The following is a 95,893-nucleotide window of genomic DNA, read 5'->3' on the forward strand; positions in this document are numbered from 1 at the left end:
TGACCGGCTGGCGTATCGGCTATGCGGCAGGTCCGCTGGCGCTGATCAAGGCCATGGACATGATCCAGGGGCAGCAGACCTCCGGCGCGTCGTCGATTGCCCAGTGGGCCGCCCTCGAGGCGCTGAACGGTCCGCAGGATTTCGTCGCCAAGAACAAGGCCATCTTCGAAGGTCGCCGCGATCTGGTCGTATCCATGCTCAACCAGGCGACGGGGCTGGTCTGCCCGAAGCCGGAAGGCGCCTTCTACGTCTATCCGTCCTGCGCCGGCCTGATCGGCAAGACCGCGCCGTCGGGCAAGGTCATCGAGACGGATGAGGACTTCGTCACCGAACTGCTCGAAGCCGAAGGTGTGGCGGTGGTGCATGGTTCGGCGTTCGGGCTCGGCCCGAACTTCCGGATTTCCTATGCGACCTCGGAAGACCTGCTCGAGGAAGCCTGCAAGCGCATCCAGCGCTTCTGCGCCGCCTGCCGCTAAGCCGTCCACCGGATTTCGGACAAACGAAAAGGGCGGGAGCCGAAAGCTCCCGCCCTTTTTCTGTCTCTGGTGGTTCACGACCTCAGGCCGTGCGCGGGGTGGCCTTCTGGTCGGCGGCAGCACCCGGAACGTTTGGCGGGAAGATCTTTTCCCGTTCGCGCCACAGGGCTGGAATGAACAGCAGGGCCAGCGAACCGATCGCGATGATCGTCTTCGAGACCTGGCCGAGCTGGCCGGTCTGGGCGTCGATATAGCCGACGGCATAGACGATCAGCACGTGCCAGGTGTAGATCTGCAGCGAGTGGCGACCGAGCAGCTGCAGGAACTTCAGCGAGAACAGGCTGGTCAGCACGTTGGCAGACTTGCTGACCCACTGGTTGTGATGCAGCGGACCGGCGATCAGCAGCCAGGCGATCGCGTAACCGGCCGCGGCGAAGTTCACCAGATAGACCGGACCGAAATCGGCGCGCACTTCCATCAGGCCGAACTTTTCCAGCACGAAGCCGGGCATCCAGCCATGCGCGGTCAGGATGCGCAGCGGCAGGAAGAACAGCAGGACCATCGCGGCAATCTGCACGATACGGGTGCGTTCCGGGTTGAACACTTCGCGCCACTGGATGGTCTTCATCGAGGTCAGCGTGCCGGCAACGACGCCGGAGAAGAAGACGATCTGCCAGCCGAACAGGTTGAAGCTCGCGCGAATGCCGAGTTCCTTCGGTGCGGGCTGCAGCCACTGGTCCAGCGGCACCGTGAACAGGCGCTGCAGGCCGAGCTGGGCTGCCATCCACAGCAGCAGCGAACCGGCGATCACCATGGTCCAGCGGCCGGTCAGGCAAAGCCAGATCACCAGCGGCGCGAAGAACATGTAGATGATGTATTGCGGCAGAATGTCCATGAAGGTCGGCTGGTAGAGGAAGGTGCCGATCGTTGCCAGACGGAAGGGGTCGGTAAGGCTCGCGTCACCAAGCCAGTTTTGCCAGATCTTCGAGGCGCCGGGCAACAGCATTTCAAGCGCCAGAACCACCAGGATGATCCCCATGGCGTATTTGTAGAGTTCGAAGACGCGGTGCCAGATCTTGTCGCGTCCGGCGATGAAGCCGTCGCGCATCATGCGGCGCGAATAGACCATGCCGGTCAACAGGCCGGACAGGAACACGAACCCTTGGGCATCCTCGACGAAGCCAAGATTGCGGTGATTGAGCTCGACAAGCCAGAGGCCGCCGGCAAATACCAGATGGTTGATGAGCATGAAGACGAGGAAATAACCCCGCATGCCATCGATGACGTCCAAGCGCTTCAAAGTCGCGACTCCCAAGATTGGCCCCACGGCCTGGCGGGGGAATGTTGCTTTGCATATCGTCTAAATTGCGGCGCAGCATAATCACAAATCAGTGCGCCAACAGGTAACGGACCGACGCGGCGATCGGTTCCCATATGGTGTGTTTTAGGGGGTTACAGCCCCAGGATGGAGAGCATCAGGAAGGCCGAGAAAATGACGAAATGAGTCATGCCTTCAATGGCATTGGTCTCTCCGTCATTGAGGTTGATGGCGGCCGCGAGGATGGTGATCGTAACCATCACGGTCTGCACCGAGGTCATCGCCATGGTGAAGGGATGACCGCTCCAGAGCGCCAGCGCTTCCATGACCGGAACCGTCAGGATGACGGTCGACAGCGAGGCACCGAGCGCGATGTTGACCACGGCCTGCATGCGGTTTGCAAGAGCGGCGCGGATCGCGGTCAGGATCTCGGGTGCTGCCGAGATGCCGGCGACCATGATGGCGGCAAGCGCCGGCGGTGCGCCGGAACCCTTCAATCCGGTATTGAGGAAGGTCGACATGATCTCGGCCAGAACGCCGATCAGCGCGACGCCGAAAAGAATGATGAGGATCGACGGCAGCGCCGGCTCCTCGGCCGCTTCCGCGGCGGCGGCATCTTCCTGGGCTGCATCCTTGCGGCCCTTGCGCGGATAGGAATAGCTAAAGAAATAGCTGTGGGTGCCCACCTGCATGCGCAGGAACAGGCCGTAAAGCGCGATCATCGCAACGATGGTGAAGCCGGAGTAATACTGCCATTTGGCTTCGGGCACGAATTCCGGCACCACCATGGACAGCCCCATGGCGGTCAGGATCATCACCGAATAGGTGCGGCCCGAATCGTCGTTATAGGGCTGTTCACCGTGCTTCAGTCCGCCGATCAGGGCGGCGAGGCCGAGGATGCCGTTGATGTCGAGCATCACCGCCGAATAGATCGTGTCGCGCACCAGCGTCGGCGACGGTTCGGCATTCATCATGATCGCCAGGATCAGCACTTCGACCGCGACCGCCGACAGCGTCAGGATCATCGTGCCGTAGGGGTCGCCGACCTTGGCGGCGATCACTTCCGCATGATGCGCCACCCGCATCGAGGCAAAGACGATGGCGACGATCAGCGCGATGGCTGCTATCAACGCCGCCGCCTTGCCCATCTCCAGAATCTGGTGCTCGAAATAGAAGCCGACAATCGCAGCGATGATCGCCACCATCGTCAGCTTTTCGTTCTTCAGCGTGGTCAGTGAGAAGCCTTGCATCGGGTCCCGGGCGGTTCTGATTGGAAGAGCCCTTTAGCCCAACGGCTTCAAAGGGAGACGAGACAGGGGAAATCGCCGTCAGCCCTGTTTAGTTCCGAACCGCGGCGAAGAGAAGCGGCCGCAGTCGATTTCAGCACCACCGGGTCATGCTTGTGCCCAGCTAATCCCGGCGGCGAGGGGCTGCCGGCACGGATTGCAGTTATGATGCCTTGGTGCAATACTCCTCATGCTGAGAGCGTCAGCAACCAAGGAGGTGCTCCATGGTCAAAGTGACCTATGAAATCGTCAAGCACGACGGTGGGTGGGCGTATCGGTCTAACGGCGTTTATTCGGAATCATTTGGCAGTCACGCGGAGGCTCTCGAAGCCGCCCGCATCGTTATGCTGGAGCAGCAGGTCGGCGACGAACCGGTCGAGATCAGCTACCAGGACGAGCGCGGCACCTGGCGTGAGGAATATTCCGATGGCGGAGATCGACCGGAAGTCGAAATCGTCGATCTTCCCGACATTGCGTTCGGTCGGCAAGCGTGTGAGCGATAAGGTCCGGTGGCCATGGATTGGCGCCGGTCTTGAAATTGCAGTCTTTTTCAAGTCTCTAGCCGCGTGCCTTGAGAGGGTGAGTCCGGTCGCTCGTTAGGCGGGGCAGAGGATCTCAGCCCGCAGAGAGGACGTCCGAGGCGGTTGGCTCGGGCCGTTCAGCCCGACCGGCGCCTGCGTGCCGGCGCAGTCCTTCGAACAGGGCATCAAAGACCGTGCGGCAGCGCGGCGCATTCCGCAGGGCTTCATGCATGACGACGAAGGTTTCCAGGCCGGTCGAAAGCTCGCCTGCAAGCACGCGCATCAGAGCCGGGTCCGGGTCGGCCAGAGGGCACTGGCAGAAGCCGATGCCGCCGCCGGCACGAATCATCGCGATCTGTGCCAGCGTACTGTCTGCGCGCACGGCAAAATGCATCTGGCCGAGAAGCGGCGAGCGGCGAATGAAGGCCCGGACGAAAGCGAGTTCGCGATCGAAGCCGATCAGCCGGTGCCGTTCGAGGTCGCCGAGTGCCTCCGGCGTACCGTGCCGTTCGAGATAGTCGCGCCTTGCATAGGCGCCGATCGGGATCGAGCCTACCCGTCGGCTCACCAGCGCCTCCTGCTGCGGGGCCACCATGCGCACCGCAATGTCGGCGCGCTGCAGCAGCAGGTCCTCGGTCTCGTCGGTCGCCGACAGTTCGATGATCAGGTCCGGATGCTCTTCCTGCAGACTGGCGATGATGCCAGGCAAGACCTCTATGCCGATGACTTCGCTGGCACTGATGCGCACGGTGCCGGACACGGCGTCCGGCGCGCTGCTGGCGGCCCGTCGCAGGGCTGCTGCCGAGGCTTCCATCGCTTCGGCATGGGGTCTCATCTGGATGGCGGCCGGTGTCGGCAGCAGGCCGTGCTGTGAGCGCAGGAAAAGCGGCGTGCCGACTGTCGATTCCAGTGCATCGATGTGCCGGCCAAGCGTCGGCTGGGTCAATCCGAGGTCGCGCGCCGCCGCCGAGAGCGATCCCGAGCGCAGCACGGCAAGCAGGCTTCGATAATGCGACCAGTCCAATCGTTCTACCATACGAATCTGTATATCATGGATACAAAGTCATGCAATTCCGGTTTGCGGTCGTAGATGCCATCTTCTGGGTCAGAAGCCCGTAACCAAGGAGACGGATATGACCAGCGAACGGAACACGCATGACGACAGCCAAGCGAAGGACGATCGGCCGCTGGCTTTGGTGCTGGGCGCCACGGGCGGGATCGGCGGCGCGCTTGCCGCCAAGCTGCTGGGCCGCGGGTACAGGATCCGCGCCATGCATCGTCGGCCGGGCGCCCAGCCGAATGCCGGCCCGCATTTCGAATGGGTCGGCGGCGATGCCATGCTGCGCCAGGACGTGCTGCGGGCCGCCGATGGGGCCACCGTGATCGTCCACGCCGTCAATCCGCCGCTCTACAAGGACTGGGACAAGCTCGTGCTGCCGATGATCGACAACACGATCGCTGCCGCCCGCGCGACCGGTGCTTTGATCGTGATGCCGGGCACGGTCTATAATTTCGATCCCGACGTCGCCCCCTTGATCGGCGAGGCGGCGCCGCAGAAACCGATTTCCCGCAAGGGTGCCATCCGCGTCGCGCTCGAGCGCCGGCTGGAGCAGGTCGCAGGCGCGGGGGTAGGGGTGCTGATCGTGCGGGCCGGTGACTATTTCGGACCGGGGGCCGGCAATAGCTGGTTCCAGCAAATGGTAAAGCCCGGCCGTCCGGTGCGATCCGTGACGCTGCCCGGTGCGCGCGGGGTCGGCCATCAATGGGCCTATCTGCCGGATGTTGCCGAGACCATGGCCCGGCTGATCGCGCGCCGGGCCGACCTTCCGGTCTTTGCCCGCTTTCACATGGACGGGGTATTCGACAGGGACGGCACGGAAATCGCCGGCGTGATCACCCGGATCGCCGGCGGGGGCAAGGTGACGGTGCGGCGCTTTCCGTGGTTTCTGATCCGCCTCGGCGCGCCTTTTGTCGGCCTGTTCCGGGAGCTCCTGGAAATGCGGTATCTCTGGCAGCGGCAGCTGCGGATGGACAATCGCCACCTTGTCGCTTTTCTGGGCGAGGAGCCGCATACCCCGCTCGAGGAGGCGCTGCGCACCACGCTCCAGGCCAATGGCTGCCTGCCGGCGGGATCGGGAAAGGTGCAGCCGACCGGGCTGAAGCTGGTCGCCTGATCGTTCCGGAGCGTTTGAAAGGCCTCCCGCGCGTCCTGCGGGAGGCCCGTCAGCTAATCAGCTGCCGGATAATCGGTGTAGCCGGTTGCGCCGCCGCCATAGAAGGTGGCGCTGTTAGCCTCCGTCAGCGGCAGTTCCTCCTTGAACCGGCGCACGAGGTCGGGATTGGAGATGAACGGGCGGCCGAAAGCCACCATATCGGCCTTGCCGCTCTCGATCGCCTGCATCGCCTCGTCACGGGTGTAGCCGTTGTTCAGCATCCATGCCGCCTTGCCGCCGGCCTTGCGGTAGGTCTGGCGCAGGCCCTCCCAGTCAAACGGCGTGTCGCCCTGCTGAAAGTCCCGCTCTCCGCCGGTCGCGCCCTGGATCACATGGATGAAGGAGAGGTCGAAGGCGGCGAGCTTGGTCACGAGATGATCGAACAGCGGCTGCGGCTCGGGATCGGCGGCGTCATTGGCCGGCGTCACCGGCGAGATGCGGATGCCGGTACGCTCTGCGCCGATCGCCTCCGTCACCGCCGCGACCACCTCGATTGCGAACCGCACCCGGTTTTCGACCGAGCCGCCATAGGCGTCGGTCCGCTGGTTCGAGCCGGAGCGCAGAAACTGGTCGACCAGGTAGCCGTTGGCCGCATGAATCTCGACCCCGTCGAAACCGGCATCGACCGCAGCCCTTGCCGCCTTGCGATAGTCGTCGAGAATGCCGGGCAATTCCGACAGTTCCAGTGCACGCGGCGTCGAAGTCTCGACAAAGGCGCCGCTGCCGTCGGGATTGATGATATAGGTCTTCGACTTCGCGGCCTTGGCGGACGGGGCCACCGGCGCGCCGCCATCCGGCTGCAAGGAGGTGTGCGAGATACGCCCGACATGCCAGATCTGCGTGACGATCTTGCCGCCAGCCCTGTGTACGGCCTCCGTCACGCGGCTCCAGCCCTCGATCGATTGCGGCGTGTAGAGGCCCGGCACATCGGCATAGCCCTGCGCCTGATGGGTGATGGCCGTGCCCTCCGTGATGATCAGGCCGGCGGTCGCGCGCTGCTCGTAATAGGTCATGTTCAGATCGTTGGGCACCGCACCCGGCGAGCGGTTGCGGGTGAGCGGCGCCATGGCGATGCGGTTGGCAAGCGACATGCCGCCGACCGAGATCGGGTCAAACAGGCTGGGCATGGGGGATCCTTTCGAAGACTGCTATGCGAGATGAGGTAGGGCCGGGGCACCGCCGGTAAAGAGGCGGGGGTGGCGGTGCCGTTCGATCTCCACGAGGGGAACAGCGGCCCGACCGCGATGTGGGGGCGCGGTGGCGGCGATGCAAGATGGAGCGCTGGGTCGAGATGCGGCGGTGGCTTTGCCAGACGCCGCGACGCTGCCGGACCCGAGGGCCCTGACATGCTTGCGCGACGGCGGATCCCTGGACGGCGGCCGTCGTCGGGACAAAAAAAGAGGGCCGCCGGATTGCTCCAGGGCCCTTTATAAGTGTGAAGGTCAAATAACCTCCAGAGGGGAACAGCTGCTGCGGTGGAACTGGGAGGAAAGCCACCATGTGCATCAGCTGAGTGCGATATGGTGCTTTATTGAGCAGCATTCAATGCATTTTTGTGCATGTCAGGCATGCGTGTAACGCACATCTTCCGGTTCGCGACATGACGTCGCACAATCTGGCATTGAAAATTGTGCCCGGTCGCACACCCGTTTCAGAAATTCCAGTTGCGCGATTTCGCCACGATGAAATCGCGGAAGGCCTTGAGTTTGGCCGCATTTTTCATCTCGTCGGGATAGCAGAAATAGGTATCGAACGAGGGAATGTCCGCGGGAATGGCAAGCTGGATGAGGCCCGGATCGCGCCCGACGATGTAGTCCGGCAGCATGGCGATGCCGATACCGAGCAGGGCCGCATGCTTGATCGACATCTGGCTGTTGATCTGCAGATGCGGCACACGCGGATTATCGGTCGAACGGCCGGCGATTTCCAGCCAGTTCACGTCCAGCAGATAGTTCGGAGCGGGCTCGCCGAACGAGATGATTCGGTGATTGTCGAGATCCTCGATCGATTGCGGCTCGCCGTGGCGATTGATGTAGGACGGCGATGCATAGACATGCATGTGCACGGTAAACAGCTTGCGCTGGATCAGGTCGGACTGCTGCGGCTGGCGCAGCCGGATGGCGCAGTCGGCATGGCGCATGTTGACGTCCAGCTCCTCGTTGTCGAGCAGCAGCTGGACCGACATGTCCGGATAAAGAGTGAGGAATTCCTGCACCTTGTCGGTCAGCCAGCCCTGACCGAGGCCGACGGTGGTGGTGACGCGTAGCTTGCCGGACGGTTTTTCCGTTGCCTCGGTCAGCTGCATCTTGACCGTTTCGAGCTTCAGCAGAACCTCGTGGGCGGTGCGGTAGAGCAGTTCCCCCTGTTCGGAGAGGATCAGGCCGCGGGCGTGGCGATGGAACAGCTTGACGCCGATATCGGCCTCGAGCGCCGAGACCTGCCGGCTGATCGCCGACTGGGACAGGTGCAGCTTGTCGGCGGCATGGGTAAAGGATCCGGCTTCCGCCGCCGCATGGAAGATGCGAAGCTTGTCCCAGTCCAGAGGCAGGCCCGATGATCTCATGAGGTTTATTCCGCCGCTTCTCTGCGCGTTTCGAGCGCTGTGATGTACCGTTCTGCTTCAAGCGCTGCCATGCAGCCCATGCCGGCGGCGGTCACGGCCTGCCGGAACGTGTCGTCGGTGACGTCGCCGGCGGCAAATACGCCCTCGACGTCGGTCGCCGTCGAATCCGGCGCTGTCCACAGATAGCCGGATGGCTTCAATTTCAGCTGACCGGCAAAAAGCTCGACGGCCGGCGCATGGCCGATGGCCACGAAGACGCCATGGATCGGCATCTCCGTCACATTGCCTGTCTTGGTGTCGCGCAGCTTGACCCCGGTGACCGAAGGCGGCATCGGCGGCTTGGCCGCGTCACCGGTGATTTCGGCGACTTCCGTGTTCCACATCACGCGGATGTTGTCGCGGGCAAACAGGCGCTCCTGCAGGATGCGTTCGGAGCGGAAATTCTCGCGCCGGTGCACGACCGTGACGCTCTTGGCGATGTTGGAGAGATAGAGCGCTTCCTCGACCGCCGAATTGCCGCCGCCGACGACGATGACATCGCGGTTGCGGTAGAAGAAGCCGTCGCAGGTGGCGCAGGCCGAAACGCCAAAACCCTGGAAATGCTGCTCGCTCTGCAGGCCGAGCCACTTGGCCTTGGCGCCGGTGGCGATGATCAGCGTGTCGGCCGTCCATTCGGCACCGGAATCGGTCTTGACCGTGAACGGGCGCCGCTTGGTGTCGACTTCGGTCACCAGGTCGTTGACGATTTCCGCGCCGACATGCTTTGCCTGGTTCAGCATCTGCTCCATCAGGAACGGCCCCTGGATCGGATCGGCATAGCCCGGATAGTTTTCCACATCGGTCGTGATCATCAGCTGGCCCCCCTGTTCCATGCCGGCGATCAGCACGGGTTCCAGCATGCCGCGCGCCGCATAGATCGCGGCGGTGTAGCCGGCGGGTCCGGAGCCTATGATAAGCACCTTGGTATGGCGGGCGGTCATCGTATACGTCCTTTCAGTCTCAGACTTCGTCTTTGGAGGGCACTGCACAGATAAGGTCGGAGGCGCCGTCTCACAACGTTTGCCCCATTTAGGGGCCTTGGCATCGCATATTCAAGTTCGGCTTGTGGATAGCAACAGGGCATTTGCCCTTGCCGTAATATTTGTTCAAATCCACGACATATTCTTGCGCCATGTGCCGGATAGGTTACAAGATCAGTCATTTCCAACCCTTCGAAGGAGCCGCACATTGCGTGCAGAGCTTGATGCAATCGACCTGAAAATACTCCGCGAACTGCAGCGCGAAGGACGGATGACCAATGTGGAGCTTGCCGAGCGGGTCGGAATTTCCGCGCCACCCTGCCTCAGGCGGGTGCGCAAGCTTGAAGAGGGCGGCGTGATCGAAGGCTATCACGCCATGCTGAACGCCCGCAAACTCGGCTATGATCTCGTCGCCTTCTGCATGGTCGGTCTGAAGCACCAGTCGGAAGTCCAGTTGAAGGCCTTCGCCCAGGCGACCAGCGACTGGACGGTGGTGCGCCAGGCCTGGATCATGTCCGGCGAAAGCGATTTCCTGCTGCATTGCGCCGCCGAAAACCTGACCCAGTTCCAGGACTTCGTCATCGAGGTGCTCACCGCGCACGAGAATGTCGACACGGTCAAGACGATGCTGACCATCCGGCAGGTGAAGAAGAGCGGGATGGTGGAGATATGAGGTGAGGGGGCATGGCTGACGCGAAACGCGTCAATCTGATCGATTTTTACGCCAGAGATCGAGAACCGCCTCGGCAATCTGCCTTGTCGAATTGACTGGGGCATAGCTTTCCGTTGCGAGGTCTTCGGGAAAGCGGCCGATCGCCGCTTGTTGCGAGAGGGCGTCCAGAAACCGGTTGATCTTGGCGTGCCCGCCGGTCGGATGAAAGACCTGTACCGGCCGGCCGGCGCCGGCGCCATCGCCCACCATATTGGTCGAATCTGCGGTCACCACCACTTGATCGGCAAGCGCCAGGTAGGCGGCAAGCGGATTTTCGCCCTCTCCGGACCACATAAGGACGCGTTCCTGTTGCGCAAGCCGCGCGAGGCGATCGGCAAGCTCGGGTGGGGTGCGGCGCGACGTCGTGATCATCAGCGAGCCGCCGTCGCGATGAATGCTTGCCAGCCCTTGAACGAAGCTATCGATGTCACTTCCCGAGAACCGGTGGTGGCGACTGTTGCCGCCGACGAGCACGGCAATGCGGGGGGAGGGAAGTTCAGCCAGGTGCCGCGGCGGCGAGAGACGCAATTCGTCCAGTATCGACGGCCCCATGCGGTTCGGGGCGGTGGCTACGACAAGGGCATTTTCTACCCGTCCGGCGTCATGGCTCTGGACAACGACGAGATCGGCGCCGTGGCGCGTCGTGCGCGGATCCTTCAAGAACACCGTCGTTGTTTGCGGCGAAGCCCGTTTGAGCGCACGAAGATAGGCAACCGCACGGCGGCCCGTGGCGAGGCAAATGTCCGGAAACGGCGGGGCGATCGGGGAGCCCGCGCGATCCGCCGCCTCGCGCGGATCGATCGGCCCGAATGGCATCAGTAGGGCGAATGCCTTTCGCGGATGGACACGCCGGATGCTGATTTTTCCGCCCATGGCCTCGGCTATGCCGATCAGCGGCTGCTCGTCGCCGGCCTTGCCGTCGGTCAGCACCCATATGTCAGGTTTCTCCGGCGCAACCGTCATCGAAGCCTAGCGCCCCCATGCATCACCCGCTCGTAAGCGGAAAATTCCTTGTCCAGCATGGACTGCGTGGTGAAGTTGGCAAGGATATGCTCCCGGCCGGCTTCGCCCATGGCATGCAGACGTGTCGGGTCGGACAGGGCCTTGCGGATAGTGTCCGCCATATGGTCGACGTCACCCGGGGTGACCAGCCATCCGGTTTTGTCGTGCAGCACGGTCTCTCGGCTGCCGCCATGGTCGGTCGCAATGATTGGCGTGCGCATGGCCTGCGCCTCGATCGCGGCCCTGCCGAAGGCCTCGGGACGGGTGGAAGCCGACACAGCCAAATCGGCTGCGGCAAGCACGGCTGGCACGTCGCGTCGGCTGCCGGCAAAGAGCACGCGATCGGCAATGCCAAGTGCGGTCACCTTCGCCTTTGCCTCTGCAATGGTCGTCTCGACGCCGCTCCCGACAAAGGCGAGTCGCGCGTTCACCCGCCGCAACCTGGCGAAAGCCTCGATCAGCACCGCATGTCCCTTCCAGCCGGTGATACGGCCGATCATGACGACCAACTGTTCATCGTCGCCGGCGCCGAGTTGCTGTCGGAGGGAGCGGCGCGTTTCCGGCGACACATTGGCGGGATCAAAACGGGCCGGATCGATGCCGCGCGGTGCGACGACAATCTGGTCCCGCGGATAGCCATAGACTGTGGTTATGTGATCGCGGATGAACTGCGAGTTGGCGATCACCACCGGCGTTCGCAGCATGGCACTGTTATAGAGGCGCTTCAACGCGCTCCTGTGGCCATAGGTGCCATGGAAAGTGGTGAGGAAACGCGGTTTGCGCCTTGAAATCCCTATGCCCATCAGCGCTGCCCAGGCGGGGGCGCGGCTGCGGGCATGGACGATGTCGATCCGCTGTTCGTCGATGAGGCGTGCCACCGCGAAGGCGGCCTTGACCAGGGCGAAGGGCGATTTGGATCCGACCGCGAGGGTCGCATGATGCGCGCCGCACGCCTCAATATCGGCCACCAGCGGTCCGCCGCGGCTGGCAACCCATGTCTCCATCCTCCTGTCGGAGAGATAGGTCGCCATCTCGACCGCGCTGCGCTCGACACCACCGTCGCCGAGCGCAGGCAAGAGTTGCAGGATGCGGAGATGGTTCATGGTGAGATACTCGGATCGTCGGAAAGTATGGCGATTGCGGTATCAAGTGACCGCGCCGTTAGCAAGCGCCCGCCATCGATCGTATGGCGCTCGACCTGCTATCATCTGGTCATGAAATGGTTTAAGAGGTCGCCGGATTCCAGCGATCGAAACCGGCAGCCGCCGACAAGGTCGTATCGAGCCTTATCTTACGCGCATTTGGCCATAAGGCTTTGATGTGCGCAATTGCCTTGCCGGGAGTAAATTGGTGCAGACCATCGTATGTATGAAATGGGGCACGCGTTATCCGGGGGACTATGTCAACCGTCTATGGTCGATGATCCAGCGCCATACCAATCGACCGACACGACTGGTCTGCCTGACGGATGATTTCAGCGGCATAGACCCGGGCGTCGCGACATTCCCGTTGCCGCCGATCACAATTCCGGAGCGCGTTGCATGGAAGCCCTGGCGCAAGATCTCGCTGTGGCAGGCGCCGCTAGCCGATCTGGAGGGCGACGTGCTGTTCATGGACCTCGACGTCGTCATCACCGGGCCGCTGGACGATTTCTTCGACTATGAACCGGGCAAGTTCTGCATCGCGGAAAACTGGACGCAGCCGGGGCAAGGTATCGGCAACACGTCCGTCTATCGCTGGCGCGTCGGTACCAACACCCATATCTACAACGAATTCATTAAGGATCCGGAGATCCCCCTGAAGCAGTACGGCATCTCGCAGCGCTATGTCTCGGGCTCTGTCGACAACATGACCTATTGGCCGGCCGACTGGTGCGTCAGCTTCAAGCACACTCTTCTGCCGAAATGGCCTATGAATTTCTTTAAGATCGCGCCTCTTCCGTCAGAAACCCGCGTGGTTGCGTTTACCGGCAAGCCCGACCCGGACGAGGCCGAGATCGGCGCCTGGCCGGTGAATGCCTGGTACAAACGGCTCTACAAGCACGTTAGACCAACGCCCTGGATCACCGAGAACTGGCGGTGATCAGTAGATTGCGTGTGTGAGGCGCTAAGCTCAGCACCGATTGATCAGAGCCAGAAGATAAGGCGGCAGCGATACCGACGGTGCGGACGACGGTGCGGCCGCACAGGTCGCAGCGCGTGACGATGCCTTTCCACTCCGTGAGCTTGGCAAAGAGGTTCTCGACCTCCGGGCGTTGGCGATAGAAGGGCTTATCTTACTCGTTGGGAATTTTCCGACTTCTGCTGGACGGGATGTGAGCGCCTGGCGAGATGCCGCGCTGTCCTCGCCGCGATCAGCGATAAGGTTTTTGAGCTGACTGTAGGAGGTCGAGCACGAGACGTGCACCTTCTGGTCGCTCATCTATCCTACTGAAAGCAGCGTGCGATCGGACGCCTCTCTCCGTCGCAGACAGTGTGGAGCTTGAAGTTCAAACCGCCTTTTAAGCGCCGCTACGGCGGGGAACGGCCCCTTGTTGAGCAGACTGGACGCCGTGCGGTGGGCCTTCAAATGCGTGGCGTTGATCATGATCCGCTCCGGTTTCGACCTTCGCCAGTCAGACGCCATCAAAGACGCCAAGACGGCTCCGGAGGGCGAGACGATTGTAGAGCGTGTTGTGCGGGCCGTAGTCTTTGGACGCATCCTTCGACTGCAGAGCGTTGCGGAGGACGTAGGCGATCCCGCTAAAAACCCGCCGGCCATAAACGCGTGGCACCCCAGTCGAGAACGGAGAATACGGCTCGACACGCGCCATCCGACTAACGCCCAACAGAAAAATCACCTATCACAGCATCCAATTTCGCGGTAGCCTGCTATATCAAGCTATCCTCTTATGGTGTCTCAATCGAGAAGGAAGCTTAGACCAAGGCTTCTATAGGCCATTCGTATTGCTCTGAAGGCTGCTCCGCCAAAACGCGCTCAATCATGTACTTGGCGACACGCGTGCTGTTGGTGCGAGAATGGGCGATACGCCAACCTTTTTCGGCGGTAGCTTGGCGCTGTTTGTCGTCCGCGGTCAGGCGAATAATATTTTCGACAAGGTTGTCAAGTGTTTCATAGACGACAATACCGTCGTCATAAAGTTGTTCAAGACGGGAGTGACAGGAGGTATGAGTAAGTGTTCCTTGTCCCAATAAGAGTGCGACGCGATCCGAACTGTATAGAAACGCTTCTGGTCGTGTGTGATTCAAGGGGATGTTGAGGTTTTGCGCAGAGCTCTCAATCATCTTCAGAAATTCAAGACCCGAGAAGCGTGGCGACGATCTTAGTCCTCCAGAGAAACTTCTTCTTACATCTTGTGGGAGCTTATCTTCGAGGAAATTTATTTGTTGTTCTCTTGTCTCGATGCCGGTCCCGAGAAATAACAAGTCTAGGTTCAGATTTTCTCTTGAGAAGTTGAAAGCCTTTCCCGTCTCTATGCTGTCGTCAACGGGATTTGGAATATAGAAAACATTTTGCGGTTTTGGCTCAATCGCGCCAATTTCCCGTTTGTCCGCGGTTGTGAGGAATGAAGCATCAACGACGGCGGATCGTTGGCTGAATGCTTTCATCGTTTTTTGTCGGAATGTGGCGTCAACATTAATTTGAGCAAGCCGCACATCCTTGCATGTTTCCCTGAGTGCAAAATATGTGTCTTCTTCAATAAGGTCTGCATGTCCGAAGAAAATTATATGTGGCTGATACGTCCGGGCAGATCGGATCAAGGTCGCGTTCATTTTTCGTGAACCCAGCTTGCTGGAGCCGAGCATGGAAGATTCTCGCGCTACATCTCGATCTGAAAACTGAACTACGTTATGGCCTAATCGAATAAAGCCGTTGCTAAGTTTGCGTTGAACACTGAAGAATTTTATCTGATATTTCGTTCTGTGAAAATCAGCTACATACAATATGCGCAGTGGGGTAGGTGTCATGTCGGATCCATAAGCTGGGTAATTTTCAAGCTGCAATCCGCCGATCACTTTTGCAATATGCTAATCAATCAGCGCTTTTTTAGCAGGCACTTTCGTTCGGTGAATTGCGGGTCGAAGGTTCGGAAACGTAAATGGGCGGGAGACGTGCTCCGTAGCGGACAAGATCTCTAAGCTCATAGTTAGCGCTTCGTCAGATGGCCAGTGTCTTGGCAGCCGCAAGGCAATCGGCAATTCGCATGTCAATGATCTGTCGGGATGCGCACGCGGCTTTGCTCTCTAATACGTCAAAGCCATCTGAAACCTCGGCTTCTTCAATAAAGCGACCGACGCTCGCGCCGTAATCGATGAACTTACGGCTGCCGCCGTTCAATCGATTGCGGAAAGTGATTCTGACGTTCGGAACAGAATAGCTGTCGGCAACGATTAATCCATGCAAGCTTGACGACACTATAACGTCTGATGAGGCGATATCACGCGTGATCCGGTCAAGGTCCGGATTTCTAAGATCTATTACAATGGATCTTGGGACAGACGCCTGGAGGTGATGGACTGCCGGGGCATCCCAGTCTGAAACATGCGGTACAATGCCCAACCGAAATTGTTTGCCATGAACAGGCAGAATGTCGCGCAACAAGAGTGCTGGATCACCTAGAGGCATCTTTGCATCTAAATCGAGCATGTCGCGAGTGAGCGGTCCTCTTATTGATGCGATCGAGATAAAATTTGGCAATTTGCCTTTTATGTCACGGATAGCGCCCGTGCCCCAGACGCCCAAGGCTGTACGCCGGAGGCTAAGGTAGTGCTTCCAAGGGGATCGGGCAGCTTTTTCTAAGATGCTGCCGATTGCAATCAAATCGGCACGATGCGGACGTGCGAATACTACGTGTTTTCCTGACAGTCTTTCAACAATATAGGGCGATAAGCTGTCACCATAGTTCGAGGCAGTAGTCCCGCCGCCAGACCAATATAGTGCAATAGGCTTCATTTTGTGCATTTTATTTGTGGAGGATCAACCCCAGTTGATGGCCAGGATTTCGTAGGCGCGGGAGCCACCGGGGGCGACGACCTCGATCGAATCGCCAACTTCCTTGCCGATCATCGCGCGCGCGATCGGAGAGGAGATCGAGATGCGGCCGGATTTCACGTCGGCTTCCTGTTCGCCGACAATCTGGTAGGTCTTTTCCTCGTCGGTGTCCTCATCGACCAGCTTGACGGTCGCGCCGAACTTGATCTTCGAGCCCGACATTTTCGACAGGTCGATGATCTCGGCGCGCGCCACCAGATCCTCGACCTCGCTGATGCGGCCTTCGTTATGGCTCTGAGCTTCCTTGGCCGCGTGGTATTCGGCGTTTTCGGACAGATCCCCATGGGCGCGGGCTTCGGCGATCGCTTCGATGATCCGCGGCCGCTCTTCCTGCTGGCGCCAGCGCAGTTCTTCCTGCAGCTTTGAAAAGCCGGGCTGCGTCATCGGTACCTTTTCAACCATAATTCTCTGTCCTTCGGATCGTCTTTCTGCAAACAGCAGACACAAAAGAAAACAGGTCCCGAAGCGAAGCCACGGAACCACGTATCAAATCAGCTTTGTCATAACATAACAGATTAACCCACGCGATTTCCAGAGAATTCGGATGGCGGACCGCGGACCGCTGCCGTCCGCCCCGTTGCGGGACATTGACAATAGCGCCAGGAACATATAGTGAACATTTAATGAAGAAAAGTCTTGCAGAACGGTTGGCCATCCTGTCCGATGCGGCCAAATACGATGCCTCCTGTGCGTCCAGCGGCACGACAAGGCGACAGTCCGGGCCGGGCGGCGGGCTCGGTTCGACCGAGGGCAGCGGCATCTGCCATGCCTATGCGCCGGATGGGCGCTGCATCTCGCTGTTGAAGATCCTGCTTACCAATTTCTGCATCTACGACTGCGCCTATTGCATCAACCGCTCCTCCAGCAATGTGGAGCGGGCGCGCTTCACGCCCGACGAGGTGGTCTGGCTTACCATGGAGTTCTACCGGCGCAATTATATCGAGGGCCTGTTCCTCTCCTCCGGCATTATCCGCTCCTCGGACGACACCATGGGCGAAATGGTCAAGATCGCCCGCGAATTGAGGATCAAGCATGATTTTCGCGGCTATATCCATCTGAAGACCATTCCGGAAGCCTCCGCCCACCTGGTCGAGGAAGCCGGGCTTTATGCCGACCGTCTGTCGATCAATATCGAATTGCCGACCGACCAGGGGCTTTCGACCTTCGCTCCGGAAAAGAAGCCGCTCGGCATCCGCCGCGCGATGGGCGATCTGCGGCTGAAGATCGAGGAGGCATCGGAGCCGACACTGCAGACGAAGCGGACCCGCAAATTCGTGCCGGCCGGCCAGAGCACGCAGATGATCGTCGGGGCGGATGGCGCCAATGACGCAACGATTCTCGGCTCGAGCGCCAGGCTTTACAGCAGCTACAGTCTGAAGCGGGTCTATTATTCGGCCTTCAGCCCGATCCCGGATTCGTCCAGGGCTCTGCCATTGATCAAGCCGCCGCTGATCCGTGAACACCGGCTTTATCAGGCCGACTGGCTTTACCGCTTCTATGGCTTCTCGGTGGAGGAGATTGCCGGCGGGCGCGAGGGTGGCATGCTCGATCTCGACCTCGATCCGAAGCTCGCCTGGGCGCTGGGCAATCGCGACCGGTTTCCGGTCGATATCAACCGTGCCGACAGGGAGGTGCTGCTGAGGGTGCCCGGCCTCGGTCAGAAGACGGTGAGGGCGGTGCTGTCGGCCAGGCGGTCGCGGCGGCTCGGGCTCGACGATTTGAAGCGGCTCGGTGTCTCGCTGCGCAAGATCCGCCCCTTCGTCGTTGCCGAGGGCTGGAGCCCGCTGCGGCTGATCGATCGCAGCGACCTGCGCAGCCTGTTTGCGCCCGAGCCCGAACAACTGGCGCTGTTTTGATGCGCACCATCGAGCTTTGCGGTGGCAGCGATTTCGATGCCTGGCGCAATGCGGCCCGGCAATTGCTGCTGTCCGGTGTTTCTCCTGCCGACATCGTCTGGCGGGTGCGGGATGGCGCGGCACCCGGCCTGTTCGACGGAAAAGAGGCCGTGGAGCCCGGGGCGGAGGCGGCAGCTCCGACAAGCGAAACGCAGATCAGCGTGTCGCGCCTCTATATCGACAAGGCGACGGCTGCGATCTGCCACAGCGATCCCGCGCGCTTCGACCTGCTTTACAGACTGCTCTTTCGCCTGCAGATGCACCGCGCGCTGGTCGGCGACGCCGCCGATCCGGACGTCGTCCTGCTCGACCGGCTGGTCAAGTCGGTGCGCCGCGACTGCCACAAGATGAAGGCTTTCGTCCGGTTCAAGGAAATCGACCAAAAGGAGGGCGGGCGCCGCCGCTTCGTCGCCTGGTTCGAGCCGGATCACTTCATCGTCGCGCGCACCGCGCCTTTCTTTGCCAGGCGCTTTGCCGACATGGACTGGCTGATTTCGACGCCCAAGGGGTCTGCGGCGTGGAATGGCGAGACGCTGAAGGTCGATAGCGCACCGGGCACGCGCGAGGCCGTCGAAGATGAAGCCGATGAACTCTGGCGCATCTATTTTGCCAATATCTTCAATCCGGCGCGGTTGAAGGTGAAGGCCATGCAGGCCGAAATGCCGAAGAAATACTGGAAAAATCTCCCCGAGGCACGATTGATTCCCGATCTGATCGCCAATGCCGAGGCGCGGTCGCGATCGATGGCGCAGGCCGCCCCGACGGTCGCGCCGGCCTTTCACGACCGCCTGCAGGCGGATTGGGATGCTGCGCGGAAACGGAGCAACAGCGTGCCGGATGACCCCATGCAGGCGCTTCAGACAGAACTCGGCGCTTGCCGCCGCTGCCCCCTGCATCTGCCGGCAACCCAGACGGTGTGCGGGGAGGGGCCGGTCGAGGCCGAGATGATGTTCGTCGGCGAGCAGCCGGGCGATCAGGAAGATCTGGCCGGACGTCCCTTTATCGGCCCGGCCGGGAAGGTTTTCGACGAGGCTCTGCTGATGGCCGGCATCGCGCGCAAAGGTGTCTACGTGACCAATGCGGTGAAGCATTTCAAATACGAACCGCGCGGCAAGCGACGCATCCATCAGAAGCCCAACATGGGCGAAATCCAGCATTGCCGCTGGTGGCTCGACCGGGAGATTGCGCTGGTGAAGCCGAAGATCATCGTGGCGATGGGAGCGACGGCTTTCTTTGCGCTGACCGGGGAAAAGAAGGCCATGGGGGAAGTGCGGGGCATGCCGATCCCGATCGAGGCCGGGCGCATGCTTTTCGTCACCGTGCATCCGGCCTATCTGCTGCGCATTCCCGAGCCACAAAGGCGAGCAGAGGAACTGGAGCGGTTTCATGCGGATATCGGCAGCCTGGCGCGGCTTTCGGCGGTGGCATGACCCCGGATCTCAGGGCACATACTGGTATTCTACCGGCAGGTTGGGTGGCTTGTAGCTGCCGGCCTCGAGCCGCGTCTTGACCGTGTCGTGCAGGAGCGCGCCTTCCGGGATCAGCCGTGGATCGACGCAGGGGATATAGACGCCGCCTTCCTTGCCATTCTTGCGGAACGACGATTTGGGCACCCGGCGGGGGATGGCTTCCAGCAGGCGCCAGGGCCGTGTCATCGTGTCGTGGATCTTGGCCAGCGGGTCGAGGGCAACATAGCCGTCGCCGGACTGGCCCAGCACGATCCGCCTGATCGTGGCGTTCCTGTAATGCAGCCCGGCGGGCTCGGTTTCGCGGATCATCCAGTCAAGCGCGATCTTGATCTGGCCGCTCTCGGCCTCGGGATACCCCCCGCCGACATCGCCATGGGCGCCGGCAAACCAGACTTCCTTGACGTTTTGCGGACCCTGCGGTGGCGCAAAGGGATTGCCGCGATAGTCCTGGCCGGGCGTCCAGAGCTCGGGGCGGAAGACGGTGCGGCGTTCGTCGATCGACACCGCATGGCGAACCCATTCGACGCTCGGATTGCTGTCGGTGAAGGGATGGGTCCGGAACTGGATCCGGCCATTGCCCTTTTCGATCACCGAGGCCACCGTGTCGAACAGGCCGAGCAGCTTGATCGGCGGGCGATCGTTCTGCAGCGTCCGCTCGTAGAGCCGCATGGTGGCGAAGGGATCGAGCGGTTCGGCGCCGCGCCGGCCCATGTCGGCGCCATTCTTCGGCGACAGCGAGATGTCCTTGTAGGTGCGGTAGGCGTAGTCGAGCAGGTTGAGATGGATCGGCGACATCAGGCCGAAGGCGTGGATGAAGCCGGCCAGGACCCGCGCGGTATAGGCTCCGCGACTGAAGCCGAACAGATAGATGCGGTCGCGGTCGGGATGCCGGCCGTCTTGCGCCGGGCCTTGGTCGTAATGCTCGACAAGGAAGCGATAGGCCTCCTTGACGTTGTGATCGAGGCCCCAGCCTGTCAGCAGGCCCCATACTTCCAGTGTCTTGTGGCCGATCGAAGACCAGCTTTCGTCCGCACCAAAAGTCCCGACGCCGGGATCATACCAGACAACCTGCCGTTCGGAATGCTCCAGCGTACCGAACAGGCGCAGTACATTTGTCCGGTCGGCCGCTATTTCGTTTGACGATCCATCCAGCAGAAGCACGATGTTCTTCGACATGCGAAACCCCCTCCGACATGTCGGATGAGGGTAGCATCGCTTGGGATGAACTGCAATCAGTGGTAGCGGTATCCGGGCGAGGGGAGACGTGCGCTTCTTCGCCTGGGGCGACTCGGCGGCTTTGCTATGAAGAGCGCGACCGGCAGTCGCCGCTATTCCTGATCGCAGCCGAGATGGGCAGCCAGTCGGTCGAAATTCTGTTCGTTGGCCGCTTCGAGGAAGCGGTCAAGCTCCTCGTTCTCGTCCGTCCGGTCGATCAGCATGCGCCATTCGAGGCGGGCGGCCTGTCCCGCGTCGCGAAACGTCATGTCCAGTGTGAAGTCGTGGATCGGCTCATGGTGGCGGGCGCTGATGAACGCGTCCTCGACGACATCGGCGAAGGTCCAGCGATTGTTAAAGTCGGTGCCGTTGGAGGCTGTCATGGTGATCAGCCATTGGCCGCCGGGGCGCAGATCGAAGGCGGTAATCGTGTTGGCAAAACCGTCCGGTCCCCACCATTCTGCCAGACGGACCGGATCGGCAAAGGCGTTGAACAACTCCCGGCGATCGACGGGAAAGACGCGGGCATTCAGGATCTCGATCTTGCCGGTCATCGCATGCACTCCGTCCATGCAGTCCTACTGCCAGCGGACCTTGGCGCCGAGCGCCGTCAGCTTCTCGACGAAGTGCGGATAGGCGCGGCGGATCGGATCTGCCTGGTGGATGGTCGAGCGGCCATCGATCTGGATCGCGGCAATGAACAGTGCAAGAACCACGCGGATGATGTAGGGCGCTTCAACGGTTGCGGGGCGCAGGCTGTTGCCGCCGCAGACGATCAGGCGGTGCGGATCCGACAGGTGCACGCGGGCGCCGAATTTGAGCAGTTCCGCACTCCAGCCGAGCGCACCTTCGTAGACCTTGTTCCAGAACAGTATGTCGCCCTTGCAGCCGACCGAGACCCCGATCGCCTGGGGCAATAGGTCTGCCGGAAAATAGGGCCAGGGTGCGGCCTCGATCTTCGGCAGCATTTCGCGCGTGTAAGGCTCGGTGATTTCGCGCGTCCAGCCGGTCGCGGTGATCGTGCCTTCGCCGATCTCGAAGCGCAGCCCGAGCTTTTCAAACTGCCGGAGAATAAGCGGCATATGGCCGCCCATGTCGGTCTCCACCGTCAGCCGGCCGCCGGTGACGGCACCGATCGCCAGATAGGTGGCGACCTCGTGGTGATCGTCGGGCACGCGTGCGATCGTGCCGCCGAGACGCTCGATCCCTTCAATGGTCAGCCTCGAGGTGCCGATCCCGTCGATCTTGGCACCCATGGCCTGCAGCATCTGGCAAAGCGCCTGCACATGCGGCTCGGAGGCGGCGTTGGTGAGCGTCGATGTGCCCTTTGCCAGAGCCGCCATCATGGCGAAGGTTTCGGTCGCGGTGACGGACGCGTAGTCCGGCCATAAATCAGCCGCAACGGCGCGGCTTCCAAGCTCGATCTCGTAAGGCAGGGTGGAGAGGATGCGCCCGCCAAAGCTCTCGATGATGTCCAGATGCGGATCGATTTCGCGAACGCCGAGCGCGCAGCCCTTGGCCGTGGTGTCGAAGGTCAACTGGCCGTTGCGCTGCAGGACGGGGGCGAGCAGGAGCACCGCCGCACGGATGCCGACCGGAAGTTCACCCTTGCCCGCGCGGAAGGCATCGGCATCATGGCGGATCGTCAGCCGGCCGGCGCCGAGATCGCGGTCGATCACCGAGCCCATCGCCTCGAAATAGGCAAGCAGCTTGTCGATGTCGCTGATTTCCGGCACGTTTTCTAGGGTAACCGGCTCGTCGGTCAAGAGCGTGGCGCACAGCATCGGCAGCACGGCATTCTTGTTACCCGAGGGGCGGACCGTTCCGGAGACCGGATGGCCGCCGTCAACGATAAGATCGGTCATGTCATCCGTCCTTCCGGTTCGATGCGCATTGAGGCTCAGAAGTAGCTCTGCAGCGGGCGCACTTCGAGCTGGCCCTTCTTCAGCGCCTGGATCGCTTCGGCGGCTGCCAGCGCACCGGCCATGGTGGTGTAGTAGGGCACCTTCTGCATCAGGGCGGCGCGGCGCAGCGACTTGGAGTCGGAGATCGCCTTGTTGCCGTCCGTGGTGTTGATCACCAGCTGGACCTGCCGGTTGCGGATCGCGTCCTCGATATGCGGGCGACCTTCCAGCACCTTGTTGATCTTGGATGCCTCGATGCCCTGTTCGGCGAGGAAGCGCTGGGTGCCGCCGGTCGCCATGACCTTGAAGCCGCAGCCTGTCAGCACCTTCACGGCCTCGAGCACGCGCGTCTTGTCCTCGTCGCGGACGGAAACGAACACCGTGCCGTCGCGCGGCAGCTCGACGCCGGCACCGAGCTGGCTCTTGGCAAAGGCCAGCGCGAAATCGGTGTCGAGGCCGATCACCTCACCGGTCGAGCGCATTTCCGGGCCGAGCAGCGTATCGACGCCGGGGAAGCGGGCAAACGGGAAGACGGCTTCCTTGACGGCGATATGATTCAGGTTGCGCGGGTCGGGCTTGGCGCCATAGGCGGCAATCGCCGGATCGAGCTTTTCGCCGGCCATGATGCGGGCGGCGATCTTGGCGATCGGCGCACCGATGGTCTTGGCGACGAAGGGCACGGTGCGCGAGGCGCGCGGATTGACTTCGAGCACGTAGATCACGCCGTCCTTGATCGCATACTGGACGTTCATCAGGCCGCCGACATGCAGCGCCTTGGCAAGCGCCGTCGTCTGACGCTCCAGCTCGTCGAGCATCTCGCTCGACAGCGAGCGGGCCGGCAGCGAGCAGGCGCTGTCACCGGAGTGAATGCCGGCTTCCTCGATATGCTCCATGATGCCGGAGACGAAGACGTTCTCGCCGTCGCAGAGCGCATCGACATCAACTTCGATCGCGTTCGACAGATAGCTGTCGAAGAGCAGCGGGTTCTTGCCGAGCAGGGTGTTGATCTGGCCGGTCTTGTCGTTGGGATAGCGCTGCTTGATGTCTTCCGGCACCAGTTCCGGCACGGTGTCGAGCAGATAGCTCTGCAACTGGCCTTCCGAATGCAGGATCTGCATGGCGCGGCCGCCGAGCACATAGGAGGGGCGCACGACCAGCGGGAAGCCGATCTCGGAAGCGACGAGGCGCGCCTGCTCGACCGAATAGGCGATGCCGTTGTTCGGCTGGGCCAGGTCAAGCTTCATCAACAGCTTCTGGAAGCGGTCGCGGTCTTCGGCAAGGTCGATCATGTCGGGCGCGGTGCCGAGGATCGGGATGCCGTTCTTTTCCAACGCTTCGGCGAGCTTCAGCGGCGTCTGGCCGCCGAACTGGACGATGACGCCGACCAGTTCGCCCTTTTCCTGCTCGGCGCGCATGATCTCGATCACGTCTTCGGCCGTCAGCGGTTCGAAATAAAGCCGGTCGGACGTGTCGTAGTCGGTCGACACGGTTTCCGGGTTGCAGTTGATCATGATCGCTTCGAAGCCGGCATCCTTCAGCGCAAAGGCGGCGTGGCAGCAGCAATAGTCGAACTCGATGCCCTGGCCGATACGGTTCGGACCACCACCGAGAATGACGACCTTGCGGCGCTCGGAAACCTCGGCTTCCGAGCGGGCAGAGCCGACAAAGGGCGTCTCGTAGGTCGAGTACATGTAGGCAGTCGGCGAGGCGAATTCGGCCGCACAGGTGTCGATCCGCTTGAACACCGGACGCACGTTCAGCGTATTGCGGATCTCGGCCACTTCCTTCGGCCGCTTGCCGGTCAGGCTTGCAAGCCGCGCGTCGGAAAAGCCCATGGCCTTGAGCATGCGCAGGTTTTCGGCGTCGTCCGGCAGGCCGTGCTCGCGGACACGGGCCTCCATGTCGACGATCGCCTTGAACTGGGCGACGAACCATGGATCGATCTTGCAGGCTTCGTGCACTTCCGCCTCGGATAGGCCGAGACGCAGCGCCTGGACGACCATGCGCAGGCGGTCGGGGGTCGGCGTGCCGATGGCGGCGCGGATGGCATTGTGATCGTCGGTCGTATCGCCATTGGCGCCGAGGCCGGGGATCTCGATTTCGTCGAGGCCGGTGAGGCCGGTCTCCAGGCCGCGCATCGCCTTCTGCAGTGATTCAGCGAAGGTGCGGCCGATTGCCATGACTTCGCCGACGGACTTCATCGCGGTGGTCAGGATCGGCTCGGAGCCGGGGAATTTTTCAAAGGCAAAGCGCGGGATCTTGGTGACGACATAGTCGATCGACGGCTCGAACGAGGCGGGCGTGGCGCCGCCGGTGATGTCGTTTTCCAATTCGTCCAGCGTGTAGCCGATGGCAAGCTTGGCGGCGATCTTGGCGATCGGGAAGCCGGTGGCCTTGGAGGCCAGCGCCGAGGAGCGCGACACGCGCGGGTTCATTTCGATGACGACAAGGCGGCCATCTGCCGGATTGACGGCGAACTGCACGTTCGAGCCGCCGGTTTCCACGCCGATCTCGCGCAGCACCGCGATCGAGGCGTTGCGCATCACCTGGTATTCCTTGTCGGTCAGCGTCAGTGCCGGTGCCACGGTGATCGAATCGCCCGTGTGGACGCCCATCGGATCGATGTTCTCGATCGAGCAGATGATGATGCAGTTGTCCGCCTTGTCGCGGACCACCTCCATCTCGTATTCCTTCCAGCCGAGCACGGATTCTTCGATCAGGACTTCGGTGGTGGGCGAGGCGTCGAGGCCGCCATTGACGATGTCGTAGAATTCCGAGCGGTTATAGGCGATGCCGCCGCCGGTGCCGCCCAGCGTGAAAGAGGGGCGGATGATCGCCGGCAGGCCGACTTCGTCCAGTGCCTGGGCGGCAATCGCCATGGCATGGCTCATATAGCGCTGCTTGCGGTCGGTCTCGCCGAGGTTCCACCGGTTTTCCAGCGCATCGAGGGCGGTGTCCAGATCGCCACCCGACAGCGTATCGCGCAGCTTGGTGCGTTCGGCTTCGTGCGCCTTGCGGTCGGCGTCCTTGATGTCGGTGGCATTGGCCAGAACCGAGCGCGGCGTCTCCAGCCCGATGCGGGCCATGGCTTCGCGGAACAGGGCGCGATCCTCGGCCATGTCGATGGCGGCCGGCTTGGCACCGATCATCTCGACATTGTAGCGGTCGAGCACGCCCATGCGCTTCAGCGAGAGCGCGGTGTTGAGCGCCGTCTGACCGCCCATGGTCGGCAGCAGCGCGTCCGGGCGTTCCTTGGCGATGATCTTGGCGACGACCTCAGGCGTGATCGGCTCGACATAGGTGGCGTCGGCAAGGCCCGGATCGGTCATGATCGTCGCCGGGTTGGAGTTGACCAGGATCACCCGGTACCCTTCTTCCTTCAGCGCCTTGCAAGCCTGGGTGCCGGAATAGTCGAATTCGCAGGCCTGGCCGATGACGATAGGTCCGGCGCCGATGATAAGAATGGACTTGATATCTTGGCGCTTCGGCATGGGCTTGATCCGTCTCGTTCGCAGCCCGCGTGAAAAACCGGCGTCGGTTGGGAACCGGGCCGGCTGCGGGCGTGTCTGTCTGTAGGCTAGGTGGGCCTTATAGGGAAAGGATCGGGTGAACGGAACCCCGAAAATATCCCTTTGCAAAGGAAATTGCGCGGGTCGCACACGACGTTCCCGTCTGGGCGGGGACGTCGCCGGCACGGACGGAATGTCTCAGCGTCCACTCTCGGTCAAAAGGTCCAGCAGCTTTTGTGCGGTTTCGATTGTCCATGGGTCGCAGTCCTTTCGGAGGTGGGGGCACGAATGTGTCACAAGACGGTAGCACTTTGTGCCTAAATCCGGTCGGGCAGCCGTGAGAAGGATCACCAATGGACGCCACCATCGTCACGCCGAAGCTTTATCCGTTCTCGAAGAGCCGTATGGTAGAGCCCCCGCGACATCTGGGCACCCGCTACGACCGCTCGGGCACTTTCCTGCCGGAGCCCGGCAATACGGTGGTCTGCCATCTGGTCGAGGGTTCGGAGACGCAGGCAGCGCTCGTCGACGCGCGGGCGCGCTACCTGTCGGCGCCAGAGACGGAAAAGCTCGCCTTCACGCCGATATCCAGCCTGCACATGACGTTGTTCCAGGGCGTAATCGAATACCGCCGCCAGCCCGATTACTGGCCGCCGGAGCTCGCCCTGGACACGACCATCCCGGCGACGACCGCGCACCTGCTGGCAAGACTTGCCGATTTCGAGGGCGGCCCTGAATTCAAGGTCCGTGTCGTCGATGCGCTGCCGACCGGGTTGACGGTCGAGGGGGCAACGCCGTCGGACCGCCAGGCGTTGACGCTCTGGCGTGACCGGCTTGCCGATCGGTTCGGCTACCGGCATCCGGACCATGACACTTACGTCTTCCACATCACCTTTGCCTATCCGGTCGCCTATTTCGTGGATGCATCCCTGCCGGTCTGGCAGACCATGCTGGCCGAGGTTGTGGAAGACATCGCCCGCCGTGCGCCGGTACTTGACCTCAAGGCACCGGCATTCTGCCGGTTCGAGGACATGAACCATTTCGAGGAATTGCTGGTTCTGCCTTTCGGCCGTTGAGGCCTGCCTGCCGATGGATCTGCAGCTTTTCCGGGCTTGAAGACCGCGGGCGGAGGACGCCGGTCGAACAAGACCGGTGTCGCCTGCGAATGTCTTTACGTCCGACCGCTCGGTCCAATCCACTTGCGCTAACGCTGCGTAGATATGCGGTAGAGGCACGCGGTCGGCTTTTTCAGAACCTGGCTTAGAACCGGTCACGACGATCGCTGCTTTCCCTCCTCAGATGAGGGCTCCTTGCCACCGGATGCGGCAAAACCGTCGCGTCGCCGCAGAAAGCAGCCGTTCTCGATGATCACTCTCCACTACCTCGACAATTCCCGAGCGCACCGCATCCTCTGGCTCCTGGAGGAACTCGGCCTTTCCTATGACGTGCGGATCTATCATCGCGGCAGCGACATGCTGGCGCCGGACAGCCTGAAAGCCGTTCATCCGCTCGGCAAATCGCCGGTGATCGTGGACAATGGCCGGGTACTGGCCGAAAGCGGGGCGATCTGCGACTACCTGATCGACACCTACGGACCGACATCGGGGCTGCGCCCGGCACCCGATACGGATGCCTTTCTCGCCTATCGCTACTGGCTGCATTATGCCGAGGGTTCGGCCATGCCGCTGCTGCTCCTGAAGCTGATCTTCGCCAAGCTGCCCTCGCAGGTCCCCTGGTTCCTGAAATTGCCAGCCGGCCTGATCAGCAAGGGGTTCGCAGCCAAGCTCGTCGATCCCCAGATGAAGACCCACATGACCTATTGGAACGACGAGCTCTCCCGGACCGGCTGGTTTGCCGGGGAGCAGTTTTCCGCGGCCGACATCATGATGAGCTTTCCTGTCGAGACGGCCATGGTCAGGGCTGCGCCCGGGACAGAGACCGCGGCGATCCGCGCCTATCTCGCGGCGATCCGGGAAAGGCCCGCCTACAAGCGGGCGCTGGAGCAGGGCGGGCGCTATATTTACGCCACCAGCTGATATTCGGCCTTGCCTTTTCTCTTGGCTTCGGAACGCATTGCAGCCTTGCGGGTTGAAAGCGTGATCAGCGAACAGAGGGAAGTATCATGGAATGGAAGGGTCGACGTCAGTCGGACAATATCGAGGATCGTCGAGGTACCTCGATGGGGCGTGGCGGCTTCGGCAACAGCCCATTCGGTCGAGGTGTACGCATTCCGACCGGAGGCCGCGGTGGCGGTCTGTCGATCGGGACGATCATCTTTCTCGTGGTCATCTATTTCGTGCTGAAGCTGATGGGCATTGACATGCTGCAGATGATGGATGGCGGCTCCACCAGCTCCGGTTACGAACAGTCGCAGGGTACCCGGCCGAGCGGCACGTCGAACGACGAGATGACCGCCTTCGTGCGCACGGTACTGGCCGAAACGGAAGACACCTGGACCGGCATCTTCAAGGCATCGGGCGAAACCTATGAAAAGCCGACGCTGGTGCTCTTCTCCGGGCGCACCAGTTCGGGATGCGGCACCGCGTCATCGGCAACCGGTCCGTTCTACTGTCCCACCGATCGCAAGGTCTATCTCGACACCGACTTTTTCCGCCAGCTGCAGCAGCAGTTCGGCGCGTCGGGGGATTTTGCCGAGGCCTATGTGATCGCCCATGAGGTCGGTCATCATGTGCAGAACCAGATCGGCGTATTGCCGAAGTTCAACCAGGCGCGCCAGCAGATGAGTGAAACGCAGGCCAACCAGATGTCTGTCCGGGTCGAGCTGCAGGCCGACTGCTTTGCCGGTATCTGGGGCAAGTTTACCGACCAGAAGGGCATTCTGGAAGCCGGTGACCTGGAAGAGGCACTGAATGCGGCCCACCAGATCGGCGACGACACGCTGCAGAAGCAGGGCCAGGGTTACGTGGTGCCCGACAGCTTCACCCATGGCACGTCGGAGCAGCGGATGGCATGGTTCAAGCGCGGTTTCGACAGCGGCAAGATGAGTGCCTGCGACACCTTCTCGGGCGCCATCTGAGGCGAGACCCACCCGCCGATTTTAGTGCACGTCCGGTAAACGCGAGTTCATCCGATGCGCTCTAGTTTGTTGTTATTACGCATTTCCGGACGGAAAACCGCGACGACACTTTTTCCTGGAAAGGCTCTAGGCTGCCGCAACAACAAAGGGCGTTCCGATCGGAGCGCCCTTTTTCGATGTCGCCTATTTCTCGCTGTCGAGCATCGCCATCTGCGCGGCGGCATAGCGGTCGCCAGCCGCCGCGTTCTTCGGTACGGCCTTCTCGATCTCGGCGACATCCGCTTCGCTGAGGACCTGTCCGACGGCACCGAACGCTTCTTCCAGCCGCTCGCGTCGGCGGGCGCCGATGATCGGCACGATGTCGTCGCCCTTGGCGATCACCCAGGCGATGGCAGCCTGCGCGGTCGTCATGCCCTTCTTCTCCGCCACCGCCGACAGCGCCTCGACAAGGGCGAGGTTCTTCTCGACATTCTCTCCCTGAAAGCGCGGGCTGTGCCTGCGAAAGTCGCTGGACGCTGTCGCTTCGGGTTTCCAGTGGCCGGAAATCAGGCCGCGCGACAGAACCCCGTAGGCGGTGATACCGATGCCGAGCTCGCGGCAGGCTGGCAGGATCCTGTCCTCGATGCCGCGTGAGACGAGTGAATACTCGATCTGCAGGTCGGCGATCGGATGCACGGCCGCCGCCTTGCGGATGGTTTCGACTCCCACTTCCGAAAGGCCGACATGGCGGACATAGCCGGCCTCGATCAGATCGGCGATGGCGCCGATGGTTTCTTCGATCGGTACATTCGGATCCAGACGGGCAGGGCGGTAGATATCGATATAGTCGACGCCGAGGCGCTGCAGCGTGTAGGCGACGAAGGTCTTTACCGCCTGTGGCCGCGCGTCGTAGCCGAGCCAGGCGCCGGCCGGATCGCGCTGGGCGCCGAACTTGACGCTGATCACCAGCGTCTCGCGGTTGACCGTCTTCAACGCCTCGCCGATCAGCATTTCGTTATGGCCCATGCCATAGAAGTCGCCGGTGTCGAGAAGGTCCATGCCGGCATCGAGCGCTGCGTGAATGGTGGCGATCGCCTCTTCGCGATCCGAGGGGCCATACATGCCCGACATGCCCATGCAGCCAAGGCCGATGCGCGCGGTTGTGGGGCCGGTCTTGCCAAGCTTGACGGTTTTCATCGGCGGGATCCTTCCAAAGCGTGAATTAGCAAATCGAATACCCCTGCAACGGCCAGGACGCTCAGGAGTTTCCACGCGGCGGGCGGCAACGGCAGGCTTTTCGAATCCATGAGGTGTTTTAACGGCAGGACAACCCTTGGTTCAGTTGAGCCTTCGCCCATATTTTTCCGGTGATCTGTGGGACGGGTTGAAAAGCGGACGGCATTCTTCTATGCGAAATCAGGTAATTCCTCCGGAAAACCTTCTATCGGCAAGGTTTTTCTATTTTTTCAGAATGGTAGCATGACCATCTACGATACCGATTTGGATCTGCGGACTGCCACACCGATGGCGCAAAGCTGGGGCGCGCATCTGCGCGCCACGCTTGTGCTTGGTATTCCCATGGTGGGCGCGCAGATTGCCCAGCTCGGCATCAACACGACGGATGTCATCATCATCGGCCAGCTCGGCGCGGTGCCGCTGGCGGCCATCGTGCTGGCGGCCCAGTTCTTCTTCAACATCTTCATCTTCGGTGCCGGTCTTGCCGTGGCGGTGGTGCCGATGGTGGCCCAGGCCTATGGGCGCGGCGATACCGTCTCGACGCGCCGGTCGGTGCGGATGGGGATGTGGGCGGCAATCTGCTATGCCGTTTTTGCGACGCCGCTGTTTCTCAATGCCGAGTCGATCTGGCTTGCCATGGGGCAGAAAGCCGAAGTCGCAGCGCTCGCCGCGCAATATGTTCACGTCTCGCAGTTCGGGCTTCTGCCCGCCCTTCTGTTTGCCGTGCTGCGCGCCTTTGTCGGCGGCATCGGGCGGGCAGGGGTGATCCTCTATGTGACCGTAGCCACCCTGGTGCTGAACGCGGTGCTCGCCTACGGCCTGGTGCTCGGCCACTACGGCCTGCCGGCGCTCGGCATGTTCGGTGCCTCGATGGTTGCCGTCATGGTGCAGTGGTGCAGCTTCTTCTTCCTGGTCGGCTATATCCAGAGCCGGCCGGGCACGCGGGCCTACGAGCTTTTCGTCCGCTTCTGGCGGCCCGACTGGCCGGCCTTTGGCGAGGTCGTGCGCCTCGGCCTGCCTGTCGGCATCACCATGCTGGCCGAGGTCAGCCTGTTTGCCGCGGGCTCGCTGCTGATGGGCCGGATCAGTACGCTGCAGCTGGCCGCCCATGGCATTGCGATCCAGCTCGCCTCCCTCGTCTTCATGATTCCGCTCGGCCTGTCGCAGGCGGCCACCGTCAGGGTGGGCATCGCCCACGGACAGGGCGACCATGGAAATCTCGTGCGGGCCGCGATCACCGTGGTGGTGATCTCCAGCGTGTGTTCGGTGCTCGGCACCATCCTGTTTCTCCTCTATCCCTATCAGCTCGGCAGCCTGTTCATCGACAATGGCGCGCCGAATGCGCCGGAGGTGCTCAGGCTTGCCGTCCCGCTCATCCTGGTTGCGGGCATCTTTCAGTGGGTCGATGGAGTGCAGGCGGTGGTTGCCGGTCTCCTGCGGGGCCTCAAGGATGCGCGCATGCCGATGGTGATCGCGTTGATCTCCTACTGGCCGATCGGCTTCATGCTTGCCTGGGTACTGGCCTTTCCGCTGGGCTTTGGAGGTGTCGGGGTCTGGCTTGGCTTCCTGCTCGGACTGTTCAGTGCTGCCGTGATGCTGTCGATCCGTTTCGTGCTGAAGGTCGCGCACGAGCGGCGTCTGCTTCCTGCCTGATCTGGGTGCGCGCGCAACTCCGCCAGCCCCGCCTGCCTATTGCGGCGTGTAGATCGGCGTTCGATATTCGTAGCTGGAAATATAGCTGTCGGCCGGCGCCCAGCCTTCGCCGATGATGCGGCCCATCAGGGTCGCCGCTTCCTGCTGGCTGGTGTTGGGGCCGGCGACGATCGGGTAATAGGCATTTCCGGGCTTGCGGCAGCCTACATAGACCGTGATCGATCCGGCCAGTTGCGCAAAGTGGTCGGCCTTGCTCTTGGCGTCCTCGAATTTTGCGCTCGAGGCGATGACGACGCTGTAGCTCTTCGTCGCCGAAGCGGCGGAAAAATAGTCCTGGGCCGCCTTGCCGATCTGGCTGACGAAGCTGCCCTCCAGGCAGACACCGTCATTGGCCGGGTTCTGGGCGAAGGCCGGCGTGACAAGTCCGATATCGAGCGTGGGGGCGAGGCGGGCCTCGGCCGGGCGCGCAGACGGAGCTGGAATCTCTTGGCGGGTCTGCGATGTCGCGGCAGACAGAAGAGCCGGAAAGGATGCGCAAAAGACCAGGATGCGGGCCGGTTCGCTCTCCTTGCAGAACAGCCCGGAAAGGCCGCCGAGGAAGATCGTAATCAACGACAGGATCGAATAGAAGACCCATTCGGCGGCGTTGGCCGAGATCAGGGATTTGACGTAATCCCCGTCCGGCCCGATGATCTTGACGCAGATCAGTGCAAGCCCGGCCAGCAGGCCCCACAGGAATTTCTGATACAATGCCATGGCAACCTCCATCGCGTGATGGAGGTCACTATACATAATTCCATCTACCTGGAGTAGATTTCAGGTCGCCTAATTCGCGCTCAGGCGCGTTCCGGCAGAGCCTCTTCGCCCTTCTTTTCGCGCAGCAGGTTGACGAAGCGACGGAACAGATAGTGGCTGTCCTGCGGACCGGGAGAGGCTTCCGGATGGTGCTGCACCGAAAATACCGGCTTGCCGATCAGGCGCAGACCGCAATTCGTGCCGTCGAACAGCGAGACATGGGTCTGCTCGACGCCTTCCGGCAGCGAGTCGGCATCGACGGCGAAGCCATGGTTCATCGAAACGATTTCCACCTTGCCGGTGGTGAAGTCCTTGACCGGGTGATTGGCGCCATGATGGCCCTGGTGCATCTTGGCCGTCGTGCCGCCGAGCGCCAGGCCGAGCATCTGATGGCCTAGGCAGATGCCGAAGGTCGGCATGTTGGTGTCGATCAGCTGGCGGATCACCGGCACGGCATAGGCTCCGGTGGCTGCCGGGTCGCCCGGGCCGTTGGACAGGAACACGCCATCGGGATTGAGCGCGATGATGTCTTCGGCGCTGGTCGTCGCCGGCACGATGGTGACGCGGCAGTCGAGGCCGGCAAACAGCCGCAGGATGTTGCGCTTCACCCCGAAATCCACGCAGACGACATGGTATTTGGCATCATCAAGGCCAAGCGTCGTATAGCCGTCCTGCCAGCTCCAGTCGCGCTCGACCCACTGCGAGGACTGGCCGGAGGTCGCGACCCTTGCAAGGTCGAGATTTTCAAGGCCCGACCAGGCGCGGGCCTCGGCCTTCAGCGCCTCAATATCGAAAACGCCGTTCGGATCGTGGGCGATCACCGCATTGGGCATGCCGTTTTCGCGGATCCAGGCCGTCAGGGCGCGCGTATCTATGCCGGAAAGGCCGATCACGCCGCGGGCTTTCAGCCATTCGTTGAGATGCTTTGCCGAGCGGTAGTTCGACGGCTCGGTGATGTCGGCCTTGAAGATCACCCCGACCGCGCCGTGGCGGGCTGCCGGCGTCAGATCCTCGATGTCCTGGTCATTGGCACCGACATTGCCGATATGGGGAAAGGTGAAGGTGACGATCTGGCCGAGATAGGAGGGGTCGGTCAGGATCTCTTCGTACCCGGTCAGCGCGGTGTTGAAGCAGACTTCCGCCTGCACCTTGCCGGTCGCGCCAATGCCTTTGCCTTCGATCACCGTGCCGTCGGCAAGAACGAGGAGGGCGGTCGGTTTGCGGGTGGTCCAGGGTGCTGTCGCGGCCATCGTTATATTCCGTGTTCGGGCCATCCGCGCCCGGGCCTTGAAGGCGGGGGCGAGCAGGGCCATTTATGATCGCAGAGAAAGGCAGCCACGATTTCAATCGCGCTGCCTTGGTCCTAGCTACAATGCGTGCAGGTGCGGGAAAATAGAGTGACCTTGACGAAAGGTCAATCGGACGCTGTGGAAAGCTGAACTTTTTCCGGAACTCGAAAGACGACGATCGTCAATTGATTTGCACTGCACAACACTCGCCGCTATGACTCCACCAAATTTTACAGGAAAAGTCGTATTTATGTCACGATGTGACACGGCTGTTTCCGGGAGACATTACCATGTTGCGCGATAAGCTCGCCAGTTCACTGATCGAGGCCATCAAGGCCAAGAATACCCGTCGCACTTCCACCGTCCGGCTGATCCAGACCGCGATCAAGGACCGCGATATCGCCAATCGCGGCAACGGCAAGGATCCGGTCAGCGACGAGGAGATCATGCAGATCCTCACCAAGATGACCAAGCAGCGCGAGGAATCGGCCAAGATCTATGCCGACAACGCGCGTCCCGAGCTTGCGGCCCAGGAACGCGAGGAAATCGAGATCATCCGCGGCTTCATGCCCGAGCAGCTTCCCGCCGAAAAGGTGCGCGAACTCTGCCAGTCGGTGATTTCCGAAACCGGCGCGCAGGGCCTGCGCGACATGGGGCGCTGCATGAATGCGCTGAAGGAAAAATACCCGGGCCAGATGGACTTCGCCAAGGCCTCCGGCGTGGTCAAGGATATGCTGAAGTAACCGGTATCTGCCGGGACTGACAACCGATAAGCGATCGCCCGACATGTCGTCGCGGCGATCGTTTCCGTTCGGGCGGCCGGGCCTGTGAATAGCGGGCATGATTCGCGAAATCCATGGCGCCGGCCGGAAAGCCGTCCTATATCAGACGGGGTAATCCAGGGACCTCCATGCGCTTTTCGAACGCCTTTCTCGATGAGATCCGCGACCGCGTGCCGATTTCGGCCGTGGTGGGCTCGCGCGTGACCTGGGACCGGCGCAAGACCAATGTCGCGCGCGGCGACCATTGGGCGTGCTGCCCCTTCCACGGCGAAAAGTCGCCAAGCTTCCACTGCGAGGACCGCAAGGGCCGCTATCACTGTTTCGGTTGCGGCGTTTCAGGCGATCACTTCCGGTTCTTCACCGATCTCGAAGGACTGAGCTTTCCGGAAGCCGTCGAGCGGGTGGCCGACATGGCGGGTGTCGCGATGCCCAAGGCCGATCCCCAGGCCGAGCGCCGCGAACGCGAACGGGTAACGCTGCAGGACGTCATGGAGATGGCGACCCAGTTCTTCCAGGACCAGCTGCAGTCGGCAGCCGGCGCCAAGGCCCGGGCCTATCTGCGCGAACGCGGGCTCTCCGGCCGCACGATCGACACGTTTCGGCTGGGCTATGCGCCGGAAAGCCGCAACGCGCTGAAGGAATATCTGTCGGCGAATGATGTGCCCAAGGAGCAGATCGAAGCCTGCGGACTGGTGCGGCACGGGCCCGACATTCCGGTCTCATACGACTATTTCCGCGACCGGATCATGTTTCCGATCCTGTCGTCGCGCGAAAAGGTGATCGCCTTCGGTGGTCGCGCCATGGCGGCAGACGCGATGGCGAAATACATGAATTCGCCGGAGACCGAGCTCTTCCACAAGGGCAGCGTGCTTTACAACTTTGCCCGCGCCCGGCGCGCCGCCGGGCAAGTCGGCCGGGGCGATGCGACACTGATCGCCGTCGAAGGCTATATGGACGTGATCGCGCTGCATCAGGCCGGCATCGAAAATGCCGTGGCACCGCTCGGCACGGCGCTTACCGAAAACCAGCTCGATATTTTATGGCGGGTGTCGCCGCTGCCGATCCTGTGTTTCGACGGCGACGGGGCAGGGGTGCGCGCCGCTTATCGCGCCGCCGACCTGGCGCTGCCCCATATCAAGCCCGGCCGCTCCGTCCGGTTTGCGCTGCTGCCCGAGGGCAAGGACCCGGACGATCTGGTGCGCGAGGACGGTCGCGATCCCTTCGACCGGGTGGTGGCCGATGCCAAGCCGCTGGCCGAAATGATCTGGGCCAAGGAAACGGCGCAGGGCGGTTTCGACACGCCGGAGCGTCGCGCCGAACTCGACGCGCGGCTGAAGCAGATCGTCGCGACGATTACCGACGAAGGCGTGCGCTACCATTATTCGCTGGACATGCGCGACCGCCTGCAGGCCCATTTCCGTGCCAAGAACGGCTATGGCGGCGACGGGCGCGGGCGCTTCGGTGGCGGTGCCGGCGCAAAGCGCGGACAGGGACAAGGGCAGGGGCGGGGCCCGACCGGCGGGACGGCGGGACCGAGGGCCGGCGGCATCGGCGGGGCGATCTCCGACCGGCTGGCAGCCTCCGGACTGGTCAAGGGCTATCACATCAGCCCGGCCCTGCGCGAAAGCGTGCTGGCGCTCACCATCGTCAATCATCCCGACCTCCTGCAGGAGGAATATGACGAGATCGCCAGCATCGATTTCGAGCATCGCGATCTGCAAAGGCTCTGGTCCGCTGTGCTGAACGTCGCGGTGACCCGCGGCGCGAAACTGAAACGCGACGACCTGATCGAGGAACTCACTCTCAGTGGCTTCGAGGAGCTTCTGGCATTGCTCGACCAGCAGATCCGCAACGCACGCCACTGGCCGGCCACCGAGCAGGCGGCGCTCGAGGATGCCCGCGAGGCCTATCGCCAGGCGCTCGCCTTTTGCAAACGCTCGCGTGGACTGCGCCGGCAGAAACAGGAGCTGGAGCGGGAAGTGCAGGCGGCGACCGAAAGTGACGACGCCGAGCGGATGAGCCTGGTTCTCGGCGCGCTGCAGGAGGTCCAGTTCGAAATCATCCGGATGGAGAATCAGGAGGCCATCGTCGACGGCTTTGGGGTGATGTCCGGCCGCAAGAAGGGCCCGGCGCGCGGACATGGGTGACGGGCTCGTGAAATCCCGGTATCGCGCCTGGAACGACGATCGGATCCGGAATCGCGGCGATTCTCTGCCGAGCACCAGCCGAGAGGGCGCCAACGCCGCCTTCGGGGCCTTGTTCTTTGGCCCCGAGATACTAAATAGCTGTCAGGCAATGCGTATTGTCGGGCTGCAGGTTTACCCTCAGACCCGGTATTTCCAAAAAAAACCGGAGATTTCCGTGGGAAACGCTTGACGTTGGCGAAAATTGTGGGAATCACCGTTATAATCGGGAATAGGATTAGACGGCTCTCGCATCTCCAACCTCGTATGATCGGTTTTGTGAACACGCAAGATCACCACGGGCCGTCAGGAACCAATGTGGTTAGGCAGGAATTAACACCGTTTCGTTAGGTCATCGTCGGCTCACATGGCGAGGCATTTGTTGCCAGCGACATGGAGCCTATAACGACGCATGACAGGACGCGTCAGGGAAAGTGACGGATACATGGCAACCAAAGTCAAAGAAAACGAAGAAGCCGAGAACGAACGCGAGGGCACGAGCGACGGTCCGCTTCTCGACCTTTCGGATGACGCGGTCAAGAAACTGATCAAGGCTGCGAAGAAGCGCGGCTACGTGACCATGGACGAACTGAACTCGGTGCTGCCCTCGGAAGAGGTGACCTCCGAGCAGATCGAAGACACCATGGCAATGTTTTCTGACATGGGCATTAACGTCATCGAGGACGAGGAAGCCGAAGAGGCGACCGAGGACAACGATAGCGACAGCGACGACAATGAAAGCGAAGGCGGCGAACTCGCCCCCAGCGCGGGCACGGCCGTGGCCGCGACGAAGAAGAAGGAACCGACCGACCGGACCGACGATCCGGTGCGCATGTATCTGCGCGAAATGGGGTCGGTAGAACTTCTCTCCCGCGAAGGCGAAATCGCGATCGCCAAGCGCATCGAGGCCGGCCGCGAGACGATGATCGCGGGCCTTTGCGAGAGCCCGCTGACCTTCCAGGCCCTGATCATCTGGCGTGACGAGCTGAACGAAGGCACGACGCTGCTGCGCGAGATCATCGATCTGGAAACCACCTATTCCGGTCCGGAAGCCAAGGCCGCCCCGCAGTTCCAGAGCCCCGAGAAGATCGAGGCCGACCGCAAGCTGGCCGAGGAGAAGGAAAAGACCCGGCGCGCCCGCTCCAGCGACGACGACATCACCAATGTCGGCGGCGAAGGCGGCCAGCCGGAAGAAGAGGAAGAGGACGAGGACGAGAGCAATCTGTCGCTCGCCGCCATGGAAGCGGAACTGCGCCCGCAGGTCATGGAAACCCTCGACCTGATCGCCGACACCTACAAGAAGCTGCGCAAGCTGCAGGACCAGCAGGTGGAGGCACGTCTGGCCTGCGCCGGTACGCTGTCGTCCGGCCAGGAGCGCCGCTACAAGGAACTGAAGGACCAGCTGATCACGGCAGTGAAGTCGCTGTCGCTGAACCAGAATCGTATCGATGCTCTGGTCGAGCAGCTCTACGACATCTCCAAGCGCCTGATGCAGAACGAGGGCCGCCTGCTGCGCCTCGCCGAAAGCTATGGCGTCAAGCGCGACGAATTCCTCACCCAGTACCAGGGCGCCGAGCTCGATCCGAACTGGATGAAGTCGATCGGCAATCTGTCGGGCCGTGGCTGGAAGGATTTCGCCAAGGAAGAAAACCAGACGATCCGCGACATCCGCTCCGAGATCCAGAGCCTTGCGACCGAAACCGGGATTTCGATCACCGAATTCCGCCGCATCGTCTCCATGGTGCAGAAGGGCGAACGCGAGGCGCGGATCGCCAAGAAGGAGATGGTCGAGGCCAACCTGCGTCTTGTCATCTCGATCGCCAAGAAATACACGAACCGCGGCCTGCAATTCCTTGATCTCATTCAGGAAGGCAATATCGGCCTAATGAAGGCCGTGGACAAGTTCGAGTATCGCCGCGGCTACAAGTTCTCGACCTATGCCACCTGGTGGATCCGGCAGGCGATCACCCGTTCGATCGCCGACCAGGCCCGCACGATCCGTATTCCCGTGCACATGATCGAGACGATCAACAAGATCGTCCGCACCTCGCGCCAGATGCTGCACGAGATCGGTCGCGAGCCGACGCCGGAAGAACTGGCCGAAAAGCTCGCCATGCCGCTCGAAAAGGTCCGCAAGGTGCTGAAGATCGCCAAGGAGCCGATCTCGCTCGAAACGCCTGTGGGCGACGAGGAAGATTCGCATCTCGGCGACTTCATCGAGGACAAGAACGCGCTGTTGCCGATCGACGCGGCCATCCAGGCGAACCTGCGTGAGACGACGACCCGCGTTCTGGCCTCGCTGACGCCGCGCGAGGAACGCGTGCTGCGCATGCGCTTCGGCATCGGCATGAACACCGACCACACGCTCGAAGAAGTCGGCCAGCAGTTTTCGGTCACCCGCGAACGTATCCGCCAGATCGAGGCCAAGGCGCTCAGGAAGCTCAAGCACCCGAGCCGGAGCCGCAAGCTCAGGTCCTTCCTCGACAGCTAAGCGCTGGATGCGGATAGTAGAATTTGAAAAACCCGGCGGAGCGATCCGCCGGGTTTTTTGGTGCGCGATCTGATGGCGCTCTTTTGGAAACATGCGATACCGGAATGTGTCACACGAGTGCAATGTATCATTGATTTGGGAGTTTTCTTCTAATGTATTTTCGTTCTTATTCTGTTAATTTCGTCTTAATTTGAATTTTCGAATGGCAGAGTGATGGAAACCAATAGATTTCAAGATGGTCAATTGCTTGCAAGCTATCTTGTAGCCCAGCCAATTGAAGTTACTCAATTGATCATACTGCGATGTTCATTGCGCCTTATGTGTAGTCTCGAATTTGCAATTAAAAGTTCCAAATGGTCGATAGCGCAGAAATCTAGCTTAATACTGCAAGTTTTTCGTGCTAATTTTATATCATGGGTTGCTGCCGCGTATCCAGATTTTAATCTTAAGCTCGCGGCCGCTAGAGCGGCAGTTGCTGCGCAATCTGCTGACGGTGCCTTTTCTGCTCGTGCTTCTGCCGCCTACGCTGCGGAGGCGTTTGCAGACCGAGAGACAGCACTGGAGCGCGCTGTATCGCTCGTTGCAACCTTTCAGGAGCCTAGTTATTCGCTGTGGGCGGCTGTTGAAAACGATTTGGCGTTATACCGAAATGATGAAGGGGCGGTTTTGATCCGACAACCACTTTGGGTAGGCGACTCGGCACCCGTTTCGCTAGCAAAGCAATCAAGAGATTTCCAAAAAAGTCTTTCGCAGATTGGAAGTGATTGGATGGTAATTGGCGATTGGTACAGAGCTATCGAAGCGGGAGAGCTGCCTTTTGCACACCTCATTTCCGGTGAAAGTCTGACCATAAAGCATATTGCATCTACAGTATCATTTTGGGAGCGCGAACCACGGGTCGTTATGAGGGATATTAGCGAGAGGCTGGGAAATAGCTTTCGTGATATTTTGCCTAATGATAGTAATGATGGCGGTGCTGGGACTGAACCTAAAACAAATATCGATACAAAAAATAGATCGAGAAAATTCGACCTAACTTCAACTCTATCGAATTTTCGCGGTGATGGTCCGGCGCGTGACGAAGACCATCTCAATCGGGCGCATATTGCCTTCGCTCTCGCGGGGCGATTGAACCTGATCTGGGACGAACTCAATCTCCCGTCAGCCGTTGGGAAAAAGTCAGCTGATGTTTTTGACAGCATATTGTGGACCGGTCTCCGGCCGAGACGATGGCATGACGATCTGCTTCCCGGTTTCGTCGTGCATGTCGATGCGCCGTGGGGCGGTGGCAAGACCAGCTTTGCCCGATATCTGGAGCAGATCCTGAATCCGTATCGCAATGCGGGTCCTTTGCCGGAGTGGTTGAGGCCGCTGTTGACAGAGAACAACTGGCCGGAACGCCACAGGCGCCCTTGGCATATCGTGAACTTCAATGCCTGGCGCCATCAGCATGTGAGCCCGCCCTGGTGGGTATTTTTTGATGCGATACGTGTCCAATGCTCGACCGCCGCGCGGGCGGAAACCAATCAGAGAGACGATCAGTTGCCGCCGCCTGCGCCACTGAATGGCTATTTCGACTGGTGCGCGCGCCACAGCGAGGCCGTTGCGCGCTGGCTCAGGCAATGGGTTTGGGGCACGGTGACACCGGAGATCAAGCTTGGTGGGATCGCCACTATTGCGGTACTTGCGATGACCTTGCTGTTTTATCATTGGGGTTTGCTCGCCATAGGAGATGGGGGCTTGCAACTGAACGGCGGGCCTGTTTTTCTAACGGCCATAGTGACTCTAGGCGGAGTGGCAGCGCTCAAGTCACTGATACAGGCTTTCGCTACCAGCCTTTTTCTTGGATCACCTGCCGCGGCGAAGTCCTATGCCCTTGGTGCAGGTGATCCACTGGATCGCTTTCGTACGCATTTTGCTTGGATGATTGCAAGCTTCCGCCGGCCGGTGCTGGTTGTCATCGATGATCTCGACCGCTGCGAGCCCGCCTATGTCGCGGGTTTGCTGAGCGGCATGCAGACGATCCTGACCAGCCAGCGCGTCATCTATCTGCTGCTGGGCGACCGCGACTGGATAGAGCGATCCTTCAGCGAAACCTACAAGTCGATGCGGGCATCGGAAAAAGAGGATGAACACACCTTTGGCGGCCGCTTTGTCGAAAAGAGCATCCAGATGTCCTTCGTGCTGCCCGAAGTTCAGGATCCCGAGAAGACAGCCTATGTGCGACAGGTTCTCGATCTGGAAGATCCGGCCAAGACGGTCTCCGGTCCGCCAGTCCTGGCCAAAGATAACGAAGCCGGTATGACGCAGGCCGCGCTGGATCGAATTTCGGCGATCCCAGAATTCGAAGCGCGAGAACAGGCTGGCGCTGATCTCCTAGCGAAGATGGAAGACAGCGATGCCGCGCAGGAGACCATTGCCGCGCAGACGAAAGCGCTTCGGGAGACGCTTTCGCTACGGGCTGCCTTTGATGAGACGGTAGCCCGAGCGACAAGCCATATGCTGGAACCGCTGGTACCATTGCTGCCCGCCAATCCGCGTCAGATCAAGCGGATCATCAACACGATCACTTTCATTGAGGAAATAGCTCGCCTTTCGCGAGGAACCGCGCCGGGTTCCACCGAGTGGCAGATCGTTGCCCGCTGGGGGATACTTGCACTCGATTGGCCGCGCGCATGGTACACGCTCAGCACGCATCCGGTAATTGCAGACCATCTGATCGGCCGCGCTACGGGAGAATTGGATTATCAACGCGAAAAGGACCTGCTCAAAGCGCTGCAAAAACGCGAGGATGTGTTGAGGCTTCTGTGTTTTGAAGACGAAACAGAGGGCTGGCCGAAGGCAGACATCGGCTCTGAACAGATTGAGTGGCTTCGTCAGTTGATGCCACCGACGAGTGGACAGGAGGTGGAATGTACGTAGCAGGCTTGAGGTTTCCAGCCCTCAACTGCGGACCCGGCACGGTATTTGATTCACGTCTGTCAGGGCTTGATCCGGCCATGTTTCCGCGCCACATGCAGGGGCGTCGGGGAAACTGTCGGTTTGATGAAATATCGATCTCCAAAGCTTTGGGGGAAGTTGAGCGCAGGCGTCGTGGTCTCGCTGATTGCGCACGCCCTCTTGCTGACGACATTTCTGGTGGTTACCGACGCCGACATGGCCGAGCCGGAACAGGAGCAGGCCGTGTCGGTCGAGCTCGTGCCGCCGCCCGACGAGAAGCCTGCGGACGAGAAGAAGCCGGAGCAGGCACAGGCAGAACAGCTGAAGGCCGCGTCGCAGGCGCCGGAGCAGGCCCCCTCCGAGGAGAGCGCCGGCAATGCCGCGCCACCTCCGCCGCCGGAGACTCCCCCCGCGGAAAAGCCACCGGAACCACCGCCGCCGGCGCCGGAGCCGGCAGAGCCGCCACCCGAACAGCCCGAGAGCCCGCAACAGCAGAGCGCCGACAACTCGCAAGAGCAGCCGCAGCCCGATGAGGCTGCCGGCGACGAGCAGCCTTCTCCGGACCGTGTGCCCCTGCCGGTGCTGCGTCCGGCCGTGCAGTTTGCCGACAAGGATGCGGGCCCGGAAAAATCGCTCGATGGCGGCAGCGACACCAAGGACGGCCAGCCCGACGATCCGGCCATGGATGAGACGTCGCCGGAAAATGCGACCGCGCCTTCGGAAGACCAGGGCGACAAGGCTGACGATGCCGGCGGCCCCAGCCTGCCGGCCGACATCAACCTGCCCGGGGTAAAGCTCGACGGAACGGCGCCGGCCGCTGCCGAAGCGGATGGGGCGGCCACCGCTGGCGAGCCGCCACCCTCGACGGAGACGGTGGAAGCGAAAAAGCCAGGTGACACGCCGAGCGAGACGGCGGATGCGTCGAACGCGGCGAAATCGGCAGGCGCCAAGCTGAAATCCGTGCGCAAGCTGTTTTCCACCAGTGCCGATGGCGCAGACGAAGCGACCACCGACATGGCCGACATGCCGCGCGGCGCCCGCGTCAACCGCCTTTGCCTCACCGAACTGCGCGAACAGCTGCGCCATGGCGCGCCCCGGTTCGAACCGGAATTGCTGCCATCCTATCCGGCTGACAAGCTCGACGAGGGGACGGAGTTCATCATCCGCGGCGCCGCATTCCGCGCCGGTGGGCGCTGGTATGATCTCGATTTCCGCTGCGAGGTGGATGAGGGGGGAACGCGCGTCCAGTCCTTCGGCTACGAGGTCGGCGATCCCGTGCCCCGTAACGATTGGCACAAGCGCGGCTTTCCGGCATTTTGACCTTTCGAACGGCTGGTCGACCGGCTGCCCGCTGTCGACGATGTTTCCTCCGGTTGCAGAAAAATCGGCGCGGAAAGTATCTAATAAACTATTTTCTAATATCATGATGCCGTCGCGACCAGGCAATCCAATCGGAGTCGTGCGCGCAGCGGAGGCGTAATGAAGGGGATCGTGTTTACGGAATTTCTCGAATTCGTCGCCGAGACCTTCAACGAGGACCTGGTCGACGACATGATCGAGGATTGCGATTTCGCCCACAAGGGGGCCTATACGGCGGTCGGCAGCTATGCCCATGAGGAACTGGTGAAGCTCGGACGGTCGCTGTCGCGTCGTCGTGACATGTCCGTCGCCGAGATCATGTGCGGCTTCGGGCGCCATCTCGGCCACCGGTTTGCAGCGCTCTATCCCGTCTTCTTCGATCAGCAGGACGACTTCTTCGCCTTCCTCGACGGCGTAGAACACAATATTCATGGCGAGGTGAAGAAGCTCTATCCGGATGCCGAACTGCCGAGCTTCCGGACGGTCACGATGGACGGCAGACGCATGGTGCTGGAATATCGCTCCAGCCGCCATCTCCAGTCGCTGGCCGAGGGCCTGATTTTGGGCACGGGCGACATGTTCGGCGAGACGATCACGGTGGCTTGGCAGGCCGGCGCCATGGCCGGAGAGCCGGTGGTCTTCAGCGTGGAGCGGTGCGCATGAGCAAGCAGGTCCTGCAAAACGAGGTCCGGGAGGATCTGACGACGGATCCTCGTGAAGACCGCTGGCGACGGCGCGTCGACCGGGAGCGGTCCGCGCGCAAACAGGCCGAGCAACTGCTCGAGGACAAATCCCGCGCGCTCTATGCAGCGAACGAGGCGCTGGCAGCGCTCGCCAACCGGCTGGAAGCGCGGGTCGACGAGCGCACCGCCGAACTCGTCAGCGAGCGCGAGCGGGCGCTCAAGCTCGCCAACACCGACCAGTTGACCGGACTGGTCAACCGCCGCCATTTCCTGGAGCGCCTCGAGGCCGCCTGCGGCGACCCGGATGCCGGTGCCGTGCAGCTGTTTCTCGTCGATGTCGACAGTTTCAGAACGATCAACGGCACCTTCGGCGAGGAAGCCGGCGACCAGGTGCTGAAAACACTCGGCCGACGGCTCTGCGAGACGGTCGGCGAACGGGCGATTGCCGCGCGCATCGGCCCGGATGAATTCGCGCTCATTTGCCCGGGCGCCGAGGACGACCTGACCGTGATGATGGAAGGCGAAAATCTCAGCCATCGCCTGCGCCAGCCGGTGACGCTTTGCGACCGCCAGGTCCAGGTCTCCTGCACGATGGGGGTCGCGAGCTTCCCGCGCCAGGCGCAGTCGGCCGACCAGTTGCTGCGATTTGCCGATCTGGCGCTGCAGGCCGCGCAGAAGAACGGCGCCGGCGAGATCGTCGAATTTACCCCGGCCCTGAACGAGGCGGCGGATGCCAGGCGGTCGCTGCAGGCGGAACTGGGCGGCGCGCTCAGTGCCGGCGAAATCGTTGCCTGGTATCAGCCGATCATGGATGCGGCGAGCGGCTGCATGGTCGGGGTGGAGGCGCTGGCGCGCTGGCAGCATCCGACCCGCGGCCTTCTGGCGCCCGGCCAGTTCATTGAGCTTGCGGAAGAGGCAAGACTGATGGACGTGCTGTTCGACCGGGTGCTCTGCTGCGCCGCCGCCGATGTCGGCCCCTTGGTGGCCGAGGGGCGGCTCAGCTATATCTCGGTCAATGTCTCGCCCAGCCAGTTCCGCTGGAGCGGCCTTGGCAAGCGGGTTCTGGCGATCGCGCAGGAGAGCGGGCTCAGCACCGAGGCGCTGGTGCTGGAAATCACCGAGGAACTGATCCTGCGCGATCTGAGAGTATCTCTTCGCGAACTGCTGCGCCTGTCGAAGCAGGGCGTGCGGGTGGCGCTCGACGATTTCGGTACCGGGTATTCGAACATCGCGGCGCTGAAACGGCTGCCGGTTGACTGGTTGAAGATCGATCGCAGCCTGATTGCCAATATCGGGCAGCGCGGCGCCGACCAGGAAATCGTCCGGGCGGTGCTCAACATGGCCCGCGCGCTCAGCGTCGAGGTGATCGCCGAGGGCGTCGAGACCCGGCGCCAGGCAGATTGGCTGGCGCAGGCCGGCTGCGGCCGCCAACAGGGCTTTTTCTACAGCCGGCCGATGCCGATTACGGACTTGCGGGCCTCGCCGCTTCTGAAAACCTGCGGATGGGCCGCCCAAACCTGATGCCTGCGGGTGACGCGTCCGCCATCGCGTGACAGCATGGCGGACGGACGGCACGCGCAGGCAAGAGGAGCAGGCATGGCACAGACCGGCATCACCATCGACACACGCGGGCAGGGGCTCTACGAATTCACCGATGCGGCCGCGGACTTCGTCGCCAGGGCAGGCGGCGGCGAAGGGCTGCTGACGGTTTTCGTGCGGCACACATCCTGTTCGCTGATCATTCAGGAAAACGCCGATCCGGACGTGCAGCGGGATCTGAAAGCCTTCTTCGCAAGGCTGGTTCCGCCGGCGACGGATCCGTCCATGCGCTATCTCGTCCACCGCGCCGAAGGGCCGGACGACATGCCGGCCCATATCAAATCGGCGCTGACCCAGGTGTCGGTCGGTATCCCGGTCCAGGCGGGCCGCCTGATGCTCGGCACCTGGCAGGGCCTCTATCTGTTCGAACACCGCGATCGGCCGCATCGCCGTCAGATCGTTCTGCATCTTTCCGGCTGAGCCGTAGCATGGCATGATCGCGCCCGCGCCGAATTTCGCTGAATGTCGGCTGAACGACCGGTTCGAACAGCGTTCAGCCACAGCCGTCTAATCTCCTCTCATCGCCTTGAGGCACCCCGATCATTTGAGGAGAACGGACATGTTTGCAAAGCTTGCCAAAACCATCGCCATCGCAGCCGCCATCGTCGCCACCCTCGGCGCCGCGGCCCCGTCGGCCTATGCCGCGGACGGCCATCACCGGCATCGCGGCCATGGCGGCCATCAGGCCCAGGGTGGGCATGGCCATCGGCCGGGATGGGCCCCGATGCGGATGGGTTGCGCACCGTTCCGCGCCGTCGAGAAGGCCCGCTGGAGCGGCATGCGTCACGCCCGGCTGGAGCATGTCTCGCCACGGCGCGTCGTGGTCTCCGGCTATCGCCACCATCGCGGCTATGACCGCATGACCTTTGCCAATCGCCGCGGTTGCCCGGTCGTGCATTACTAGGAACGTCGCCTTCGGCGCCGCATTGCCGGGGCGGCGCGAAGAGCCGGGGCGAAACAGCACACACTGCTTGCGCGCGACATTGTTCGCAAACGAGAAACGCCGCCCGTCAGCCCGACGTGGCGGCGTTTCTCGTGGTCTGTCTGCGCGACAGCCCGGCCGGCTCCGGCACGACCGGTCACCATCGCGCCTTTTTCTTTCTTCGGCTATTCCTGCGAGATCGCGTAGGTGATGTTGACGGTCACGTTATAGCTGTTCTCGCCGCTTTCCACGGGGACGGCCATGTCGCTCATTTCCTTGCGCATGGCGGTGCGGTAGAGCGGTTGCGGCATCGGTCGGGCCGAATTCTCGCTGATTTCGATTATCCGGCCGAGGGAAACGCCCGCGGCCGCGGTCAGCGTCCGGGCCTTGGCCATGGCATCGGCCACCGCCTTCTTGCGCGCATCTTCGATGGCCGGATCGGGATCGTCGTTGAGGAAGGAAATGCTGCCGCCTTCGTTGACCCCGAGTTTGACCGAGCTGTCGATCAGGCCGCCCAGAGCCGAGAGATCGCGCACCTTGACGGTCAACTGGTTCGACACCTGATAGCCGATGATCGTTGGCGCCGCCCCGTTGCCGTTGCGCTGGTCGTCCTGCTTGTAGAGCGGTGAGATCGAAAGCCCGCTGGTCTGCAGGTCTTTCGCTGCGATCCCTGCCGTTTTCAGGGCGTCGATGACCTTCTTCATCGCGCCGCTATTGTCGGCAAGGGCTGCCGCGGCCGTATCTGCCTGGCGCATCACCGACAGCGTGACGATCGCCATGTCGGGTGCGAGGCTCGCCTGTCCCTCGCCGGAGACAACCACCGTTGCCTCGCGCCGGGCGGCGGCTGCAGGCTCCTGGGCAAGGCTCGGGGCAGCGAAGGCCAGCCCGGAAAGGCCGGTCAGAAGGGCAAAGGCAAGCAGTCGTGACATGCAGGTCTCCAAGATTTCAAGGTTGGTTTCCAGTCATGGCGATTGATTGTGAAGCGAATACGGCGGCGGCTTGTGGGTTGTGGCAAATTCCGCTAGAGGGTCTGCCAAGGGTGCCATTGCCCTTGCGCCGCTCGATATCTCGTGCCGGACGGGCCCGTAGCTCAATGGTTAGAGCCGGCGGCTCATAACCGCTTGGTTGGGGGTTCGAGTCCCTCCGGGCCCACCATCAAATCAAATATTTAATGTCATTCGCTGTAGCGCCGCAGCCAAAACTGAATTTTTCGCAGCCGAAACTAGAAAAATCACTTTTGGAATTTTGCGCTGGTTTGTCATCATGGGGCCGATGGCTGACAGTCCGATGTTGTATCGCCGTATGGTGAAGCGGACATCCGGGCTTCTGGCGCGAGCGCACGAGTTCGGTCTCAAGTCGTCATCTTGGTCAGCACGCACAGCCCTTAAACGTTCTCTTTTCTATCCGCTCCCGAAGATCCCTATAGGCTTGTCGCGACGGCGCACCTCAACCTATATTCGCATCGTGGCAGGGAGTTTTTAAACAATGGCTAATCCAGTTCCTGGAACGGTGATTAAGACGCTCACAGCGTTTATCGGGAAGGTGACCCGCTATGCCGCTAAAGGTCACACCCTCAAATGTTACCGGGGGCAGCGCGACACGTCATGGGAGAACCTGCCTGGACTCTTTCGCCATGACCTCAGTCGCCTCGAGGCGAACGAAAGGCGTGCTATACGTGATCTGATGGCAGTTCATCCGCTTGAGTTTGCGGCTGACCAGACGATGTTCGATCGGCTAGTGAGGATGCAGCATTTCGGCCTTCCGACAAGACTGATGGATGTCTCCCTCAACCCCCTCGTAGCGCTCTATTTTGCAACTGACCCCGGCCCCGATGGAAAAGCATCCGACGGAGTTGTAACCGCCTTCGAAGTGCCAGAAAGTAGGGAGAAATACTTCGATAGTGATGCCGTCAGTTGCATCTCTAACCTTGCCAATCTCGACAAGGATGAGAAGGACGAGATCGTTGAGATCAGGCGAGAGAGGAAGAAGGGTGCCAAATCGGAGGCAGAGATCATCCGATCCAACGCTGAGGACGTCTATAAAAAGCTTCATCAATTTATCAGGGCGGAGAAATCTTATTTTCTGCCGCTGATCCATCCGATCGACCTTTTTAAGCCTTTCTATGTTCACCCGAAGATGAGCAACCGCCGTATTCTAGCGCAAGCCGGTGGTTTCATAGTCTACGGTCTAAAGCCACCCCGCTCCATCAAGTTCGTCGAGGAATTCAAAGAGACCCGGTTCATTGTTCCCGAAGCCTCGAAGGCCGACCTTAGACGGGCGCTCGCACTGCTCGGCATCACGGACAGCACACTGTTTCCCGAGATTGATCGCGCGGCGAAGAGGATCGAAGCGAAGTATAAGTAACCGGGCTTCTGACAATTCAACGACGTTCGATCGTCTGCACTAGCCGGATGTCTTCAAACGGCGCAAAGCCGACATAGCCCCACGATGGAGGAACGTCCGCTTTTCGACACCCGACGCGTTGATGCCCACGCCCGCATTGAAGGCGCTGTCTCGTGGGGCTGTTTTGGAGCCGTCAGGGACTGTCCGATATCGATGCAAGAAGTACCTAATCGTCAGGTCAAAGGCTGAAAAGTTACTCTATTGCGCGCGGTCGGATTTTAGATATCCTCGAAATCTATATTTCAAACTAAATTTTGAGTGTGCCTAATGCGACGAATATTCAAGAGCGCGGGTACCGCGACGGCGTATGTTGACGAGGATCTGTCCCTTTTTGCCGCTCTGCTGTCTCTGCTGCTTCTCGCAGCCCTCAAGAATGACAGCTCGTTGGGCGAGGTGGGAGACCTCGTCACTCAAATGGTTTCGCATCCGTTCGTGGCGCTTCTGAAGTCGAAGAGTATATACATTTTCGCGCCAGTTTTCGCGCTTTCGATCGCGGCCATGGTTTTCTTCAAGTCGAGGTTGACGGTCAAGCCGGCCATGCCGTCGCTTCTATTCTGCGCCCTCCTTTTATACGCTACCATACGCGCTGCAATTGGCGGTTCGGACCTAGGCTCCAAGGTATTCCAAGGGCTCCTGATCATGACTTTGGTGGCTGTCTTCACTGGACTGCGGAGGGTCAATCGTGGCGACGCCACGGTGTCGCATACCATCGCGCTGGTCTTCTTCTGGTTCTCGATCATCATCGTCGCGCTAAATCTCTTCACCTACCTGTCAGGGTATGGCTATGTCGGAATCAACGCCCGCTTTTTTGGAACCACCGCGCATCCGAATTTCATAGGAGCTCAACTCGCCATAGCTGCCATAAGCCTCACTCATTTTTCGATCCGAGCCAGCTTTGGAAAGGCGATCGCCATCTGCCTATTGGCAGTTGCTTCGCTCTGGCTGATATACTGCACGGGATCGAGGACAGCGATCGTTATAGCTGTAACCGGCATCTATGTTGCGAGTTGGGCTAAGCTTTCTGCGCGTGCGAAGGTCGGACTGACGGCAGTGGTGCTCTTAGGCATCATCGTTGCCGTGTTGAGCGGAGGATTTCAGCTCGGCGACGACGAGATGTCCGTTTATGATCGCGGCAATACGCGCGACGCGGCTTGGAGCTATCTGGTTGATGCAATCGTTGAAAACCCGATGTGGGGAAGAGGGTATTTCGAGGGGTTTTCTGAGGACTCCTGGCTGCGAGGGTGGTCAACGTTCGGAGTCCTGTATTTCGTCTTGATGGTCTCCGCGATCCTATCCGGCGCTTGGAGGCTCACCGCCCGCCGTCAGTCACATCCGGTGCACAGGATGAACTTGAGCCTGCTCCTCGGGCTATTGTGCGGACTGTGTGCCGGCGCAGTATTTGAGGGATATCTTTGCGACACGTTCTCGGTTCCGGTGTTGAGTGTAGTTTTTGTCCTGGCCGCCGCGTCACCGGCTAAAGGTCGATCAAAGGCCACTCGGCAAGTATCTTCAAAAACCCATCTCGTGTCTGGCCCGACCGTCGTAGCAGACATTTCAGGTCCGTAGATCCCGGACCTTCTACATCGGTTCTAGGGCCCGGCACATCCAACCGGGCCCAGGTTTCTTCCTAAATCTTCATCCGATGGATCGACCGCGCCGCCGAAAGCATGGCGGCCACTTCCTCCAAATGTTGGTCTAGGCCGCAAAGCCCGCCGATGGCGCAGTTCTGGCCGTGCTCCTCGATGTCGTTTGAGGCTAGGTCGAGGATCGCGGTGATCTCCTCAGCGCTCGCCTGCATGGTCTTGATCAGCTGTTTTATCGTTTCGCGTTTGTTGGTCATGGCCGTCTCCCTTGTTGATGACCGACCATCGCTCCGGGTGCCCCGGAAGACGAGCAATGCCAATGCTTTCCAGCGCCGCCGGCGAATCAGTTTTGCTGCCAATCCCTTCATTGGGCCGCCGGTCGAACAGATTTTGCTGGCGTGATAATGACCTCCTTGACCGCCTGATTTTGGCCTTTTGCCGAGACCGAATAGGTGCAATCCACCTCTTCGATTTGAAACCCTTCGAATGTTTTGAAGACGTCTTGAAGGGCGTTCAAAGACAGTATGAAGCGTCCCTGAAGACCCTTCAAAAGGTCTGCCATCTCGGCAAAGTCCTGCCTGCCGAACACCTCTTTCCCGTAGTCGTCCTCGCTCCCCCAATAGGGTGGATCGAGATAGAAGAGGGTGCCGGGTCGGTCGTAGCGTTCGATGAATTTCCGCCAGTGCAGGTTCTCGATGACGACGCCCGCCATCCGCTCGTGGATCTCCTCAAGCTGCGGCGCCAGCTTCATCAGGTTGAAGCGGGCATCCCTCAGAGACACGCCGAAGGTTTGGCCCGCGACCTTTCCCCCGAAAGCCAGCCGCTGCAGGTACAGAAAGCGTGCCGCCCGCTCCAGGTCGGTCAGCGTCGCGGGGTCCGTCCGCGACAACCTCTCAAATTCCCGCCTGGAGGTGATCTGGAAACGCAGCGTGTCCATGAACTGCGGATAGTGCCTTTGCAGGATGCGGAAGAGGTTTGCGACCTCTCCATTGATGTCGTTGATGACCTCGAACTTCGGTGCCAGGTTGCGACGGAGGAAGACACCGCCCATCCCGACAAAGGGCTCCGCATATCCCTCATGCGGGATCTGATTGATCCTCTCGATGATCTTCTTTGCAAGAATTCGCTTGCCGCCGATATAGGGGGCAGCGGGATTGGTGGGCTCGACCACCCGAAAACTAGCCATGTCCAAGCACTCGCGACTCGGCCACACCTTTAGATGCCCTGCAGGGTATGGGTGCGGCGGTTATCTTTCCTTATCGTCGGACGGGTTTATGTCTCGAAACTTGGGCCCGTCGCTTGGGGCACTCCCGTGCCCTCGGCCACCCGGCTGGGCGGCTATTTCTTACCAGCCCTTGCTGTTGATTTTTGATGCCACTGCCGCCGCGATCGCGGCGTTGCCGCCATCGTCCGGATGCAGATTGTCGCTGACCCGGCTAATCATCGACCAATCGATCGGGATGAACCTGTCAGCATAGGCGGATGCCAGGGCGCCATTGATCGCCCCGACATAATCGATCTCCGCCTGGCTGGTATCGGCTGCATAGGGAACCGACAGGATCAGGTAGCGGCCACCATAAGGCAGGTCTGCCACCATGGTGGCGATGTTGGCGAGGATCGTCGTCTGGGCATTGCCGTCGTTACGGCCCGCACCGATAACGAACAGCCAGTTCTTGCGATCGACATCCGCCAGCAGCCGTGTCTTGATCTGGGCGGATGTCTCGCCCCCAATGCCACCATTGAACACTGTCCGCTGCAGCAGCCGCTGGAGAATGGCCGGATAGTCATAGCCGTCCGTTACCCCCGTCGCATTGCCGGCCGTGATGCTGTCACCATAGGCCGCAATGCGCGCATCCGGCCGGCGGGTGGCGCGCGCGGCCAGTTCCCCGTCAGACAGTCCGCGCGCGTGTCCTTCGATGTTCCGGATCACGACGGCACCGAGACCGCTGGCGCTACTGCGGCCGAGGCGTAGCGTCCCGATACCGGGCGGGAAGGCTGAGAGAGCCGAGGCGGCAACGGCCTTGCCATTGACCGAATAGGCGACATTGCCATCCCTCATCGACAGGGCCACGCTGCGATCCGTATCATCGGCCCAAGTGCCCAGGCTCACATTGACGATCTGAACACCTGCGGCCGTCACCTCGAGATGGCAGGTCTTGTCGGCCGCGCGATAGAGGCGAATACGGTTGGCCTCTGTGCCGTCATCCAGTTGGACGACCGTGCAGTCTTCTCCGAGCGGCGCACGCGATGACACAACCAGGCTCGCCGCGTTTCGTCGAAACCATCCCCCGACATCGATGACGGCCTGATCGTCACTGAGTACGGCAGCCGCAGCATTCGTTTTGACTGGCTGCTGGACATAGCTGCGCAGTCCACCGTTTGCATGATAGCGGTAGAGGTGGCTCACACCGTCGCCGGCATAGTTCGTGATCTGGCCCGTCGTCACTATCCGCTCATAGATCGTGTAGGAGGTGGCACCGGCGGCGACCGGAAAGGCCATGGCGCACAGAACCCATCCGTCGCGGAGATGCCGGGTATAGGCGGGCGTTGTCGTGTAGATACCCTGAACCTCGCCGGTGATCAGATCGAACTGTGCTTGTTTGCCGGATGCGGTCATCAACACCTTGGAGCGCGTGCCGGCTTTGTAGATCCGCCACTCCACCGCTGTCATATCGGCCGACAATGCCGGGAAAGCTGGTGCAGCACGAAAGATCTGGTGATTGCCGGTCACCGTGTTCTCAATCCACTTGGCCGCCTCCTGCCCACCAGCGGGGTCGATGACCTCAACTGTCCCTTGCTCGACCGAGCAGTTGCCTTTCGACCATTGCCCGGCGCTGACATCGTCGGAGAAGCTCCAGATATTGCCGCGGTTGTTTTCGAGCAGGAGGCCAATCAGCTCGCCCGACAGCGGATCATAAGTGCTTCGGCCGATGCCAATGACGCCAGACTTCAGTCGGCGGTTGCGTCCCATCAGCAGGCCCGCGTCCGGACGAACGATCGACAGTGAGGCGCCGTTTGCAAAGTCGAGGGCAAGGGCTGGCGGAGGGCTCAGCAGCGCCGCCTTGTCGGTGTCGGATATGGTGATCCCGGCACGTGTGAGAATACCGATGATGGCCTCGATCGGCACGAGCGCCTGGCCACTTGCGATGCTGATCTCTGCAGCCACACCAGCGCTGGCGGTTGCGATCGCGGCCGCCTGTGGGGTCGAGACCGGCTTGTCCGCATCGGCGGTATTGCTGACATTGCCGAGGCCGACGTCGGCCGAATTGGGCAACACGACCGGTTTGCCGGAGGATCTCTGGTAGGAGACGCAGCGCCAGTTGCCGGCCGCGTTGACGCACACGAACTCGGCGATGTCCCCGGTCGACGTGATGATGTCAGCACCACCCGGCAGCACCAGCGAGGTTACGTTGTGGGTCAGCGTCAGGCCAAGACTTGCAAAGTAGAGCGTCCGGCGCGTCCCCAGTGGTGCCGGTCCCAGCGACACGATCACCGCCGTTCCCGTGACGTTGAAGAACTCGGCGGCGGCAAGATCCATGGTCGCAGCGGAGGCGATGTTGCTGCCATAGGTCCAGACGGTCGCAAGCTCGGTGATCTCCGAGCGGGCCGGCGCGGCGAGCGCCTTGCCGCTGTTGCGCAGGAAGGAGATGCAACGCCAGTTGCCAGATCCGATCGATCGGAAAATGCCGATGTCGCCGGCGGCCACTACAATGTTCGCGCCTCCCGGCAGGATCATCGATGTCGCGTTGTAGGTCAGTGTCAGTGTCTGGTTGAACCGCACGACCTTTTCAGCGCCATCAGGCGAAACGCCGAAGGAGCTGATGGTCGTGCCCCCTACTACCGACAGAGCGTCGGTGGCGATTGTAGCGAGGTCGGTAGTTGCGGCGGCCGTAATGTTTGTCATGTGCCCCCAGAGCGGTACGCTCTTGTCCTCAATCGTCGCCACGCGATCACTGAAGGCCGTGTAGGTGGATGGCCCGACCCACCGCCATCCAGCCGGCGAGCCGTTCCACCTATAAAGGCCTTGATTGCTCACCGTTCCGCCAGCAACGGGATCCGTATGGGTGCCTGACTGGCTTGGCACCTCTGCCGGCTGGCCGGTGCGCGTGCCGATGATAGAATTCAGGGATGCCCAGGTTTCCGCTCGCAGACTGATATTCTGCGACTGCACGGCTTCACTACCGGCCACCTGTATCGAGAGATCCTTGATGGACGTCTGCGCCGTCGATCCGCCCTTGTTGCCGAGAACATAATCGACCGAACTGACCACCGCGGCACCCGTCGTCTTCATCCCTGGTATGTTTGCCATTATTCCCTCACACGATGTTGACCGCGAAAGGCCCGACGACCGGGCCCGCGATCCCGTCATCATTGGCTTGTCGCAGGAAGTAGTAGTGGGTGCCTTGGGCAAGACAGGTCGCTGTTTCAGGATAGATGACTGCGTTGTCGATCGACCCCTCGAACGTGGACGAAGCCGAGAAGGACACGCCGTGGTCGCCACCGGTAGCGGTGATCCGATCGGCGAACCTGCCGACATCGCTTCGATCTTGTCCGGCCACCGAACTGCCGCCGGACAGGAGGACGGCTATGCTGCCCGATATGATCTCGGTGACATCGAATCCGATCCGGTAGGCGACGCCGGATGTAAGCGAGAGTGTCTGCGAAAGGTCGCCGGCTTCTCCGCCGGAGTGGGTCGCTACACCGTCGGCGATGCTCCAGCCGGCGCCCAGCGTCCAGCCGGCGCTGCTTGGCATGCCGCCCGAGGTGAGAAGCGTCTTGCGGGTCGCATCACCATCCGTGACGATATAGGGATGGCTCGGCACGACCGAAGCTGTGCCGACCGGGTCGCTGTCCGGGTCAAACAGAGTGCTGTCCGACCGGTAGATCCAGACCTCGCTCGTCGAGGTGCTATCGGACGTTTCAAAGGCAATTTGAACGCCGCCCAGAAGCGGTTCGAGGCTGACCGTATCAGCGTCAATACCTCCCGGCACGGCTTCGTCATGCATGCCGACCACGATCGTCACGATGTCGGTGAATGGGCCAGGCAGGCCGGTGGGGGAAAGTGCCCGCGCCTTGATCTCGACCACGTCGCCAGTCGAGTAGTCATCGATGTTCACTTCGAATGCGGAAGCGTCGATCGCCACGACTGCAAAAGCGCCGGAGATGCGATGGTAGATCTCGAAGCTATCGCTTTCGACTGGCCCGACACCTGCCTCGATCAGAACCGTGATCCGGCCGTTGACACCGGTATCGGCAAAGCCGGAAGTAATGCCACTGAACAAGGGAACTGGTGGTTCGGAGTTGTCTGTCTCGACCTCGGAGCCGACAACACCGGACCAGGTGGGCGCCACCTCGGCATCCGTCAGTTGATCGATGATCGGCGAAGCATCGGCGAGCTTGAAGATGCTCGCCATGTTGTCGCCAGCCTCCACGCGGGTCACGATCAATTCGGAGATGCCTGCCGATACCGGTCCGAAGAGAATGATCGAGCCAACTGCCGGCAGCGGGCCAGCGCCCGAAAGCAAAAGCAGGCGCGAAGCCCCGGAAAGGGTTACGATCGAACGCGTGATACCGGTGCCAATGGTGTCATCCCCGTCAAGGAGCCTGAAGCGAATGGCGTAGGCCTGACCGGATCGCTGCTCGATCACCTCGTCGAGCTCGATCACGCTTCCGTTCACCGACACGACGCGGCCGGAAGAACTCACCGACTGCAGCGTCTTGAAGGAGGCTGCGACCTTGGAGCCGCGCGTGGCGACAGCGATCGGCGTGTCCTGCATGCAGCTGTAGACGTCTGGCCGATAGATGGCCTCATACATGCGGCGCCGGCTCTCGATATAGATCTCGTCCGGATCGGTTTTGCCGGGTAGCTCCAGCTGCTCTGTCAGCGTGATCGGCCCGAGATAGCCTGGCCAGCGAACGATCCGTTCGGCCGTCTTGTAGTCGTTGGTCGCGTCAGAGAAAGTGACGCGGAACGCATGCGGCGGATCGATGTAGTTCCGGGTTGCCTCGAAGTCGGCGACGTTGCGATCGCTGAACTCGTCAACGATCACGAGATCGGCAGGTCGGTCGATCACGACGCCCCATTGCTTGCCGTCATGGCGGGGAAAGCCGCGACCGGCGCCGGCGAGCTCATTCAGCAGTTCGCGAAGTCTGGTCTCCGTATCGACCACGCGGTCGTATTTGAGGTCCTTGATCCGGCAGAAGTCGTGAAACTCCGCGAGGCTGTCGAGATCGATGCCGGCGTTGTCGGTCGGCTTGGCATTGGCAGCCGACTGCAAGACGTAGCGCATTGAGGACGCCGGATTGGAAGTCTCCCTGGTGATCCAGGCGCCGCTCGCGGTGTCGTAGTCACGGCAGACGCGCGACACCAGCGCATTGAAGGCGTCCAGCGTGCCGTTCAGCTGATAGGTCGCCTTGATCCTGATGGCGACGAGGCCAAGCGGTTGGTCGAAGTTGAGCGGATATTCCGGTCGGAAGCTCTGCAGCACGACCCAGATCGAACGGCTCTGGACGCTGGTCGACGTGTCCTCGTCGGTCATCCGGGTGCAGCGGATTTCATAGGTGCCGCGTGCGGGCAGTTTCCATTTGTACTGCCGGAAGAACCCTTCCACTTTCTTGGCGCTGAGCGACAGTGTCGTGACGGTCTGCCAGTTCGAGGTATTGACCGGCCGCTGCTCGATCTTCACGTCCACCGTTCGCGAGGATTTGCCGCCGTCGCTTTTCAGCTTCACCAGGCCGCTTGGGAAAGAGATGATGACGGAGGCGTGGGTGACATTGCGCGCGGTCGTTCGCACCACCGGCTTTTCGATCGAGTCACCGCTGATGATGTTGCCGGCATCATCGCGCGGCTTCGGCCGGGCCAGCTCTGCGCCGACGCTCTCCTCGATGACCTGGTTGTTGTAGAGGGTCAGCGGCCCGTCGCTCGCATAGCCCTCGCGGATCTCGATCTGGATATCATCGTACTCGTCGATATCGGTGTCGCCGATCTGCAGGTCGGTGATCTTCACCGGCCCATAGCCAAACGTGAAGATCGCCCGGATATACTGGATGTCGTTGCGGATCTCGGTATAGCTGCGGGCGCCAAACGGCGGGGCATAGCGCACCTTGCCAAGCGCCAGCGGAACGAAGGCATCAGGCCTCAGATCGTTCTGCCAGCCGTCGATCCGATAATTGTTCGAGCGCTTGGTGTCCTTGGTCGAGGGCGGCGGTATCAGCGCATTGACCAGCAGATTTCCGATGATCGAAACGCCGGCCGTGATGAGGCCGGCAGCAGCCCCCGTCGATATCCCCAGGGCACCGGCGAGCGGCGCGGCAAAAAAGCCGCCGAGCGCCGTGGCGGCGACGGCAATGACGACGCTCAGGATTGTTTTGAGAACGTTCTGGCCGGGCACAAGCCGTATGACGATGCGGACGCCGGGATGCGGTCTGACCCGGTGCCAGTGGCATTGATCGACCGGCAACACGCCGCGATCGCTGACCATCGTGACCCGGAAACGGCCATGCTGCTCGACGGGCACATGCGGCAGTGCGATCCCGACAATCTCAAGAAGCGTCAGTCCTGCAGGCACCTCCATGTCGACGCGATGTTGCGACGGATCGAGCAAGGGCGCGGCAATGACCGGATTGGTCGCGATGGCATTCATGGTGCCGCCTCCGACAGCTCGCGATGACGGTAGACGCCGACGAGGCGGTTCTGCCAAACGCCGGTTCGGTAACTTTCGATCTTCACATGATCGAAGGGCACATGCAGCATCAGACCGGGCTGGACGACCAGGCCGACATGCGAAGCCAGCCGCCCGCGACGAAACAGGGCGACATCGAAGGCGCGCACGAGGCCACCGCCGATTTCATGCCAGACGGGCTTTGCCTGCTCGCCCTGGACAAGCGAGGCGATGTCGGCCTGCTCTGCAAAATCGACGATGCCGGCATAGGATGGCACGGCGATCGCCCGTTCTTCAGCCAGGGCCAGATGCACAAGGCCCCAGCAGTCCAGGCCGGAGAAGTCACGGCCGTGTTCTGCAAAGGCAATCCCGATATAGCGCTCGCTCCAGTGGCTCATCGGTGCAGACCTGGAAAGGCGTCCTTGGTCATCCGCCTGGACGGGCAATATTCGTCTTCGACATCCTCGCGGGAGAAACTCAGGGTCATCTCGCCGCCCTTTATGTTGTGGGTGGTGATGACCATGCCGGTCCATTCGGCCTCGATCAGATCGGGGGAACTGGCAAGCACGACGGCGATCGAGATCGATGGCCGATCGGTAATCGAGCGGGCTACCTCGGCCATTCCGTTATCGACGATCTCCAGCACGATCTGTCCCTCGGCCGGCGCGTCTTCGAGATCGGACGGCCGGTTGGCCGAGGCAAGAACAAAGAGAAAAGGATCGGCGTCCGGATTGGCGGTCAGCCAGTGCGACCTGGTGCAGTAGCTGAGTGGGTCAGTCGACAGGCGTTCCGTCGGATCGGTGGAAAGCCGCAGTGGCTTTTCGAGGTCCTCGTGCTCGATCAGGATTAGGACAACATAGGTTTCGTCGGTGATCTGCTGATCATTGGCCGTGCGCGCATTGAGCGAGATCCGCCTCATGGGAGAACCTCGCGATGGCAAAAGCCGGAAGCGGAGTAGTGAGGTTTGATAGACATGCGGCCAATCAACAGAAGCGTCGGAATGCCGACTGATTGGCCGATCCTCACCCGCGCCAGGGCAAAGAAAAACCCGAAAGGGTTATCGGGCTAAGTTTGGAAATCCTCTGTGGGAGACCTTCTTCATACACTCCCTCGCTGCGTCTCACCAGTCCTCACGGCATCACCTCGACGCTAAAGGCGATCCGGAAATATACCCCCTTGATGCTCTCCGAGGGCATCGCCTGACCGAACAGGCAGAGCCATTCACCGGCAATCAGCAAGGGCGTTCCGTCGCCGGCAAGCAGCGGTCCGCCATCGCTTGCCAGCAGTGCCCATCCGTCCGTGGTCGGGTCTGGCATCAGGAATGGCCTCGATCCCCCTGCCGTCGTGTCATCATAGAAATTGTCGAAGATAGCCTTGCCGTTGCGATCGACGAAGATCGACAGGGAAACGGGCTTGCTGACCGAGGAAAACCGCCGGCGCGTGCGCATCGGCCCTGAACCTTGTTGCGTGGAGAGCCGACCGTCATTGCGTCCCGCCTTCCAGGTGTCACGCTCTGGGCGCGGAAGTTCGGATGGCCATGTGAGGGTCACCGCACGGTTCCTCGCGGCTTCACACCGTAGCTCTTCTCAAGGACGTTCCGCGCGCCTCCGCCCTTCTTGGAGAGCGCGCTGCCGACCTGGTCGGAGATCACGAAGCTGATCTGACGGCCGCCGCGCTCGTCGGTCGTTTCCTCGGCCTGCACGTCCGCCTGGGCGTAATTGTTGATGGCGATAGAAATGCCGGTTTCACCACGCCCGACCGCATTGCCCTTAGCCGCGCGCCCGGAATAGATCGGCGCGACAGTCATGCCGCCGACGCCGCCCTTGGCATAACCACCCTTGCCGAGACGCATGGCCTCGACGACAGCCGGACCGCCAGCGCGTGCCACGTCCTGCTGGCTCCAGATTACTTCGCCTTTGTGGGCGAGCCCGGCGATCTGATGAACGCCGCCGGGGCCCGTGTAGCCGCCAGTATCAAACAGGCCGGTGATTGCCCCGGAGGCAGCTTGCGTCCATTGGCTTGTGCCGAACCCGAAGAGGCTGGACAGCAAACCGCCGATCCCGCCGCCCGACGTGGTGTTCGACCCGATATTGGTGAGCGCATTGCCGAAGCTGCCGAGGCCCGAACCCAGGGTGCCCAGCCCTTGCGTTGCAGTACCCGTCTTGCTGGTGAACTGTTCGAGGGCTGCCGCCGCTGAGGCATAGCGGCCGGACGCATTGTCCATGCCGAAGGGGTTTGCGGCCGACCATCCGCGCGGCCGCTCGAAACCACCAAAGGCTCCGACGGCGCTTTTCAGGTCCGTCGAATTCAAGAGGGCTTTGAGCGCGCCGTTTTCGGAGCCCAGCAATTCCTTCCAGGCAAAGTTCAGCTGGCCGTTCACATCGCCGAGGTTCTGGCGGCCGCCAAGCGCGTCCAGCAGCGCCGGTGCCCGGTCATTCCACTGGAACAGACCGAGCGCCTTGCCGCCATCGCCGGCAGCCGTTGGATTGAAGGCGCTCTCGGCATTGGCATGCCCGAGGATGGCGGCAATCTGGAAGTCCTTCAGCTTCTGGCCATTGACCGTTTTGCCCGCGAAGAAATTCCATACCTGGCTCTGGATGTCCGCCGATCCACCAAGGCTGGTCGTGCCGTTCTGATTGGCGGCGCCGAGGCCCGATGACAGCAGCCCTCCGGCCGCGCTGACGCCGCCGTTGATCATCACCGTGCCGGCTGTCACCGCCATCGAGCTGGTATCGAGACCACCGCCCAAAAGCTTCGAGAAGAAGCCGGAGACACCGCCGGCATCCGACAGCGTCGGCAGGTTCGAGCCATAAAGCGCGTTCTTCAATGGATTGGCACCGCCGAGTGACAGAAGGTTTTTTTGAAGATCTTTCAAAATGCCGTCAAAGGCGCTTTCCAGATCGCCATCGCTGATCGCGCCGAAGATGCTGTCGATCGCGTTTTTCCCGACCTCCTGGACGTCGGACCATGCGGCCTGCTGGCGCTTCAGCTCGGTCGTCACGTCGGCAGCAAGCGCCGCATTGCGCTGGATCTGGCGCCCGATAGCGCTCTCCTGGTCGATACCCTGGTCGCGCAAAGTCTTTTGCGCCTCGAAAACGGCTCGGATCCGGCTCTGCGCAGCTTCGCTCTGGCCGAGCAATCCAATCTCCTGGCGAAGGCCGGTCAGGGTGTCGTCCTGTGAGCGAAGGATCGTCTGGGCCTTCTGCAACTCCGCCAGCTTCCCGTATTCGGCCGCCTTCTGTTTGATCAGCGCGAGCTCGGCCTGGTCGACCGGAATATTGTTCTTGCGAGCTTCTTCCTTCAGCTCATTGATGAGCCTGAACTCCATGCGCAGGCGTTCCTGCTCGGATGTCGTTTTTCCGATCAGCGAGATCTCCAGCTGCTGACCGGCCAGTGTCTGGTCGAGAGAACGCTTGCGCTCGTCCTGGGCATCCTTCAGCGCCTTTTCGGCCTGTGTCTGCGCCAAGGTGCCGGCGGCCTCGATGCGCTGCCGGCGCTGTTGCGGTGTTTCGCTGTCATCATAGCGGGCGGCTTCCGACCGGCGCGCGGCATCCGCTTTCTCGGCCGGCGAGCGAGCGGCCAGTCCCGCCAGCTGCGCGTCGAGCGCTTCCTGCGCCCGGCGCGCAGCAACCGCCTGCCTTGAAAGGAAAAGGGCGTACTCGCCCATGTCACTGCGGTTAGTGGTCCCTTGCGACAACAGCATGCCGTTCGCGCCGCGGTCATTGAACAGTGCCCGCCGGATCCTCTCCAGGTCTTCCAGGGCTTTTGTAGCTTGGCGATACTCGGCAACCAGTTTGGCCAGTTCGTCCGCTTGTTTGGCATATTCCGGATCGAGCTGCGCGATGCGGTAAATGCTGTCGTAGAAGGCTTCGAAGTCGGGCTTGCCGAGCTTGGCCTCGGCGCGCAGGCGCTTCAGTGCTTCTTCAAAGGGTGCAAAATCACCATCGACCTTGAGATCCGCACCGCCGGCGGTTCCCCCGCGTGCTCGACGCAGGACAGTACCGACAGAGCCGAAGAGATCGTATTGGGCGGCGTTCGTTGCGGTGGTCAGGCTTCTCAAGTCGGAGCTGGTATTAAAGGCCAGGATGCCAGTGCTCTCCGCGCCATATCCCTTCGCCGCCTTGACCAGAGAGCCGTAGCGCTCCTCCAGTTTTTTCAGGAGATCTTCGTGGTCCTTGAGAACGTCCTCCAGCTTGCGGACATCCTTTTCCGCCAACAGCAGGCCCGCGCCGAAATGGATTGCGGCAGCCGTCACCGCCGTCAGTCCGATCGTTGTCAGCGACAGCGGATTTGCGATCGTGGCAAAGCCTGCAGCGAGCGTCGCGAAGGCGCCTTTGATGCTCTGGCCGCCAAGAGCCTGGGCGAGTTGCGGCCCTTGCTGGAGGCCGACCATCGGCGCGCTCAGAAACGGCGCCGTCTGAAAGATGTCGAACAGCTGATAACCGACATTGGCCGGGTTGCTCTGGTTGCCGAAAGTTCCACTCGGTCTACCCGGTGGCTGGTGAAGTCCCTTCAGCACCGCAATATTGGCAAGGGCTGCCTGCCGCTGCCGGCTGATCGCCGCCGTCATCTCATCGATGCCAAGCGCGCCTTGCGCATTGGCCGTGCGGATCTCGGTCAAGGCCGACTTGTATTGCTGGATGACGGCAAAGACCGGATTGTATTTGGCTCGCAGGCGATCGAGCGCCAGGCCTTCGTCGGCCAGCGCCCCCCGCCATTCCCGAAGGTTCTGATTGGCGGCACCCGAATGCAGGCCGGTCGACGTTTCGATCAGGCGCTGCAGCTTGGTCGTCGCCACAGTCGAGCTGTCGCCAATACCGCCGATCGCGCTTGCTGCCTGCTGACTGCCGGTGACCGCCTGGGAGGCATCGACCTCGACCTTCGCGGAGATTTTCAACGGTGCCATCAGTCGACCTCGTTCAGGATTTCGAGCGCCGCACCTTCCATGGCCTGCAGGTCCACCATCAGGGCCGGCGTGATATCGGTGCCGGTCAAGGCAATGGGCAGAGCCGCATAGTCGAGCCCGATCCAGAGAAGTCCGGCCATCGTCGAGGTGACGCGCCACTGCGTCTGACAGGCAAGGAAAGCGGAAAAGCTCGGCCAGTTGATCGACATGATCTCGAATGCATCCTCGTCTTCACCAGCAGGGGCAATGTAACGGACGCCAAGCTTTGCGAACTGTGCGGCGACGTCCGGATCGGCACCAGCGGCCCGTGTTCTGTCCGATCGGCCGCGCCGCGCCGCTGCCCAGGCGCCGGCGGCCGCCTTCAGTTTCCCAGGCGGGCCTTGTCCTCGCCGATTGCCTCGCGGTACGCCCGGGCAATACCCTTGCGGATATGATCGCGTCGAAGAACCAGGCCAAGCGCCGTCTTCGAGAACGGCAACTCCTGATCGTCGGCATCAACGATGCCGCGCCAGCCGAGGATGACGCGGGCAAACGAAGCGTCGTCGAAGGCATCGAGCTCTTTCTTCACCGCCCTCAGATTGGCCTCACTAGAGTTGGCAATGGCTCTGTCCAGAATGGCCTGCCGCGCTTCGTCCTGGGCCTTGGTCTCGTCGCGGCTCATCAGCTCGAGCCTGATCTCGAACTCGTATTCGACCATCTGGCCGACCTTTGCCGGCGACGGTTCCTCGACCGTGACCGGCCACCAGCAGATGAGTTGATCGACGACTTTGAACATGCGGACTTGTCCTTTGACCGTGCGGTCAGCGATCAGCTGACGATGGTGGTGAACTCGTCGCTGCCTTCGGTGGTGAACATGAGCGGCAGCGTGTTGTTGATGATCTTCTGGCTATCGCCATAGGTGACGCGTCCGACCTGGACCGCGTCGGCGCTGAAGGCGACCCTGTTGCCGGCCACCTTCCCATGCTGGGCGGCAAGCGCGCCGACCTCATGTGCCTCGGCCTTGGTGAACCAGTCGATCTCGGAGAGCGCCGTTGCCTCCATGACCGCCTGGCCGGTCATCATCCGATCGACCTGCTGGATGTTTTCCGCACCAATGAGGAAGCGGGGCTCGATCTGGTTTGCGAGATCCATGGTGAGACCTTCGCAGGCACCGGCATAGCCATGCAGGGCAAATGTCGTGTTCGCCTTGGAGACGGGAACCGGCTTGACGAATTTGGACAGACTGACCGCCGGCAGCGCCGTGTCGGTGATCGTGCCGAGCAGCCCGGTGAAGGTGTAGGCAAAGCGCGGGATCTGTTTCGGCGTCAGGTTGATGGTGTAGGTACCGCGTACGCCCAGCAGAACGTGGTTGACGCGGTCCATGTTGAAATAGATCGACCCGCTCTCGAAGCCCGCGCTCACCGGCGTGTAGCGCACGTCGACGTCTTCGGTGATGACTTCGGCCATGCCGCACATCCGGTGCAGTACGCCCCAGGCGGGCACGTCGCCGGCGGCACCCGCGCCGGCGATCTCGACTTCGCCGGAGAGCGTCGCGTAGGATCCCACCAGGAAGACGCCCTGATGGCCCATATACGGCACGACCAGGTCGCGGCTGACTTCCTCGCCGGCAAGCGGCGTGAACGTCACATTGGTCATCTGCATGGCATTGGCGGCCCCCGTCGGGGCAGCGTCGGTGCCATAGGTGGCTTCGATCTTGGCAAGGATCGCGCGGTTGCGCAAAAAGCGAGTGGTCATGCCTTGTCACCTTCTGTCTGAGGGGAGGCCTTTGCGGCAACCTTGTCGGAAGCGGCGGTCTTTGCCGGCGCGCTCGACTTCGTCGTCTTGGTGGGCTTGAAGCCGGTCCCTTCGACCTGCGTCAGCTCTCCGTTCTTCTGGCGTGTGTAGCGTCCACCGGCGATCGGTCTCATGGTTCAGCTCTCCTGCAGGTAGGTGGCGGTGCGGTAGATGTCCTCGAACCAGACCGTGCCGCCGATCGCCTGCTGCAATTCGCCGGCATGATGTTCGAGCGGCTCGGTATCGCCACCGGGCTGGAAGCCGATCAGCTGGGCGCGGACATAGGCTTTCAACGCCTCGATGTCGGCGGCAGCTGCCGCATTGTTGGTGGCCGAAAGGTTGCTGGCGACAATGACCACGCCGATCTCGATTTCCGATCGCTGGAGAACACGGCCGGTCGCCCGTTCGTTCGGCAGCGACTGATCGGCGGCGACATAGACGAAGGCGGCCGGCGACGTTGTTGGCCGATCCTTGACGTTGGCCAGATCCCCCGCGCCACCGACCATCCGAAACGGCGTGCCGCTTTCCAGCAGCTTGTCGATCATCGCCTGGATCATCGGCCAGCCTCCAGCCAATCCTTGCCGATCTCCTGGATCTCGGTGATGTCGGCTTCGGAAAATCCGAGATAGGGTCGCGCCGGTATGCGCACGACGTGCTTGCCAATGGTCACCGGCCTGGTGACTGCGCCTTTGGTTCCGGCTTTCACAAACCGGTTGCGACCGCGGATCCGTTTAAAGTGGCTTTTCTGGCTGCGCGCGAACTGCTCGATATCGGCGCCGAACTGATGCGGGCCGGCATAGATGAGATTGGTGCCGACCTCGGCCGTGGTCTCGGTCGCATGGGTCGTCAGGCTGGAATAGAGGCGGTTTGTGACCCGCAGCATATTGTTCGTGCCGCGGCGCCGGCGCCCGATCCGGCGGTTGGCGGTTCGCCGGGACAGCGCCGGCCACTTGGCGCCGCCCGGTCCCGTCTCCCGCTCGAACCGACGCTGGGTCGATGTCAGGAGATAGCCAGCGATCGACGCCATCAGCTCGCCTGGATGGCGCGCCTGGCGGATCAGGTTGACGATGAAGGGCGAGGTCTTGTCGTCGAGGCTGATCAGCGCGCCGGGCATCTCAAAAGCCCTTCAGGCTGTCACGCGTGAAGACGCGGACCGGTGCTGCGGTTCGGATAGCACCGTCGCCACTGACGGCCGGCACCTCGGCGCCGTCGGACAGTTCGACCAGACCCTTGGCGACATCCTTCAGGAAGGAGACGGCGTCGTTGTAGGTGCGGGTGACCGGGCTGTCCTTGTCGGCATTGTCGCCATAGAGGTAATAGAGCGCGATGTCGGCGTTGAACTTCTGAAGCACCGGCGGCACGACGGTCAAAGGCAGTTCGGCCACCTTCTTCAGATAGCCGTCGATCAGGCCGGCCGCGTCGTCGATTGCGGTTGCCAGCACCGTCTCGTCGATGGTCGAGACCGGCTTGTTGACGCGGTCGGTGAGCTGCGTCAGCCGCTCAACTCCGAACCGGTCGATCATGTCCTGTCTCTGGCAGTAGCTCATGACATCGGCGCCTTCAGATGAACTCGACGACGAGGTTCGGCTCGCCCAGGAGCAGCTCAAGCTGATCCTCGGTGAAGGTCGTCGGCGGGTGATCGGTGGCGGCCTTGGGATGCGACATGCCGGCACGGCGAAAGCCATCGCGTCTGGCCGAGATCCGGACAGCGCTGACCATGGTTAGACCTGTCTCGCGGCAGGCCTTCAATCTGGCGACCAGAAGCGGATATCGCATGTCCGGTTCGCCCTCGGCAGAGAAGGCACCAAGGCCTTCCTCACCGAGGGTTTCCCGGGGGGTATGGGGGGAATTGGTGCCGCTAATCGGTGGCGAATATGGCGCTTTCGCGGCGGTATCAGTCAAAGGCGTTTCTGCCTGTGGCACAGTGTCGGCCGCTGTTGCCGGCGTGGTAGTTTTCTTAGGCGCCATGGAAAGCTCCATTCGGTTTCTGACAAAGCGGATCGGCGGATCCGTTTTTCCAGAAACCGCCGGTCGCTTAAGACCGGCGGCTCTTGATCTGGTTGGCGCGCCGCTACGCCAGCCAGGGAACGACGAGGATTTCGGCCGTGTGATACCAGGGGTTGCTGTTGCCCCCGTCGATAAACTGCGTGTTGATGATTTTCAGCGCGGCACTTTCCAGCGAAGGCGGCACGACGAGCAGCTTCGGCATGATCGCGAGCGGCCGACCGTAATCCGACTTCAGGCTCATCAGCCCGAGGCGCGCGGCCTCGTAATGCGCCACATCCAGTGTCTGCCTCGATCCCCAGCCCATCTGCCAGAAGCCGAAGCCGACCTGGCAACGGCCGTCGAGGCCGTACTGGTATTCCTTGCGGTTGAAGACGTTCGGATCGTCTTCCTTGTCCATCCGCACGAGGTTCTGAAAGCTGCGTCGCTCCTGGTAGATCAGCGGTTTCAGCGGCCGGGACGTGTCGAGCAGGAACCATGGAGTGCCAGCGCCGCCATCGGTATTGGCGACCAGGATTTCCTTGCCCTTCTCGTCGAGCACTGGGTGCTCAAGATCGAAGAACGGCTGGCCGTCATAGCAAAGTTCGGAGAAACCGTTCTTCAGCAGCGGCCAGATCAGCGTGTCGGGAAAGACGGTTGCGGTGGCTCCCAGATCCCGGAACATCGGGCCATAGATGCCGAGATTGTCGTCGTCGAAATCATCGCGATCGACGGCGATAGTGTTCTCATAGGACTCGTTGGTGAGCGTATAGCCGTGCTTGGCGAGATTGTTGACGACGCGGTCGCCCACCCATTTGCGGAAACCCGGAAACTTACCGAGCCAGCCATATTCATTGGACCGCGTCGTCGACGACACTGTGGTGGCGATCCTTCCATACATCGACGTCGCCTCGGCAAGGCCCGCCTGGAAGGACGCGTTGAAGCCGATAAAGGCCGACTGCAGCGTATGCGTGGTGATTTCCATGATCAGGCCTTTCAGGCGAACTCGACCCAGACGCCCTGGTCGTCCACGTCGAAGATTGTGCCGGCGACGGAACGCGTATTCGTCCCGCTGGTGAGAGCGACCGTCTGATCGTCGACGCCGTAGCAGACGGCTCCGATCGCGGCCTTGGTGATGAGGTCGGCGCCCGCAGAATTCTCGTAGCGGAAAATGCCGACCTCGATATCGACGACGAGGTCGCCGGCAGCGCCTGCAGTGTTGTCCACCGGCCGCTTGATCCGGCCGGCACCTTTGATCGTCGTTGCCGTCGTCATCCGCACTGCAAGACCCGCCGCATTGACGGCCCCCATGGCGCCGGCAAACAGCTTGGCGCCGGCGGCGACCGGGAACTGCCTGTTGTCACCGGAGCGGCGGGGCGTGTTGCGGTCCTTCGTCAGCGCCGTCATGCGTCACCGCCTTTCTTGGCCTTGATCATCGCCTCCTTCGTCAGCCCCATCTGGCGCATGACGGCGAGGTCGGTTTCGGAGAGCGACGGCTCGCCATTCGCGGGCGGCACGGCACTTGCGGTGCGCTGCGCGGCCGTCAGCTGCGGCGCCGTCTTCAGGTAGTCGGCAAAGGCTGCCGGATTGGACTTGTGCAGCGACAGGCCCCAGGCGCGTGCGGCCGGTGTCAGCTGGCCACTCTCGATCGCTCTGCTGACAGCCATCTCGGCTTCGTCGTCAGCCAGCTTTTCGGTCAGCGTCTTCAGGTTGCGCTGAACGGCGACGAATTGATCGACCGGCACGAACCGCGCCGGATCCACATTGGTGGTGGAAGCGGACTGGATGGCGGTGACGATGGTCTCCGTATCCGCATCCTTGGCGACGCCGGCGGCAACCGCGATCGCAGCAACAGACGACAGAAGGGAATTGACGGCCGTGAGGACGTCAGCCTCCGCCGCGCCCTGAGCCAGGCCCAGGGCTTCGATAAGCTTATCCATGTCGGTTTCCTGAGAGTTGGGATGGGATCTGGCAGCGACGGCTGCGAGATCGAGGTTCGGGGTATTGGTCAGCCCCGCCGAAACAAGGTGCAACACCTTGCCGTCCTTACTGTGCCGGTAGACCGGCGAGATGTAGCGATACTCCTTGGCGCGGATCGCCTGGGCTGCCTTTTCCGTCCACTCGACACGGCCATAGAGACCATCGGGACGCGCATCGAGCTCCTTGATCCAGCCGGCGGCGGGCGCCAGTCCGCCGACGCCCGGCACAGAAGAAAAAACGCTCTGGTGATCGTAGTCGACGACCAGTTCCGTAGAGCCGGCACGACGGCTGCTTGCCTCGATGACGGTGCGCATCGCCTGCAGGTCGGCAAGCGTGTAGGGACCGCGACCATCACGTCCGGAGAACTGGCCGGCCGGCAGAAGCATGATCCAATGGGACGCACTGTCCTCGCCGGCATCATTGACGCCGAGATAGGTTGCGTGGGTCGCGGTATCCGCGAAGAGGGAGGAGTGGGCGGCTTTCAACATGCCGCGAGATTGCCGACAAGCAGATCGGCAAAACATCCGGTAGGGCTATGGTGAGAGTGCCGGCTCTGGCTTGCTGCCGGCAGATCCTGCATATCACGGGGAGGGCTTCAATCCCACTTCGAATTTGAAGCCGTTTTGAAGGCCTTGGGCGCGATTTGGGGGACGTTCGGGGCAACCGTCCCGAAACAGGGGACGAGCAACGCTCCTGGGCGCGCTGCTGCGGACTCAACGCGGGTCGGAAATATCGCGCAGCGCCGCCTCACCGAACTCTCGCGGAGCACCGGCGATCTTCTCGGTATAATTCTGTTTGGCCTTCGCCTCGATGCTCGCCTTGCCGGGATTATAGGCCCAGCCAGGATCGATCCCATCGGGCACCCTGACGATCTCGCCGGTGCGCCTGTTGGTGAAGCTGCGATAGGTGTCCGGCGGCGGGTCGAAGAACAGCTGCTCGCCTTCCGCCTGCAGCCGGCGGATGTCACGCTCCGACAGGCTTTGCAGCGTACAGCGACAGCCAAAGCCGCATGGCGGCGCCCATTCGTTCCAATAGGGATGATCAACCGGGAGAACGAGATTGTGCCGGCGGGCATGGGCCGGGCGCACGTGATCGTCCCGCATGGTCACATAACGCAGATAGGGACGCGTGGTGCGATTGCGCTCGAAGTTCGCCCAATGGCCGGCCGCATAGGAGACGCGCATATTGACGTCGAAAATGGTCTGCAGCCGTCGCGTGGAGCCGAGTTGCGAGAACGTCTCCTCGCCGGTCAGCGGGTCGGTCACCCTTTGTCGGCCCCACCAGCCCTTGGCCTGGAGCGCAGGCTTCAGCTGACGGGAGAACTGCTCGATCGTCTGGCCATCGTTCAAAGCCCGTTCGAGGGCGCTGTAAATGTCGTTCAGAATGTCGAAGCCGGCGGACTTGGCGACCGTGAACATGGCCGCGTGCTCTTCCTGCCAGGCGTCCTGCCAGGAGAAGGTTTCGAGCTGGCTGGATCTGGCACGGTACGCCGCGATCGCCTCGGCCGGCGCAAGCGGCGCGAGCCGCGCCGTCACGTCAGGTCCTCTCCTGTTTCACCCGCAAGCCTGGCATTGAAGCCGGCTCGTGCCAGAAGGTCGGCAAGCGCGGTGACATCGAGATCGGCAATGCGCTTGGCAAGAATAGCGCGGGCCTCACCGAGATCCCTGGCACCGGCCAGTTCCGACTGCAGACCGGCGATCACCGGCTCCACCAGCAGCTCCCAGCCGTCGTCGGCCAGCATCTGGTCAATCGCGCTGTCGATCGCATCGGGCACAACGGTTGCCGGCAGCGTGCGGGCGACTGCCTCCTTCGTGTCTTCGGGCTTCTCGGTTTCGCCGTCCGGCTGACTTTGCCGGGAGGGCTGCAGCAGCTCCTCGTCGGGATCGGGATCAGGAAGGCCGATCTTGTCGCGCAGGGTCGACATGCCGACCTTCAGCCCAAGCGGTACCAGGCTGACGACATTCTTCACAAGGCCGTCGATGTCCACCTCATCAGGGCGGCCGATCCTGACTTTCGGATAGCGGCGTTGCGGTCCAAGGTTGAAGGCGACCAGCGGCATGGCGAGGTCACGGGTGAGTGTGGCTGCCAGCTGCTTGGCATCGGCTCGCTCGATGTCGTCGCGCACACCGTCATGCACCTTGCCGACCGCATAGCCGCCGGCCTGCGCATCCGTCGTTTGCGTCTGGCCGAGGACGACCTTGGAGACCTGCCGATCGAGCCAGTCGGCGCGCTTCTCGTAAATCTCGTGATTGCCAGACACGTTCGACTGGATGATCTCGACCGCCATGCTCTCGGGGATGATCGCCGCGAAATCCGAGCCGATCGACGTCACGGCCTCGATCAGCTTGGCCTTCTGTTCTTCTGTCGCGCCCTGTCCATATTTCCCAACGCGCAGCGGCTGGCCATAGGCTTCGACGAAGATCGCCCAGTCCTTCAGCGAGAAATGCTTGAACAGGAAGGTCCAGGCGACGGCCCGTGCGATACCGCCCCGGATCGTGAGGCCCGATTTGACCTTGGCGCGATGGACAATCCAGCACCAGGGCTGCAATGGCGCTTCGCCATCCTCAGAGCGGATCAGCGGTGTTTCGCCACTCACCCGGTCGAAGGTAAACCAGCGGGGGTCGCGCCATTTCAGGGCCGAGGGTCGCCATTGGCCCTCCGACGTGTCCCAGAGGATCTCGGTGCAGGAAAAGCCTTTGCCGATTGCATCGAGAATATCGACGACTTCGTCTTCGAATTCGTCCCGGTCCAGAACCTCTCGCACGAGATCGGCGGCCTCAACGTCGATCTTCGCGTCGCTCGCGGCCTCGACGGTGATCTCCAGCCCGGAGACCTGGCGCTTCCGGATCGACAACAGGCCGGCGTAATGCAGGTCGCGCTCCTCCATGTCCTCGGCCAGTTCCAGATAGGCCTGCGAATCGCCATCGATCGAGGTTCGGAGCATGCCGGCAAGGCGCCCAGGCGTCAGGCCCGGAACGCGATGGCGGCCGAACGGATCGCGAATGCCCCTGACGGTCGGCGCGCCTTGCTCACGCACCAGTTCGGCTTTTCGAAGAGGCCGGCCATCCGGCCCCAGAATGGAGGAGACGGCCATCAGAAAAGTCCTCTTGCTCGTTTCAGGGTGGACATGCGGAAGCGGCCGTCATCGCCTTGACGCTCGGCCGGCTCGGAAAAGCGATCCAACGGGATCGGCGCCCTTCGATAGCCATAGTCGTGCCACTGCATGCGGCTGGCAAAGTGCGCCAGCGCCAGCGCGATCGCATAGTCGCCGTGGCGCTTTTTCGGACCTTCGCCGCTGCGCACATCCGGCACTCGCGGAATGCCGGCAATCACCTTCACCGACCGCAGATCGGTCAGGTGATTGTCGTTCTTCGAAATCGAGATGGCATCGTCTTCAAAGGCCACCTTCAGCGGCGGCATGTTGATCCGGTACCAGTCCTGGGTGAACTTGATTGCCCAGACGAGGCCGCTGCTGTCCTCGTTTTCTCTGAGACCGAAGAGGCGCCCCATATCCTCAGCGACCGTCCAGCCCATGCCGGTCGCATCGAACGCAGCACCGACCATCCGCGTGACCGCCGAAAGGATGGTGCGCACGATCATCTTCTGCTCGTCACCCGGCACATTGCGCAATTCGACAGTGAGCGCGCTTCTGCGCTTCAGCATCTTGTCTAGGCTGAGCAGTGTGCCGACCGAGAGATCGGCGACGCGGGCAAAGTCGAAACCGAAGGCATAGAGAAGATTCTGGTCGAGCACCTCCAGTGCCGCCTCCAGCTCTTCCATGAAGGGCGACAACAGGACCCGGCGCTCCAGCTCGGGCCGCTGCAGGAAGTTGGTCGGCAAATCGAGCGACAGCACAGGCGCATCGGATGTCATGCGCGCCTCGATCAGCGGCGCCGACAGCCAGGAGCCGGTGCCCATGGTCGGGATACAGAACAGCTCCTCGTCGGCGCCATCGCCGTAGAAGTCGATGATGTCCTGGCGCCAGATCGCTTCGGCCTCGGGCGTCCATGTCGCTCCGTTGACCAGGCAGATACGCTCATAAAGGCCCTGGCGCAGCGCCTCGTCGAAATCGATGCGCATATGATGGTATGGTTTGCGGCCGCCGAGGATGTCCCGGATCTGCAGATTGAACTCGTTTTCGGTTCCGTCATGGGTCGAGCAGACGACAACCTGGCCGCCCCACATCAGGAAGGCGAGCGCCGCCTTCAAAAGCTCTTTCAGATTATCGACGAAGGCTGCTTCGTCGATCATCACCACACCCTGCTTGCCACGCAGCGATCGCGGCGCCGACGACAACGCCAGCACTTCGAAGCCCGAGGCAAAACGAATGCGGAAAGCCTGGATCGCCCGCTCACCGTCCTTGTCGCTGTCGTCGAACAGAAACTCGTCAACCGCCATGGCCGCCTGATTGAAGGCGCGAGACCACATGGCGCAGGCGTCGATGAACTCGCGCGTCATCTCTTGGCTATAGGAGATATACATCACGTCCATGCCGCCGGCAGCTTTGGCACGGGCCGCGCGCAACGCCGCATAGGCGGCAAAGCCGAAGGTCAGACCGATGCGGCGCGACTTCTCGACGAAGAGGACGTGACAGGTGGAACTCTCAAGCGTCTCCAGCAGATTGCCCTGGTAGGGCAGCAAGGCTTTCGGCAGCCCGAGCTTGTCGACGATATCAGGCAGCACTTCAGTCGCGCTGCGCCGCGCCTCTGCCCATTCCTCCTTGGTAATCGGTGCCGTCATGGCGTCTTCACCCCGAGGATTTCGCTCAGGATCGAAGTGGCCGTCTCCTGGCTAAGCCCCTTGGCTTTGGTTGCCGTCTGAACGGCGGCCTTTGCCTTGGTGGCAAAGTCCTTCTCGATCTTCTCGCGGCGCTGCGTCGAGACGCTCTGCGCCTGGGTCGCGGCGCGCAGCGCGTTGGCGAGCGCCATAGCATCCTTCGGTTCGATGCCGGCTTCCCCGGCATTGGTCAGGATCTCGAAGATCAGGGTCTTGATCGTCTCGGCCGCGATCAGGGTCAGGTCGTCGCTATCGCCGGCATCGAACTTTTCCGCCAGCGTGCCGGCGATCTCGGAGGCCTGATTAATCCGGCTGGTCATCAGGGCCAGCTTCACCGAATAGCGGTTGAAGGCAGAGAAGGAAGGGATCCTGAACTCCAGCTCGCCGCGATGTTCCCGCTCTATCCCCTCCAGCCGGGAGACAAACTCGGAATAGATCTCGGTCTGCGGGACATCGCGCTTTTGCAGTGCGCCGGCCGCCCAGGCGACGACCGGTGCGCATTCCTCAGGCAATAGCTCGATGCCGCTCAGCCGGCCGCGCCCTTTGCGTGCCATCTCACACCTCAGGCGAGGGCTTGGCGATGCCGTCGATCACAGAGCGACGTTCGAGGTGATCGACGCCGGCGCGAGTGATCGAGGCGATCATCACGGTGCCGGCCTGGACGATGACGACGGCGCCCAGTTCTTTCAGCTTCAGCATCTGGGTGCGCGTCCATTCGCGCGAGCGGTTATGCCCGAAGGTGTTCAGCACCGTGGTCAGCATGCTTTCGTTCAGCCGGCCGTCGGTCTGGTCGTTCAGCCCCTTGAGGATAATCAGCCGGGCGTCCTGGGCTGCATGTTCTTCAAAACTCAGATGGTTCATCACTGCCCCTTTTCGCGAAGCCAGTCGTCGATGCGGTGAACGGTCCTCGATACGCTCCCCAGCGTCTCGGTCAGCGTCCCGACATTGCCGCGCAGATCCGACAGCGCGAGCTTCAGGTCCGTCACCTGGTCCTTGTTCGGCATGTGCTTGAGTTCGTTCTCGCTGGTCTGGATGCGTCGGTCGTGGTCGACGAGCGTCCGTTCGTGTTGCTCGACCTTGGCGGCCAGCGCCGTCTCCAGCTCGTTGAGCTTGGCCATGATGACCTTCTCTCCGGAGGAGAAGAAATTCTTGGCATGGCCGAGAAGGGCGATCGCCGCGAGAAGCACGCTGAGATAGGGTAGAACCTGCTGGACATCGAGCATCATTCTGGGCTCCCCGACGCCGGCGCCTTTGCAGCCGAGACGGCAAGACGGCGCCTGACATTGCAGACCTTTATCTCGGTGCGATCCTTGTTCCAGAGATCCTGCGTCTGCTTGTCGGTGAGCGCTTGGTCCCGCGGAACTGTCGTCAACTGACACTCGATCTCTGCTGCCGGCGGGATGACCGGATCAAGATAGACGGTCTTGATCTGCGGCTTCGGCGTCTCGCTCTCAACGGACGAGCAGCTGGACGCGGTCACGGCTAAGACCGCAGCGGTCATCATCCTCGGCAAGGGCCTCATTCTGTTTCTCCAGGTCGGTGCGGTCGCCTTCAAAGCCTGCGATGTCGCGTGCGGCCAGGTCCTGCTGCTTGAGCGCCTGTTCGGCCAGGTTTTGGCGCACCCGCGCGACTTCGGCATTGGCCTTCTCGATCTCGGCACGCCAGTATGCATCCCTTGCATCGCCGGCCGTCTTGGCGGCTGCCGCTTCCATCGCCCGGATCTTGCCGAGGCCGGAATTGACGAGCGCTGCAGCTCCCAGCAGCAGCGCGGCGATGGCAAACCCGCCAATCAGATACGGCGCGAGCTTGATCACGGGACGCCAACTTGAGGTTCTGACGGAAATCCCTGGGCATCGGCTGATGCAGGCGGATCGCCGCGACTGCTGGCAAGCCCCATGGTGCGCATGTCGAGCGAGCCAAAGCCGCGATGCACACTGAAGCTGCCGACGACGATCGCCACCATCGACGGCAGGGCGATCGTGGCGATGTCGACGGCCGTTGTCTGGCCGAAGGCAGCACTTGAGCAGAGGATCAGAATGACCATCCAGGCGAGCGCGACATTGACCCAGATGAAACGGCGGGAGGATCTGTAGGAAGGCTTTTCCATCGGCTAGACCTCCGGCGGCATATAGGCTTTGAGGGCAGCGAAGGTGTTCGCACCGACAATGCCATCAACGGTCAGGCCGGCATCTTTCTGAAGCATCCGCACGGCCGTTTCCGTGCCGGGTCCAAAGTCGCCGTCAATGGCGACCGAGTAGCCAGCGGCAAACAGACCGCGCTGGAGTTGCGCCACGCCACGCCCCTCGCTGCCGCGATGCAGGACCTCGAAGCCCTCCTGGGCGATCGAGATCTCTCCGGCCGACAGGCGAGCCATGCCCGTCTTGGCGCGGCCGAGGCACTGGCGACGGTCTTCGAGGCCATTGGTGCCGCCGTTGATGACACGGGTGGCGCCGATCAGGTCATCGCGATCGGCAAATCGATTGAGACCGTGCTCCATCCAGAAATAGATGGCGGCCCACAGCGCCCACGGGAATTCGGCCACAAGCTCGGGATGGGCCTCGAAGTCGGGGCAGCCGGGGATGATCTTTCGCATCCAGAGTGTGAAGGCGCGGTGATTGCCGTGGCCGGTCAGCTGGATCAGGCCATGACCCTTATAGCGCACGCCGTCACCGGCTCTCGTATTGCCGAGATCGGCGCGGCCCTCATAGGCGCGACCGGACGCATATTCGACCGCGGTCTTGAAGCTGTCGCTCTCATGGGCAAGCTGCGCCAGAAAATGTGCGATCCTCAGCGAACTGGTGAGTGCCGCATAGGCAAACAGATCCGGCACCAGCGGCGCGATATGTCCGGCAATCGATACCTGTGCTGCGGAATAGTTTTTGCCCGAGGCTCGCGGCACGATCGACAGCAGGAATTGCGGGTTGATTTTGTGAAGGTCCAGCAAGGGAAGTACCAATCTGAGAGCAAGTCCGATTGGTTTGCAGTGTCCCTGAATGAGGCGGTGGATAACACTCGCCAGCTTTGCGGCAACTTAGCCAAACAGGTCCAGTTGGGCGTCCACTTGTCGGCCGAGCCAATTGCGAACCGTCGTCTCGGTCACATGAAGACGCCGGGCTATGGCAATGTTCGTCAGGCCCTTATAGCGCAAATATTCGGCGATGAAGGGTTTTCCGGTCGGCACAGTGACACCACCGACATGGATGCGCTTCGCCAGTTCGATCGTCTTCTCCTTGCCCACCAGTTGCAGGACCGGCGAACGCTCCTGCGGATGTTCGGAGAGGTAGACCGGCGTGCCGCCGAAGGCCAACAGGAAGTCCACGCCCAAGGCGATGCCGAGCACATCGGTATAGGGCTGGATGTGGGCTGGCACCTTGATCGCGTTGGATATCATCGCGGCCTTTCCTCCCGTTCGAGGCGCAGCAGCTCGGTGGTGATGTCGCAGAGCTTTGCCTGGACGCCGACCCGCCGGTGGCTCATCGGCCGCAGATGTTGAAGACGTTTCAAAAGCGCTTCGCGGCGCTCCTGAAGCCTCTTCAACTCAGCCTGGCGGAACAGGGGAAGGTGACGGCCCATCTAGCCGTCTCCCTCGGGTTTCGGAGTGCGCAGATCCCGGGAGTGCCAGTTGGTCGGCAGGCAACTGACGACGCGCTCCTGCTGCAGGACGAACTTCACGCCATCATGGGTCACGCCGGTGGCGCCGTAGCGCACACCGTCGATGCAGGCCCTGGCGATCTGTTCGCGAATGGAGGCCACGTCGAGGCCATGGCGGCGCTCCAGGTAGCGCAGCACGGCGTGATCGGTAACATCGGGCCAGGCGCTGCTTGCCACCGGCATGGGAATGGCAATCGGCTTCCGGCTCATGGCGTGGCCTCCCTTGAAGACCGGATGCGCTCCCCGAAATAGTTCATCACGGTGATCCACTGGTGAGCACTGAGATCGCGGGTTGCCCTGTCCTCGTCAAGAATGTCCTTCACCACCGACCAGAAGTCGGCGGCAGCGCCACCGAACATCCGCCACTGTGCCTGGGCGATCCTGTAGCCATGGGCGGCAGCATAGGGCGGCAGGCTCTTCTTGTCGGACCAGTCCACGCCGGCTTCGCGGTGCAGCCACGCCTTCAGCCCTTCTATGGCCCTTCGGGCATCGTCGGCGTGATGCAGGAACCGGGTGTCATCAACGCCAGTCTGTCGCCTGATAAAGGCGATCATGGCGCTGTCTTCACGATCATCGATGACCCCGAGATTAAAGCCGGCAATCCAGAGCGCCTGCAGTTTGGGCGCATATTTGCCGGTCAGCTTGCGCCGGCTGCCATGGCGCCCTGAAGCGGTCGATAACGAAAAGCCTTCATTGCGCAGAACCGAAAGGACGGCCTGTCGCTCGGGCTCGCTCATATCTTTGGCGGAGGATTTGCCGGTGATCCTGGCAAGCTTGGCGCGATAGGTGTCGTCGTCGAGGCCGAGTTGTTTCTTGGCTACGTGGAGGGCAGCGATTGAAGAGGTCATGCTAAATCCCTTCGAATTGCAATGTTGTTGTTGAAACTGTCCTGAGGAGTATTCCGGACATGGCTTGCGGCCGAGCAACGGACGTGGAACGGTTCTGTGATCTCAACAGACTGAATAGGAAAGTTTCGATGCGAGTTAGCACCGCCAGCGCTTTCTTCGGGGCAGGATTGGTTGCTGCCGGAATGCTTATTTTGCCGCCTGCGATGTTCGGTGATCGAACTCAAGGGTTGGCTCAGCGGGTGTATGATTTCCAGACGTTGATCGCTGGTCTTATTGCGGTTTTTGCGGCTGCTTGGACTGTCCGCGCTATGGAGGGGTCTGATAGAGCGCAAGAGCGGCGGCACAATCATACGGTTGCGCTGAATTTGCGAAATGAGTACGCGGCCATGGAAAGGCTGGTCACAGCTTACTTCGAAGAGATCAGGGCTACCACGTTTCTTGTAACGGATTTGGCTCTGGCATTCTCCCTTGCCCCGCATGAAGCAAAACTTGTCATGGCTCGGGCATATGAAGTCGAGAAAGCGATTTGCGGCACTGAAAAAATTCTGAACTCGAGGGAGTTTGAACAGGCGTTCGAATATCTCGATGGTTCCCTGACGCGTGCGGTCGGGGAGGTCAAAGCGATCAGTGCGCAGGGCACTACTGCAGCCAGTCGAATTGCGAACCAGAAAAGGTACGGTCAGGAAAGAGAAGAGGACTTCGCTTTCTGGTTCGTCGACGACGCATACGGCAGCGGGGTGGAGCAAATTGTATATTGCCTCACCAAACTTGATCAGAATTATCCGGCTCTCAACAGAGGGATGGAGGAGCTTAAAAGGCGGATAGAGAAGCTTCGAATTCTTTATCCCGATATCATGTAGAGGTCTCGGGAGAAAAATTTTTTTGCTACAGATGTATGCTAAATAATTCGAAGAAAAAATGGGGTATTGCTGAGGCTTGAAGTGGGTAGGCATCATTTCTTGGTAGGACATTGCTTATACTCACGCCTTGGCCAAATCGATGGTGATCGCGTGCAGCTCGTCGTCACCGTTCTCTCGCTCGTAGAACCGGATATAGCCCTTTGATCCCGTAACCCGGATGCTGTCGCGGATGGCATCCATGGCGCGCTGCCAGCGCTCGTCGTCGATATCGAGCCGAAGCAACATGAAGATCTCCGCCTTGTTGATCTGTCCCTCCTTGTCGGTGTTGAAGGCGCGGGTCACGATCGACTGGATCTCCGGGCGGGCGTCTGCCGACCATTCGGTCAGGCACTCGTCAATCAGTGCCTTGGCGATATGGATCTGCGGGCCGAAGCTGACCTGATCGGCGAACTGGACGACGACGCGCATCCGCCCATCGATCGTTGAATAGGTCGAGTTGCCCTTCTTGCCGCCGATCTTTTGGCCGTATTCCTGCTCGAGCAGCGCATCGAATGCGCTGATGTCGGCAATGGTGTGCTTCTTGAAGCGGGCGATCTGGGCGGACAGCGACTTGGCGAAACCAATGATCTTCCGGACTGTCTCGTCCTGCAGCTTGTCTTCGGGTTTGACGTTGGCGAGTGGCACCAGATGGCCCTTAGCGTCCTCCATCCATTCCCGCCCGTTGACGATGGTAATGCCGTTGTCTGGCTGCTCTTCGATGATGACGCTGTTCATGACTGCGGTCCTCTGATCGGTTTGGTGAAGTTGCGGTATGCCTTGCGAACGCCGCTTGCGGCGGCCTTGAGGTTCGCCCGTGCACGCTGCTCGTCTCGCGTGCCCTCGCTGTCTTCGAAGCGGGTCAGGGCGTCCGCCAGGATCCTAGCGGCTTCCACCAGGCTCTGGGACGGTGCTCGGTGTTTCTTCGTGGTTTTGTCGCCCTCCCTCTGCTGAAGGGCTCTCGCAATATCCGGTGCGAGGGCATCGGCGATGACCTCGACCGGGATCTCAACGGGGATCATCAGCCTCGTCATGCTGCGTCTCCGTCATCCGGTGGCGATGCGCGCAGGAACCGCGGACGGGCCACCAGGGGGACGATCTTGGCGCTGGCGTCGTCGCGGCCAAGAGGACGCAGGGTCCGTATCCGGCCACGGTTACGGTCATCCTGCGCTTTCAGGGCGCCGTTCAGGATCAGAACCTCTTCCTCGGCTTCCCTTGCCAGGGCGCGGATCGTTCCGAGCCAGGCGAGTATGTTGGTCACCTGCTCGCCGTCGAGCAGGCAGCCGCTTTGGCTGAAGGGCTTCAGCGCTTCACGCAGGGCCTGCACCTCTTCCGATGCATTGAGGATCATGGCTTCCTCCCGAAGTCGTGGTGGATCACCTTGCCCTCCGGATCGCGGACCAGGTGCGTCAGCTGTTCGGTGGCCAGTTGTTCGAGCGCCTTGCCGCCCTGTCTCGACGCTTCTCCGAGGCGGAGCACATCGAGTTCCCGTTCCATGCTGGCGGCGAGACGCGCGAGAACCTGCAATTCGCTCGCGATCTCGGGGAGATCCGCCGGCTTTGCCTTGGGCAGTTCATCGGCCGTGGCTTTGAGTTCGACGGACAGGCGGATCATGCCAGTCCCTCCACGTCCCGGTTCTTCCAGGCCGCCTGGACGTGCTTCAGACCAAGTGGTTCTGCGCGCTCGTCGGCGATCGAATAGGCGAGCTTGACCGTCTTATCGACCTGTCTAAGAGCGCCGCCTTTCATGCCGACACCGATCAAGAATTTGATTGCATCGGGATCGGTGACGTCCCATGCGGCGATGAAGGTCTCTAGATCCTCGAGATATGGCTTGATCCGCTTCAGGCGGGTGCCGACGCGGCTTTTCAGCTGGGCGTAGGACGGGCCGCCATTCGTGCGGCCAAAGCGGCTATATACTTCCTCGTTGCCGACCAGAGCGACGCCGCACTGGTAGATGTCGACGAAGTGGCGCAGCTGGTTGATGGCTTCATCTACCAGGTTCTGCGCCTCGTCGATGATCAGCAACGAACCGCCGCCGATGCGTGCCAGCTTCTGGCCGATCGCACGGGTAAGCTTGGCCGGGTTATGCTGCTGGACGTCCAGTTCGGTTGCCAGTTCTGTCAGCATACCGTGCACCGTCTTGGTGTGGGGGCTGACCGTCGCATGATAGACATGCGGATTGGTGGCGACGTAGTTGCGGCAGGTGGCTGTCTTCCCCATTCCTGCGCCGAAGGTAATCATCACCATGTCGCCGGTCATCTGTGCCCAGCGGAGGGTGCTTGCCACTTCCTCGCTGCCGCGCATCTTGATGAAGCGTGGAGACTGGCGGATGGCTCCGGCCAGCGAGGCGGCGTCCTCCAGGGCATCGAGCCAATGCCGGACGGTCTGGTTGTTGGTATCGAGGCGACCGAGATAGCTGCCGGAAAACCATTGGGAAAAGGTGCCGTCTCGCATGCCCGCGCGACGGGTCACTTCGGCCTTAGTCCAGCGATTGAGGGATGCGACCTCCATGACGCGGGCGGTCAGGATTTGCCATTCGGTTACATCGGCACTGTCATGCTTGGAGAGGAAGTCGGGTGTCGGCTGGGGGCGGTCCCAACTGCCTATATTGGTGGGCGTGTATCGGCTCATCTAGAAGGTTCCCTTTGCAACCCCCTTGGGGGCTTTTAGCGGGCAGGATCACTCCCGCCCTTCTTTTGTCTGGAACCGTACGACCTACGTTTCGGCTCATGCGATCGACCGGCGGATGCGGGCGCCGGCCCATTCCCGGACCTGGGGAATTCGAGGATCGATGCGCTGTCCGCTGCGCGGGCCACCGCATTCGAAAAGCTGGCAAGAAATTCGTCGTCGCTGATGGCGTCCGTTTCGACGCGGGGCGCCGTGCTTCCACGCGTCGCCAGTCGCGTCACCGCCGGACGAGAAGGTTTGGACTTCCCGGGCGCCGTTGGTTCGCCGCGGTAGATGATGTCGGCAAGTTGAGCGGCGGTCAGTTTGGTGTGCGCCTCGCGCTGCGCCTGGAGCGCCTTGGCATAGTCGCGCCTGGTGCGGGCATGCTGACGGGCCGCATCGACATTGTCGAAGCCCGTATCGGCGATACAGGCCGCTTCGCAGATCAGACGGTTATCCAGATCGTAGACACGAACGCTCTCGTGCAGTTTGTCTGGATCGAAACGGATAGTGACCTTCGCGCCGGATATCGCGTTCAAATCGCGGGACCAGTAGCGATTTCCCTGGAAGTGAATCTCTCCGGATCCCTTTTTCGTGCGCAGGGTTTCAGATGCCAGCAACCAGAGGCTCTTCTGCGCCGCTGTTGGCCACCGGACTATCGTCGACGGATTTGCAAGGCTCTCCGTGAATGTCTCATCGAAGCTGCGGCCGGCGCAGGCTGCGGCGCGTCGGTCTTCCTGCGCATTGTGGTCGGTAATCTGTGCCGCGACATGCATCCGGAAGCCTTCGAGCGGAATGGCTCTGGTCATATAGTTTTCCGGCTTGGCGTCCGGGCGATTGCCGGTGTAGGCGCCGGCGCAATAGGGGTGCTTGGCGATATTGTCTGCGAGGTCGCGGAAGGCGCGCTCGATTGGCTTGGATTGACCAGAATAGGGCGTTGTCCAGTGCGGCTGGATACCAAGGGTGACGAGCAACCCTTGCGGATCCTCTTCCTTCACCTTGAAGCGGAAGCGTGTCCTGCTCTGGCCGGAGATCCACTTTGAGGCAAAGGCACGTCCGTTATCGAGATAGATATCGTCCGGAATGCCGAAGACCTCGACCATGTCGCCGATGACAAGCCGCACGGCTTCCCACGTCTCGGCATCGGAAAGACGCCAGGAAACGATCTTTCCGGAATAGAGGTCCTGGATGCAGACCAGGAACATGCGGATCGGCTTCTCGGACCAGGGCACGGAGATAAAGACGTCGATCTTGTGCCCGTCCATGTTAACGGCCTGCATGGCGTGGAAATGGGTGCGGACACGGCGCTGAGCGGGAAAGAGCGTCTTCGCCTTGTCCTTGCCCGAACGCGCCAGCACCTGGACCGCGCGCGGGACTTCACGATCGAACCGTCGTCTGCAGGTGTCTTCGGAGGGGATCGACAACCATTTCTGCCGCTTGGCGACTTTGAGCATTCGCCTGTAGCAGGCTGAGAAGGTTGGCTTTTCCGGACGTAGGTAATCGGATTTCAGGAAATCCCAGGCGTCCTCGTCGATCTTTTGACCCGCGCCCGTCTTGGACCGCACGGAAGGAGCGAGTGCCGCAAGCCAGTCTTCCCGATCAATGCCCTGTATCAGCTTGTCCCAGGCGTAGAGGGTCGGCATGCTGACGCCGGCGAGATGGGCGGCCGCCTTCATGGCATTGGTGCGACCCAGCCCCGCCGAGGTCAGCTCATAGGCGTTTCGAAGAGCCTTTAAACGGTCTTCACAGACCATTTTCTGATCCGCCGTCAGGGCTTCAAAGGCATTCCAGCGAGACTTGCGGCGCCGGTCCTTTTCGGACCGTTCTTCGTCCGCTGCGAGGGCGAGTATGAGAGACAGTCGTTGTCGTGCCGGGACGGGAAGGAGCGTCAGGTGGTATTCGTAGCCGCCGCCTTTTTGACCTGCCCGCTTGCGGGCTTTCTCAGGCTGCAGACGCCAACCATGAAGGCCGATGTATCGGCTATATCCGGACGCATCGGCAGGCATGTCTGGCAGATCGGCTGCAAGCAGTTCGGCCACGGTGAACCACTCTTTCATCGCAGCATCCCGATGACGATACTCGACAGCAGGAAGATCCCGAGCATCGTCGAGCCCAGGATGACGCTCAGTGTGGCGGATCTCCGGGCCGTGAACAGGGTACCGAGCAGGGCGGCGGCAAATGCGGCGAGTATGAGCATTGCGGTGATGATGGTCATAGCGAGCTACCCCGCCGTTTGATGTTGACGGGAATGGCGCGCAGGGTTCTCAGCTCGTTTGCCAGTTCACGCTGTTCCTGCTGAAGCCTCGCGATTTCTGCGAGGCGGGCCTCGTCGCCTTCCAGCATGATCAGCCCGTCTTCCGAGACGACCAGGTCCCATAGCCAGTTCGCGTTGGTAGCGCGCACGAAGGCCTTGAAGCGTATCAGGCTGATGTCGTGCGTCTCCTTGCTCTCGGCGGTGTAGGCATCCAGCGTTGTCTTGGAGAGGGTTTCCAGCCCGAGATACTGTGCCATCCTGGCTGCGATGGTCGGCCGGTCGTGTGGGCATTCGCGGATAGCCTGGGCCATGGCCCGCTTCAGTTTCGCGCGGAAGCGCCTGATATCGATCTGCGCTGATGGCGATCGTGTCGGAAAGAGAGGAGCCTGGAAGAGATCGAACTGGTCGGGATGTTTCATTGCACAACCTCCCGCCGAAGGTCGGCCAGCAGGGTGTCCGGCACCTGACCTATCAGGCTTAGGAACTCTTCCCGGGTTTCTTCGCTCGCCTCGTCCCAGGCGGCCTGCAGCTTGAGAAGAACGGCTTTCTGCCTGGTGTCCTCGTCCGGTTGAGACTTGGGGCGGACAGCCGCTAGTTCCGACCATGCGCGTTCGACGTCGTGATCCATCAGACCGATCGCGGTGGCCAACTCGCGCTGTCTCTGGGGCTCGAGTTTTGCGATTTTCAACAGTTGTGACTGATTGTCTGCCGTGGGGGTTCCGCGTAGAGCGGAGCGAACATCCGCGTGAAGCTTTGCGATCTTGCCGAGGCGAAAAATGGCGCGGCGGGACAGTCCCATGCGCTCTGCCACGTGCGAGGCGAAGCCGGCTGTTTCGGTCTGGAATAATTGTGACAAGTTGGCACTATTACCAGGACGGCCGGGCGCCACCTTTCCGTGCCTTTGTTCCCAGATCTCCCGATAGGCGCTGACAAATGTAGCCCGGTCGATGACGGACAACTCATTGCGGAAGAGGTTCTCGGTTATCTCGACCAACTGGGCCTCGAGCTTGTCCGCTTCGACCACAATGGCGTCGATCTCATCCTCGTCGTTCAGCTGGAAAGCGCGTAGACGATGAGCGCCCGCAACGAGCGTGTATTTCCCGCTCTTTGCGGCGGGCGTGGCCCGAACCGTAATTGGATTGATCAGGCCATGCTCGACGATCGACTGAGCGATCGCGATTGCATGCTCTTCCTCGACATCTCGAAGGCGCGGCGGCACGGCAATGTCTGAAAGCCGAATTGTCTTGAAGGAGGCCATCAGGCTGCATCCTCCTGCTCTTCGAGCTGCTCGGCGAGAAATCCACGTGCGGCTTCCGCCATGCGGCGGTAGTGCGCTTCGAAGCGCGAGCCCTCCAGGCGCGCGTCGATCGTGCGCAAGGCTCGATTGATCGCTTCTCGGGACCGCTCCTCATGGATAACGATCCGGCGTTTCGGCCAGTCGAACTCGACAACCATCAGGTGGAGGGCGATCTGGCGGGCGAGGGCCGCATCGAACCATTGGCGCGGCGGATCGATGATGTCACGGGCGCTGAGATGCGGGAAACCCTCGCGCACCGCAAGGATGCAGGCGTGGATCGTGGCGTCATACATGGCGTGTTCGTCGTGCCGGTTCAGCATGAGCGGATCTCCGGTAGATGGTTGTGCCTGCCGGTGGGAAGGGATACCGGCAGGCACGTGCGCCCGGTTTGATCGACCGATACGAGAAACAGGGCCAGACGGGGCGCGTGGGAAGGGCGGACGATCATGGGATGAGTCCCGGGATCTGGTGAATGACGGCTAGTGCGACGGCCGTGAGGCCGCTGACGAGTGCCGAGAAGATCATTGTCATCTCGGCGACTCTGCAGACCCTGGACTGAGCCGGGATGAACGGATTTCTGTCTATTCCGGGCCGTTGTTTCGGCGTTGTGGGAAACCGGAAAAGGCGCGAGGCTCGGGGTGTGGAGCGGGTCTTTGAAGACGTCTGACGGCCGAGGCGAAAATCGGCTGTATCGCTTGCCGCGAAATGCGGATGGCAAAGGCCAGAGCAGCGTCTGTTGTCCCGCTCCACGACCATCACGCGGCCTCCTGCTTGTCGGCGTCGCTTGGGCGGCGGTCGCGCATCGTCGAGCGCTGGTAGTTGTCGGTGGGCTGAGGAGTGAGGCGATTGCCATTGCCGTGGTAGCGGGAACGCCAGAGGAGATGAGGACGGGTCTTGAGCGCGGCTGCAATGGCTCGTTCGCCTGCGGCATTGGGTTCCCGCAAGGTCGTGCCGGCAGTGCCGCGAGGCAGATTGTACTGGCGATCAATGTCGAGGAGGGTGAAGCCGGCCAGCGTGAGCTGGGACTTCACACGCGTCATCTCTTCAAGGCGCAGCTTCGCCGCCTTGTCCGCAGTGCGGTCACGGTGCATAGTCATTCCTCGTTTTGAAACCGGGGAGGCTCTCTGCGCCTCCCTTTTCTCGGACCGGTCGGTCCGTATTTATGGAAGGGATAAGCACTTTTGTGCTCATTTGCAAGCACAAAAGTGCTTATCATGTTGTTTGCGTGAGCGATGAAACGACGATAGGAGCCCGCGCCAAGGAAATCCGGCAGGAAGCGCGGCTCTCACAGCAAGAGATGGCCGATGCGATTGGCCTCTCCCTACGGGCATGGCAGAAGATCGAGCGCAATGAGGGCGTCCCGAGTGGTGAAACGCTTCTGCAGTTCAAAAAAGTTGGAGTTAATCCCGGCTGGGTGCTGACCGGCTCCGGCCCAAGGTCTGCCTCTGCTGCCGGTGAAGACAACGCTTTCGCGCAGGTTGATCCGGTCTTGCTCCAGCGCCTAGGTGATACTGTCCAGGCGGTTTTTGTCGAGTGCAAGCAGACCCCGCCGCAAAGGGCGATCACTTTCGAGGCAGGCCAACTCTACAATGACCTTCTCAATCGGGTAAAGGACTTACGAGATACGGGCATGGTTACGGCCGCGATCGAAGTGCTTCGGCGAGAGTTCAAGGACCGTCTGACTGCAGCCCAACCAGGCACCGGCAAACGCTCGGGCTGATGCTGGTGAACCCAAGCCCGAGACAATAGAGTAGGGGCCGCCGCAGACAGGATCTGCGCGGTTGAAGCGGAGCGGCACGGCCGATGCGAGAGCAGGGCAGGGATGCTTGTTTTCTGAGAAGTGGTCACGTCGGCCCGGAAGCCGTCGTCACCCGGCTGACCTGCAGGGAAGCAAAGGCTGATGGCTGTTAGGGCGAAGACGCCCGCGCGTTATCAAGCACGGGTTCGTGTTCGATCGACGCATCGTGCATCGTCGGCCGTCCAGCACTTGCAACAATGTAATGAGTTTTGAATAAAACAGGATTTCTAATATACATACGCATACCCCCGTCCATTGCAACCATAGCGTACATCGCAGTGGTGTGGGTAGCAAGCGCATCTTTAGTGTGGAATACTTCTCGTTATCAGTTCAAGGCTCCGCTGTTCAGCTATCTGCTGCGATACTCCGAAAGCGCTTAGCTTAGGGGCTTGGCATCATCATCACGGATACCATGGAGATAACACCGCCGGTGCTCCAGAGCGTCAAAGCGGAAGCAGGATCAACTCATCATCCTTCAGCGGTCTCTGCAGATCCTTCGCCTGGTCCCAGGGAGCGGACATCCATAGCTCGATTTCTTCTTCGGTTCGCAGGATGACCGGCATCGCTTTCGGATGAATGGGCGCAACGACCTCGTTCGGAGGACAGGTCAGGAAGCCGAAAAGCTCGTGCCTGCCTGGTCGCGGACTCTTGAGGCTTCCACGCTCCCCGTTCCACTCTGTCCAGATCCCGGCAAAGAAGGCGAGCGGCTTGCTCTCGTCGATCGCGAACCACCGTTTGGTCTTCCGCGGCTTGGTGTCCTCCCATTCGCAGAAGGTCGTCCACGGTACCAGGCAGCGGCTCTCCGGCTTGAGCCAGCGGCGCCAATGGCCGGAAGTGATATTTCGGATATTGGTGACCCCTGTATCCGGTTTCCCGTTGGTAACGAAGGATGGGGAGGGCATGCCCCACGTCAGCATGCTCATCTCGCGCTCGCCGGCGTGATTGCGAATGACCGGCGCCACCTTGTCGGGATAGATGTCCAGCGACGGCTCGAGATTGCCGAGCCTGTCGATCGCCTTCGTGAAAGCCCGCATGGCCTCCTGTGTGGTCGTAACGTTATACAGGTTGCACATGCCGTCCTCCGCTGGGGTCCAGTTCCCGATTTTGTCGAACTCTGAAAGCTCGACGAGTTCGCCGTGATAACATGCGCGAAAGTCGAGAGCAGCGTCCAGACTGGCGAATGAGAACATGAGGTAGCTGTTCTCATGCAGCATGACGTAGCTACTTCTCGGGCCGCAACCGCGTGCCGCCGCGTCTGTAAGGATGGCAAAGCGTTCCCTCCTATGCCGCTCTTCACCCCAATGCAGTATTATCTTAAACGGCCACTCGCGGTGGACGCGAGCCATCGTGATTTCACCCTTACGCCGCCCCATGCTGTCTCCTTCCGACGCTTGACTTGAAAGTCTCTAATATGTGAACATATAGAGAACAAAGTCCAGTCGCACAGGAATGACAATGAGCAGCACGCAGCATGATGATGTCGTCGCCAGAGCCCTCGCCGAAGTCGCAAAAGCCAAGGCATTTCGGGAAAGAACCATCGAACTCCGCCAGCAATCCTTCAGCCGGCTGCCGTAGAAGACTTCCATTTACGTCTTGGGGGCAACCGTGAAGCCTCAGCATCAGGTGCAGAAGTCCCATTGAGCGCCGAGGAACCTTCCGCGTCGACGGAAATTGAACTTTTATTCGCGGCATTCGACGGTGACGTGCTCGCCGCCTTGCGTAGTGTCCTCGGCGACTGCCATCATCTCAATGCGCAGCTGTGGCTTGCATAAGCTCTGATGAGCAGGGGATTCACAAGGGATGGGTACCTGACGCTGAGCGTTGCGACGTGACTTACGACCAACGAACCGTTAAGGAGCAACGCCATGGAGCAGCTTAATAAAACGGATTTCGGCAAGCTCGGAACGGTTCAGTTTGACAGGTGCAACTGGTAGCAAGAGGTATTTAAATGAGCTGGCTGGGCGACCTAAAGCGTTCTCAACGTGAGCGGCAAGAACTTATTCAACTTCGCCGCGACATTGATGACTGTGATAAGGAACTGCAAAGGCAGCTGGAGGGACTGAAGCCGCGGGACGATTTATATCAATCGCGCTTGGGCGCGTATATCCACAATGTTGGCACCCTAGAAGCTGCTGTAGCCCAAATCGAGACTGCGCAGATGAGGAGACGTGCTGAGCGCTGGAGAATTCCGCTTCCCCCACGCCCACGCGAAGAGGCTTATGCGACCGATTTCTGGGAATGGCACGATAAGCATGGCAAATACTATTTCTCAGAGAAAGCCCTGAGCCAGATTCGCAGGGAGCTGTACATGGAGTGGGAGATGTGGTGGAAGCCATGGCTTTCTTGGCTCGCGATTGGAATCAGTTTCCTCAGCTTGGCAATCGCAATTTTTAAACCGTAAGATACCGGATTAACGCATTGTTCGGGGCGCCAAGCAATATTGCGACGGGTTCATTCAATTTGAATTTAAGCCCTAGATGCCGTTGATAGATCAACGCGCGATGCGTGCTCAAAGGTAGGTAGTCGATATACAGAGCGTGAGCAACGACGACTAAACGACAGTGAAACCTGACGCAGGAATTTGTCCAACCGCACACGCTAGTGGCGAGATAATGTCAGGAGTCTTTGATACCGCACGTCGGCTTCAAGTTTTCGATTCTTGTCCTTAATATGCTTTAACGCCTTATCTAGTCCGTTTGGGATGATTGCTCCGTCCTCCGCTCCGACAGTTTTGTCGAGCACTGAAAGAAAAGCTTCCGCGTCTTCAGGCAAATTTATGCCGTCAATTGTTTTCTCTTCTGCGTTGCGATTGAAAACTCCGTAGTCCCAAAGTGACCAGCAGTCAAAGGGCGTCAGGTAAGGAAGAATTAGTTCGGCGGCCGCGGCATAGTGATTGTCAGCTGCGGCTGGGAAGTCGGCAAACGAATCCGACAATCTCGGTGACGAGAGCGTCAGTTCCTTCGGCCAAATGTCTTGGAAGAGCTTCTTGACCAGCCCAAACCTTTTAGCTGGATCCTTTGGCTCGGCTTCGGTGTCCCTAAGGTACTTTTTCATGGTGTCGAGTGCGCGGGCTCGCACCGGATCTCCCCCGATCCGCAGCATCTGCTGCGTTAGTTGCGCGGGAATTGCCAGCTTCTCGCCGTTGCGCATATCGATAATCATCGAGAAGACCACTCGCTGGCTTAAGGATCCACGGGTCTCGTCCGGCAAATCTTTTCCAGCCGCCGCCGCGATCATACTCGTGCTGAGCTCTTCCAGAACGGCTTTCGGAGGTAGCTGGTTTGTCAGAGAGAACCCATGCCATAGTTCGATACTCGGACCTGCTGCTAGGACCAGCGGCTCAAGTAGATTTTCTCGCGACCAAGCCTTGTTTGCAGCCCAAAAGTAATTGAAGTTACTAAGTAGCTGATACTGCGCCTGTAGCTTTGCCTCACTTGTTGCACGTTCGATAGCGACTAAGGCGTCGCTCCATGGTGTTTCAGCCAGAGGTTTTGCACGGTTTGTAGAGCTCGGGCACGCTCGCATGAACGCGGAAATAAGGTTGCCGACCGGACTTGAATAGCTGCGATCCCGCAGAGGCAAATTATGCTCTGCCTCATGGTTGGTCTTGGCGACCGCTGCAGGCCACAGTGTTAGCCACGCACGTAGGTAGTCGTCCTCTCCACGTAACAGCATATCCCAACTCGACATCCAAGACGTGAGGCCTCGGAGTGCGTGCTTAATAGTCGATTCATCAAGGTGTGCGATTGCCAAACAGGCTTTGAGCGCTGTTAGGATCAGCGTCTTATCGCTTGGACCCGCGCGGTCGATGGTTGCGTTCAGATCGGAGGGCCTGAAACTATACCCGAAGGCCTCCCAAACTTTTAACCGCGCTGATGAGCCGGAGCCCACGGTTAGAAGATCGAGAACGAGATCTGGGTTCCGACCAATAAAATCCGACGCCGCGCGACTCTTGCTTTCCCATCCGTCATCGCTCAGATGGCGGGCGAGTTCATCGATGAGTTTCGCCGACGGAACGTCCGCAAAGGCAGGATCGCCGCTGCGGTCGTCGTGTAGCGTTCTCACTCCGGGATTGAAGCCTTCCGTCACCGAAACAACTTCACTCTCTCTCGGTTGTTGGATGAGCGCTTGTTTCAGCCACTCTTCCGTACTTCTCGATAGCTGACCGCCGCCGGCCTTGATCCGCTGGAGTTCGGTGACACTGCGTCGCTTTACCGCCAGCTTGGCGTCGTCCCTGCCAAGCCGCTTGGACAATCGCGCGATCGGTTCGCCTGCGATCAGCCGTTGCTCGATCGGGGCGATTAGGTCCTGTTGAAGCGAAGACCACCGTACAGCTCGCAGCTCCGCAATCTCTGGAAATGTATGCGACAACCAGAACTCTGTGTCGTTCAAGCTGATCAGAAAGCGACCGACATCTTCGCTATTCACCAAGGTTTCATCTCGGGCCGCTGCTGCCCATAACCGCTTGTACAATTTCCAACGATCGATGTCCCAAGCTGCCATCACGCGGAGTGCAGCAGATCCGTCTATCTCACTAAGGCGTTGAAAGACTGCGTGAAGCAGTTTTATTGTCGGCGCGAATCCCCTCGCGTAGCGATCTGGTTCTCCGCCGCCTTCAACGAATTCTGCTGCCGGTACGAAATAAACGCGATGGACTAGCCAGGCCGTTGAGTCTGCCTCATTTGCGATCATCCCGATGCGCTTCGCCTGATTAAGCCCGGTAAGCAACGCTTTGTTCAGCGCAGCCGCAAGTTCAAAAAGACAATCTCGATCATTTATTTCTGATAGGCCGATTTCTTCCGGTGTGACCCTCTCTCCGCCAGTCATCGAAATCCAGAATATGTCTCGAACTGTTTTGGGGTGCTTCGCGCGTGTGTTGCCAAAAGCCTCGTATTTTATGCCGCTTTCGACCTTGATCCTGGGGCGAACTGCCTCCGTAATAAGTTTGATAACCTCAGAAGACGAGGCGCCTGAATTTAACTCCCGCTTAAGCAAAAGCCGATTGTAGCCATTGTCGTACGCCGGCTCGTTCCAATATTCGAGCAAGTAGGTCCAAGCGTGTCGATAAGGCTCTCGCAAATCAGAGTTCTGGAGCTCGAGAAGCCTCCTTAGGGCGGTGCGCTCAGCAATCTGATCTGAACCCAGCTTAAGTGCCCATTCGAGAAACTCTCGGTCGTTGAGCCGCGATAGAGCAAAGGCGTGTGTGTTTTGGGCGATAACGACATCAGTATCGGACGGCCGCGATGCTCTCAACTCAGCCTCTCCTTTGCGTATCGCGAACCGCTTGGTTTAGCAGCGAGAGCCATATCGGCGAAGCCGCTTTCGAAGCAAGCAGTCTGGCCAACTCCGCCAGTTCGCTCGGATTGCTACGACTGACATAATAGCGAAGGAAAGACCTGCCTTCGACACCATCTGGACTATCGGGATCCATCTTCGCTAGAGACTTCAGATAAATCTGGACACGTGACGTGTTCCGTTTATCGGGAATGATCTCCGACCACCGAGACAGAAGGTCGCCCAGCGCTTTGTGGTTATTGGCCCGATCATAAGCGATAGGTGTGATGCCGCGCGACTGCCATTCTACTGGCGTACGCTCATCATCCGGATCGCAGCCGACGAACGCGTATCGGGGCTTTAGATCGTTGAAGTGCCTTTCGTCAGCAGCGATCGCGTTCAAAAGGTAACGCACCGGCGAGTCGTTCGCGCTGTAACCCACGAGCACAAGGTGAAAAATACGAGCAGCGTCGTAAAGAAAAGAGGGGATGATGTGGCGCCTGAGGTATGCGTCGCCGAAATCCTGGTCCGTCAGGATTAGAGAGGAACCTCTTTCAGATTTTTGCGGCAGCATGCCATGTATGTGCAAAATACCTGCAAATTCCGCGCTCCTGCTCGGATTTGGTATTTCACCGAGGGCGAACGATGTGGAGGAATATTTTTCACGTTTGGCAGCGATGCTTAGGAGGCGGTCAAAGTTAGTAGTTACCAGCAACGTCTGGCCAAAACGCTGGCCAAGGCGGACGAGCGCAAAGTGAAGAGAGTTCGGCTCTACTGTTCTTTCAAGCACCGTCTGGGCCGCCCTGCGGAGCGTGCTCGCTTTTCTCGGGTCACCATCTATCCGGCGTTCCAGCATCCCCAGAACGACGTCATATTCGTGTTGCGCAAAGAATTTTAGCTCAGTTCGTTGCTGATGATTCATAAGGTCCGGCACAGCCTCCCAGGAGGGGCCACCCTTAGTTTGCACTGCTGCCAGCGGACCCACCATGGGGGGATCGACTTCTTTATAGATGTCAGCGACCAAGCCACCGAAATCAGGAAGCGATGAAGGAGCAGGGTAGGATGCGCCTGCGCCGACAATGAATAATACTTGGCCGAGATCTCTCGCCGTCATTAAATCCGTAGGGAGAGGAGGGAGACCTTGGCCGAGAGTAATTGAAGCGGTCACTGGCGGCCTTTGCTTCCAATATTTAGATTTTAATCAGCTTAGCCGCCGAAATCATTTTCTATATATAACCGTCTAGACGAGTAAAGTCGTTCTCGCAACCGACGCTCTCTGCTTATGCACATCCAGGATAACAACACGGAGCAAACGTCCCTCCTGAAATAGTCATTTCTACAATTTATTTTTGGTCAAAGGGTCGAAAAGTCCACGTTTGCGGGATTTTTCGCCAATCAGTCGGCTGATCGGTGGTAGTATTGATAACTGCAAAATTCGAAATTGGAAATTCACGCGAGACGCACCTTCGGAGCGACAATTTGCGGATACGGCTGTCGTACGTTAAACTTGGATTTTCGCAGGTTTGAAGGCGCTTTGAAGGCCGTGTTCCCTTTTTGAAGAGGAGCTCACAGATTTCCTCCCGTAAGATGCAACACGGCCTTGCCTGAAAAAATGGCTGGCTGCGGATACGGAAGTGGCACCGGTCGCTTACTTCATCCAAATTTACCAAGCCTATGAATATTCGAATTCTTCGCGTTTTTTACCGCTTGTTCCCAAACCTTCCCGGATTTAAAATCTGTCAGCGATACAACATTCGCTGTCGGCATTTCCAAAGTTGGCAACATTTTTGGCAACGCCAACGCGTGAGATACCGGCCCGCACAAAGCAGGCCGGCTGTTTCGGACAAGCTGCTCAGTGTGTCACTGGGCAATTGACGATGTAGTGGTCAACCTCATCGGCATCCCACGCTATGCGGCGGTATGATATGCGAATCGGAGCCGGAAATTTCTCCTTCTTCACCATCCTGTTGATGGTGCTTCTAGAGAGCGTGGTATTTTTGAACACTTCTCGCGGCGTGTAGAGCCGCTTCTTGTCTATGGGCATCTTCACTTCTCCATTGATTATCACAATATTAGCGCTGCTTACATTTTGCGCCAACTGTAAAAATCACATTATAAAAGTTTAAATAAAGTAAATATGATTTATCGTCAATATTGTTGACAATTTTGGAGTTACAATTATTTCCATAATGAATCCTTTTGCTTTGTAATTGGGTATTTGGTTTTTTGTTTTATTGTTGATTGCAATGGAAGGACTAGATGGTGAACAGAGGTAATTCGTGTTGGCGGCAGCGAAGGCGAGCAAGTGGGCTGGCCAAATCGTTGCGGGGGAGTTTTTTGGGTTTTCTCCCTTTAAGCGGTGCAGGTGGCTCGGAGAATCTGAACAAGTGAGATAACTGGCTTTCGGCTTTTGAGATCGGCACTATGCCGGGAACAGGGGCCATGATGACGAAACGATCCCACCGTAACCACAGCCACGCCTTCAAGGCGAAAGTCGCGCTAGTCACGATCAAGGGCGAGAAAACGATGGTCGAGCTTGCCCAACAGTTCGACATTCATCCAAACCAGATCAAGCAGTGGAAAGATCAGTTGCTCGACGGAGTGGCGGATGTCTTTGATGAGGGTTGCAAGGCAACAGCAGAGCCTGTTGTCGATATCAAAAGCCTGCATACCAAGATTGGTGAAATGACACCGGAGAACTCTGCTCCACAGAGCCGCGCGTCTCTGCTGCGAAAGCAGGCGTGCGTGCAAGGCCGGACTGTTGAGCGGAAAGCAATAACCGACCGTCACCACAAACTGTCCGTCTGCCGCCAGGCCCGGATACATGGAATCAGCCGTGGCAGCGTCTACTATCTGCCGCAACCGGCCTTGGCTGCCGATCTGGTTCTGATGCGCCGGATTGACGAACTGCATTTGGATTACCCCTCGTCGCCGGGAGCCGGGTTGTTGATTTCCACGCGGAACTGAGCCGGTTTTTCCACCGAGAAGTGAGCCACCTCTGAGTATGGTTTTTTGATCAGGCTTTGGTCAAGGGATTGG

Annotated in this window: 93 protein-coding genes, 1 tRNA gene and 1 pseudogene (1 of these 95 running past the window's edge); 27 read left to right on the top strand and 68 right to left on the bottom strand. The window is 60.7% G+C overall.

What is annotated here, in order from left to right:
* On the top strand, positions 1-476 hold the end of the coding sequence (locus J2Z17_RS20230; protein WP_209947620.1) for a pyridoxal phosphate-dependent aminotransferase. 727 nt of this gene lie to the left of the window's left edge; the window shows 476 of its 1,203 coding nt (coding positions 728-1,203); its start codon lies off the left edge, out of view; its stop codon occupies positions 474-476.
* 82 nt (positions 477-558) lie between these two features.
* On the opposite strand, the gene J2Z17_RS20235 is transcribed toward J2Z17_RS20230, so the two are convergent.
* Complete coding sequence (locus tag J2Z17_RS20235) at positions 559-1,776, bottom strand: OpgC family protein (protein WP_209947622.1); 1,218 nt, start codon at positions 1,774-1,776, stop codon at positions 559-561.
* 152 nt (positions 1,777-1,928) lie between these two features.
* Positions 1,929-3,044: a calcium:cation antiporter gene (locus J2Z17_RS20240; protein WP_209947624.1), complete on the bottom strand. Its 1,116-nt coding sequence runs from the start codon at positions 3,042-3,044 to the stop codon at positions 1,929-1,931.
* Positions 3,045-3,304: 260 nt separating this feature from the next.
* Here J2Z17_RS20240 and J2Z17_RS20245 point away from each other — a divergent pair, with 260 nt between their 5' ends.
* On the top strand, positions 3,305-3,583 hold the full coding sequence (locus J2Z17_RS20245; RefSeq protein WP_209947626.1) for a DUF2188 domain-containing protein: 279 nt from the start codon (positions 3,305-3,307) through the stop codon (positions 3,581-3,583).
* Positions 3,584-3,695: 112 nt separating this feature from the next.
* On the opposite strand, the gene J2Z17_RS20250 is transcribed toward J2Z17_RS20245, so the two are convergent.
* On the bottom strand, positions 3,696-4,637 hold the full coding sequence (locus J2Z17_RS20250; protein WP_209947628.1) for a LysR family transcriptional regulator: 942 nt from the start codon (positions 4,635-4,637) through the stop codon (positions 3,696-3,698).
* A 97-nt stretch (positions 4,638-4,734) separates the two neighbouring features.
* On the opposite strand from J2Z17_RS20250, the gene J2Z17_RS20255 reads away from it, so the two are divergent.
* On the top strand, positions 4,735-5,775 hold the full coding sequence (locus tag J2Z17_RS20255; protein ID WP_209947630.1) for an NAD-dependent epimerase/dehydratase family protein: 1,041 nt from the start codon (positions 4,735-4,737) through the stop codon (positions 5,773-5,775).
* Positions 5,776-5,828: 53 nt separating this feature from the next.
* Here the strand turns inward: J2Z17_RS20255 and J2Z17_RS20260 are convergent, their stop codons facing one another.
* From J2Z17_RS20260 to trxB, 3 genes are all read right to left on the bottom strand, one after another.
* A complete protein-coding gene (locus J2Z17_RS20260) occupies positions 5,829-6,941 on the bottom strand; it encodes an alkene reductase (RefSeq protein WP_209947632.1) in 1,113 nt (370 codons plus the stop codon).
* Positions 6,942-7,465: 524 nt separating this feature from the next.
* Complete coding sequence (locus J2Z17_RS20265) at positions 7,466-8,362, bottom strand: LysR family transcriptional regulator VtlR (protein WP_342454442.1); 897 nt, start codon at positions 8,360-8,362, stop codon at positions 7,466-7,468.
* Positions 8,363-8,382: 20 nt separating this feature from the next.
* Positions 8,383-9,357 carry a thioredoxin-disulfide reductase gene (gene trxB / locus J2Z17_RS20270; protein ID WP_209947637.1) on the bottom strand — a complete coding sequence of 325 codons (975 nt, stop codon included), beginning with the start codon at positions 9,355-9,357 and terminating at the stop codon, positions 8,383-8,385.
* 247 nt (positions 9,358-9,604) lie between these two features.
* Here trxB and J2Z17_RS20275 point away from each other — a divergent pair, with 247 nt between their 5' ends.
* Entirely contained in the window at positions 9,605-10,069 is a 465-nt protein-coding gene (locus J2Z17_RS20275; RefSeq protein WP_209947639.1) for an Lrp/AsnC family transcriptional regulator, read from the top strand.
* 30 nt (positions 10,070-10,099) lie between these two features.
* On the opposite strand, the gene J2Z17_RS20280 is transcribed toward J2Z17_RS20275, so the two are convergent.
* Both J2Z17_RS20280 and J2Z17_RS20285 read right to left on the bottom strand, forming a co-directional pair.
* The gene (locus J2Z17_RS20280) at positions 10,100-11,071 is read right to left on the bottom strand and encodes a mitochondrial fission ELM1 family protein (protein WP_209947641.1); all 972 of its coding nucleotides are present in this window, start codon (positions 11,069-11,071) and stop codon (positions 10,100-10,102) included.
* Entirely contained in the window at positions 11,068-12,213 is a 1,146-nt protein-coding gene (locus J2Z17_RS20285) for a glycosyltransferase family 4 protein (RefSeq protein WP_209947643.1), read from the bottom strand. Before J2Z17_RS20285 ends, J2Z17_RS20280 begins: the two co-directional genes overlap by 4 nt.
* A 247-nt stretch (positions 12,214-12,460) precedes the next feature.
* Here J2Z17_RS20285 and J2Z17_RS20290 point away from each other — a divergent pair, with 247 nt between their 5' ends.
* Entirely contained in the window at positions 12,461-13,192 is a 732-nt protein-coding gene (locus tag J2Z17_RS20290; protein WP_342454439.1) for a hypothetical protein, read from the top strand.
* 532 nt (positions 13,193-13,724) lie between these two features.
* Here the strand turns inward: J2Z17_RS20290 and J2Z17_RS25615 are convergent.
* The 4 genes from J2Z17_RS25615 to greA form a co-directional block, all read right to left on the bottom strand.
* On the bottom strand, positions 13,725-13,922 hold the full coding sequence (locus J2Z17_RS25615; RefSeq protein WP_209947648.1) for a transposase: 198 nt from the start codon (positions 13,920-13,922) through the stop codon (positions 13,725-13,727).
* A 103-nt stretch (positions 13,923-14,025) separates the two neighbouring features.
* Positions 14,026-15,078: a glycosyltransferase gene (locus tag J2Z17_RS20300; RefSeq protein ID WP_209947650.1), complete on the bottom strand. Its 1,053-nt coding sequence runs from the start codon at positions 15,076-15,078 to the stop codon at positions 14,026-14,028.
* A 190-nt stretch (positions 15,079-15,268) separates the two neighbouring features.
* On the bottom strand, positions 15,269-16,063 hold the full coding sequence (locus J2Z17_RS20305; protein WP_209947652.1) for a polysaccharide pyruvyl transferase family protein: 795 nt from the start codon (positions 16,061-16,063) through the stop codon (positions 15,269-15,271).
* 24 nt (positions 16,064-16,087) lie between these two features.
* A complete protein-coding gene (gene greA, locus J2Z17_RS20310) occupies positions 16,088-16,564 on the bottom strand; it encodes a transcription elongation factor GreA (protein ID WP_209947655.1) in 477 nt (158 codons plus the stop codon).
* A gap of 221 nt (positions 16,565-16,785) precedes the next feature.
* Here greA and J2Z17_RS20315 point away from each other — a divergent pair, with 221 nt between their 5' ends.
* The gene (locus J2Z17_RS20315; protein WP_209947657.1) at positions 16,786-18,018 is read left to right on the top strand and encodes a putative DNA modification/repair radical SAM protein; all 1,233 of its coding nucleotides are present in this window, start codon (positions 16,786-16,788) and stop codon (positions 18,016-18,018) included.
* The gene (locus J2Z17_RS20320; protein WP_209947659.1) at positions 18,018-19,487 is read left to right on the top strand and encodes a UdgX family uracil-DNA binding protein; all 1,470 of its coding nucleotides are present in this window, start codon (positions 18,018-18,020) and stop codon (positions 19,485-19,487) included. The genes J2Z17_RS20315 and J2Z17_RS20320 overlap by 1 nt, the downstream gene beginning before the upstream one ends.
* Positions 19,488-19,496: 9 nt before the next feature.
* Here J2Z17_RS20320 and J2Z17_RS20325 read toward each other — a convergent pair whose 3' ends face one another.
* The 4 genes from J2Z17_RS20325 to carB all read right to left on the bottom strand — a co-directional run bounded on the left by J2Z17_RS20325 (position 19,497) and on the right by carB (position 26,136).
* On the bottom strand, positions 19,497-20,702 hold the full coding sequence (locus J2Z17_RS20325; protein ID WP_209947661.1) for a T6SS phospholipase effector Tle1-like catalytic domain-containing protein: 1,206 nt from the start codon (positions 20,700-20,702) through the stop codon (positions 19,497-19,499).
* 152 nt (positions 20,703-20,854) lie between these two features.
* Positions 20,855-21,313 carry an SRPBCC domain-containing protein gene (locus J2Z17_RS20330; RefSeq protein ID WP_245224243.1) on the bottom strand — a complete coding sequence of 153 codons (459 nt, stop codon included), beginning with the start codon at positions 21,311-21,313 and terminating at the stop codon, positions 20,855-20,857.
* 6 nt (positions 21,314-21,319) lie between these two features.
* On the bottom strand, positions 21,320-22,606 hold the full coding sequence (locus J2Z17_RS20335; RefSeq protein ID WP_209947663.1) for a UDP-N-acetylglucosamine 1-carboxyvinyltransferase: 1,287 nt from the start codon (positions 22,604-22,606) through the stop codon (positions 21,320-21,322).
* Positions 22,607-22,641: 35 nt separating this feature from the next.
* Positions 22,642-26,136 (bottom strand): carbamoyl-phosphate synthase large subunit, encoded by a 3,495-nt coding sequence (gene carB / locus J2Z17_RS20340; RefSeq protein ID WP_209947665.1) that lies wholly within the window; start codon positions 26,134-26,136, stop codon positions 22,642-22,644.
* A 371-nt stretch (positions 26,137-26,507) separates the two neighbouring features.
* Between carB and J2Z17_RS20345 the strand changes: the two genes are divergently transcribed.
* From J2Z17_RS20345 to ypfJ, 3 genes are all read left to right on the top strand, one after another.
* A complete protein-coding gene (locus J2Z17_RS20345) occupies positions 26,508-27,230 on the top strand; it encodes a DUF1868 domain-containing protein (RefSeq protein ID WP_209947668.1) in 723 nt (240 codons plus the stop codon).
* 288 nt (positions 27,231-27,518) lie between these two features.
* Positions 27,519-28,190, top strand: a complete 672-nt coding sequence (locus J2Z17_RS20350; protein ID WP_209947670.1) for a glutathione S-transferase family protein — start codon at positions 27,519-27,521, stop codon at positions 28,188-28,190.
* 86 nt (positions 28,191-28,276) lie between these two features.
* Complete coding sequence (gene ypfJ, locus J2Z17_RS20355) at positions 28,277-29,191, top strand: KPN_02809 family neutral zinc metallopeptidase (RefSeq protein WP_209947672.1); 915 nt, start codon at positions 28,277-28,279, stop codon at positions 29,189-29,191.
* 183 nt (positions 29,192-29,374) lie between these two features.
* Here the strand turns inward: ypfJ and J2Z17_RS20360 are convergent, their stop codons facing one another.
* Positions 29,375-30,367 carry an aldo/keto reductase gene (locus J2Z17_RS20360; RefSeq protein ID WP_209947674.1) on the bottom strand — a complete coding sequence of 331 codons (993 nt, stop codon included), beginning with the start codon at positions 30,365-30,367 and terminating at the stop codon, positions 29,375-29,377.
* 282 nt (positions 30,368-30,649) lie between these two features.
* Between J2Z17_RS20360 and J2Z17_RS20365 the strand changes: the two genes are divergently transcribed.
* On the top strand, positions 30,650-32,059 hold the full coding sequence (locus tag J2Z17_RS20365) for an MATE family efflux transporter (RefSeq protein ID WP_377300192.1): 1,410 nt from the start codon (positions 30,650-30,652) through the stop codon (positions 32,057-32,059).
* A 36-nt stretch (positions 32,060-32,095) separates the two neighbouring features.
* Here the strand turns inward: J2Z17_RS20365 and J2Z17_RS20370 are convergent, their stop codons facing one another.
* The gene (locus J2Z17_RS20370; protein WP_209947676.1) at positions 32,096-32,815 is read right to left on the bottom strand and encodes a hypothetical protein; all 720 of its coding nucleotides are present in this window, start codon (positions 32,813-32,815) and stop codon (positions 32,096-32,098) included.
* Positions 32,816-32,895: 80 nt separating this feature from the next.
* Positions 32,896-34,104: a glutamine-hydrolyzing carbamoyl-phosphate synthase small subunit gene (gene carA / locus J2Z17_RS20375; RefSeq protein WP_209947678.1), complete on the bottom strand. Its 1,209-nt coding sequence runs from the start codon at positions 34,102-34,104 to the stop codon at positions 32,896-32,898.
* A 329-nt stretch (positions 34,105-34,433) separates the two neighbouring features.
* Here carA and J2Z17_RS20380 point away from each other — a divergent pair, with 329 nt between their 5' ends.
* From J2Z17_RS20380 to J2Z17_RS20420, 9 genes are all read left to right on the top strand, one after another.
* A complete protein-coding gene (locus tag J2Z17_RS20380; RefSeq protein ID WP_209947680.1) occupies positions 34,434-34,886 on the top strand; it encodes a GatB/YqeY domain-containing protein in 453 nt (150 codons plus the stop codon).
* Positions 34,887-35,053: 167 nt separating this feature from the next.
* Positions 35,054-37,072 carry a DNA primase gene (gene dnaG, locus J2Z17_RS20385; protein WP_209947682.1) on the top strand — a complete coding sequence of 673 codons (2,019 nt, stop codon included), beginning with the start codon at positions 35,054-35,056 and terminating at the stop codon, positions 37,070-37,072.
* Between the two features lie 481 nt (positions 37,073-37,553).
* Positions 37,554-39,599, top strand: a complete 2,046-nt coding sequence (rpoD, locus tag J2Z17_RS20390; protein ID WP_209947684.1) for an RNA polymerase sigma factor RpoD — start codon at positions 37,554-37,556, stop codon at positions 39,597-39,599.
* A 213-nt stretch (positions 39,600-39,812) separates the two neighbouring features.
* Positions 39,813-42,521: a P-loop NTPase fold protein gene (locus J2Z17_RS20395; protein WP_209947686.1), complete on the top strand. Its 2,709-nt coding sequence runs from the start codon at positions 39,813-39,815 to the stop codon at positions 42,519-42,521.
* Between the two features lie 156 nt (positions 42,522-42,677).
* Positions 42,678-43,859, top strand: coding sequence for a DUF930 domain-containing protein (locus J2Z17_RS20400; protein WP_209947688.1), 1,182 nt, complete (start codon positions 42,678-42,680; stop codon positions 43,857-43,859).
* A 159-nt stretch (positions 43,860-44,018) separates the two neighbouring features.
* A complete protein-coding gene (locus J2Z17_RS20405; protein ID WP_209947690.1) occupies positions 44,019-44,561 on the top strand; it encodes a heme NO-binding domain-containing protein in 543 nt (180 codons plus the stop codon).
* A complete protein-coding gene (locus J2Z17_RS20410) occupies positions 44,558-46,102 on the top strand; it encodes a putative bifunctional diguanylate cyclase/phosphodiesterase (RefSeq protein ID WP_209947692.1) in 1,545 nt (514 codons plus the stop codon). The genes J2Z17_RS20405 and J2Z17_RS20410 overlap by 4 nt, the downstream gene beginning before the upstream one ends.
* 75 nt (positions 46,103-46,177) lie before the next feature.
* Positions 46,178-46,600, top strand: a complete 423-nt coding sequence (locus J2Z17_RS20415; RefSeq protein WP_209947695.1) for a secondary thiamine-phosphate synthase enzyme YjbQ — start codon at positions 46,178-46,180, stop codon at positions 46,598-46,600.
* A 139-nt stretch (positions 46,601-46,739) separates the two neighbouring features.
* The gene (locus J2Z17_RS20420) at positions 46,740-47,084 is read left to right on the top strand and encodes a hypothetical protein (protein WP_209947697.1); all 345 of its coding nucleotides are present in this window, start codon (positions 46,740-46,742) and stop codon (positions 47,082-47,084) included.
* A 203-nt stretch (positions 47,085-47,287) separates the two neighbouring features.
* On the opposite strand, the gene J2Z17_RS20425 is transcribed toward J2Z17_RS20420, so the two are convergent.
* Positions 47,288-48,031 (bottom strand): SIMPL domain-containing protein, encoded by a 744-nt coding sequence (locus tag J2Z17_RS20425; protein ID WP_209947699.1) that lies wholly within the window; start codon positions 48,029-48,031, stop codon positions 47,288-47,290.
* 150 nt (positions 48,032-48,181) lie between these two features.
* Between J2Z17_RS20425 and J2Z17_RS20430 the strand changes: the two genes are divergently transcribed.
* From J2Z17_RS20430 to J2Z17_RS20440, 3 genes are all read left to right on the top strand, one after another.
* Positions 48,182-48,257 (top strand) — tRNA-Ile (locus J2Z17_RS20430).
* 330 nt (positions 48,258-48,587) lie between these two features.
* Entirely contained in the window at positions 48,588-49,466 is an 879-nt protein-coding gene (locus tag J2Z17_RS20435) for an FRG domain-containing protein (RefSeq protein WP_209947701.1), read from the top strand.
* A gap of 306 nt (positions 49,467-49,772) precedes the next feature.
* Entirely contained in the window at positions 49,773-51,071 is a 1,299-nt protein-coding gene (locus tag J2Z17_RS20440) for an O-antigen ligase family protein (RefSeq protein ID WP_209947704.1), read from the top strand.
* A gap of 61 nt (positions 51,072-51,132) precedes the next feature.
* Here J2Z17_RS20440 and J2Z17_RS20445 read toward each other — a convergent pair whose 3' ends face one another.
* From J2Z17_RS20445 to J2Z17_RS20605, 33 genes are all read right to left on the bottom strand, one after another.
* Positions 51,133-51,345, bottom strand: a complete 213-nt coding sequence (locus J2Z17_RS20445) for a hypothetical protein (RefSeq protein ID WP_209947706.1) — start codon at positions 51,343-51,345, stop codon at positions 51,133-51,135.
* 107 nt (positions 51,346-51,452) lie between these two features.
* Complete coding sequence (locus tag J2Z17_RS20450) at positions 51,453-52,274, bottom strand: DNA adenine methylase (protein ID WP_209947708.1); 822 nt, start codon at positions 52,272-52,274, stop codon at positions 51,453-51,455.
* Positions 52,275-52,433: 159 nt separating this feature from the next.
* Positions 52,434-55,379 carry an SGNH/GDSL hydrolase family protein gene (locus J2Z17_RS20455; protein WP_209947710.1) on the bottom strand — a complete coding sequence of 982 codons (2,946 nt, stop codon included), beginning with the start codon at positions 55,377-55,379 and terminating at the stop codon, positions 52,434-52,436.
* Between the two features lie 25 nt (positions 55,380-55,404).
* A complete protein-coding gene (gene gpJ / locus J2Z17_RS20460; RefSeq protein ID WP_209947712.1) occupies positions 55,405-58,731 on the bottom strand; it encodes a TipJ family phage tail tip protein in 3,327 nt (1,108 codons plus the stop codon).
* Positions 58,728-59,147, bottom strand: a complete 420-nt coding sequence (locus J2Z17_RS20465; RefSeq protein WP_209947714.1) for an NlpC/P60 family protein — start codon at positions 59,145-59,147, stop codon at positions 58,728-58,730. Before J2Z17_RS20465 ends, gpJ begins: the two co-directional genes overlap by 4 nt.
* A complete protein-coding gene (locus J2Z17_RS20470) occupies positions 59,144-59,668 on the bottom strand; it encodes a hypothetical protein (RefSeq protein WP_209947716.1) in 525 nt (174 codons plus the stop codon). Before J2Z17_RS20470 ends, J2Z17_RS20465 begins: the two co-directional genes overlap by 4 nt.
* A gap of 211 nt (positions 59,669-59,879) precedes the next feature.
* Positions 59,880-60,197 carry a hypothetical protein gene (locus tag J2Z17_RS20475; protein WP_245224244.1) on the bottom strand — a complete coding sequence of 106 codons (318 nt, stop codon included), beginning with the start codon at positions 60,195-60,197 and terminating at the stop codon, positions 59,880-59,882.
* A 98-nt stretch (positions 60,198-60,295) separates the two neighbouring features.
* Complete coding sequence (locus J2Z17_RS20480; RefSeq protein ID WP_209947720.1) at positions 60,296-63,655, bottom strand: phage tail tip lysozyme; 3,360 nt, start codon at positions 63,653-63,655, stop codon at positions 60,296-60,298.
* Positions 63,655-64,020: a DUF1799 domain-containing protein gene (locus tag J2Z17_RS25465; RefSeq protein ID WP_280923389.1), complete on the bottom strand. Its 366-nt coding sequence runs from the start codon at positions 64,018-64,020 to the stop codon at positions 63,655-63,657. Before J2Z17_RS25465 ends, J2Z17_RS20480 begins: the two co-directional genes overlap by 1 nt.
* A complete protein-coding gene (locus tag J2Z17_RS20490) occupies positions 64,017-64,430 on the bottom strand; it encodes a hypothetical protein (protein WP_209947725.1) in 414 nt (137 codons plus the stop codon). The genes J2Z17_RS25465 and J2Z17_RS20490 overlap by 4 nt, the downstream gene beginning before the upstream one ends.
* A gap of 32 nt (positions 64,431-64,462) precedes the next feature.
* Entirely contained in the window at positions 64,463-65,389 is a 927-nt protein-coding gene (locus tag J2Z17_RS20495; protein ID WP_209947728.1) for a phage tail tube protein, read from the bottom strand.
* Positions 65,386-65,562 carry a hypothetical protein gene (locus J2Z17_RS20500; protein WP_209947730.1) on the bottom strand — a complete coding sequence of 59 codons (177 nt, stop codon included), beginning with the start codon at positions 65,560-65,562 and terminating at the stop codon, positions 65,386-65,388. The genes J2Z17_RS20495 and J2Z17_RS20500 overlap by 4 nt, the downstream gene beginning before the upstream one ends.
* A 3-nt stretch (positions 65,563-65,565) precedes the next feature.
* The gene (locus J2Z17_RS20505) at positions 65,566-65,985 is read right to left on the bottom strand and encodes a phage tail terminator protein (protein ID WP_209947732.1); all 420 of its coding nucleotides are present in this window, start codon (positions 65,983-65,985) and stop codon (positions 65,566-65,568) included.
* Positions 65,982-66,542, bottom strand: coding sequence for a phage virion morphogenesis protein (locus J2Z17_RS20510; protein ID WP_209947735.1), 561 nt, complete (start codon positions 66,540-66,542; stop codon positions 65,982-65,984). The genes J2Z17_RS20505 and J2Z17_RS20510 overlap by 4 nt, the downstream gene beginning before the upstream one ends.
* Before the next feature lies 1 nt (position 66,543).
* Positions 66,544-66,975 (bottom strand): gp436 family protein, encoded by a 432-nt coding sequence (locus J2Z17_RS20515; RefSeq protein WP_209947737.1) that lies wholly within the window; start codon positions 66,973-66,975, stop codon positions 66,544-66,546.
* Between the two features lie 13 nt (positions 66,976-66,988).
* Complete coding sequence (locus J2Z17_RS20520) at positions 66,989-67,204, bottom strand: HI1506-related protein (protein ID WP_209947739.1); 216 nt, start codon at positions 67,202-67,204, stop codon at positions 66,989-66,991.
* 295 nt (positions 67,205-67,499) lie between these two features.
* Positions 67,500-68,396: a Mu-like prophage major head subunit gpT family protein gene (locus tag J2Z17_RS20525; RefSeq protein ID WP_209947741.1), complete on the bottom strand. Its 897-nt coding sequence runs from the start codon at positions 68,394-68,396 to the stop codon at positions 67,500-67,502.
* Between the two features lie 11 nt (positions 68,397-68,407).
* Entirely contained in the window at positions 68,408-68,818 is a 411-nt protein-coding gene (locus J2Z17_RS20530; RefSeq protein ID WP_209947744.1) for a hypothetical protein, read from the bottom strand.
* A complete protein-coding gene (locus J2Z17_RS20535; protein WP_209947746.1) occupies positions 68,815-69,879 on the bottom strand; it encodes a phage protease in 1,065 nt (354 codons plus the stop codon). The genes J2Z17_RS20530 and J2Z17_RS20535 overlap by 4 nt, the downstream gene beginning before the upstream one ends.
* Before the next feature lie 225 nt (positions 69,880-70,104).
* On the bottom strand, positions 70,105-70,926 hold the full coding sequence (locus J2Z17_RS20540; RefSeq protein WP_209947748.1) for a phage head morphogenesis protein: 822 nt from the start codon (positions 70,924-70,926) through the stop codon (positions 70,105-70,107).
* Positions 70,923-72,485, bottom strand: coding sequence for a DUF935 domain-containing protein (locus J2Z17_RS20545; protein ID WP_209947750.1), 1,563 nt, complete (start codon positions 72,483-72,485; stop codon positions 70,923-70,925). The genes J2Z17_RS20540 and J2Z17_RS20545 overlap by 4 nt, the downstream gene beginning before the upstream one ends.
* Complete coding sequence (locus J2Z17_RS20550) at positions 72,485-74,131, bottom strand: terminase large subunit domain-containing protein (protein WP_209947752.1); 1,647 nt, start codon at positions 74,129-74,131, stop codon at positions 72,485-72,487. The genes J2Z17_RS20545 and J2Z17_RS20550 overlap by 1 nt, the downstream gene beginning before the upstream one ends.
* Entirely contained in the window at positions 74,128-74,721 is a 594-nt protein-coding gene (locus J2Z17_RS20555; RefSeq protein ID WP_209947754.1) for a DUF3486 family protein, read from the bottom strand. Before J2Z17_RS20555 ends, J2Z17_RS20550 begins: the two co-directional genes overlap by 4 nt.
* Before the next feature lies 1 nt (position 74,722).
* Positions 74,723-75,028, bottom strand: coding sequence for a VpaChn25_0724 family phage protein (locus tag J2Z17_RS20560; protein WP_209947756.1), 306 nt, complete (start codon positions 75,026-75,028; stop codon positions 74,723-74,725).
* Positions 75,028-75,393 carry a DUF2730 family protein gene (locus tag J2Z17_RS20565; RefSeq protein WP_245224245.1) on the bottom strand — a complete coding sequence of 122 codons (366 nt, stop codon included), beginning with the start codon at positions 75,391-75,393 and terminating at the stop codon, positions 75,028-75,030. Before J2Z17_RS20565 ends, J2Z17_RS20560 begins: the two co-directional genes overlap by 1 nt.
* Positions 75,390-75,647, bottom strand: a complete 258-nt coding sequence (locus tag J2Z17_RS20570; RefSeq protein WP_209947758.1) for a hypothetical protein — start codon at positions 75,645-75,647, stop codon at positions 75,390-75,392. The genes J2Z17_RS20565 and J2Z17_RS20570 overlap by 4 nt, the downstream gene beginning before the upstream one ends.
* Positions 75,619-75,981, bottom strand: coding sequence for a hypothetical protein (locus J2Z17_RS20575; RefSeq protein WP_209947760.1), 363 nt, complete (start codon positions 75,979-75,981; stop codon positions 75,619-75,621). Before J2Z17_RS20575 ends, J2Z17_RS20570 begins: the two co-directional genes overlap by 29 nt.
* Positions 75,978-76,274: an NAD(P)+ transhydrogenase beta chain gene (locus J2Z17_RS20580; RefSeq protein WP_209947762.1), complete on the bottom strand. Its 297-nt coding sequence runs from the start codon at positions 76,272-76,274 to the stop codon at positions 75,978-75,980. Before J2Z17_RS20580 ends, J2Z17_RS20575 begins: the two co-directional genes overlap by 4 nt.
* A gap of 3 nt (positions 76,275-76,277) precedes the next feature.
* The gene (locus J2Z17_RS25285; RefSeq protein ID WP_245224246.1) at positions 76,278-77,111 is read right to left on the bottom strand and encodes a peptidoglycan-binding protein; all 834 of its coding nucleotides are present in this window, start codon (positions 77,109-77,111) and stop codon (positions 76,278-76,280) included.
* Between the two features lie 87 nt (positions 77,112-77,198).
* Entirely contained in the window at positions 77,199-77,558 is a 360-nt protein-coding gene (locus J2Z17_RS20590) for a helix-turn-helix domain-containing protein (protein ID WP_209947764.1), read from the bottom strand.
* On the bottom strand, positions 77,555-77,740 hold the full coding sequence (locus J2Z17_RS20595; protein ID WP_209947766.1) for a hypothetical protein: 186 nt from the start codon (positions 77,738-77,740) through the stop codon (positions 77,555-77,557). The genes J2Z17_RS20590 and J2Z17_RS20595 overlap by 4 nt, the downstream gene beginning before the upstream one ends.
* Positions 77,741-78,028, bottom strand: coding sequence for a hypothetical protein (locus J2Z17_RS20600; protein WP_245224247.1), 288 nt, complete (start codon positions 78,026-78,028; stop codon positions 77,741-77,743).
* Positions 78,025-78,666, bottom strand: coding sequence for a gp16 family protein (locus tag J2Z17_RS20605; RefSeq protein WP_209947768.1), 642 nt, complete (start codon positions 78,664-78,666; stop codon positions 78,025-78,027). The genes J2Z17_RS20600 and J2Z17_RS20605 overlap by 4 nt, the downstream gene beginning before the upstream one ends.
* A 128-nt stretch (positions 78,667-78,794) precedes the next feature.
* Between J2Z17_RS20605 and J2Z17_RS20610 the strand changes: the two genes are divergently transcribed.
* Entirely contained in the window at positions 78,795-79,526 is a 732-nt protein-coding gene (locus J2Z17_RS20610) for a hypothetical protein (RefSeq protein WP_209947770.1), read from the top strand.
* A gap of 120 nt (positions 79,527-79,646) precedes the next feature.
* Here J2Z17_RS20610 and J2Z17_RS20615 read toward each other — a convergent pair whose 3' ends face one another.
* The 11 genes from J2Z17_RS20615 to J2Z17_RS20665 form a co-directional block, all read right to left on the bottom strand.
* On the bottom strand, positions 79,647-80,300 hold the full coding sequence (locus tag J2Z17_RS20615) for a DUF3164 family protein (protein ID WP_209947772.1): 654 nt from the start codon (positions 80,298-80,300) through the stop codon (positions 79,647-79,649).
* Entirely contained in the window at positions 80,297-80,596 is a 300-nt protein-coding gene (locus J2Z17_RS20620; RefSeq protein WP_209947775.1) for a hypothetical protein, read from the bottom strand. Before J2Z17_RS20620 ends, J2Z17_RS20615 begins: the two co-directional genes overlap by 4 nt.
* Positions 80,593-80,913 (bottom strand): hypothetical protein, encoded by a 321-nt coding sequence (locus tag J2Z17_RS20625; protein WP_209947777.1) that lies wholly within the window; start codon positions 80,911-80,913, stop codon positions 80,593-80,595. Before J2Z17_RS20625 ends, J2Z17_RS20620 begins: the two co-directional genes overlap by 4 nt.
* Entirely contained in the window at positions 80,910-81,176 is a 267-nt protein-coding gene (locus J2Z17_RS20630; RefSeq protein WP_209947779.1) for a hypothetical protein, read from the bottom strand. Before J2Z17_RS20630 ends, J2Z17_RS20625 begins: the two co-directional genes overlap by 4 nt.
* Positions 81,173-82,195 (bottom strand): AAA family ATPase, encoded by a 1,023-nt coding sequence (locus J2Z17_RS20635; protein ID WP_209947781.1) that lies wholly within the window; start codon positions 82,193-82,195, stop codon positions 81,173-81,175. The genes J2Z17_RS20630 and J2Z17_RS20635 overlap by 4 nt, the downstream gene beginning before the upstream one ends.
* A gap of 35 nt (positions 82,196-82,230) precedes the next feature.
* The gene (locus J2Z17_RS20640) at positions 82,231-84,288 is read right to left on the bottom strand and encodes a transposase domain-containing protein (RefSeq protein ID WP_209947783.1); all 2,058 of its coding nucleotides are present in this window, start codon (positions 84,286-84,288) and stop codon (positions 82,231-82,233) included.
* On the bottom strand, positions 84,285-84,446 hold the full coding sequence (locus tag J2Z17_RS20645; RefSeq protein WP_209947785.1) for a hypothetical protein: 162 nt from the start codon (positions 84,444-84,446) through the stop codon (positions 84,285-84,287). The genes J2Z17_RS20640 and J2Z17_RS20645 overlap by 4 nt, the downstream gene beginning before the upstream one ends.
* Positions 84,443-84,904 (bottom strand): hypothetical protein, encoded by a 462-nt coding sequence (locus tag J2Z17_RS20650; RefSeq protein ID WP_209947787.1) that lies wholly within the window; start codon positions 84,902-84,904, stop codon positions 84,443-84,445. The genes J2Z17_RS20645 and J2Z17_RS20650 overlap by 4 nt, the downstream gene beginning before the upstream one ends.
* Entirely contained in the window at positions 84,901-85,743 is an 843-nt protein-coding gene (locus J2Z17_RS20655) for a ParB/RepB/Spo0J family partition protein (RefSeq protein WP_209947789.1), read from the bottom strand. The genes J2Z17_RS20650 and J2Z17_RS20655 overlap by 4 nt, the downstream gene beginning before the upstream one ends.
* Entirely contained in the window at positions 85,743-86,102 is a 360-nt protein-coding gene (locus J2Z17_RS20660) for a hypothetical protein (protein ID WP_209947791.1), read from the bottom strand. Before J2Z17_RS20660 ends, J2Z17_RS20655 begins: the two co-directional genes overlap by 1 nt.
* 435 nt (positions 86,103-86,537) lie before the next feature.
* Positions 86,538-86,873 carry a helix-turn-helix domain-containing protein gene (locus tag J2Z17_RS20665; RefSeq protein ID WP_209947793.1) on the bottom strand — a complete coding sequence of 112 codons (336 nt, stop codon included), beginning with the start codon at positions 86,871-86,873 and terminating at the stop codon, positions 86,538-86,540.
* Between the two features lie 134 nt (positions 86,874-87,007).
* On the opposite strand from J2Z17_RS20665, the gene J2Z17_RS20670 reads away from it, so the two are divergent.
* The gene (locus J2Z17_RS20670) at positions 87,008-87,502 is read left to right on the top strand and encodes a helix-turn-helix domain-containing protein (protein WP_209947795.1); all 495 of its coding nucleotides are present in this window, start codon (positions 87,008-87,010) and stop codon (positions 87,500-87,502) included.
* A gap of 521 nt (positions 87,503-88,023) precedes the next feature.
* Here J2Z17_RS20670 and J2Z17_RS20675 read toward each other — a convergent pair.
* Complete coding sequence (locus J2Z17_RS20675; RefSeq protein WP_209947827.1) at positions 88,024-88,653, bottom strand: SOS response-associated peptidase; 630 nt, start codon at positions 88,651-88,653, stop codon at positions 88,024-88,026.
* Positions 88,654-89,528: 875 nt separating this feature from the next.
* Between J2Z17_RS20675 and J2Z17_RS20680 the strand changes: the two genes are divergently transcribed.
* Positions 89,529-89,981, top strand: a complete 453-nt coding sequence (locus J2Z17_RS20680) for a hypothetical protein (protein ID WP_209947797.1) — start codon at positions 89,529-89,531, stop codon at positions 89,979-89,981.
* 197 nt (positions 89,982-90,178) lie between these two features.
* Here the strand turns inward: J2Z17_RS20680 and J2Z17_RS20685 are convergent, their stop codons facing one another.
* From J2Z17_RS20685 to J2Z17_RS25620, 3 genes are all read right to left on the bottom strand, one after another.
* A complete protein-coding gene (locus J2Z17_RS20685) occupies positions 90,179-92,833 on the bottom strand; it encodes a hypothetical protein (RefSeq protein WP_209947798.1) in 2,655 nt (884 codons plus the stop codon).
* 1 nt (position 92,834) lies between these two features.
* Positions 92,835-93,968, bottom strand: a complete 1,134-nt coding sequence (locus J2Z17_RS20690) for an SIR2 family protein (protein ID WP_209947800.1) — start codon at positions 93,966-93,968, stop codon at positions 92,835-92,837.
* A 738-nt stretch (positions 93,969-94,706) separates the two neighbouring features.
* On the bottom strand, positions 94,707-94,898 hold the full coding sequence (locus J2Z17_RS25620) for a helix-turn-helix transcriptional regulator (protein WP_209947801.1): 192 nt from the start codon (positions 94,896-94,898) through the stop codon (positions 94,707-94,709).
* 380 nt (positions 94,899-95,278) lie between these two features.
* Between J2Z17_RS25620 and J2Z17_RS20700 the strand changes: the two are divergent.
* Positions 95,279-95,779, top strand: a pseudogene (locus J2Z17_RS20700) (transposase); the annotation flags it as partial.
* Positions 95,780-95,893 lie beyond the last annotated feature (114 nt).

Source organism: Heterorhizobium halophytocola (assembly GCF_017873095.1).
Classification (GTDB): domain Bacteria; phylum Pseudomonadota; class Alphaproteobacteria; order Rhizobiales; family Rhizobiaceae; genus Allorhizobium; species Allorhizobium halophytocola.

Excerpts from the sequence above, each read along its gene's own strand:
- J2Z17_RS20240 (WP_209947624.1), bottom strand. The coding sequence starts at position 3,044 with ATGCAAGGCTTCTCACTGACCACGCTGAAGAACGAAAAGCTGACGATG.
- J2Z17_RS20245 (WP_209947626.1), top strand. The coding sequence starts at position 3,305 with ATGGTCAAAGTGACCTATGAAATCGTCAAGCACGACGGTGGGTGGGCG.
- J2Z17_RS20250 (WP_209947628.1), bottom strand. The coding sequence starts at position 4,637 with ATGGTAGAACGATTGGACTGGTCGCATTATCGAAGCCTGCTTGCCGTG.
- J2Z17_RS20255 (WP_209947630.1), top strand. The coding sequence starts at position 4,735 with ATGACCAGCGAACGGAACACGCATGACGACAGCCAAGCGAAGGACGAT.
- J2Z17_RS20260 (WP_209947632.1), bottom strand. The coding sequence starts at position 6,941 with ATGCCCAGCCTGTTTGACCCGATCTCGGTCGGCGGCATGTCGCTTGCC.
- trxB (WP_209947637.1), bottom strand. The coding sequence starts at position 9,357 with ATGACCGCCCGCCATACCAAGGTGCTTATCATAGGCTCCGGACCCGCC.
- J2Z17_RS20280 (WP_209947641.1), bottom strand. The coding sequence starts at position 11,071 with ATGACGGTTGCGCCGGAGAAACCTGACATATGGGTGCTGACCGACGGC.
- J2Z17_RS20285 (WP_209947643.1), bottom strand. The coding sequence starts at position 12,213 with ATGAACCATCTCCGCATCCTGCAACTCTTGCCTGCGCTCGGCGACGGT.
- J2Z17_RS25615 (WP_209947648.1), bottom strand. The coding sequence starts at position 13,922 with ATGGCGCGTGTCGAGCCGTATTCTCCGTTCTCGACTGGGGTGCCACGC.
- J2Z17_RS20300 (WP_209947650.1), bottom strand. The coding sequence starts at position 15,078 with ATGACACCTACCCCACTGCGCATATTGTATGTAGCTGATTTTCACAGA.
- J2Z17_RS20305 (WP_209947652.1), bottom strand. The coding sequence starts at position 16,063 with ATGAAGCCTATTGCACTATATTGGTCTGGCGGCGGGACTACTGCCTCG.
- greA (WP_209947655.1), bottom strand. The coding sequence starts at position 16,564 with ATGGTTGAAAAGGTACCGATGACGCAGCCCGGCTTTTCAAAGCTGCAG.
- J2Z17_RS20315 (WP_209947657.1), top strand. The coding sequence starts at position 16,786 with ATGAAGAAAAGTCTTGCAGAACGGTTGGCCATCCTGTCCGATGCGGCC.
- J2Z17_RS20320 (WP_209947659.1), top strand. The coding sequence starts at position 18,018 with ATGCGCACCATCGAGCTTTGCGGTGGCAGCGATTTCGATGCCTGGCGC.
- J2Z17_RS20325 (WP_209947661.1), bottom strand. The coding sequence starts at position 20,702 with ATGTCGAAGAACATCGTGCTTCTGCTGGATGGATCGTCAAACGAAATA.
- J2Z17_RS20330 (WP_245224243.1), bottom strand. The coding sequence starts at position 21,313 with ATGGACGGAGTGCATGCGATGACCGGCAAGATCGAGATCCTGAATGCC.
- J2Z17_RS20335 (WP_209947663.1), bottom strand. The coding sequence starts at position 22,606 with ATGACCGATCTTATCGTTGACGGCGGCCATCCGGTCTCCGGAACGGTC.
- carB (WP_209947665.1), bottom strand. The coding sequence starts at position 26,136 with ATGCCGAAGCGCCAAGATATCAAGTCCATTCTTATCATCGGCGCCGGA.
- J2Z17_RS20345 (WP_209947668.1), top strand. The coding sequence starts at position 26,508 with ATGGACGCCACCATCGTCACGCCGAAGCTTTATCCGTTCTCGAAGAGC.
- J2Z17_RS20350 (WP_209947670.1), top strand. The coding sequence starts at position 27,519 with ATGATCACTCTCCACTACCTCGACAATTCCCGAGCGCACCGCATCCTC.
- ypfJ (WP_209947672.1), top strand. The coding sequence starts at position 28,277 with ATGGAATGGAAGGGTCGACGTCAGTCGGACAATATCGAGGATCGTCGA.
- J2Z17_RS20360 (WP_209947674.1), bottom strand. The coding sequence starts at position 30,367 with ATGAAAACCGTCAAGCTTGGCAAGACCGGCCCCACAACCGCGCGCATC.
- J2Z17_RS20365 (WP_377300192.1), top strand. The coding sequence starts at position 30,650 with ATGACCATCTACGATACCGATTTGGATCTGCGGACTGCCACACCGATG.
- J2Z17_RS20370 (WP_209947676.1), bottom strand. The coding sequence starts at position 32,815 with ATGGCATTGTATCAGAAATTCCTGTGGGGCCTGCTGGCCGGGCTTGCA.
- carA (WP_209947678.1), bottom strand. The coding sequence starts at position 34,104 with ATGGCCGCGACAGCACCCTGGACCACCCGCAAACCGACCGCCCTCCTC.
- J2Z17_RS20380 (WP_209947680.1), top strand. The coding sequence starts at position 34,434 with ATGTTGCGCGATAAGCTCGCCAGTTCACTGATCGAGGCCATCAAGGCC.
- dnaG (WP_209947682.1), top strand. The coding sequence starts at position 35,054 with ATGCGCTTTTCGAACGCCTTTCTCGATGAGATCCGCGACCGCGTGCCG.
- rpoD (WP_209947684.1), top strand. The coding sequence starts at position 37,554 with ATGGCAACCAAAGTCAAAGAAAACGAAGAAGCCGAGAACGAACGCGAG.
- J2Z17_RS20395 (WP_209947686.1), top strand. The coding sequence starts at position 39,813 with ATGGAAACCAATAGATTTCAAGATGGTCAATTGCTTGCAAGCTATCTT.
- J2Z17_RS20405 (WP_209947690.1), top strand. The coding sequence starts at position 44,019 with ATGAAGGGGATCGTGTTTACGGAATTTCTCGAATTCGTCGCCGAGACC.
- J2Z17_RS20410 (WP_209947692.1), top strand. The coding sequence starts at position 44,558 with ATGAGCAAGCAGGTCCTGCAAAACGAGGTCCGGGAGGATCTGACGACG.
- J2Z17_RS20415 (WP_209947695.1), top strand. The coding sequence starts at position 46,178 with ATGGCACAGACCGGCATCACCATCGACACACGCGGGCAGGGGCTCTAC.
- J2Z17_RS20420 (WP_209947697.1), top strand. The coding sequence starts at position 46,740 with ATGTTTGCAAAGCTTGCCAAAACCATCGCCATCGCAGCCGCCATCGTC.
- J2Z17_RS20425 (WP_209947699.1), bottom strand. The coding sequence starts at position 48,031 with ATGTCACGACTGCTTGCCTTTGCCCTTCTGACCGGCCTTTCCGGGCTG.
- J2Z17_RS20435 (WP_209947701.1), top strand. The coding sequence starts at position 48,588 with ATGGCTAATCCAGTTCCTGGAACGGTGATTAAGACGCTCACAGCGTTT.
- J2Z17_RS20440 (WP_209947704.1), top strand. The coding sequence starts at position 49,773 with ATGCGACGAATATTCAAGAGCGCGGGTACCGCGACGGCGTATGTTGAC.
- J2Z17_RS20445 (WP_209947706.1), bottom strand. The coding sequence starts at position 51,345 with ATGACCAACAAACGCGAAACGATAAAACAGCTGATCAAGACCATGCAG.
- J2Z17_RS20450 (WP_209947708.1), bottom strand. The coding sequence starts at position 52,274 with ATGGCTAGTTTTCGGGTGGTCGAGCCCACCAATCCCGCTGCCCCCTAT.
- J2Z17_RS20455 (WP_209947710.1), bottom strand. The coding sequence starts at position 55,379 with ATGAAGACGACGGGTGCCGCGGTGGTCAGTTCGGTCGATTATGTTCTC.
- gpJ (WP_209947712.1), bottom strand. The coding sequence starts at position 58,731 with ATGAATGCCATCGCGACCAATCCGGTCATTGCCGCGCCCTTGCTCGAT.
- J2Z17_RS20465 (WP_209947714.1), bottom strand. The coding sequence starts at position 59,147 with ATGAGCCACTGGAGCGAGCGCTATATCGGGATTGCCTTTGCAGAACAC.
- J2Z17_RS20470 (WP_209947716.1), bottom strand. The coding sequence starts at position 59,668 with ATGAGGCGGATCTCGCTCAATGCGCGCACGGCCAATGATCAGCAGATC.
- J2Z17_RS20475 (WP_245224244.1), bottom strand. The coding sequence starts at position 60,197 with ATGCGCACGCGCCGGCGGTTTTCCTCGGTCAGCAAGCCCGTTTCCCTG.
- J2Z17_RS20480 (WP_209947720.1), bottom strand. The coding sequence starts at position 63,655 with ATGGCACCGTTGAAAATCTCCGCGAAGGTCGAGGTCGATGCCTCCCAG.
- J2Z17_RS20490 (WP_209947725.1), bottom strand. The coding sequence starts at position 64,430 with ATGTTCAAAGTCGTCGATCAACTCATCTGCTGGTGGCCGGTCACGGTC.
- J2Z17_RS20495 (WP_209947728.1), bottom strand. The coding sequence starts at position 65,389 with ATGACCACTCGCTTTTTGCGCAACCGCGCGATCCTTGCCAAGATCGAA.
- J2Z17_RS20500 (WP_209947730.1), bottom strand. The coding sequence starts at position 65,562 with ATGAGACCGATCGCCGGTGGACGCTACACACGCCAGAAGAACGGAGAG.
- J2Z17_RS20505 (WP_209947732.1), bottom strand. The coding sequence starts at position 65,985 with ATGATCCAGGCGATGATCGACAAGCTGCTGGAAAGCGGCACGCCGTTT.
- J2Z17_RS20510 (WP_209947735.1), bottom strand. The coding sequence starts at position 66,542 with ATGCCCGGCGCGCTGATCAGCCTCGACGACAAGACCTCGCCCTTCATC.
- J2Z17_RS20515 (WP_209947737.1), bottom strand. The coding sequence starts at position 66,975 with ATGAGCTACTGCCAGAGACAGGACATGATCGACCGGTTCGGAGTTGAG.
- J2Z17_RS20520 (WP_209947739.1), bottom strand. The coding sequence starts at position 67,204 with ATGCGATATCCGCTTCTGGTCGCCAGATTGAAGGCCTGCCGCGAGACA.
- J2Z17_RS20525 (WP_209947741.1), bottom strand. The coding sequence starts at position 68,396 with ATGGAAATCACCACGCATACGCTGCAGTCGGCCTTTATCGGCTTCAAC.
- J2Z17_RS20530 (WP_209947744.1), bottom strand. The coding sequence starts at position 68,818 with ATGACGGCGCTGACGAAGGACCGCAACACGCCCCGCCGCTCCGGTGAC.
- J2Z17_RS20535 (WP_209947746.1), bottom strand. The coding sequence starts at position 69,879 with ATGTTGAAAGCCGCCCACTCCTCCCTCTTCGCGGATACCGCGACCCAC.
- J2Z17_RS20545 (WP_209947750.1), bottom strand. The coding sequence starts at position 72,485 with ATGGCCGTCTCCTCCATTCTGGGGCCGGATGGCCGGCCTCTTCGAAAA.
- J2Z17_RS20550 (WP_209947752.1), bottom strand. The coding sequence starts at position 74,131 with ATGACGGCACCGATTACCAAGGAGGAATGGGCAGAGGCGCGGCGCAGC.
- J2Z17_RS20555 (WP_209947754.1), bottom strand. The coding sequence starts at position 74,721 with ATGGCACGCAAAGGGCGCGGCCGGCTGAGCGGCATCGAGCTATTGCCT.
- J2Z17_RS20560 (WP_209947756.1), bottom strand. The coding sequence starts at position 75,028 with ATGAACCATCTGAGTTTTGAAGAACATGCAGCCCAGGACGCCCGGCTG.
- J2Z17_RS20565 (WP_245224245.1), bottom strand. The coding sequence starts at position 75,393 with ATGATGCTCGATGTCCAGCAGGTTCTACCCTATCTCAGCGTGCTTCTC.
- J2Z17_RS20580 (WP_209947762.1), bottom strand. The coding sequence starts at position 76,274 with ATGGAAAAGCCTTCCTACAGATCCTCCCGCCGTTTCATCTGGGTCAAT.
- J2Z17_RS20590 (WP_209947764.1), bottom strand. The coding sequence starts at position 77,558 with ATGATATCCAACGCGATCAAGGTGCCAGCCCACATCCAGCCCTATACC.
- J2Z17_RS20595 (WP_209947766.1), bottom strand. The coding sequence starts at position 77,740 with ATGGGCCGTCACCTTCCCCTGTTCCGCCAGGCTGAGTTGAAGAGGCTT.
- J2Z17_RS20600 (WP_245224247.1), bottom strand. The coding sequence starts at position 78,028 with ATGAGCCGGAAGCCGATTGCCATTCCCATGCCGGTGGCAAGCAGCGCC.
- J2Z17_RS20605 (WP_209947768.1), bottom strand. The coding sequence starts at position 78,666 with ATGACCTCTTCAATCGCTGCCCTCCACGTAGCCAAGAAACAACTCGGC.
- J2Z17_RS20610 (WP_209947770.1), top strand. The coding sequence starts at position 78,795 with ATGCGAGTTAGCACCGCCAGCGCTTTCTTCGGGGCAGGATTGGTTGCT.
- J2Z17_RS20615 (WP_209947772.1), bottom strand. The coding sequence starts at position 80,300 with ATGAACAGCGTCATCATCGAAGAGCAGCCAGACAACGGCATTACCATC.
- J2Z17_RS20620 (WP_209947775.1), bottom strand. The coding sequence starts at position 80,596 with ATGACGAGGCTGATGATCCCCGTTGAGATCCCGGTCGAGGTCATCGCC.
- J2Z17_RS20625 (WP_209947777.1), bottom strand. The coding sequence starts at position 80,913 with ATGATCCTCAATGCATCGGAAGAGGTGCAGGCCCTGCGTGAAGCGCTG.
- J2Z17_RS20630 (WP_209947779.1), bottom strand. The coding sequence starts at position 81,176 with ATGATCCGCCTGTCCGTCGAACTCAAAGCCACGGCCGATGAACTGCCC.
- J2Z17_RS20635 (WP_209947781.1), bottom strand. The coding sequence starts at position 82,195 with ATGAGCCGATACACGCCCACCAATATAGGCAGTTGGGACCGCCCCCAG.
- J2Z17_RS20640 (WP_209947783.1), bottom strand. The coding sequence starts at position 84,288 with ATGAAAGAGTGGTTCACCGTGGCCGAACTGCTTGCAGCCGATCTGCCA.
- J2Z17_RS20645 (WP_209947785.1), bottom strand. The coding sequence starts at position 84,446 with ATGACCATCATCACCGCAATGCTCATACTCGCCGCATTTGCCGCCGCC.
- J2Z17_RS20650 (WP_209947787.1), bottom strand. The coding sequence starts at position 84,904 with ATGAAACATCCCGACCAGTTCGATCTCTTCCAGGCTCCTCTCTTTCCG.
- J2Z17_RS20655 (WP_209947789.1), bottom strand. The coding sequence starts at position 85,743 with ATGGCCTCCTTCAAGACAATTCGGCTTTCAGACATTGCCGTGCCGCCG.
- J2Z17_RS20660 (WP_209947791.1), bottom strand. The coding sequence starts at position 86,102 with ATGCTGAACCGGCACGACGAACACGCCATGTATGACGCCACGATCCAC.
- J2Z17_RS20665 (WP_209947793.1), bottom strand. The coding sequence starts at position 86,873 with ATGCACCGTGACCGCACTGCGGACAAGGCGGCGAAGCTGCGCCTTGAA.
- J2Z17_RS20675 (WP_209947827.1), bottom strand. The coding sequence starts at position 88,653 with ATGTGCAACCTGTATAACGTTACGACCACACAGGAGGCCATGCGGGCT.
- J2Z17_RS20680 (WP_209947797.1), top strand. The coding sequence starts at position 89,529 with ATGAGCTGGCTGGGCGACCTAAAGCGTTCTCAACGTGAGCGGCAAGAA.
- J2Z17_RS20690 (WP_209947800.1), bottom strand. The coding sequence starts at position 93,968 with ATGACGGCGAGAGATCTCGGCCAAGTATTATTCATTGTCGGCGCAGGC.
- J2Z17_RS25620 (WP_209947801.1), bottom strand. The coding sequence starts at position 94,898 with ATGCCCATAGACAAGAAGCGGCTCTACACGCCGCGAGAAGTGTTCAAA.